Origin of the sequence: Mesorhizobium sp. Mes31 (genome assembly GCF_024519675.1) — a bacterium.
Lineage (GTDB): Bacteria > Pseudomonadota > Alphaproteobacteria > Rhizobiales > Rhizobiaceae > Mesorhizobium.
In genome coordinates this window covers 55,163-152,555 of record NZ_JALJRL010000015.1, presented here as the reverse complement: position 1 = coordinate 152,555, position 97,393 = coordinate 55,163, and the positions used below count along the sequence as shown (strand labels likewise).

The 97,393-nt window shown below is 63.3% G+C and carries 91 protein-coding genes and 1 tRNA gene (1 of these 92 only partly in view); 34 read left to right on the top strand and 58 right to left on the bottom strand.

What is annotated here, in order from left to right; genetic code table 11:
* Window positions 1-176: 176 nt before the first annotated feature.
* Genes NR193_RS23905 through NR193_RS23895 form a run of 3 tightly spaced genes read right to left on the bottom strand, consistent with a single transcriptional unit; the run spans window position 177 to window position 5,147 of the window.
* Window positions 177-1,289 (bottom strand): ABC transporter permease, encoded by a 1,113-nt coding sequence (locus tag NR193_RS23905; protein ID WP_256753209.1) that lies wholly within the window; start codon window positions 1,287-1,289, stop codon window positions 177-179.
* 1 nt (window position 1,290) lies between these two features.
* The gene (gene rbbA, locus NR193_RS23900) at window positions 1,291-4,083 is read right to left on the bottom strand and encodes a ribosome-associated ATPase/putative transporter RbbA (RefSeq protein ID WP_256753208.1); all 2,793 of its coding nucleotides are present in this window, start codon (window positions 4,081-4,083) and stop codon (window positions 1,291-1,293) included.
* Complete coding sequence (locus NR193_RS23895) at window positions 4,080-5,147, bottom strand: HlyD family secretion protein (RefSeq protein ID WP_256753215.1); 1,068 nt, start codon at window positions 5,145-5,147, stop codon at window positions 4,080-4,082. Before NR193_RS23895 ends, rbbA begins: the two co-directional genes overlap by 4 nt.
* A 409-nt stretch (window positions 5,148-5,556) precedes the next feature.
* Here NR193_RS23895 and NR193_RS23890 point away from each other — a divergent pair, with 409 nt between their 5' ends.
* The 6 genes from NR193_RS23890 to NR193_RS23865 all read left to right on the top strand — a co-directional run bounded on the left by NR193_RS23890 (window position 5,557) and on the right by NR193_RS23865 (window position 12,014).
* A complete protein-coding gene (locus tag NR193_RS23890) occupies window positions 5,557-6,393 on the top strand; it encodes a universal stress protein (RefSeq protein WP_256753207.1) in 837 nt (278 codons plus the stop codon).
* Between the two features lie 179 nt (window positions 6,394-6,572).
* Window positions 6,573-7,667: an AI-2E family transporter gene (locus NR193_RS23885; RefSeq protein WP_256753206.1), complete on the top strand. Its 1,095-nt coding sequence runs from the start codon at window positions 6,573-6,575 to the stop codon at window positions 7,665-7,667.
* A gap of 53 nt (window positions 7,668-7,720) precedes the next feature.
* Window positions 7,721-7,897 (top strand): hypothetical protein, encoded by a 177-nt coding sequence (locus tag NR193_RS23880; RefSeq protein WP_256753205.1) that lies wholly within the window; start codon window positions 7,721-7,723, stop codon window positions 7,895-7,897.
* Window positions 7,898-7,970: 73 nt separating this feature from the next.
* Window positions 7,971-9,323: a ferric reductase-like transmembrane domain-containing protein gene (locus tag NR193_RS23875; RefSeq protein WP_256753204.1), complete on the top strand. Its 1,353-nt coding sequence runs from the start codon at window positions 7,971-7,973 to the stop codon at window positions 9,321-9,323.
* Between the two features lie 220 nt (window positions 9,324-9,543).
* On the top strand, window positions 9,544-10,380 hold the full coding sequence (locus tag NR193_RS23870) for a universal stress protein (RefSeq protein ID WP_256753203.1): 837 nt from the start codon (window positions 9,544-9,546) through the stop codon (window positions 10,378-10,380).
* A gap of 11 nt (window positions 10,381-10,391) precedes the next feature.
* Complete coding sequence (locus NR193_RS23865) at window positions 10,392-12,014, top strand: MBL fold metallo-hydrolase (RefSeq protein ID WP_256753202.1); 1,623 nt, start codon at window positions 10,392-10,394, stop codon at window positions 12,012-12,014.
* A 26-nt stretch (window positions 12,015-12,040) separates the two neighbouring features.
* Here NR193_RS23865 and NR193_RS23860 read toward each other — a convergent pair whose 3' ends face one another.
* The 8 genes from NR193_RS23860 to NR193_RS23825 all read right to left on the bottom strand — a co-directional run bounded on the left by NR193_RS23860 (window position 12,041) and on the right by NR193_RS23825 (window position 20,373).
* Window positions 12,041-13,402, bottom strand: coding sequence for a Xaa-Pro aminopeptidase (locus NR193_RS23860; RefSeq protein WP_256753201.1), 1,362 nt, complete (start codon window positions 13,400-13,402; stop codon window positions 12,041-12,043).
* Between the two features lie 77 nt (window positions 13,403-13,479).
* Window positions 13,480-14,538, bottom strand: a complete 1,059-nt coding sequence (locus NR193_RS23855; protein WP_256753200.1) for an ABC transporter ATP-binding protein — start codon at window positions 14,536-14,538, stop codon at window positions 13,480-13,482.
* Window positions 14,539-15,558, bottom strand: a complete 1,020-nt coding sequence (locus tag NR193_RS23850; RefSeq protein ID WP_256753199.1) for a dimethylarginine dimethylaminohydrolase family protein — start codon at window positions 15,556-15,558, stop codon at window positions 14,539-14,541.
* Window positions 15,559-15,604: 46 nt separating this feature from the next.
* Entirely contained in the window at window positions 15,605-16,414 is an 810-nt protein-coding gene (locus tag NR193_RS23845; protein ID WP_256753198.1) for an ABC transporter permease, read from the bottom strand.
* Window positions 16,411-17,250, bottom strand: a complete 840-nt coding sequence (locus tag NR193_RS23840) for an ABC transporter permease (RefSeq protein ID WP_256753197.1) — start codon at window positions 17,248-17,250, stop codon at window positions 16,411-16,413. The genes NR193_RS23845 and NR193_RS23840 overlap by 4 nt, the downstream gene beginning before the upstream one ends.
* A 48-nt stretch (window positions 17,251-17,298) precedes the next feature.
* Complete coding sequence (locus NR193_RS23835) at window positions 17,299-18,318, bottom strand: ABC transporter substrate-binding protein (RefSeq protein WP_256753196.1); 1,020 nt, start codon at window positions 18,316-18,318, stop codon at window positions 17,299-17,301.
* Window positions 18,319-18,433: 115 nt separating this feature from the next.
* A complete protein-coding gene (locus NR193_RS23830) occupies window positions 18,434-19,540 on the bottom strand; it encodes a LacI family DNA-binding transcriptional regulator (protein WP_256753195.1) in 1,107 nt (368 codons plus the stop codon).
* 119 nt (window positions 19,541-19,659) lie between these two features.
* Window positions 19,660-20,373, bottom strand: a complete 714-nt coding sequence (locus tag NR193_RS23825; RefSeq protein ID WP_256753194.1) for a GntR family transcriptional regulator — start codon at window positions 20,371-20,373, stop codon at window positions 19,660-19,662.
* 452 nt (window positions 20,374-20,825) lie between these two features.
* Between NR193_RS23825 and NR193_RS23820 the strand changes: the two genes are divergently transcribed.
* Window positions 20,826-21,209: a low affinity iron permease family protein gene (locus NR193_RS23820; protein WP_256753193.1), complete on the top strand. Its 384-nt coding sequence runs from the start codon at window positions 20,826-20,828 to the stop codon at window positions 21,207-21,209.
* Window positions 21,210-21,638: 429 nt separating this feature from the next.
* Here the strand turns inward: NR193_RS23820 and NR193_RS23815 are convergent, their stop codons facing one another.
* Both NR193_RS23815 and NR193_RS23810 read right to left on the bottom strand, forming a co-directional pair.
* Window positions 21,639-21,812 (bottom strand): hypothetical protein, encoded by a 174-nt coding sequence (locus NR193_RS23815; protein WP_256753192.1) that lies wholly within the window; start codon window positions 21,810-21,812, stop codon window positions 21,639-21,641.
* A gap of 844 nt (window positions 21,813-22,656) precedes the next feature.
* Window positions 22,657-22,860: a CsbD family protein gene (locus NR193_RS23810; protein ID WP_256753191.1), complete on the bottom strand. Its 204-nt coding sequence runs from the start codon at window positions 22,858-22,860 to the stop codon at window positions 22,657-22,659.
* Between the two features lie 292 nt (window positions 22,861-23,152).
* On the opposite strand from NR193_RS23810, the gene NR193_RS23805 reads away from it, so the two are divergent.
* Complete coding sequence (locus NR193_RS23805; protein ID WP_256753190.1) at window positions 23,153-24,607, top strand: phospholipase D family protein; 1,455 nt, start codon at window positions 23,153-23,155, stop codon at window positions 24,605-24,607.
* Between the two features lie 131 nt (window positions 24,608-24,738).
* On the opposite strand, the gene NR193_RS23800 is transcribed toward NR193_RS23805, so the two are convergent.
* Window positions 24,739-24,815, bottom strand: a tRNA-Met gene (locus NR193_RS23800).
* Window positions 24,816-25,056: 241 nt separating this feature from the next.
* Here NR193_RS23800 and NR193_RS23795 point away from each other — a divergent pair.
* Complete coding sequence (locus NR193_RS23795) at window positions 25,057-26,016, top strand: Gfo/Idh/MocA family protein (protein ID WP_256753189.1); 960 nt, start codon at window positions 25,057-25,059, stop codon at window positions 26,014-26,016.
* Window positions 26,017-26,085: 69 nt separating this feature from the next.
* Here the strand turns inward: NR193_RS23795 and mnmA are convergent, their stop codons facing one another.
* Window positions 26,086-27,276, bottom strand: a complete 1,191-nt coding sequence (mnmA, locus tag NR193_RS23790; protein WP_256753188.1) for a tRNA 2-thiouridine(34) synthase MnmA — start codon at window positions 27,274-27,276, stop codon at window positions 26,086-26,088.
* 255 nt (window positions 27,277-27,531) lie between these two features.
* On the opposite strand from mnmA, the gene NR193_RS23785 reads away from it, so the two are divergent.
* Window positions 27,532-27,807 (top strand): DUF1153 domain-containing protein, encoded by a 276-nt coding sequence (locus NR193_RS23785; protein WP_013529904.1) that lies wholly within the window; start codon window positions 27,532-27,534, stop codon window positions 27,805-27,807.
* Between the two features lie 205 nt (window positions 27,808-28,012).
* Here NR193_RS23785 and NR193_RS23780 read toward each other — a convergent pair whose 3' ends face one another.
* Both NR193_RS23780 and NR193_RS23775 read right to left on the bottom strand, forming a co-directional pair.
* On the bottom strand, window positions 28,013-28,417 hold the full coding sequence (locus tag NR193_RS23780) for a hypothetical protein (protein ID WP_256753187.1): 405 nt from the start codon (window positions 28,415-28,417) through the stop codon (window positions 28,013-28,015).
* 291 nt (window positions 28,418-28,708) lie between these two features.
* On the bottom strand, window positions 28,709-29,635 hold the full coding sequence (locus tag NR193_RS23775) for an NADP-dependent oxidoreductase (protein ID WP_256753186.1): 927 nt from the start codon (window positions 29,633-29,635) through the stop codon (window positions 28,709-28,711).
* 90 nt (window positions 29,636-29,725) lie between these two features.
* Between NR193_RS23775 and NR193_RS23770 the strand changes: the two genes are divergently transcribed.
* Window positions 29,726-30,124: a helix-turn-helix domain-containing protein gene (locus NR193_RS23770; protein WP_256753185.1), complete on the top strand. Its 399-nt coding sequence runs from the start codon at window positions 29,726-29,728 to the stop codon at window positions 30,122-30,124.
* A gap of 113 nt (window positions 30,125-30,237) precedes the next feature.
* Here the strand turns inward: NR193_RS23770 and NR193_RS23765 are convergent, their stop codons facing one another.
* The gene (locus NR193_RS23765; RefSeq protein ID WP_091578987.1) at window positions 30,238-30,615 is read right to left on the bottom strand and encodes a flagellar export protein FliJ; all 378 of its coding nucleotides are present in this window, start codon (window positions 30,613-30,615) and stop codon (window positions 30,238-30,240) included.
* A 450-nt stretch (window positions 30,616-31,065) separates the two neighbouring features.
* Here NR193_RS23765 and ctrA point away from each other — a divergent pair, with 450 nt between their 5' ends.
* Complete coding sequence (gene ctrA, locus NR193_RS23760; RefSeq protein ID WP_006203583.1) at window positions 31,066-31,761, top strand: response regulator transcription factor CtrA; 696 nt, start codon at window positions 31,066-31,068, stop codon at window positions 31,759-31,761.
* A 189-nt stretch (window positions 31,762-31,950) separates the two neighbouring features.
* Here the strand turns inward: ctrA and NR193_RS23755 are convergent, their stop codons facing one another.
* The gene (locus tag NR193_RS23755) at window positions 31,951-32,319 is read right to left on the bottom strand and encodes a PleD family two-component system response regulator (RefSeq protein ID WP_256753184.1); all 369 of its coding nucleotides are present in this window, start codon (window positions 32,317-32,319) and stop codon (window positions 31,951-31,953) included.
* Window positions 32,320-32,563: 244 nt separating this feature from the next.
* Window positions 32,564-33,193 (bottom strand): histidine phosphotransferase ChpT, encoded by a 630-nt coding sequence (gene chpT, locus NR193_RS23750; protein ID WP_256753183.1) that lies wholly within the window; start codon window positions 33,191-33,193, stop codon window positions 32,564-32,566.
* Window positions 33,194-33,631: 438 nt separating this feature from the next.
* On the opposite strand from chpT, the gene NR193_RS23745 reads away from it, so the two are divergent.
* The gene (locus NR193_RS23745; RefSeq protein WP_256753214.1) at window positions 33,632-34,168 is read left to right on the top strand and encodes a DUF1134 domain-containing protein; all 537 of its coding nucleotides are present in this window, start codon (window positions 33,632-33,634) and stop codon (window positions 34,166-34,168) included.
* Window positions 34,169-34,266: 98 nt separating this feature from the next.
* Complete coding sequence (locus tag NR193_RS23740) at window positions 34,267-35,403, top strand: hypothetical protein (protein WP_256753182.1); 1,137 nt, start codon at window positions 34,267-34,269, stop codon at window positions 35,401-35,403.
* A 2-nt stretch (window positions 35,404-35,405) separates the two neighbouring features.
* Here the strand turns inward: NR193_RS23740 and NR193_RS23735 are convergent, their stop codons facing one another.
* The 6 genes from NR193_RS23735 to NR193_RS23710 form a co-directional block, all read right to left on the bottom strand.
* A complete protein-coding gene (locus NR193_RS23735; protein WP_256753181.1) occupies window positions 35,406-36,209 on the bottom strand; it encodes an RNA methyltransferase in 804 nt (267 codons plus the stop codon).
* A 164-nt stretch (window positions 36,210-36,373) separates the two neighbouring features.
* Window positions 36,374-36,718, bottom strand: a complete 345-nt coding sequence (locus NR193_RS23730; RefSeq protein ID WP_091578996.1) for a helix-turn-helix transcriptional regulator — start codon at window positions 36,716-36,718, stop codon at window positions 36,374-36,376.
* A gap of 154 nt (window positions 36,719-36,872) precedes the next feature.
* Window positions 36,873-37,661, bottom strand: coding sequence for a HugZ family protein (locus NR193_RS23725; RefSeq protein ID WP_256753180.1), 789 nt, complete (start codon window positions 37,659-37,661; stop codon window positions 36,873-36,875).
* Between the two features lie 23 nt (window positions 37,662-37,684).
* Complete coding sequence (locus tag NR193_RS23720; protein WP_256753179.1) at window positions 37,685-38,863, bottom strand: CaiB/BaiF CoA-transferase family protein; 1,179 nt, start codon at window positions 38,861-38,863, stop codon at window positions 37,685-37,687.
* 6 nt (window positions 38,864-38,869) lie between these two features.
* Window positions 38,870-39,631 (bottom strand): 3-hydroxyacyl-CoA dehydrogenase, encoded by a 762-nt coding sequence (locus NR193_RS23715; RefSeq protein ID WP_256753178.1) that lies wholly within the window; start codon window positions 39,629-39,631, stop codon window positions 38,870-38,872.
* A 58-nt stretch (window positions 39,632-39,689) separates the two neighbouring features.
* The gene (locus NR193_RS23710) at window positions 39,690-40,226 is read right to left on the bottom strand and encodes a GNAT family N-acetyltransferase (protein ID WP_256753177.1); all 537 of its coding nucleotides are present in this window, start codon (window positions 40,224-40,226) and stop codon (window positions 39,690-39,692) included.
* 272 nt (window positions 40,227-40,498) lie between these two features.
* Here NR193_RS23710 and NR193_RS23705 point away from each other — a divergent pair, with 272 nt between their 5' ends.
* A complete protein-coding gene (locus NR193_RS23705; protein ID WP_256753176.1) occupies window positions 40,499-41,488 on the top strand; it encodes a glutathione S-transferase family protein in 990 nt (329 codons plus the stop codon).
* A gap of 1 nt (window position 41,489) precedes the next feature.
* Here the strand turns inward: NR193_RS23705 and NR193_RS23700 are convergent, their stop codons facing one another.
* Window positions 41,490-41,987: an NUDIX domain-containing protein gene (locus tag NR193_RS23700; protein ID WP_256753175.1), complete on the bottom strand. Its 498-nt coding sequence runs from the start codon at window positions 41,985-41,987 to the stop codon at window positions 41,490-41,492.
* 53 nt (window positions 41,988-42,040) lie between these two features.
* On the opposite strand from NR193_RS23700, the gene NR193_RS23695 reads away from it, so the two are divergent.
* Window positions 42,041-42,964, top strand: a complete 924-nt coding sequence (locus NR193_RS23695) for a metallophosphoesterase (protein WP_256753174.1) — start codon at window positions 42,041-42,043, stop codon at window positions 42,962-42,964.
* Here the strand turns inward: NR193_RS23695 and NR193_RS23690 are convergent.
* The 4 genes from NR193_RS23690 to leuA all read right to left on the bottom strand — a co-directional run bounded on the left by NR193_RS23690 (window position 42,948) and on the right by leuA (window position 48,401).
* Window positions 42,948-43,565, bottom strand: coding sequence for a hypothetical protein (locus tag NR193_RS23690; protein WP_256753173.1), 618 nt, complete (start codon window positions 43,563-43,565; stop codon window positions 42,948-42,950). The genes NR193_RS23695 and NR193_RS23690 overlap by 17 nt on opposite strands.
* Before the next feature lie 109 nt (window positions 43,566-43,674).
* On the bottom strand, window positions 43,675-44,478 hold the full coding sequence (locus tag NR193_RS23685; RefSeq protein ID WP_256753172.1) for an alpha/beta fold hydrolase: 804 nt from the start codon (window positions 44,476-44,478) through the stop codon (window positions 43,675-43,677).
* A gap of 214 nt (window positions 44,479-44,692) precedes the next feature.
* Complete coding sequence (locus NR193_RS23680) at window positions 44,693-46,462, bottom strand: tetratricopeptide repeat protein (protein ID WP_256753171.1); 1,770 nt, start codon at window positions 46,460-46,462, stop codon at window positions 44,693-44,695.
* Window positions 46,463-46,646: 184 nt separating this feature from the next.
* Window positions 46,647-48,401: a 2-isopropylmalate synthase gene (gene leuA, locus NR193_RS23675; protein ID WP_256753170.1), complete on the bottom strand. Its 1,755-nt coding sequence runs from the start codon at window positions 48,399-48,401 to the stop codon at window positions 46,647-46,649.
* Between the two features lie 424 nt (window positions 48,402-48,825).
* Here leuA and NR193_RS23670 point away from each other — a divergent pair, with 424 nt between their 5' ends.
* From NR193_RS23670 to NR193_RS23660, 3 genes are read left to right on the top strand one after another with little or no spacing between them, the layout of a single operon-like run.
* On the top strand, window positions 48,826-49,992 hold the full coding sequence (locus NR193_RS23670) for an ATP-grasp domain-containing protein (protein ID WP_256753169.1): 1,167 nt from the start codon (window positions 48,826-48,828) through the stop codon (window positions 49,990-49,992).
* A gap of 4 nt (window positions 49,993-49,996) precedes the next feature.
* Window positions 49,997-50,773 (top strand): esterase family protein, encoded by a 777-nt coding sequence (locus tag NR193_RS23665; RefSeq protein WP_256753168.1) that lies wholly within the window; start codon window positions 49,997-49,999, stop codon window positions 50,771-50,773.
* Complete coding sequence (locus NR193_RS23660) at window positions 50,773-51,087, top strand: nuclear transport factor 2 family protein (RefSeq protein ID WP_256753167.1); 315 nt, start codon at window positions 50,773-50,775, stop codon at window positions 51,085-51,087. Before NR193_RS23665 ends, NR193_RS23660 begins: the two co-directional genes overlap by 1 nt.
* A 2-nt stretch (window positions 51,088-51,089) precedes the next feature.
* Here the strand turns inward: NR193_RS23660 and NR193_RS23655 are convergent, their stop codons facing one another.
* On the bottom strand, window positions 51,090-52,622 hold the full coding sequence (locus NR193_RS23655) for an MFS transporter (RefSeq protein ID WP_256753166.1): 1,533 nt from the start codon (window positions 52,620-52,622) through the stop codon (window positions 51,090-51,092).
* 147 nt (window positions 52,623-52,769) lie between these two features.
* On the opposite strand from NR193_RS23655, the gene NR193_RS23650 reads away from it, so the two are divergent.
* Window positions 52,770-53,657: a LysR family transcriptional regulator gene (locus tag NR193_RS23650; protein ID WP_256753165.1), complete on the top strand. Its 888-nt coding sequence runs from the start codon at window positions 52,770-52,772 to the stop codon at window positions 53,655-53,657.
* Window positions 53,658-53,679: 22 nt separating this feature from the next.
* Here the strand turns inward: NR193_RS23650 and NR193_RS23645 are convergent, their stop codons facing one another.
* The 4 genes from NR193_RS23645 to NR193_RS23630 form a co-directional block, all read right to left on the bottom strand.
* Window positions 53,680-54,780 (bottom strand): AbrB family transcriptional regulator, encoded by a 1,101-nt coding sequence (locus NR193_RS23645; protein ID WP_256753164.1) that lies wholly within the window; start codon window positions 54,778-54,780, stop codon window positions 53,680-53,682.
* 229 nt (window positions 54,781-55,009) lie between these two features.
* Window positions 55,010-55,318, bottom strand: coding sequence for a putative quinol monooxygenase (locus NR193_RS23640; protein WP_256753163.1), 309 nt, complete (start codon window positions 55,316-55,318; stop codon window positions 55,010-55,012).
* Window positions 55,319-55,381: 63 nt separating this feature from the next.
* Window positions 55,382-56,164: an SDR family oxidoreductase gene (locus NR193_RS23635; RefSeq protein ID WP_256753162.1), complete on the bottom strand. Its 783-nt coding sequence runs from the start codon at window positions 56,162-56,164 to the stop codon at window positions 55,382-55,384.
* Window positions 56,165-56,225: 61 nt separating this feature from the next.
* Window positions 56,226-56,663: a DsrE family protein gene (locus NR193_RS23630; protein ID WP_256753161.1), complete on the bottom strand. Its 438-nt coding sequence runs from the start codon at window positions 56,661-56,663 to the stop codon at window positions 56,226-56,228.
* A 100-nt stretch (window positions 56,664-56,763) separates the two neighbouring features.
* On the opposite strand from NR193_RS23630, the gene NR193_RS23625 reads away from it, so the two are divergent.
* Complete coding sequence (locus NR193_RS23625; protein WP_256753160.1) at window positions 56,764-57,873, top strand: hypothetical protein; 1,110 nt, start codon at window positions 56,764-56,766, stop codon at window positions 57,871-57,873.
* Between the two features lie 117 nt (window positions 57,874-57,990).
* On the opposite strand, the gene NR193_RS23620 is transcribed toward NR193_RS23625, so the two are convergent.
* The 6 genes from NR193_RS23620 to NR193_RS23595 form a co-directional block, all read right to left on the bottom strand.
* The gene (locus NR193_RS23620; RefSeq protein WP_306280440.1) at window positions 57,991-58,938 is read right to left on the bottom strand and encodes a cation diffusion facilitator family transporter; all 948 of its coding nucleotides are present in this window, start codon (window positions 58,936-58,938) and stop codon (window positions 57,991-57,993) included.
* 5 nt (window positions 58,939-58,943) lie between these two features.
* A complete protein-coding gene (locus NR193_RS23615) occupies window positions 58,944-61,133 on the bottom strand; it encodes an anthranilate synthase (protein WP_256753159.1) in 2,190 nt (729 codons plus the stop codon).
* Window positions 61,134-61,380: 247 nt separating this feature from the next.
* The gene (locus tag NR193_RS23610) at window positions 61,381-62,436 is read right to left on the bottom strand and encodes a succinylglutamate desuccinylase/aspartoacylase family protein (protein ID WP_256753158.1); all 1,056 of its coding nucleotides are present in this window, start codon (window positions 62,434-62,436) and stop codon (window positions 61,381-61,383) included.
* 189 nt (window positions 62,437-62,625) lie between these two features.
* Window positions 62,626-63,804 (bottom strand): MFS transporter, encoded by a 1,179-nt coding sequence (locus NR193_RS23605; RefSeq protein ID WP_256753157.1) that lies wholly within the window; start codon window positions 63,802-63,804, stop codon window positions 62,626-62,628.
* A 121-nt stretch (window positions 63,805-63,925) separates the two neighbouring features.
* On the bottom strand, window positions 63,926-65,302 hold the full coding sequence (locus NR193_RS23600; RefSeq protein WP_256753156.1) for an FAD-containing oxidoreductase: 1,377 nt from the start codon (window positions 65,300-65,302) through the stop codon (window positions 63,926-63,928).
* On the bottom strand, window positions 65,299-65,760 hold the full coding sequence (locus NR193_RS23595; protein WP_111543710.1) for a DUF4126 domain-containing protein: 462 nt from the start codon (window positions 65,758-65,760) through the stop codon (window positions 65,299-65,301). The genes NR193_RS23600 and NR193_RS23595 overlap by 4 nt, the downstream gene beginning before the upstream one ends.
* Before the next feature lie 183 nt (window positions 65,761-65,943).
* Between NR193_RS23595 and NR193_RS23590 the strand changes: the two genes are divergently transcribed.
* On the top strand, window positions 65,944-66,501 hold the full coding sequence (locus NR193_RS23590; RefSeq protein WP_256753155.1) for a sugar O-acetyltransferase: 558 nt from the start codon (window positions 65,944-65,946) through the stop codon (window positions 66,499-66,501).
* A 5-nt stretch (window positions 66,502-66,506) separates the two neighbouring features.
* Here the strand turns inward: NR193_RS23590 and NR193_RS23585 are convergent, their stop codons facing one another.
* Window positions 66,507-67,502 carry a GlxA family transcriptional regulator gene (locus tag NR193_RS23585; protein ID WP_256753154.1) on the bottom strand — a complete coding sequence of 332 codons (996 nt, stop codon included), beginning with the start codon at window positions 67,500-67,502 and terminating at the stop codon, window positions 66,507-66,509.
* A 127-nt stretch (window positions 67,503-67,629) separates the two neighbouring features.
* Between NR193_RS23585 and NR193_RS23580 the strand changes: the two genes are divergently transcribed.
* The gene (locus tag NR193_RS23580; protein ID WP_256753153.1) at window positions 67,630-68,274 is read left to right on the top strand and encodes a cysteine hydrolase family protein; all 645 of its coding nucleotides are present in this window, start codon (window positions 67,630-67,632) and stop codon (window positions 68,272-68,274) included.
* A 66-nt stretch (window positions 68,275-68,340) separates the two neighbouring features.
* Here the strand turns inward: NR193_RS23580 and NR193_RS23575 are convergent, their stop codons facing one another.
* The 8 genes from NR193_RS23575 to NR193_RS23540 form a co-directional block, all read right to left on the bottom strand.
* The gene (locus NR193_RS23575; protein ID WP_256753152.1) at window positions 68,341-70,020 is read right to left on the bottom strand and encodes a formate--tetrahydrofolate ligase; all 1,680 of its coding nucleotides are present in this window, start codon (window positions 70,018-70,020) and stop codon (window positions 68,341-68,343) included.
* A 393-nt stretch (window positions 70,021-70,413) separates the two neighbouring features.
* Complete coding sequence (locus NR193_RS23570) at window positions 70,414-71,538, bottom strand: DUF2333 family protein (RefSeq protein WP_256753151.1); 1,125 nt, start codon at window positions 71,536-71,538, stop codon at window positions 70,414-70,416.
* A 104-nt stretch (window positions 71,539-71,642) separates the two neighbouring features.
* Entirely contained in the window at window positions 71,643-72,947 is a 1,305-nt protein-coding gene (locus tag NR193_RS23565; protein WP_256753150.1) for a DUF6638 family protein, read from the bottom strand.
* A gap of 222 nt (window positions 72,948-73,169) precedes the next feature.
* A complete protein-coding gene (locus NR193_RS23560) occupies window positions 73,170-75,080 on the bottom strand; it encodes an ATP-binding protein (protein ID WP_256753149.1) in 1,911 nt (636 codons plus the stop codon).
* Window positions 75,081-75,104: 24 nt separating this feature from the next.
* Window positions 75,105-76,250, bottom strand: a complete 1,146-nt coding sequence (locus NR193_RS23555; protein WP_256753148.1) for a hypothetical protein — start codon at window positions 76,248-76,250, stop codon at window positions 75,105-75,107.
* Between the two features lie 40 nt (window positions 76,251-76,290).
* Complete coding sequence (locus NR193_RS23550; protein ID WP_256753147.1) at window positions 76,291-77,379, bottom strand: hypothetical protein; 1,089 nt, start codon at window positions 77,377-77,379, stop codon at window positions 76,291-76,293.
* Window positions 77,380-77,712: 333 nt separating this feature from the next.
* Window positions 77,713-78,102 (bottom strand): cytochrome c family protein, encoded by a 390-nt coding sequence (locus tag NR193_RS23545; protein WP_256753146.1) that lies wholly within the window; start codon window positions 78,100-78,102, stop codon window positions 77,713-77,715.
* Window positions 78,103-78,241: 139 nt separating this feature from the next.
* The gene (locus NR193_RS23540; RefSeq protein ID WP_256753145.1) at window positions 78,242-79,099 is read right to left on the bottom strand and encodes a LysR substrate-binding domain-containing protein; all 858 of its coding nucleotides are present in this window, start codon (window positions 79,097-79,099) and stop codon (window positions 78,242-78,244) included.
* A gap of 100 nt (window positions 79,100-79,199) precedes the next feature.
* Between NR193_RS23540 and NR193_RS23535 the strand changes: the two genes are divergently transcribed.
* A complete protein-coding gene (locus tag NR193_RS23535) occupies window positions 79,200-80,096 on the top strand; it encodes a DMT family transporter (protein ID WP_256753144.1) in 897 nt (298 codons plus the stop codon).
* Between the two features lie 6 nt (window positions 80,097-80,102).
* Here the strand turns inward: NR193_RS23535 and NR193_RS23530 are convergent, their stop codons facing one another.
* Window positions 80,103-80,714 carry a thymidine kinase gene (locus tag NR193_RS23530; RefSeq protein ID WP_256753143.1) on the bottom strand — a complete coding sequence of 204 codons (612 nt, stop codon included), beginning with the start codon at window positions 80,712-80,714 and terminating at the stop codon, window positions 80,103-80,105.
* 380 nt (window positions 80,715-81,094) lie between these two features.
* Between NR193_RS23530 and NR193_RS23525 the strand changes: the two genes are divergently transcribed.
* From NR193_RS23525 to choV, 3 genes are all read left to right on the top strand, one after another.
* On the top strand, window positions 81,095-82,030 hold the full coding sequence (locus NR193_RS23525; RefSeq protein ID WP_256753142.1) for a choline ABC transporter substrate-binding protein: 936 nt from the start codon (window positions 81,095-81,097) through the stop codon (window positions 82,028-82,030).
* Between the two features lie 138 nt (window positions 82,031-82,168).
* Window positions 82,169-83,023, top strand: coding sequence for a choline ABC transporter permease subunit (gene choW, locus NR193_RS23520; RefSeq protein WP_256753141.1), 855 nt, complete (start codon window positions 82,169-82,171; stop codon window positions 83,021-83,023).
* A complete protein-coding gene (gene choV / locus NR193_RS23515; protein WP_256753140.1) occupies window positions 83,020-84,201 on the top strand; it encodes a choline ABC transporter ATP-binding protein in 1,182 nt (393 codons plus the stop codon). The genes choW and choV overlap by 4 nt, the downstream gene beginning before the upstream one ends.
* Before the next feature lie 51 nt (window positions 84,202-84,252).
* On the opposite strand, the gene NR193_RS23510 is transcribed toward choV, so the two are convergent.
* Together NR193_RS23510 and NR193_RS23505 are read right to left on the bottom strand one after the other, a co-directional pair.
* Window positions 84,253-85,659 carry an ATP-binding protein gene (locus tag NR193_RS23510; RefSeq protein WP_256753139.1) on the bottom strand — a complete coding sequence of 469 codons (1,407 nt, stop codon included), beginning with the start codon at window positions 85,657-85,659 and terminating at the stop codon, window positions 84,253-84,255.
* On the bottom strand, window positions 85,656-86,372 hold the full coding sequence (locus NR193_RS23505) for a response regulator transcription factor (protein WP_256753138.1): 717 nt from the start codon (window positions 86,370-86,372) through the stop codon (window positions 85,656-85,658). Before NR193_RS23505 ends, NR193_RS23510 begins: the two co-directional genes overlap by 4 nt.
* A 276-nt stretch (window positions 86,373-86,648) precedes the next feature.
* Between NR193_RS23505 and NR193_RS23500 the strand changes: the two genes are divergently transcribed.
* From NR193_RS23500 to clpS, 4 genes are all read left to right on the top strand, one after another.
* On the top strand, window positions 86,649-86,951 hold the full coding sequence (locus NR193_RS23500; protein WP_256753212.1) for a hypothetical protein: 303 nt from the start codon (window positions 86,649-86,651) through the stop codon (window positions 86,949-86,951).
* 38 nt (window positions 86,952-86,989) lie between these two features.
* Window positions 86,990-87,265: a hypothetical protein gene (locus NR193_RS23495; RefSeq protein ID WP_256753137.1), complete on the top strand. Its 276-nt coding sequence runs from the start codon at window positions 86,990-86,992 to the stop codon at window positions 87,263-87,265.
* Window positions 87,266-87,477: 212 nt separating this feature from the next.
* A complete protein-coding gene (locus NR193_RS23490; RefSeq protein ID WP_256753136.1) occupies window positions 87,478-87,792 on the top strand; it encodes a hypothetical protein in 315 nt (104 codons plus the stop codon).
* 140 nt (window positions 87,793-87,932) lie between these two features.
* The gene (gene clpS, locus NR193_RS23485; RefSeq protein ID WP_091579443.1) at window positions 87,933-88,238 is read left to right on the top strand and encodes an ATP-dependent Clp protease adapter ClpS; all 306 of its coding nucleotides are present in this window, start codon (window positions 87,933-87,935) and stop codon (window positions 88,236-88,238) included.
* Window positions 88,239-88,371: 133 nt separating this feature from the next.
* Here clpS and NR193_RS23480 read toward each other — a convergent pair whose 3' ends face one another.
* From NR193_RS23480 to NR193_RS23465, 4 genes are read right to left on the bottom strand one after another with little or no spacing between them, the layout of a single operon-like run.
* Entirely contained in the window at window positions 88,372-90,450 is a 2,079-nt protein-coding gene (locus NR193_RS23480; protein WP_256753135.1) for a hypothetical protein, read from the bottom strand.
* 48 nt (window positions 90,451-90,498) lie between these two features.
* Window positions 90,499-93,321: a DUF4159 domain-containing protein gene (locus NR193_RS23475; protein ID WP_256753134.1), complete on the bottom strand. Its 2,823-nt coding sequence runs from the start codon at window positions 93,319-93,321 to the stop codon at window positions 90,499-90,501.
* On the bottom strand, window positions 93,318-94,364 hold the full coding sequence (locus NR193_RS23470) for a DUF58 domain-containing protein (RefSeq protein ID WP_256753133.1): 1,047 nt from the start codon (window positions 94,362-94,364) through the stop codon (window positions 93,318-93,320). Before NR193_RS23470 ends, NR193_RS23475 begins: the two co-directional genes overlap by 4 nt.
* Window positions 94,364-95,368 carry a MoxR family ATPase gene (locus NR193_RS23465; protein ID WP_256753132.1) on the bottom strand — a complete coding sequence of 335 codons (1,005 nt, stop codon included), beginning with the start codon at window positions 95,366-95,368 and terminating at the stop codon, window positions 94,364-94,366. Before NR193_RS23465 ends, NR193_RS23470 begins: the two co-directional genes overlap by 1 nt.
* Window positions 95,369-95,510: 142 nt before the next feature.
* Between NR193_RS23465 and NR193_RS23460 the strand changes: the two genes are divergently transcribed.
* The 3 genes in view from NR193_RS23460 to NR193_RS23450 are tightly spaced (each overlapping or abutting the next) and all read left to right on the top strand, a layout consistent with a single transcriptional unit that may run on beyond the window.
* Window positions 95,511-96,140 carry a DUF1285 domain-containing protein gene (locus NR193_RS23460; RefSeq protein WP_256753211.1) on the top strand — a complete coding sequence of 210 codons (630 nt, stop codon included), beginning with the start codon at window positions 95,511-95,513 and terminating at the stop codon, window positions 96,138-96,140.
* Complete coding sequence (locus NR193_RS23455; RefSeq protein WP_256753131.1) at window positions 96,140-96,772, top strand: CoA pyrophosphatase; 633 nt, start codon at window positions 96,140-96,142, stop codon at window positions 96,770-96,772. The genes NR193_RS23460 and NR193_RS23455 overlap by 1 nt, the downstream gene beginning before the upstream one ends.
* Window positions 96,769-97,393 carry the 5' end (the start) of a CCA tRNA nucleotidyltransferase gene (locus NR193_RS23450; protein WP_256753130.1) on the top strand. It continues 638 nt past the right edge of the window, so 625 of the gene's 1,263 nt are visible here — the first part of the coding sequence; it begins with the start codon at window positions 96,769-96,771; the stop codon falls past the right edge of the window. Before NR193_RS23455 ends, NR193_RS23450 begins: the two co-directional genes overlap by 4 nt.

Sequence of the window (97,393 nt, the reverse complement as noted above, 5' to 3'; positions counted from 1 at the left end):
TGCCGCCATTCTATGTCAAGCTTGCCTCGATCGAGGAAATGGTGGTCGAGATGGCTGCCCGGCTGGTTGGCTGGGCGGGCGTGGACCCTGGCGACAAGCTGACACGCTGGGGCGAAGATCGCGTCAGCGTCGGATGAGCTTCATCGATGCGCACTTGGGGCATCCCTCATTCGAACCTATTTCAGGAATTGGCGAAAGCGGCGGAGCGAAAAGGCAAATAACCCAGTGCCGATGGCCAGCAACGCCGCAAGCTGCGGCCAGACGACGTCCAGGCCAGCGCCGCGAAACAGGACGGCCTGTGCCAGTATGACAAAGTGGGTGTTTGGCGCGGCGAACATGATGGCCTGGATGATCTCGGGCATGCTCTCACGCGGCGTGACGCCGCCGGACAGCAACTGAAGCGGCAAAAGCACCATCATCAGCAGCAAACCGAATTGCGGCATCGAGCCCGCGATGGTCGCAAGGAAGATCCCCAGACAGGTCATGGCAAAAATGTCTAGGGCCGCTCCGGTCATGAACAGCAGCGCGGATCCGTTCGTGGGCACGGAGAGCAGGCCCTGCACGACAAAGACCAGCGACAGGCCGGAAGCCACCAGCACGACGAGCCCCATCGACCAGACCTTGCTCATCATGATTTCGAACGGCTTTACCGGCATGACCAGCAGATGCTCGATCGTTCCATGCTCGCGCTCGCGGATGAGTGCCGCGCCGGTCAGGATGATCGAGAGCATGGTGATCGAGGAAATCACGTCGGTGATGGCGCCAAACCATCCCTTGTTGAGTTCGGGATTGAAACGCGCACGCAAGTCAAGATTGACAGGCAGCACGGTTTCGGCGCGATATCGATCCAGAAATTCACTCACTTCCCCCGATACGATCGACTGGACATATCCGCCACCGGTGAAGGCCTGCGACATGCGGGTCGCATCGATATTGAGCTGGATCGTGGGCGATCTGCCGGCCAGGAGATCGCGCTGGAAGTTCGGAGGGATATCGAGCGCGAATGTGTCCATGCCGGAATCCATGCGCCTGTCCATTTCGGGCTGGGAGATGAGCCGGGGCGCCGTGAAAAAGGGAGGGTAGAACGCGGTTACGATGCGCGAGGACAGCGGCGACTGATCCTCGTCGACGATCGCGATCGGCGCGCGATTGAGGGTTTCCGGCATCGCCTTGGACGCTGTGTAGATCGCCAAGGTGAAAGCATAGGCGATCAGCACGAGCAGCATCGGATCGCGCGCAAGGCCGCGCAGTTCCTTGATGCCGAGCTGGAAGATGTTGGCGAAACGCATTTCAGCGGGCCTGTTTCCTGAGAAGTGCCGCTCCGAGGCCGAGCAACACGGGGATGGCGATGAGGAGTGGCAAAAACGCGCCGGAAAGGTCGTCAAAGCCGAGTGCCTTCGAGAAGGCGCCACGCGAGATGATGACAAAATAGGTCATCGGATAGATCTGGCCGATGAAGGCACCCACGCCCTGGAGCGACGAGACGGGATCGATCATGCCCGAATATTGCGAGGCCGGAATCATCGTGATGAGCGCGGTTCCGAAGATCGCCGCGATCTGGCTGCTCATGAAAGTCGAGAGCAGCAGCCCCATCCCCGTCGTGACGATGACATAGAGAAACGCGGCGGCGGCGAAGGTCGCAAAACTACCGGTGAACGGCACGCGAAAGATGAAGATGGCAAAGCCCGTCAGCAGCAGGAAATTCAGCATTGCGAGCACGACATAGGGGATCTGCTTGCCGAGCAGGAACTCGAACCGCGTGACCGGCGTGACGTAGAAATTGATGATCGAGCCGAGTTCCTTTTCGCGCACGACGCTCAGCACGGCCAGCATGGACGGTATCAACAGGAGAAGCATCGGGATCACTGCCGGAACGATGGCATCGAGGCTCCGGACATCGGGGTTGTAGCGGTAGCGGATCGCCAGCTGAAAATCACCGACCGTGGCCGCGTCACCATAGATCTCGCGTGCCTTCTGGGTAAGCCAGCCTGCGTGCATGCCCTGGACGTAACCGCGCACGGTCTCGGCGCGCGTCGGCATGGCGCCGTCGATCCACGCGCCGATGGCAACGTTGCGGCCGCGCGCCAGGTCGCGACCGAAGCCGGGCGGAATCTCGATCGCCAGGCTGAGTTCGCCGTCTCCCATGCGCCGGTCAAGATCGGCGTAGTCCGAGATGGGCGCCTTTTCGGTGAAATATCGCGAGCCGGCGATTTGCTGCACGTAGTCGCGGCTGATTGCCGTATCGTCGTGATCGAGGACGGCGAAGGTCATATTCTCCACGTCCATGTTGATGCCGTAACCCACGACGAGCATCAGGATGAGCGTGCCAACGATGGCGAGCGTGGCGCGGATCGGATCGCGCAGGAGTTCGAGCGCCTCGCGCCGCGTATAGGCGAACATGCGGCGGGGATCGAAGAAGCGATTGCCACGCTTTTCCCGCGGATGCTTCGTCCACCCTTCCGGCGCCCCGGCGGCATGTCCCGGTTCAGTCCCGGCATCTGGCGGTGCGGTCTCCATCGCGGCGGCGGCGCTCTCCAGATAGCGGATGAAAGCCTCTTCGAGCGTCGGCGCCGCGCGATTCTTGACGATCATCGCCGGCGTATCGGTGACAAGAACCCTGCCGGCATGCATCAACGAGACACGGTCGCAACGTTCCGCCTCGTTCATGAAGTGCGTCGAGACGAAGATCGTCACGTTCTGCTTGCGCGATAGTTCGGAGAGGATCTGCCAGAACCCGTCGCGGGCGACCGGGTCGACGCCGGATGTCGGCTCGTCGAGGATCAGGATATCGGGGGAGTGGATCATCGCCACGGCAAGCGACAGGCGCTGCCGGATTCCGAGCGGCAGGGCATCGGGAAGCGCGTCCATATGATCGGCGAGATCGAAGCGCTGCGCCATCTCCGCGATCCTTTGCGCGATGGCGTCGGGAGCCAGGCCGAAGAGCCGGGCATGAAGCTCGAGGTTCTGACGGACCGTCAGCTCGGAATAGAGCGAGAATCCCTGCGACATGTAGCCGACGCGCCGCCGAACTTCGATGTCGTTCGGGTCTATCTCGCGTCCGAAGAGCCGGGCCTTGCCTTCGCTGGCCTGGAGCAGACCGGTCAGCATCTTCATGGTGGTCGTCTTGCCGCAGCCATTCGAACCCAGGAAGCCGAAGATCTCGCCACGCTCGATACGGAAACTCACGTCGTCGACGGCGGTGAAATCGCCGAATCGCATGGTGAGATGTTCCGCCTCGATGGCAGTTTCGCCATCGGTGCCCGCGGATCGGGGCGGGATCACCACCTGCTGATGGCCGTCCCGCCTTTCCCGCGGAAGGAGTGCGATAAAGGCCTCGTCGAGGTCAGGCGCGCCGGTCCGCTCAAGCAGCTCCGACGGCGATCCAGAGGCCAGCACGCGGCCCCCGTCCATTGCGATCAGCCAGTCGAATCGGGCGGCTTCCTCCATGTAGGCGGTTGCAACAATGACGCTCATTCCAGTGCGACCGCGGCGGATCTGGTCAATCAGCTCCCAGAACTGGCGACGCGACAAAGGATCGACACCGGTCGTTGGCTCGTCCAGGATCAGGAGGTCGGGATCATGGATAAGGGCGCAGCAGAGGCCGAGCTTCTGCTTCATGCCGCCGGAAAGCTTGCCTGCCTGTCGGGCAGCGAAGGGCGCCAGCCCCGTGCTCCGCAGAAGCTCGCCAATGCGACGCTCCCGCTCATCCCGGTTATGCCCGAACAAGCGGCCGAAGAAGTCGATGTTGTCGAAGACGGACAGCGTCGGATAGAGATTCTTGCCGAGGCCTTGCGGCATATACGCAATCCTGGGGTACGTGGTCTGTCGATGGCGGACGTCGGCCATGTTGCCGCCAAGCACTTCGATGCGTCCTTGCTGTATTGCCCGTGCTCCCGCGATCAAGGAAAGCAGGCTGGACTTGCCGACGCCGTCGGGCCCGATCAGGCCAACCATGCAGCCGGCAGGTATGTCCAATGTGATGCCTTCGAGCGCCCGGGTCCTGCCATAGGAATGGCCAACTCCCTCCAGCCGTGCGACTGGTTGTGAAAGAAGACTTGCGGTGGCGCTCGGCCGCGCGCTCATTGAGCGAGCTTTCCCTGGAGTTTGGCCGGCCACGCAACCTGCGGATCCAGCCGGATATAGGCCACGCCCGGCAAGCCGGTCTTCACCTGCTGGATGTACTTGCGCAGCAGGTCCGGTGAAATCTGCGCCTTGATCCGAAACATCAGCTTCAGGCGCTCTTCCTCGGTCTCGACCGTCTTTGGCGTGAATTGAGCGACGTCGGCGACGTAAATAGCCTTGGCAGGGATCACATATTGCGGGGCGGCGTCGAGCACGAGGCGGACCTCCGTGCCGATAGCCACACGGCCTGCCTGGGCCGTCGGCAGGAAGAAGGTCATGTAGACGTCGCCGAGATCCACGAGATTGAGCACGCGCCCACCGGCGGACAGGACTTCTCCAGGCTCCGCCACCCGGTACTGCACCCGTCCGTCGCGCGGAGACTTGAGCGTGGAATCATCGATGTCGGCGTCGATGCTCTCGATCGCGGCCTGGGCCGCGTCGACCGCCGCCTTGGCGTCGATGACCTGAGCCTTTGCCGCGTTGATGGCGGCATCGCTTGCGGCTTGCTGAGCTTGTGCCGCAGCCACCGCTGCCTTTGCCCCCTGCGCGGTTGCCCGGTCGTTGTCGAGAACCTGCTGGGAAATGGTGTTGTTGGTGGCAAGCTGCTCAGTGCGCACCAGCGTGCGCTCGGCGGCGTCCAATTGGGCTTCGCGCTGTGCGACCACCGCGGCCGCGGCCGTTTTTTCGGCTTCGCGCTGCGTTACCAGGCTATTGGCGGTCTCAACGCCGATCACAGCGCGTTGCAACTGCGCTCCGGCCTGACGGCGCTGAGCCTCTAGCTGCACCGTGTCCATGCGGGCAAGCACTTCGCCGGCTTTGACGAAATCGCCTTCATCGACAAGGATTTCCTTGATCCGGCCCGCCGCCTTCGTCGACACGTCGATCTCGACCGCTTCTATGCGGCCATTCCCGCTCGCTATGCCTTCCGGCAGATCGCCATCCTTGGATTTCTGCCATGCGTAGTAGCCACCCGCGCCAAGAGCGATCAGAAGGCCGGCGATCAGCCATGTCCGCCGAGAGTTCATCACCGAAGGACTCCCGTGGCACCGGCCGGCTTCGGAAAAGCTCTTCCCGGGTTCGGGGCCTTTTCCTGCACAAGGGCGCGTGCGACCTCGTGCCCCAGCCATCGCCGCAGTTGGGGCGGAGCGGATCTGATTTGTTCAGGGCTTGATGTGATGTCGACCATGGCGAGGGACTCCGCTCGGGGGGCTGATTTGCACGAAGCCAAAACAGAGAGCAGCCGCGACGGCCTTGATCCGCGTCAATCGTGGGCGGGGCCTGAACTGCCTGGACGCCGACATCGTTCGCTGCGGCGCTTCGATGTTGCCTCAAGCTGGCCGATTTGAGCCATATCAAAGGCTCGTGGCCGATAAGGCCTAACTTCGGGTCTCCGATGGCGCCTCGTTGCCGTCGATCCAATCAAGGTCTTGACCCGTGAAATTGCAGGCGTTTCTCCCTCTTGTCACACACCCTCACGGCAACTCGGATGCGATCGCATCCAACGCGACGGCGATTGCGGCATATTTGGGCGCCGAACTTCATGCCGAAGTCATCAGCGCCCATATTTCAAACGCCTCGACCGTCATGTCGCGGCTACTGCCCAAATTGCCGGAGCTCATCCGCGAAGCCGAAGCGGCGAGCCGCCAGCGCGGCGAGCACCTGCTCGAGAAAATTCGTGAAGAAGCCGCGAAGAAACCGGTGAAGCTGACGACCGGCGTATCGTCGGCCGCGCTGTTGCTGACTGGCGAAGCCGCGGCGATAGAGGCACGGTATTTCGATATCTCGCTGCACGGATGGGAAACCGGCAACTCAACGTCACGGGCGACGGCGGAAGCCGTCATGTTCGGTTCCGGCCGTCCCGCCATCCTCTTGCCGGAGGCGCTGGCCATCGGAACGATGGGTCATGTTGCCATCGCCTGGGATGGGAGCCGCGTTGCGGCGCGCGCGGTCGCGGACGCAAAGCCCTTTCTTGAAAGGGCGTCCAAGATCACCGTGTTCACCATCGTCGACGAGAAGCCGCTTACGGAAGAAGATGGCGCCGAGCGCCTGGCCGGGGGACTCAGGAGGAGAGGGCTGGCCGCCGAAGCTGCCTCCATCGACATTGAAGACCGCCCGGTCGGGATAGGCCTGCAGGTGCATGCGCTGGAGCGCGGGGCCAATCTGTTGGTGATGGGCGGTTATGGCCATTCTGTCGTTCGCGACTTCGTGTTGGGTGGGGCAACCGAGGATGTGCTCGATGATCTCAGGCTGCCGGTGCTCTTCTCACACTGAACCGAGTGCGTGGACGCGTCGTTCAAGGTCATTTGTCGGTTTCCGTGGCTGACACATTGGCCTGCCCGCCGACGGCAGCTCCGCCGTGAGGCATGGAAGCTGCCCCTTTGTTGGGAAACCCGATAGGCTCGCTCACCTGTGAGACAGCCAGAGATGCCGAGGCCGAGACAGATGCCGACATGAAACAGATACCCGACAGGAAACAATTGAGATTGCTCGGTGTCCTGGCCGCGACGGCGATCTGCCTGTATGTCTGCTACCTGCTGGCTCTGCCGTTCTTGCCCGCACTGACCTGGGCGCTGGTGCTGGCAATCGTCCTTTATCCGGCCCATCGGTGGGTCGAGGGAAGGGTCGGAAATCGAACCCTGGCTGCACTCATATCGGTGAGCGTCACGGCGGTTGCCGTGGGCTTGCCGCTGGTCTTCGTAGCGCAGCAGATTGTTCGCGAGGCGATAAACGGAGCCACCTATCTCGAGGGGGTCATCCGTGGTTGGAACGCGGATGGCTTCGTGTCGAACTATCCCACGCTTTCGGCCATTGCCGTGTGGATCAAGGACCGGCTCGATCCGGCCGGGTCGGTCGCCGCGTTCGCACAATGGCTGACGGGACAAAGCACGTCGCTGTTGCGCGGTTCGATCAATCAGGTCGTGATGTTTGTCCTGACATTCTACCTGCTGTTTTATTTTCTGCGGGATCGCAAGCAGGCCCTTCGAGGCGTCGAGAGCCTCTCGCCCCTGGACGCGCCGGAGACGGCATATATCTTGTCCCGCTTTGCCGAGACCGTACATGCGACCCTTCTTGGCACCGTGTTCGTCGCTGCCGTGCAGGGGACTCTCGGCGGCCTGATGTTCTGGTGGCTCGGCTTGCCCACTCCGGTCTTCTGGGGCCTAGTGATGGGACTTCTGGCCATCGTGCCTGTATTGGGCGCGTTCGTGATCTGGGTGCCCGCGGCTATCTATCTCGCGCTGGAAGGGGCTTGGGCCAGCGCCGTGACACTGGCCTTGTGGGGCGGCGTCATCGTCGCCGGCATCGACAATCTGCTCTATCCGATGCTTGTCGGGAACCGGTTGCGGCTCCACACGGTGGTAGCCTTCATCGGTGCGGTCGGCGGCGTCGTCCTGTTCGGAGCATCCGGGCTCGTCCTCGGCCCCGCGGCGATAGCCGTTGCTATCAGTCTCATCGACATCCTCAAGAAGCGATTGAACGACCAACCCGGGACTGGGTCGGGTTCCGGAGGCGACACAGAGCCAGCGCATCGGGCTGGAGCCGATTGAGCGCGCCGTATCGTCTCAGGCTGCATGGATGCCGATGCGTGGGCTGCGGCGCCATGGCTCTCGGTGCGGTGGAAGGCGCTTTGAAGCAAGGCCTCGACGCGCTGTTTATCCAGCGCACTGGCGAAGAGCTCGTCCAGATCGCTGTCGGCCCTGTCTTCGGGCTCGCCAACGAAGACAGGGTTGAAACAGATCGTTCGGCAATCAAGCATGCCGGTCGTGGCGGCGCTTGATCGATGTCAATGACACCTGCTCTGCACGGCGCAAGACGTGAGTTCTGACCTACCGGGAAAGACGTCGAGCGCCATGCGGCACATCAAGATTGCATTCTGGGGCCTGCTGGTGCTGCTGAGCATTCTTTGGCTGGCTGCCGAACCTTCGGTATTCCAACCGGAGAGTTTCATGGCTCTTCGCGGTGTAATGGTCCAGTACAGCGGTGTCATCGCCATGGGCGTGATGAGCGTCGCGATGGTCCTGGCGCTGCGTCCGCGCTGGCCGGAACGGTGGTTCGGCGGGTTGGACAAGATGTACCGCTTGCACAAGTGGCTCGGCATCGCGGCATTGATTGTCTCCGTGGTGCACTGGCTCTGGAGCCAGGGGCCGAAATGGGCGGTCGGGTGGGGTTGGCTGCAGCGTCCGGCACGCGGCGAAAGGCCAGCCGTCGAAAACCCGGTCGAGGCATTCTTCATGAGCTTGCGCGGTTCCGCCGAAGGACTGGGCGAATGGGTATTTTATGCCGCCGTGCTGCTGATCGCCTTGGCGCTGATCAAGTATTTTCCCTACCGGCTCTTCTACAAGACACACCGCCTTCTCGCCGTCGCCTATCTTGTGCTGGTTTTCCACGCGGTTGTGCTGACCGAATTCAGCTACTGGACCTCGCCGCTTGGCGTGGTGATGGCGCTGCTCCTGGCGGCGGGCACCTATGCGGCGGCGATCGTGCTGCTCCGTCGCGTCGGTGCCGGCCGGAAGGTTCAGGGCAGGATCGCCTCGCTTCACTACTATCCTGGCGTACGGGCTCTCGAGACCGAGATCGAGGTGCCGCACGGATGGCCGGGCCACAAGCCCGGTCAGTTCGCCTTCGCGACGTCGGACAGCTCCGAAGGCGCGCACCCCTACACCATCGCCTCGGGCTGGAACGACAAGGATCGCCGGATCACCTTTGTCACCAAGGAACTGGGAGACCACACCGGCCGGTTGCGCGAAAAGCTGCACATCGGGCAAGATGTAAAGATCGAAGGGCCATATGGCTGTTTCGACTTCGATAACGGCCAGCCCCGACAAATCTGGATCGGTGGCGGCATCGGCATCACGCCGTTCATTGCCGGCATGAAGCACATCGCGCTGGAGCAGCATGCGAAGCCGGATCGGCCCTCACTGGCGATCGACCTGTTTCATACGACCGCCGACTATGACGAGGCAGCCATCGCCAAGCTGAAAGCAGACGCCGAGGCCGCGAACATCCGCCTGCATGTCCTTGTCGACACTCGCGACGGGCTCCTGACTGGCGACCGCATCCGGGCCGAAGTGCCGGAATGGCACGCGGCCAGTATCTGGTTCTGCGGCCCCACGGGCTTCGGTGAGGCGTTGCGCAAGGATTTTGCCGCGCACGGGTTGTCCGTCGATGAGCGGTTTCATCAGGAACTGTTCGCCATGAGATAAGGGTACTCGCAAGCGTCTCTCCGGTCCGGCAGCAGCGGCATTTTTGACGGTAGGGAGGAGGGGCGTTCGCATACCGCATGGACTCACGACGCTCCAACCGTCGGTGGCCTGACCGCCGCTGGGACGCATTTGCGGTGGATCAAAGCCTGCCTCGTCCATGGCGCCTAGGAATGTTGCGAACGATGGCCGTTTGGCCCTGCGGCAACGGAGGCGAAATCCAATGAAGCTTGTGGCAACCCTCTGTCTGGCGACCTATCCAGATGCGAACTCCCCGGCTATTGCCGCGAACTCGGTTGCCGTCGTGAAGCAGCTCGACGCGACGCTTCATGCAATCGCCATCAACGTCGATATTCCCGACGTTTCGAACGCGCTGTCGCGCTACCTGCTCGATCTGCCCAGCAAGATCCGGGAGGTCGAGGCGACCAGCCGCAACTATGGCAAGACCTTGCTGGAGGCCGTGGCCAAGGAGGCCTCACAAGGCGCGGTTGTCCTGACCACGCAGGAGATCGCGGCGGCGCCGGCCCTGATGGGCGATGTTGCCGCAAACCAGTGCCGCTACTTCGATCTCTGTCTCGTCGGCCTGTCACCCGACAATCCGGCGGCGCGCATGACCGCCGAGGCCATACTGTTCGGTGCGGGCCGGCCGACGCTCCTTCTTCCCGACGCAACGGATGTCGGTGTGCTTGGCCATGTCGTCATCGCCTGGGACGGCAGCCGCGTGGCGGCACGGGCCGTCGCCGACGCACGGCCGTTCCTGGAGCGGGCCTCGAAGGTAACCATCGTCAGCGCGACCGACGAAAAGCCGCTGCCTGGAAAGGATATCGGCGAACGCCTTGCCGAGGGCCTGAGGATGCGCGGGCTGACGGTCGATGCCGCGTCGATCCAGGCTGGCGATCGTCCGATCGGCGTCGCTCTCCAGGAGCACGCCCTCAAGATCGGCGGCAAGCTGCTCGTCATGGGTGGATATGGCCATTCGCGGGTCAGGGACTTCGTGCTCGGCGGCGCAACGGAGGGTGTCCTCGCCGACCTGCGCCTGCCTGTCTTGCTGTCGCACTAGGAATCTGAGGCATGAGCGGCAATCGCGACAGGGACCCTGTTCTACGCTGCCACGGCGCTGCCCGCGGCGTTACCGGCTCTTGCTATGAGATCGAAACGCCGCGTGCGCGGATTCTCGTCGACTGCGGCCTCTTCCAGGGGTCGAAGTCCGAGCGGGCATTGAACTATGGCGCGTTCCCGTTCCCACCGGAGGCGATTGACGCCGTCATCCTGACGCATGCGCATATCGACCACAGCGGGCTTCTGCCGAAACTGGTCAAGCAAGGGTTTTCCGGTCCGATCCATACGACCAGGGCCACGATCGATCTTTGTTCGGTCATGCTCCCGGATGCCGCGCATATCCAGGAGACGGAGGTGGAGCATCTGAACCGTCGCAACGCGCAGCGCGGGCTGCCGCTGGTCGAGCCGATCTACAGGCTGCAGGATGCCGCCGCATGCATGACCTTGTTCCGGGCCCAGGAGTATGGCGAATGGACCGCCGTCGCCGAGGGTCTTCGCGTCCGCTTCTGGAACGCAGGCCATCTGCTCGGTTCCGCCTCGGTCGAGCTCGAGATCGACGTGGATCATCAGGACACACCGATGCGCCTGTTGTTTTCAGGCGATATTGGACCCGGCCACAAGCTGCTGCAAACCGATCCGGAGGGTCCGGCTGGTGTCGACTATCTCATCTGCGAATCGACCTATGGCGACCGTGACCGCCCGGATGTCTCGCCGGAACAGCGGCGATCCATGCTCGGCGACGTGGTGCGCGGTGCTGCCGAGGCGAGCGGCCCGCTTATCGTTCCCTCCTTCGCCGTCGAGCGGACACAGGAATTGCTGGTAGACCTCTATCAGCTCATGAAATCGGGAGAGGTGCCGACAGCCCCGGTCTTCGTCGACTCGCCGCTGGCGACCCGCGCGAGCGCGATATTCGAGCGGCATGCCGACGACATCGAACAGGGCGACGTTCTGCGTCAGGCTCTCGCTTCACCCCAACTGCGCTTCACCGAAACCGTGGAGCAAAGCAAGGCGATCAACCGCCTGACTGGCTTCTTCGTGGTGATCGCCGCCAGCGGCATGTGCGACGCGGGGCGCATTCGTCATCATCTCAAGGCAAATCTTTGGCGCAGGAACGCCACGGTGATGATGGCCGGGTATCAGGCCCAGGGATCGCTTGGCAGGATCCTGCTCGACGGCGCGGGGCGCGTGCGCATTCAGGGCGAAGAGGTCGAGGTCAAGGCACGGATCAGCCTGTTCGACCTTTATTCCGGCCACGCCGATGCCGGCGAATTGGTCGCCTGGGTCAAGGCCCGAGGTCCGGTGAAGCAGGCGGTGTTCCTGACGCATGGCGAGGAAGCTGGACTTGGCGGCCTGCGCGCAAGGCTCGCAGGGTTGATCCCCGACGACAGGATCATCACGCCGAGGCTGGACGATGCTTTCCAATTGACACCCGGCGGCTGTCTGCCGATCGACGTCAATGAGCCGCGCCGCCTGAAGCCGGAGAAGATTGCCCGCCTTGACTGGCACAATGATCTTTCAAAACTTCTCCTCGACGTCACCGAGGTGGTCAATGCCGCGGCCGACGACCGAGGTCGCGCCGCCGTCATCAGACGGATGCGGCGCGCGCTTGAAACCGACGAGGTCGCTCAAAAATGAACCGAATGGCGCGCGAATCATCGGCCTCAGTCGCGGCCTAGAAGCTTGCCGCTGGCAAGCCAGAAAGGCGGCAAGCAGAGCGGGATGGCGGACAGCAGCAGGATATCCTCCTTCACCGTGATGCCGATCCGCTCGGCGACAAACCGGCGACGCGCCTCGAACCGCTGCGCCAGCGTCGGATGACGCCGTGTGATTTCGGCACGCAGACCGGCATCGGCGAAGGTCACCGCATCCTCACAATTGAGCGTCCATCCATCTGGCATCGGCACGGGTATGATGTCGACCTGGAACGGCATGCCGGAGACGATGCGTTCGGTCGAGCCGGGACGGATCGGCGAGTTCATCCACTCGTCGAGACCGACGAGATGGCCAGGATTGAGGGCTGGGCGCAACTTGCCACGCGCCAGGGTCGAAATCACCGCCTCATGGATCGCGCCGCCCTCGGCACCAATGCCTGCCGCCTCGTACCAGGCGATCAGGCCGCGGAAATAGGCCTTGGCCACCTCCAGAAATGCGTCGTCATGCTCGACGATCAGGCCGCCTCGGGCGGTCAGCCCGCCCCAGTAGCCGACCGCCGTGGTAGCGCCATCACCACGCTTCGGCACCCGAGCCGTAGGACTGCGCAAACCCATCACCTGGCCGGACGCATCATTGGTCGCGAACATCGGATGGCAGTTCATCGGCTCGCCGGCATAGCCCATGCGCGAGGCTGCCAGCATCTCGGTGTCGCCGAGCGTGAATCCGCTCAGGATACGCCACACGGCCATGGAAGACCGGGCCGCACCCCATTCGGCCTCGGCGATTTGATCGGCATCGACGACGGCGCGCAGCCCGTCCGTCTGGTGCATCAGGACCGGCGTCGCGTCGGTGATCGACGACGCGGGCACGATCGAAGCGATGGCATCGACGATGAAGGCCGGCACGAGGAAGGTCGGTCGCTGCGCGGACCATTCTTCCGTCTCGAGATATTTCCAGCCCACCAGGCCGACACTGTCGCGCGGCGCGATGCCAGCCTCGCGCAGCACGGCCACGAGGTCCGGCTTCTGCATGCGGTCCTGCGCCATCAGGCTCAGGGACTGCGCCAGCATGGTGATGATCCCAGGCAGTCCGGCGATAGGCGTATAGCCGAGGTTCTCGTTGCCGGTGACGACGATGCGCTGGCCCGATTTGCCGAGCAGCAGGATTGCCTCCTCGAAACGCGGCTCGAAGCCGGTCAGGAAGGCGATATTGGCGGCATGCTCGCGATCGGCATAGACGGCGAGCCAGTCCGTGCCGGCGCGCTCGAGCGCCTTGACGCAACGTGCCTCATAGGTCGCGGCCGGAATGGCGGGACGCTCGACAGGAATGCCGAAGTCGGGGATGTCGACGGTGCGAAGGCTGATGGTCATCATGTCTCTCGATCTGTCAAGGAATGCGGATTTCGGCCGAAGCCGACAGTTGGATATGCCGGCGACGGATGCCCGTCCTATTCATCGGCAAGAAAGCCGATGCTCGCGGGCAGCACGCAGCAGGTGACCTTGCTACCGGCGGCGATGTCGCGGGCCGCCGCCGAGGATGCCATGACCAGGAGTTCCTGGCCGTCCGGGGTGGATACGGTCACGCGCTCGGACGAGCCGACGAAGGAAACGTCTGCGACAACAGCGGGAAAGGCGATGGCCCCGGGCTGCGGCTCGCCAATGGCGATGTCTTCCGGCCGCATCCAGACCGTGAGCGCCGATCGGCCATGCCGTGACGCATCATAGCCCGCTGGCATCGGCGCCCGGCTCCCGAACAGCTCGATCCCGCCATCAACAGCACGCGCCGAAACGATGTTGTTGCCGCCGAGGAAGCCCGCGACGAAGCGCGAGGTGGGCGCGCGGTATATGTCGCGTGGGGTGCCGACCTGGACGATTGCGCCATTATGGAAGACGGCTATGCGGTCCGACATGGCGTAGGCTTCCTCCTGGTCATGGGTAACATAGACGAAAGTCACGCCGGTTTGCCGATGCAACCGCTTGAGTTCGCGTTGCATGGTGTCGCGCAACGTACGGTCGAGCGCCGACAGCGGTTCGTCGAGCAGCAGTATCTTCGGCCCGAAAGCCAGCGCGCGGCCGATCGCCACGCGCTGCTGCTGACCGCCCGACAGTTCGCGCGGCTTGCGCGCGGCCAGCGTGTCGAGGCCGACGAGGGTCAGGATCTCTTCCACCCTTGCGGCGATCCTGGCCTTGTCCCATTTGCGGACCCGCAAGGGAAAGGCGATGTTGTCCGCGACGTTCAGGTGGGGAAACAGCGCATAGCCCTGAAAGACCAGCCCGAAATTCCTCTCCTCCGGGTCGACGCGCGTGATGTCGACGCCATCCAGCAGGATGGCGCCCTCGTCCGGCTTGGTGAACCCGGCAACCGACATCAGCAGCGTCGTCTTGCCCGACCCCGAAGGGCCGAGCAAGGTCACGAACTCCCCCGCCTCGACCGACAGGTCGATACCGTCGAGCGCGACGGCCGAACCATAGGTCTTGCGGAGGTTCCGGACGTCGAGAAAGGACATTCAGATCGGATCCCGGGCGAGCGGACCCGTCGAGCAGTGAATGCCGCCCCCGTTAAGCTCGATGCATTCATAGTCCAGCGTCAAGATCTCGATGCCGGCGGCATCGAGGCGGTCAGCCAATCGCGGCGTGCGCGTGGCGTGCATGACGACCCGACCGGGGGCAATCGCCAGGCAGTTCAAGGAGAAGGCGTTGTCCTCCGGCGGCAGCTCGATCAGCTTCATGCCGCGCTTGTTCAGATAGTCGATGAAGACATAGGGCAGCTCGTTTATGTTGATGATCGCCGTCTCCCGGTCGATCATCATGAAGCTGCCGTCAATGTGGATGCGATAGCCGGGCATCGGCACCTTGATCAACTCGACGCCCAGGCTGTTGAGGATCATCTCGACCTGCCGCACGCCCTCGGCGTTGCAGGCGACGGAGACGGAGCAGACGGCCGTCTTGTCGTCGAGGAGCGCGAACCCGCCGCCTTCGAACACCGCCTCGCCATGCAGCGTGCCGAGGATCGGGCAGCCGGCCCTGGCCAGCGCCTGGGTGACCATCAGTTCCTCGCCGCGGCGCGCGCGGCGGGCAAGCCGGGTGACGATCGCGCCGCCCTTCACACCGATGACGCTGTCGCGGCAGAAGGTCGACTTGAGAGCGCCGGGCGCGGCCTTCTCGGTGAGGATGACGTCGACGCCCTCGGACCGCAACAGCTTGGTGAAGGCATCATGGGCGGCCTGCATGGCGGCGAGATCCGGCGGCGTCTTGCCCATGAAGTACCAGCCCTTTTCCGGATCGCCGAAGCCGCCGATCTCGGGCATCGGCTTGTTCTTGTCGACGACATTGATCTCGTCGCCCGGCCGGTGCATCAGCACGGCGCGCAGCTTGCCGACATCGTTGCTGCAACCCCAGGGACGGCCCCAGACGCGGGTCTGCTCTTCCGGGTCGTGGAAAGCCGGTGTTGGGACGGAGCCGAAGGTCTGGAAGAACTTGGCCTCGCGGTATTCATGCTCGCTCATTGCGGCGCTGTGGGCAGTCATGTCTTCGATTTCCTTTCTGAAACAAGCGAAGCTGTTGAAGGTCGTGTCATGACCGGCGCTGGGCAATACGGTCCCAGACGGTCATACGCAGGATGAGGCCGACGATGGTGACCGCCAGCATGACGGTAGCGATCGCGGCCAGCGCGGGGTCGACGGCATCGGCGATGCTCGTCCAGATCTTGCGCGGCAGGGTGACGATGCCCCGGCTGGTGATGAACAAAGTCACCGTGATCTCGTCCCATGAGACGATGAAGGCAAGGATCGCTCCGGCGACCGTGCCCGGCACGATGTTGGGCAGGATGACGCGGCCGAAGATCGTCGCTGGGCGCGCGCCGAGCGAGCGGGCCGCCTGAACCAGCCTCGGATCGAGGTTCGACAGCGAAGCGCCTATCGCCAGAACGGCGAGCGGCATCGCGAGGATCACGTGGACGATCGAGACGCCAAGCCATGTGTCGAGAAGCCCCAGTTTCGACCACAGGCGCACCATGCCGACTGCGTAGATGATCGGCGGCACGATCAGCGGCGAAAGCAGAATGACGCGCAGAATCGACGGCCAGCGCCCGACATAGACCCAGGCGCCTATGGCAAAGGCCGCTGAAACGGCCGTCGCTACGACGCTTGAGGCTACGGCGATACCGAGGCTCGTGAGTATGCTCGGCATCCAGCCCGCGCGCCAATTGGCCAGGGCCGCGAAATGGTCGAATGAAATGCCGTTGTTGGGCAGGGACAGATAGTCCCGGTCGGTCAACGCCACGGGAATGACCACGAGCACGGGAACGAACAGGAAGGCGAGCAGCAGCCAGGCGAAGAGCTTCGGCAGCGCGCGTTCGAGCAGATGGCGCGCGCGCGGCGTCATTTGCGGCCACCGTCGAAGGCAGAGCGCAACGCCGGGCTGCGCATGGCCAACGCAACAAGGATGCCGACGACGAGCAGGAGCATCGTCGACAGGGCCGTCGCCACGCCCCAGCGCAGCGTCGAGGATATCTGCACGGAGATGTATTCGGCGACCATCAGCACCCTGCCGGCGCCCAGGATCGCCGGCGTGACGAGGAAGCCGAGCGAGAAGATGACGATGAACAGGCCGGCGATTGCCAGGCCGGGCATGCTGAGCGGCACCCAGACACGAAAGAAGATGGTGACCGGACGCGCGCCAAGCGATCGCGCCGCCTGAATGATCCTAAGATCGATCTCCGACAGGTTCGCGTAGAGCAGCATGATGGCAAAGGGCATCATGTAATGCACCATGCCGACGACCACACCGAACTGGTTGTAGACCAGGTCGAGAGGCTCGCTCACGGCTCCGCTGCCGACGAGGGCCGAGTTGAGCACGCCATTCCGGCGCAGGATGGTGACCCAGGCAAAGGCGCGCACCAGCACCGATATCCAGAACGGCACCATGACCATGAACAGCGCGACGCGGCGTGACGCCGGCGGCATATGAACCAGCGCGAAGGCGACCGCATAACTCATGACGATCGTAAGCACTGTCGTCACCGCCGCGATGAAGACGGTCGTGCGCACGACACGGCCGATCGCGGCGTTCTGAAACAGAGCCACATAATTGCCGAAGCCGAGGGTCGGCTCGGTGAAACTGAGCGCCAGCACCTGAAGGATGGGCAGCACGTAGAGACACAGGGTCAAAAGCGCTGCCGGCACCGTCAGGCAGAAGGCCCAACGCTGGAATGACGTCATGATGTTTCGAACCACCACCGGCCGTTTGCCGGTGGTGGTTTCCGATGGTTAGCGTGAGATGAAGTCGAGGAACTTGTTCTGCAGTTCGGCCTCGTTGTCGGCATAGTATTGCGCCGAGACCGGCAGACCCGTCTTGGCGTTCTCGGGGGCAAGCGAATAGACCGCCTTGTCCTCATCGGTCATCAGCGCCAACGCCTTCGGGTTCGACGGGCCGTTGCCCATGAGGCGCAACAGCGTCACCTGGCCTTCCGGGTCCATCGACGAATTGATGAAGTCGAAGACCTTCTTGCCGGCGGGATTGCCCTTCGGCACCGACCAGGCGCTGGCGAACATCAGGTTCTGGTTCCAGGTCCAGGTGTAGTTCGGGTTCTCCTTGCGCAGCAGGTTGGCGCGCGTATGCCAGATATTGCCCATCACCACCTCTCCGTCGCGGAAAAGTTGCTGGCTCTGCGCGCCCGAGTCCCAGAAAATCAGATTGGGCAGCAGCGGTTCGAGCTTCTTGAAGGCACGGTCGACGTCGAGTGGATATATCTCTTCCGGCTTGACGCCATCGGCGAGCAGTACGGCTTCGAGCTGCCCCTGAATCCACTTGCACATGGTGCGCTTGCCGGGAAACTTCTCGAGATCGAAGAAGTCGCTCCAGCTCGAAGGGGGAGTGGCGCCGACCTTCTTGGCGTCATAGGCCAACACGTTGGAGTAGGTGTAGTTGCAGATACCGAACTCGGCCGCGAGACCCTCGCCGACAAGAGACTTGTCGACGATGGAATAGTCAATCGGCTCGACATAACCGCCCTTGCCGAGCACGACGGCGTCCGTCATGCCGCCATCCGTGGCATCCCAGGTGACATTCTTGGAATCGACCATGGCGCGGATCGCGCCGGTCGCCGGGCCGGTGCCGTCGATGACGACGTCAATGCCGGACTTGGCCTTGAACGGCGCGCCATAGGCCTTCTGAAAGGCTTCGAGGGCAGCGCCGCCCCAGTTGCAGACGACGATTTCCGACGCCTCGGCGGAAGCCCGGCCCGGCTTGAACGCGACTGCGATGCCAAGCCCGGCCATGGCGGTCATGAAGCCTCGGCGGTCGATCTTCCCAGTTCTGAATTTATCAAGCGCAATCAACGCTGCGTCTTGACCAAAGCGATTGATGGACATGTTTGTTCCCCTTTCACGTCCGCGGAAACGGCTAACTTTCTTGCTCTTCCTCCCTGGCCGACACTGGCAGCCCATCACGGCTTCCAGGGTCGGTATGCGTTATCGAACGTCCTGACGGACGGCCGTGTGGCGGCGCCACCGAACTGCGTATGACGAGTTCGACGCCGACCCTTTCGATCGCCGTTTCGGATTTCCTGCCGGCGATGAAATCGAGCAGCATGTTGACGCCGCGCGTACCGAACTCGGCCGCCGACTGACGCACCGTGGTCAGCGCCGGCGCGAGCAGGTCCGCATTGTGGATATCGTCGAAGCTGACGAGCGAAACGTCGTCCGGAATGCGGATGCCGGCCTGCCGCGCGGCCCGCATGGCGCCGGTGGCCAGCATGTCGCCGAAGGTAAAGATCGCGGTGGGCGGCTCGTCCTGCTCCAGAAGGTCGAGAAACGCGATCGAGGCTGGCGCCTCCTCGTATTCGCAGAACCGCAGCAGTGTGGGATCGGCGTCGAGACCGGCCTCGGCGAGCGCCCGCCTGAAACCGTCGAGACGTTCGGTGGTGCTGAGAAGCCCTCTCGGCCCTCCGATAGCGGCGATGCGGGTGTGGCCGCGCGATATCAGATGGCGTGTCGCCAGCAGGCCGCCATGGACGTTGTCGGCGAACAAGCGCGGCGCCTTCGCGCCCGGCACGTCCTCGTCGAGAAGCACGACGCTTCCGGTCTCGTTGATCCGCCGCAAAAGCCGCCCGTCATCATGATGGTTGGTGAGAAGCAGGATGCCGTCGACCTGTCGGTCCTTGATGCGCGACAGGAAGGAGACTTCCTTCTCCGCCAGGTTCCGGCTGTTGAACATCAGGAGATTGTAGCCATGCCTCGCGGCTTCGGCCTCCGACGCGCTGGCGATCTCGGCAAACAGCGGATAGGCGATGTCGGCGGTGATGAGACCGAGTGTCTCGCTCCTGCCGTTGCTGAGCCTGCGGGCGATCGCATTGGGACGGTAGTCGAGGCGCTTCGCCGCTTGCTCGATACGGCTCGCCGTCGGTTCGGGCAGGCTGATCTGCCCGTTGAGATGACGGGAAACGGATGTGACAGACACGCCGGCTGCCCGGGCGACGTCGCGAATGGTGACTTTCAATCTTCCCGACAAGCGGCCGAACTCCCGCGAGACATGTGCAGATAACCGGTTCAGTAAACCGGTTTCATAAACGGCCCAAAAAAAATCACGCGCGCCTTCCGCAACGGAGCGAGAGCGAATGACGGCGGCGCTCACGAGAGGTCTCCGGCCCGGAAGAATTCCTGATGATCGCGCTTCAAGGCCACCTGATCCAGGTCGGCATTTCGAATGTGCGCCGCCATGAGCCGCGCGGCCTCGCCCATATTGCCGGCCCGGACCTCGTCGAAAATGGCACGGTGCTCGGCTATGATCGAGCGGATATGATCGGGTTTCATGCCGATCAGGAACTGGACGCGCATCATGTCGGCCGAAACGTGCTGGCATGCCGTCCACGCCTGAGGGTGCGCGAAAGCGCCAAGCAAGCCTGCATGGAAGGCCATGTCGGCGCGGTGCAGGGCGCCCATGTCATCGCCGTGGAGGAGACGCTCCTGCGCCCGAAGCGATAGTTCGATCTCGTCCAGCAAGGCCGGATCGGGCCTGATGCCGCTGTTGGCAATGACCGCACTTTCGAGCGTGGCGCGAATGAACACCGCCTCGCGGACGCGCGCCATGTCGATCAGCGAGACGTGGGTGCCGGTCTGGGGTGAAATCTCGATCAGACCCTCGTCGAAAAGCCGCGTGAAAGCCTCATGCACAGGGGTGCGACTGATGCCAAGCGACTGAGCGACATCCGTCTCCGAAAAATTGGCACCGGGCGCGACGCGCGCGGTAATAATCGCCTCACGCAGCTCGACATAGGCCTTCGACGAGATCCTGTTTCGACGCTCGTTCTGATCGGCAAGGAGTGAGGTGCCCAGGTTCAGCATGGCAGTATGCTGGCATTCAGGGTCAATTCGAGTCAAGCACATTCTTTGTGCAGCTGCGAGATCAGCTCAATTTTCGTACAGCTTTTCCAGACCGGACCAGACCTGGCCTGCGACCCTCTTCGAGCGCCGTAGGACGGCCGCAATAGACGCCGTCACAGGCCGGCAGAACCTTGTCCTGGCCCACCATTCGCGGCCCATTCGGATGGCTGGCTGGCAATGGAACTCATTCGGCGCTGAGAGATTTCCTGTTAATCGAAGTGTATGAGGAATCTCTGATGTTAACTGACAAAGAGAGCCGATTTCTAGAAGCAGGCTTGCTGCTGGCAGTGCCTGTCTGTGTCGCTATCACCGCCTTGCTCGCCCTCTTCACATTGGGGGCATAGACGGATGTCTGCAATTGATCGTCGACGCGATTGCGAGGTTCGGCAGCATCGTGACGGAGGCCGGTCACAGTGAACCGCTTTCTTTTCGTGACGGCTGATTTTCTGTCTCGTCCGCCAGGCTTCTACGTCATGATTGTCGCGATGGCGGCATGTACTGCTCTGGTGCCGTTCGGGCTAACGAATGTAATCACCTATGCGCTGTCGGTAGCGGCCATCGTGATTACAGGCGTGGTCCTCATCCAGGGGTACAGAGACACCGCGGCCATCCATGCGAAGCTTGATGAGCTCATAGTCGCTCTCAACGAAGCCAGAAACGACGTGGTCGGCCTGGAGCACGCCGATCCAAAGGAGATACGGGCAAAGTTGGACAGGCTGGAAAAAGAGGCGGCGGCGGATGCAGGCGCTTTGATGCCGGACGCGCGACTTGGCGCCCCTCCGACTCCAGCGTCATAATTCCCGATCGCTTCGTCCTTTACGTGGCTGCGGATGACGCCGGGTTGCCGTGGTGCGGCGGAGAAGGAACGGGCGGCCAGCCTACAACTCTACGGTACCGATAATGCCTGTCCCAAAACCACCAGGAGCGTGACATTCACGCGTGGGTGCATGGAACATTTTCGCCCGTTCGGAATTCATGAGGTCTTCTGGCCGATGGAGTTTTCATGACCCAACGACGCGTCGATAGAGAACGGTTGGAGCGAGCCGATCGCGAGTCAAAACTGGCGATCGAGGCGGAGCGTGAAATTCGCAACGCCAAGACGGCGCGGCTGCGGGAGCAGCGGCTTTCGGCGGAAGCATCCGCTGGCAACCCGCGCAAGAATACATCCGACAATAGGCCGCCTGCCCACCGGGTTGTTTGATGCATGATCATTCCATGCCCGGCACTTAGCGGCTGGCGACAGCGTTGACGGCGAACCACGGTCCCCAAGCGCAGGTCCGCGTCGCGGTCGAGGTAGCGCCGATATGTTTCGTGGCGAGCGTCTTGGCCGTGCCGGTTCGCGCACGCTCGCGCAGCGCGGCCGTCATCCTTTCGGCAAGACGACTTGGTTCGTCGCTCAATCGACCACGTATCGGAACATTAGTGAGCCGAAAAGGTTGGTGCTTACGACAGGCGATTCTCCCTCGTTTCGCCTGCCGAAGATCGGGTCCAAAAACCCAGGTCGACCCGCCGCTGCCGTGAATGGGGCGGCGGGTTTTTGTCGTTGCACAATCGATCGCCTCTTAGATCGTACCAATCTTGATTTCCCGTATCAGTTGCTGCCTTGCGCGCGAGGGCGAGCAATATCTGCGTAACCATTCGCATTCGCAGAATTGATGACCGCTTCAGAAGCTCAGGGGTGGAAGTCCCAGGAGACTGCCGCAACTCTGCTGAAGATCGCAACGGAGCATGCGCAGCGGGTTACTGCCTTGCTTGCGGCTACCGCTGCTGCCGGTGAGTCGCAAAGCAAGCGATGAGCCTCGCAGAGGGCGTTGCGTCTCGCAGGGATTAAGCATGCTGGCACAGCAGGTTTGCGTGCAGCTGGTCAAGCCAGTCCCACACTCCCCATCGCCCACGGTGCCATTTGGTGGAACAGCGGTCTCTTCACTCGCTGCATGGCGTGGTCGAGTACGCCGAAATGCCGTCAATACTCCCCATTCAGCCGGCGACACAATCGATGAAACAAAGGCGAGCTTTGAAGGTCGCGAGCCGCACCAACAAGGAGAAGCACCACAAACAAAATGACCACTGCAAATAAGAGCCCGACAACCAACGCCATTTCGAATTTCCCACTTGGACATTTGCAGCGGTCTTGGCCGGAAGGACGTCAGACAAAACGTGATCCGCCACGAGTTCGTCTGACGTCTGGCTCAGAATGACGTGGCTCAGAATGGCGCCGTCACATTGCCGAGTTGCGGGCGGAACCTACCAACGTTGGCGGCCATACCAGTCATCGATGTCCCGACGCGCTCGATCCTTTTCGACGCCGTAGCGTTCCTGGATCTTGCCTTCGAGCTGTTCGCGTTTGCCGGCGATACGGTCGAGGTCATCGTCAGTGAGTTTGCCCCACTGTTCCTTGACCTTGCCCTTGACCTGCTTCCAGTTTCCTTCGACGCGGTTCCAGTCCATGGCGTATTTGCCTCCTTGGTTTCACACAAGGCGAAACGTCGTCCGGCGATGGAGGTTCCAGGGAGGGTTTCTGTCCGAGCACCGCACTCCAGCGCGGAGGAAGCTGGCGCCAGTGGTTCAGGAGAGGCCCGCGCGGAAGCACTGCAACAACCCTCAGCGGCCAGCCGACGACCATGACGTGATCGCAGACAAGGGCCGGAGAGCTCCCGATGCAACCAGATTAGCGCTGGTTGGTTCTTGATATGATTTTAAGCAAGCGGCGCCTCGATCGCCCTCCGAAAGTGGCCCCTTCATGGACATATCCATCGCGCAAACAACGGCCGGGACAATCGAGACGGTCAACAGTGGCAAGACGGTCAAGAGTGGCAAGACGGTCAAGGGTGGCCAGACAGGCAAGAGTGGCTTGCTGCTCATCTCGGACAATAATGATGCCTTCGCGGTGCGCGTTTTGGCGGCAAGAAGTGCAGTTCGCTCTCTCGACCTCATGTATTACCTTTGGCACGACGACCATACCGGGCGCTTGCTCCTCCAGGAGGTTTTCCGAGCCGCCCAGCGGGGCGTGCATGTCCGGATGCTCCTCGATGACGTCAACCCGCGCAAAAGCGATTCTGCGTATCTGGCTTTGAGCAATCATCCAAACATAGAGCTCAAGTTGTTCAACCCGAGCGGCATCAGAGCACGCGGCATCATGCGCGGTGTGGAAGTTCTCTTGCGTCTTTTTGCATTGACACGAAGGATGCACAACAAGGCGTGGATTGCCGACGACAACATCGCCATCGTTGGCGGACGCAACATCGGCGATGCCTATTTTGATGCCGCAGAAACCAATTTTCGCGACCTCGACTTGCTTCTCCTTGGTCCCGCCGTGCAGCAAACCGCCAAAATATTCGAGACTTTTTGGGCCTGCCGGGAAGCAAAGCCAATTGCTGAACTCGGTGCGGTCGCGGAAGCCACGCATGTCCATTCATTCGAAGGAGGCGATGCGGAAACCCATTCCAGGCTTTTGAACGGGATCGGTGATCGAGGGTCGGTCGCCGAGTTTATCGCGGCGAGCAACGATTTGCATTGGGTGGACCGCGTTCGAGTGATTTCCGACCCTCCAGAGAAGGCCCGCGGTTGGAGACGTCGCAGTTGGCTGATGAGGGAGTTGCTTCCCATTCTTCAGTCAGCGCGCAATAGCCTGGAAATTGTGTCTCCCTATTTCATTCCTGGAAAGAGGGGCTGCGCGATTTTGTCCGATCTCGTTGTCGACGGGGTGAAAGTCGCGGTCTTGACCAACTCCTTAGCTGCGACGGATGTTGCCGCGGTCCATGGCGCCTACGCGAATTATCGCAAGCGATTGCTCAGAAAGGGCGTCAAACTTTTCGAGCTTCAGCCCTTCAGCCGGCAGCCGGCGATCTCGGTGTTTGGGTCCAAGGGCGCCAGCCTGCACACCAAAGCTTTCAGTGTCGATGGCAAGACGGGTTTCGTCGGCTCCTTCAATTTTGACCCACGGTCTGTGTCTTTGAACGCGGAAATGGGCGTGCTTTTTGAGGATGAGACATTGGTCGCTGAACTCCGGCGGCAATTCAAATCAGAGATATCACCTGAAGCGAGCTATCGGCTCGAACTGAAGAACAACGTCCTGCACTGGCATGGATGCGATGAAGGCAGGCTGCAAAATTATACGCACGAACCGGAAGCAGGGATTTTCCGCCGCATCCTGGCGGCATTGGTCCGCCACCTTCCGATCGAGTCTCAACTCTAGGCAGCAACGCGAGTGCCGGGTGCGCGGGCTTATACGCAATTCAGGCGGAGCACTGGCCCATGAAGAGGAAGACTATGAGTGGGCTGCTTGGCTCGTTGATTTTGTTATGCTTCATCGCCATAAAGCGGAACTGGTAGCGGGAGAGGGACTTGAACCCCCGACCCCAGGATTATGATTCCCGTGCTCTAACCAACTGAGCTACCCCGCCAGGGCGGCGAAAGGCCCGAAATCCGCCTCAAATCGAAAGGCATGTCCGGGCGTTCGCCAAGGTCGCGCGGATATAAGGTTGGGAGGGTGAGCCTGTCAAGCTTCGAAGCAACCGCCGCGCCGGCTTATTGTCGCCGCCGAAAAGCTTTGCCGCGCGGACATTTGAGCGTGGCTGCCGGGGTTGAGTTCGAGGGGACACGTCGCTATGTCTCGGCCACGACTTCTTAGAGTTTGAAAAACAGATGAAACCGCGCATTGCAGTCCTCGGTTGCGGATACTGGGGCAGCAACCACATCCGCACCCTCAAGGCGCTTGGCGCGCTGCACGCGGTCTCCGACCTCAACCGTGCCCGCGCCGAAGGTTTCGCCAGCGAGCAGGACTGTCTGGCGATCGAGCCCGACCAGCTGTTTGTCCGGGACGACATCGACGCCATCGTCATGGCGCTGCCGCCGCAGTTCCATGCCGATCTTGCCGTGCGCGCCGTCGAGGGCGGCAAGGACGTGCTGGTGGAAAAGCCGATCGCGCTGACGGTGGCGGACGCCGAGCGCGCGGTGCAAGCCGCCAAGGACAACGGCCGCGTCTTCATGGTCGGCCATGTCTTGCGTTTCCATCCTGCCTTCGAGACCCTCAAAGGGTTGATCGACAATGGCGAACTCGGCGAAGTCCGCTATATCCACTCGCACCGGCTCGGCCTCGGCAAGTTCCACACCGAGAATGATGCATTGTGGGACCTGGCGCCGCACGATCTGTCGATGATCCTGGCCATCACCGGCACGGAGCCGATCGAGGTGCGCGGCGAGGGCGCCGCCCTGCTCGACAATCTCAGCGACTTCGCGCATCTGCACATGCGCTTTCCCAACGGCCTGCGCAGCCATCTGTTCGCCTCGCGGCTCAATCCCTATCGCGAGCGGCGGCTGACCGTTGTCGGCACCAAGGCGATGGCGGTGTTCGACGATGTCGAGCCATGGGAACGCAAGCTTGCCGTCTACCGCCACGCGGTGTGGCAGGACAGCGGCCAGTGGGCCTTCACCACCAATGAGCCGTCCTATGTCGCGGTTGCGCAGGGCATGCCGCTGACGCGCGAGCTGGAGCATTTCATCCAATGCATCGAGACGCGGGCCGAGCCGCGCACCAGCGGCGAGGAAGCCATCAGGGTGCTGCGCATCCTGACCGCGGGTACCGTCACGCACACCAAGTCCTGAGCGAGCCCCCGGAAATTCCACTCTGGCGGCCAGGGCGAATTTCGAAACGTTCTCTGAGAGGATAGCGGTTTATTCGGCGGGAATCTGCGCCGGCCGGGCCGCAAGCCGGGTCAGCATGGCCTCGGCCTCGGCGCCACGCTCCGAACGCTCGATGAAGCCGCCGCCGAACACGCGGGCCTCGTTGCCATCATCCGAATAGAGCACGCAGGCCTGTCCCGGCGCGATGCCGGACTCGCCATCGACCAGTTCCACCCATGTCACGCCCTTGCCTTGATGCAACACGGCCGGGCGCGGCGGGCGCGTCGAGCGGACCTTGGCGAACAGCTCCAGGCCGGCGGCGGGAATATCGGCCAGCGGTCCGTCGCCCAGCCAGTTCATGTTGCGCAGATAGATCTTGTGCGTCTCCAGCGCCTCGCGCGGGCCGACCACCACGCGGGCGCGGTCAGCGTCGAGATGGACGACATAGAGCGGCTCGCCGGACGCGATGCCGATGCCGCGACGCTGGCCGATCGTGTAGCGCAGGATGCCCTCGTGGCGGCCAAGCACGCGGCCGTCGATATGGACGATGTCGCCAGGATTGGCCGCCGTCGGCTTCAGCTTGGCGATGATGTCGGAATATTTACCTTGCGGCACGAAACAGATGTCCTGGCTGTCCTGCTTGGCGGCGACCGTCAGTCCCATTTCCTCGGCGATGGCGCGAACCTGCGGCTTCGACAGGCCGCCGAGCGGAAAGCGCAGATAGTCGATCTGCGCCTGCGTGGTGGCGAACAGGAAATAGCTCTGGTCGCGGTCGGCGTCGACCGGCCGGTAGAGCGCTCGGTGGGCGCCATTGGCGCCGGAGCGGATATAGTGGCCGGTGGCCAGCGCTTCGGCGCCAAGCTCCTTGGCGGTGGCCAGAAGATCGGCGAACTTCACCGTCTGGTTGCAGGAAACGCAAGGGATCGGCGTCTCGCCGGCGACGTAGCTCTCGGCGAAGGGATCGATGACCGCCTTGCGGAAGCGTTCCTCATAGTCGAGCACATAGTGGGGAATGCCGAGCGTCTCGGAGACGCGGCGGGCATCGTCGATGTCCTGCCCGGCGCAGCATGAGCCGGCCCGGTGTGTCGCCGCGCCATGGTCGTAGAGCTGCAAGGTGACGCCGACGACATCATAGCCCTCGCGCTTCAGCAGGCCGGCGACGACCGACGAATCCACGCCGCCCGACATGGCGACGACGATACGGGTATTTTCGGGACGTCCGGGAAGATCGAGACTGTTCATGGTTCTTTCATTCTGCCCGGCGCTGAATGCCAGTGGCTGGAATATAGGTCAAGCACTCCGGCTGCGCCAGCTTTGAGGGGCAGCCGATTTTGCGTCCGAATCCGAACCAGCCGCGAGGTGTTTAAAATGCTGACCAAAAGACTAACGCGGCGTTCATGATCCTTACCTAGTCATTAGGGTCTGCTTAGGCAAATTTTAAAGCTGTGGCGGTAACGTGGCGGGGATTGGGTCTTTGAGTTTTTTGTAGAGAGTACGATGACCGATCTGGTTAGACCGAGAGTCAAATATGTTATCGGGCCTGACGGCAGCCCTCTTACGATTGCCGATCTGCCGCCGACGAACACTCGTCGCTGGGTTATCCGGCGCAAGGCGGAAGTGGTTGCGGCGGTGCGCGGCGGGCTTTTGAGCCTCGACGAGGCATGCCAGCGCTACAAGCTGACCACCGAGGAATTCCTGTCCTGGCAGGCGTCGATCGACGAATATGGCCTTGCCGGGCTGCGCACCACGCGCATCCAGCAATACCGGCATTAGCGAAGTTTGCTTCCGGGAAGGCGGTCGTGAGTCAAGGGGCGGCGCAAGCCGTCCTTTTTTTCGCGCGCGGGTACCCTTCTTGATCGCCCTCTACTACGCAAAGTCGCGCACCGACCCGCGGGTGCGAGCCATGGGGCGGCGCGCTAGTCTTCGGAGTCCTACAGGGCGAGGTGAAGGCCGCTTCCCGGTCCGGCATGACCGGACTCTAGCTCACAAACGAGCCAAGAAAGTCGTTGACCAAATCCTCCCTCGTCTCCGAAAACAGACTTTCGATGGTCAGGTCCATCTCTTTCTGGGCGATGATCGCGTCGATCTGTACGGTTGGGAGGGGATTGCTGAATCGGCAACTTAGCGTGTGCTGTGTTCTTCGAACCAGATAGCAGCTCACGAGTTCGGATTTTTCGTCACCAGATTGCAGGTAAAAGTAATCCGGACCGCCTGAAAAGCCGCCGACATACAGCGCCGCTCCGCCTTCGGACAGGTCCAGCATGCGGAAATTGGCACTCTGTACCTCCCGCAGGCCGTGTGACGGGAAGATGAGGCGAACAAGAAAATTGACGTCTCTTCGAACCCATCTGCGTTTTTCCTTCGTATTCTCGGAATACTTCACGGGATTTCCCCAAAAGACTTAGAGGTCCAAGTATTCCTCAGCACCCACTTTGGGAGCATGGAATGAAAAGGCTTAAAGATCGATAAGAGGTTCCGTTCGAATTGGTTCTTCCCATATGACGTGGGGAGTGCCCGTCCGCTTCTTCAACATCGTTGATGGCGCCTTGTGGCCGGGCCGAGGCGAGACGATCGCGCCGCAGGAGGCTTCGTCCGCCCGCGCGCCTGAAACAGGGGCGGCGAGGGCGCGGCGATCCGCGCCCTCTGTGTTGTTCGAAGCGAGTCTTTTTGACGCTCAGGCTGTCAGCACCACTTTGCCGATCGGCTTGGTGGCGAGAAAGGCGTGGGCGGCGCCTGCCTGCTCGAGCGGGAAGCTTTTCGCCACATGGACGGCGAGCTTTTTGGCATCGATCAAATGGGCGAGTTTCAGCAAGCCCTCACGGTCCGGCACGACGGACATGCGCTCGACCCGGATGCCCTGCGCGCTGGCCTGCGTCTTCGTCGCGTCGCTGACATTGAGCAATGACACCAGCACGCCGCCACGCTTGAGCACCTTCAGCGAGTGTACAGCATGGTCGCCGCCAACAGTCTCCAGCACGAGATCGATGTCGCGAAGCTTGTCCGCGAAATCCCCCTTGGTGTAGTCGAGAACCTCATCGGCGCCGAGCGAGCGGACGAAGTCAACCTTCTGCGGGCTGATGGTGGCGATGACGTAGGCGCCATGCGCCTTGGAGATCTGCACCGCCAGATGGCCGACGCCGCCGGCCGCCGCGTGGATCAGCACGCGCTGGCCCGATTTCAATCCGCCGTGGCGAACCAGGCCCTGCCAGGCGGTCAGGCCGGCCAGCGGCAATGCGCCGGCCTGGATGTGGTCGGCGCCGCTGGGCTTTGGCGCGATTTCGTCAGCGGGCACCGCGGCCAGCTCGGCGTAGGCCGCCGCCTGCTTGGGAAAGCGCGGCATGCCGAACACCTCGTCGCCGATCCGGAAGCCGGAGACCCCGGCGCCCAGCGCCTCGACCGTTCCCGAGATATCCCAGCCGAGAATGAAGGGTGGCTCGCCCAGAAGCTTATAGTGGCCGGCACGGACGGCGCCATCGACTGGATTGACACCAGCGGCCTTGACCCGGACCAGCACTTCGCCGGCCTTCGGCGCGGGGTCGGGCAGATCGGAGATGGCAAGGACGTCGGGTCCGCCGACGGAATTCTGGATAACGGCACGCATGGGGATGTCTCCTGCTTGGTTGGTGCCACTATCATTTGGATAGTAATGATCTATTGTCCAGTATGTACCTTTTCTATATATAGGCACCTCATGGATAGTGATAACGACCCCCCCTTCGGCTATGATGCGTTCCGGCGAACGTGTCCTTCGCACACCGTGCTGGAGATGCTGGCCAGCAAATGGGTCTATCTGGTGGTTTGCGCGCTGCGCAAAGGCCGGCTGCGCAATGGAGAGCTTGCCCGCAAGCTCGAAGGCATCACGCCGAAGATGCTGACGCAGACGTTGCGCGTGCTCGAGCGCGACGGCCTGGTGCGGCGTGAGATCTTCCCGGTCATCCCGCCGCGCGTCGAATATGAACTGACCGAGCTCGGCCAGAATCTGGCGGGGCTGCTCACCCAGATCAGGTCTTGGGCAGAGCAACATGCACCCGACATCAAGGATGCACGGGCACGGGCAACCGCCGAAAATGAGGGGAATTGGGCCGCTTGAGGGCAGCCTTCAGGTCTGCTCGATCGAGCTTTTCGTGACCTTAGGCCAAGACTGGCGCCGGGATACCGGTCCCGCCTGAGTGGCAGGCGCCGACGCCACGGATAGGCCGGGCTTCAGCCGATCATAGCACTGCGGCCGCCGATTTCGGCTTCGCGAATCTTGGTGTCGCGTGATTCGAGCATTTCCGCCTTGGAAAGCTCCGCTTCAGCTTCGCCGAGTAGTGATTCGGCAGCGCTTCGCTGCTGGGCGAGGTCGCTTTGCGAATTTCTGAGATTGTCGCGGCGCAAACGCGCCGCCTTGGCAAAGGTCGGATAGGCGAAATGGTTGATGTCGGTGATGCCGGCCTTCTTTTCTTCGGCGGTGATCTGAAGCTCAAGCTCGACGGCCATGCGTTCGAACTCGGCGATCATCATGTCGAGCTGCAGCAGCTGCCGCCGCTTCTCATTCACCCGAAACTGCTTCAGCCGAACGAGGTTTTCACGTGACTTCATGATTCGGTACTCCCGGAAACGCACACCCGCACATATCGTCGATCCGCCTGGAAAGGCTCAGGCGTCACCCGTTTCCACCGGGTTTCCCGGAACTATGGGAAACAAAACCCTAAAGTTTTTTGCCGGCGGTAACCATTCGTTTACGGGCATTGTTAATCATACGGGTCAGGGCTTAAGGCCGGGTAAAAATTCCGGTCGCCGATACGGAAGCGCGTCGATGAGTCCCTGGAGTCACTTAGTCCAGGTTATTAATGTGTCGCATTAGGAATTTTGGTCCCTGATTCGTTATTAGATTCAAGAGGGTGTAGAAAGGGGTTAAAAAATCTGGTACCGTCATGGACGGGAAATTAGGTTTTGTTAACCATTCGATGGCAGCCTCTGCACAAGGCAACCACTGCTCCGGTCCACGACGGGTCGTGAAATGGTCCGGCAGCAGAAAAGGGGAATGAAATGCGTGTTCTGCTGATAGAAGATGACAGTGCAACCGCACAAAGCATCGAGTTGATGCTGAAATCGGAAAGTTTCAATGTCTATACGACGGACCTCGGTGAAGAGGGGGTCGATCTGGGCAAGCTCTACGACTACGACATCATCCTTCTCGACCTGAACCTGCCTGACATGTCGGGTTATGAGGTCTTGAGAACGCTTCGCCTTTCCAAGGTAAAGACGCCGATCCTTATCCTGTCCGGCATGGCCGGTATCGAGGATAAGGTACGCGGCCTCGGCTTCGGCGCCGACGACTACATGACCAAGCCGTTCCACAAGGACGAACTGGTTGCCCGTATTCACGCCATCGTGCGGCGCTCCAAGGGGCATGCCCAGTCGGTCATCACCACTGGCGACCTGGTGGTCAATCTCGATGCCAAGACTGTTGAAGTCGGCGGCCAGCGCGTGCATCTCACCGGCAAGGAATATCAGATGCTGGAGCTGCTCTCGCTGCGCAAGGGCACCACGCTGACCAAGGAAATGTTCCTCAACCACCTCTATGGTGGCATGGATGAGCCTGAGCTGAAGATCATCGACGTCTTCATCTGCAAGTTGCGCAAGAAGCTCGACGCGGCATCCGGCGGCCAGAACTATATCGAAACAGTCTGGGGCCGCGGTTACGTGTTGCGCGAACCGGAAGACATCCGCGTCAGCGCCTGAGCGAAGAGCACCGTCCGAACCTGTCTTTCTCGACAAAAAACCCGGCTCAGGCCGGGTTTTTGCTTGACGGGCCGACGATCGGCAAGAGCGGTTCGGCAAGACGCTCTGCCGCTCTAACGTTCCGTCTTCACGCAATTCCGGACGGGAGACGTCACGCACTTCCTGGAACTGCTCCAGGTGCCAGCCGAATCAGGCGGCGATCTTCAAGGTGCGAAAACGCTCGAGCAGTTGTGGCCGGTTGAACGGCTTCAGCAGATAGCCCTGGGCGCCGGCGCGCTTGGCCCGCATGATCGAAGCGATATCGAGTTCGACCAGCGAAATCAGGATCTGCGGCCTGATCAGGCTGTCCATGGCGCGCACGCGACGAATGAGATCGACAGCGGGTACATCCGGCAAGGCGCCGTCGACGATGATGATGTCGGGCATGTCGGCAGCGCACATCTCCAGCGCGTCAATTCCGCTGGCGGCTTCTATGACCACCATGTCGGAGCCGCCCAGGATGCGTTTTGCAACCTTCCTGATGACGCTTGAATCGTCGACGAACATGCAGCGTTTCATTTCCGGGTCCTCTTTGCCGTCTGGCAATCCGGTAGCGTCGGGGCATCCGGACTGCACCATAGGCCGATCTGGTAAAGAAGCCGAAAAGCCATTAGGTAAAATTTTTGAAAAGATGCCATTCGCAGGCTGTTCTTCGCGATGCTTCGCAACGGCCGCTTGGCGAAGCTCGTCTCGCTTCAATTGAAAGCCGCCGCTGATATCGCGGCTTGAAATACTTCGGTTTCTCTGAGGTCAGGCGCGAATTTCAGGCAGCCGAAAGGACGATTTCTTCCGGCGTCGCGTGGATCGAAATCGTCATGTTGGCCTCACGCGCCAGAAGCAGCGTGTAATAAGGCTGTACCGAATGCGCGTCGATCGGTTCCTCCGGCTTGTGGCCGGAATGCAGTTCGAGGAATTTTGGCGGCACGCGCAGCATCGGGCCGCTCGCCGCGAGCGCAAAGCGTGGCTCGGTTTCAAGGTTTTCAAGCGTCACGGAAAGCTTGCCGCCGCGCGGAATGGCGGCGTTGGCGACGAGGAGCAGGTTGAGCAGCAGCTTGACCTTGTTCTTGGGCAGCAGCGCGCGGGTTCCGTTCCAGCTCAGTTCCGGCTTCTCGTTCTTGAGGAAAGCGATGGCGACGGCTTCGGCGTCGCCGGTGTCGATCAGCATGCCGGCCGAGCCGGCGGCGCCGAAAGCGATGCGAGCGAATTGCAGGCGGGCCGAAGCGTTGCGGGCGCTCTGGCGGATCAGCTTCATGGCGTCTTCGTGGGCGCCGCCTTCGTCGAGCAGTTCGAGTCCGTTGTTGATCGCGCCGACCGGCGAGATGATGTCGTGGCAGACCCGGCTGCAAAGAAGCGCTGCCAGATCGGGTGCGGAAAGGGTAAACAGATCGGCCATCGGCGAAAATCCCTGCAAAATTTCACAAAGTACGGCCGAGCGATCGATCGTCGCCTGCCCACACGAATCACGCGCTCTCTCCCCGGGCTCCTGAATACACAGCGCCCGTGCGTGCGGCAACAAATCCAAAATTGTGGTCATGGCAAATGGCGTGTTCACGCAGGCTGCCCATGAGCGATCCGAAACAGCCTTTGAACCGCCACGTTCATGTGGGAGCTTAATGGTTGAAAAAGGATTACGGCATAGTTTGCCCGTAACAGTTACCCTTAACGGCCGGCTAAAAGAGCCGTACGGGGTGCGAGGCGTCGGCGAAGGTGCTCCCTGACGGAGATTGGAAGCATGTTTTCCCGATTCTACGACCGGATCTCGTTCCGTGTCATCTCTGACCGGACCTTGTTCCGTGTCATCCCAGACCGGGCATTTGTCCGTGTCGTATCAATGGCGATCGCGCTCATGGGCGTTCTCGTCTTCTCGACTTCAGCCCTGCGGGCCCAGGAATATACCGCTCAGGAGATTATCGATTCCGGTCACAAGTTCTTCGGCGCGACATCGGGCGGGCTCGCCACGGTCGTCGAGAAGATCTTTGCTTCCTACGGCCTGCCCAACGGTTATCTGCTGGGCGAAGAGGGCTCGGGCGCGCTGATCGGCGGCCTCACCTATGGCGAAGGCACGCTCTACACCAAGAACGCCGGTGATCACAAAGTGTTCTGGCAAGGCCCATCGCTCGGCTGGGATTTCGGCGGCGAGGGGTCGCGGGTGATGATGCTGGTCTACAATCTCGACGATGTGAGCAGCCTTTACAACCGCTATGGCGGCGTTGCCGGTTCGGCCTATGTGGTGGCGGGCGTCGGCTTCAACGTGCTGAAGAACAACAATGTGCTGCTGGTGCCGATCCGCACCGGCGTCGGCGCCCGACTCGGTGTCAATCTCGGCTATTTGAAGCTTACCGAGCGTGCCACGTGGAATCCGTTCTGACGTGAACCTATCCCGTTGCGGCAAAACCTTGCCGCAACGCTGGATTTCCGCCATGCCAACGTGGCACAGTCCAGCTTTCGTCCATAACGGGTGGTCACTTGGTTCAGTCGTTCCTGTTCTTTGCCCTCGGCTTCCTCTGCGCCGGATTTCTGGCGCTGATGGTTGCGCCGGCCATATGGCGGCGGGCCGTCGCCTTCACGCGCAAGCGCATCGAAGCCTCGATACCGTTGACGCAAACCGAGATCCAGGCCGACAAGGACCGTATCCGGGCCGAGTTCGCCATGTCGGCACGTCGCCTCGAAATGAGCGTCAAGGCGTTGCGCGAGAAGACGGCGGAGCAACTGGTCGAGATCAATCGTGGCCGCGAGGCCCTGAAGGGCCTGGCGGTCGAGCGCATGGACAAGAACCAGGCGCTTAGCGAACTGGGGGTCAAGGGCGAAATGCTGCGGCAGCGCGAGGGCGAGCTGCAGCTTCTGTCGGACCGGCTCAAGGAAACCGAACGCAAGCTGGAGAAGCGCGCGCTCGAGCTCGAAAAGCTGGAGCGCATGTATGATGACGCCAGTTTTTCCTCCAGCAGCCGGCAGATCGAGCTCGTGGCGCGCGAATCCGAATTGCAGAAACTCGCCAGCGACATTTCGCTGCTGCGCGGCCAGCGCAAGGAGGCGGACAGGCGCAACCAGGAGATCGCCGCCGAAAGCAAGGCCGCGCGCGATGCCCTGAAAGCCGAGAAGAAAAGGACCGCCGAGCTCGACAAGAAACTCGAACGGCTGCTTGCCACGCTCGCCGACCGCGAGGAAAAGCTCGACCGCCGCGAAAAGGAACTGGCGCGGCTGCGTGAAAAGTCGAAAGCCGAGGACAGCGCACCGGCCTTGCGGCTGGTCGGCAAGGCCGGTGAAGTTGCCAAGGGCGATGATGTCGAAAAGGCAATCGCCAAGCTCGACAGCGACCGTGAGCGGCTTGAGGCCAGGCTGACGGCGCTGGCGCGCGAGAACAAGAGGTTGAAAGCGGATCTCGATGCGATGGCCGCGTCCGGCCCCACGGATGGCAGCTCCGCATTGCGCGAGCAGATGAACGAACTGGCGGCGGAGGTCGTCCACCTGACGGCCAAGCTCGAGGGGCCTGATTCGCCGATCGCCAGGGCGCTGGCGGCACCCTCGGATACGCGGTCCGGCAGCGTCGGGCGCAGCCTTGCGGACCGCGTGCGGGCGCTGCAGAAGGCTGCCACGGCAAACTGAAATCAGTCCCTGTTTGCCGAAAAATGGTGCAGGGCGATGGCTGACGCCGCGGCGACGTTCAGGCTGTCGAAGCCTTGCGCCATGCCAATGCGCACCGTGTGCAGGCGGGCGAGCAGGCTTTCGGGCAGGCCTTCACCCTCGGTGCCGAGATAGAGCGCCAGGCGCTCGCTCGGCCGCGCGTCGCGTATGTCGGTCTGCCCGCGTGGCGACAGAGCAGACTGGCGATAGAAGCGGCGGTCAAGCGTTGCCGTGAAGTCGGCGACGTCGGTGAATGACGCGAAGGGGATTTTGAGCGCGGCACCGACCGAAACGCGGATCGCCTTGCGGTAGAGCGGATCGCAGCATGTCGCATCCAGCAATACCGCATCGGCGCCAAAGGCGGCGGCGTTGCGGAAGATCGCGCCCATATTGTCATGGTTGGCGATGCCGACGAGCACCACGACCAGCGCGCGGGCCGGCAAGGCATCGAGCAGGGCCTCTACCGGTTGCGGCGCACCCTTGCGCCCTATGGCCAGGATGCCGCGATGCATGTGAAACCCGGCGATCGCGTCGATCACCGCGCTGGTGGCGACATAGACCGGCAGGTCCGCCGGCGCCTTGCGCAGGATGCCCTCGAGGCCGGCCAGCCGGTTTTCCAGAACCAGCACCGATTCGGCTGCAAAGCGTCCTGTCGACAGCAGCAGGTCGAGCACCACCTTGCCTTCGGCAACGAAGCGGCCTTGCCGGCCGGCGAGGTCACGCTCGCGGATGTCGAGATAGGCGGCAACACGCGGGTCTTGCGGGTCGTCGATACGAATGGGATCCATGCGTTCCTCGCGGCCATCGCACGCGTCCGAAAAACCGATCGGCTCCCGGCGCATACCTGGATTGGAAGCACGATGCGACAATTCAGGACTGTCAGCTACCTCCGTGCGTTCGGATGGACGCACGTCGCCGCGAAAACGTCATCGCCGATTACAAGACGGGCCTGTCAGGTCCCGGCGCGCCGCAAGCGTTGCGCCATGTGGGACAACTCATCCTGGCCGCTGCCGAAAATGCCGTCCAGCATGCCGAGCAGTTCACGCACGGCGTCGGACTTGCAGGAATAGTAGATCATCTGACGATCGCGACGGGTTTCCACGAGATCGAGGGCCCGCAACTTGGCCAGATGTTGCGACAGGGCGGATTGGCTGAGCATTACCTTCTCGGCGATAGCGCCAACCGACATTTCGCCGTCGGTCAGGTAGCTCATGATCAACAGTCGTTTTTCGTTGCCCATCAGCATCAGAAATTCGGCTGCCGATTCGGCGTTGGCGATTAGCTTAGTCGAGACCATCGATCCCCCGTGCCTTTTGCTCATCCCGACGCCATGGGGGCAATGGCATCTGATTCCATAAACTCACTTTTGAATAGGCGCTGGCGAGTCAGCTCCACTAGCAAAGGTAGAACATTTCGTTCAAATCTCAAGCATTGCTTTTGATCCAACACGATTAAGTGTCAGTTTTTGTGTTGGTGCCGGTTCTGGCGATCCTGGCCATCTCGACCAGAATCTGCCGTAATTCCCGTGCCGTCGCCAAAGGTTGCGGGAAGAAGACCCGACAAACATTGTCGCCCGACACCAGATCCATGCCGTCGGCATCGAATCCGGCAATGGTCCAGCCGTCGCCGGACGCCTTGGCGAAATGACGCGCATAAACGGCGATCGCGTCGAGATGGTCGGCGTTCATGTGGTCGATGGCGGATTGTTCGCTCGCGGCCAACTCCTCGACGATCGGTCCGCTGGCGAGCAGGCTGGATCGATCGAGCTGATAAGCCTTGCCGAAGCCGCCATTCAGGCTTGCGTGTCGCGGTTCGAGTCGAAAAATCGAAAAGTCGCCGAGCCCGACATAGAGGCTCGCCTTGGGATTGCGGTTGAGATAACGGCGCTCGGCGCGTGCGTGCGCGTTCGATCCACGCTCGAGGCGTGCCGCCTGGCAGACCAGCGTCAGGCGCGGGTGCGCCAGCGGGTCGCCCTTGCCGGGCTCGCCGACCAGCAGGGAGCAGCGCGGATCGGCAAGCAGGGCGCCGGTGTGCGCCGAGAGCATCGAAACCAGGATCAGCGGGGCGCCGTCGACGTCCGTGGCCACGCCGACCCTGCTGGCCTGCGGCGAGCCGGTTTGCGGCTCGATCACCGCCAGCGCGCCGAAACGGGCGCGGCGCAGAAGCGTCTTCGCCAGGCGGATCGCCTCGGCGTCAGTCTCGCGGATCACGGCTTTCTTCTGGTCCGTCAAAACGCCCATCGCAATAAGCTGATTTTTCTTCTCTAGTTATTGGCCAGCATGCCCAGTTTGACAAGCTCGTCGATCTCGGTTTTCGCAAAGCCGAAACGCGCCAGCACTATCGACGGCGACAGATCCTCGTCGCCAGGCTTCGTTGCCGGTGCCGGCCGCGAATCCGAGAAACGCGGCGCCGGTGCAGGGCGTTCAAACGCACCCGTCGTCACGAAGGCATCGCGCGACCGATTGTGCGGATGGCGCTTCGCTTCACGCAGCGACAGGACCGGGGCAACGCAGGCATCGGTTTCGGCAAACAGCCGGTCCCAGTCGTCGCGTGATTTCCGCCTGATCCGGTCGGCAATGGCCGCGCGCATCGGTGGCCACAGCGACTTGTCATACTGGCCGGGTACGAACCGCTCATCGAGTGGCAGCAGCCTGGCGAATTCGGCGAAGAATTGCGGCTCCAGGCAGCCTATGGCGATGTACCCGCCATCCGCCGTCTCATAGGTGTCGTAGAAGGGAGCGCCGGAATCGAGCAGGTTCGCGCCGCGCCTTTCGTCCCAAAGGCCAGCCGCCGTCAAGGCGTGCAGGGGCGTCGCCAGCATCGAGGCGCCCTCGACCATCGCGGCGTCGATTACCTGGCCCTTGCCCGTGCGCGAGCGTTGGAACAGGGCGGCCAGCACGCCGGCAACCAGCATCATGGTGCCACCGCCATAGTCGGCGACGAGGTTGAGCGGCGGGACGGGGCGGCTGTCCGCGTGGCCAATTGCATGCAGCAGGCCCGAATAGGCAAGATAGGTGATGTCGTGGCCGGCGCGGCCCGCGAGCGGTCCATCCTGGCCGAAGCCGGTCATGCGGCCGTAGATCAGAGCCGGGTTGCGCGCCAGAACGCTATCCGGACCGAGGCCAAGCTGCTCCATGACGCCTGGGCGAAAGCCCTCGACCAGAAGGTCGGCCTTTTCGGCAAGGCGCAGCGCCAGTTCGGCGCCTTCGTGGCGCTTGAGGTCGATGCGCAGGATGGAGCGGCCGTGACGATCGATGTTGTATTCATCCGGCAGCGACAGGAATGGCCGGTCCGAACCAGCCCGTTCGATGCGCAGCACCTGCGCGCCCATCTCCGAAAGCATCAGGCCCGCCAACGGCACGGGACCGAGCCCGGCCATCTCGATCACCTTCAGCCCGGCAAGCGGACCGGTCTTTCCGGCGGTGGCTATGCCGGTGTTCATGACAAGCTATTTCGGTGCCATGCGGATGGCGCCGTCGAGGCGGATGGTTTCGCCGTTCAGCATCTGGTTCTCGACGATGTGCAACGCAAGGGCGGCATATTCGGATGGCTCGCCGAGACGCGACGGGAAAGGCACCGCGGCGCCCAGCGAATCCTGCACCTCCTGCGGCATGCCGGCCACCATCGGTGTCTTGAAGATGCCGGGCGCGATGGTGCAGACCCGGATACCGGAACGGGCAAGGTCGCGCGCCACCGGCAGCGTCATGCCGACGACGCCACCCTTGGAGGCTGAATAGGCGGCCTGGCCGATCTGGCCGTCATAGGCGGCGACAGAAGCGGTGTTGACGATGACACCACGCTCGCCGCCTTGCAGTGGCTCGAGCCTGGCAGCACGGTCGGCGACGAGACGGATCATGTTGAAAGTGCCGATCAAATTGACTTCGATCACCTTGCGGTACTGATCGAGAGGATGGGGACCATCCTTGCCGATCGTCTTCACGCCGATGGCAATGCCGGCGCAATTGACCAGGATACGTGGCTCGCCAAGCTTGGCGGCGACCTCGGCGAGTGCGGCAGTGCCACTGTCGCCGCTGCTGACATCGCATTGGACGGCAATGCCGCCGATCTCGGCCGCAACCTTCGCCGCGCGGTCAATGCCAATGTCGAAGATGGCGACGCGGGCCCCCTTGGCGGCAAGCGCACGCGCCGTTGCCTCGCCAAGACCGGAACCGCCGCCGGTAACGATCGCGATCTGGCCATTCGGGTTCATGGCGTCATCCTTCTAGATGAGAACAGGGACTGATCAGGCGCCAGGTCGGCTCGCAAGGTCAAGCCATCGTTGTGATGTGATCGGCAACCCTGGCCTGATCGGCGTGGCAGACTTCGCCCGAGAGCCTGGCGACCGCGCCCGGCTTGATCTCATGCGACAGCAGCCGGTCGAGATCGACAGGGCGTGGCATCGAAATCTGGCCGCGCGGGATCCTCTTGAAGCCGAGCGGTCCGTAATAAGGCTCGTCACCGACCAGCATGACGGCGGGCGCGCCGGCCTTGGCGGCCGCTTCCAGCGCGATCGCCACCAGCCGGCGGCCGATGCCGAGATTCTTGAAGGCCGGCCGCACCGCAAGCGGTCCGAGCATCAGGGCGCGGCCTGCGCCGGCGGCGATGCGGGTCATGCGCACCGAAGCGACGACGGTATCGCCATCGACGGCGACAAAGGACAGCGACCGCTCGTGCCCTCCGGCCTCGCGGATCTTGTAGGCAGCCAGCACGAAACGGCCCGGCCCGAAGGCTTCGTCATTGATGGCTTCGATCTGGAGGTCATGCGCCGGGGTTTCCGGCAGGTATTTCACGTCGGCAAGGCTCATGGTCTTTGCGTTCCGGTATAGGAGGAAAGGTTTGCTGCAAACGGCAGCATTCGCCAGTCAGCGCTTCATCAAGCGCGGGCGCCCTTTCGTCGTCGGTCAAACCGGATCAAGGCAAAGTCGAACATGCGGATTGTCCGCTAGCATCAATTTCCCGCCGCTGCAATCGCAGGCTTCTTGGGCCAAGCCGTCGCTTGACGGTCTGTTCAGCGCCAGGCGATTCCGCGCGGCCGCCTGGTGTCCTACATACAAGGCAAGCAGGAAAGGAACATGCGATGGGATTGCTGGTCGACGGCAAATGGCAGGACCGCTGGTACGACACCAAGGACAGCGGCGGCAAGTTCGTGCGGGCGCGATCGCATTGGCGCGACTGGATCACCCGCGATGGAGCGCCGGCAGAAGGCCGCAGCCGCGGCTTCAAGGCGGAGCCCGGCCGCTATCACCTCTATGTCTCGCTTGCTTGCCCGTGGGCCCACCGGACGCTGATCTTTCGTGCGCTGAAGAAGCTCGAAGGCATCATATCGGTGTCGGTGGTGCATCATTTCATGGGTGCCAACGGCTGGACGTTCCTGGCCGAGGAGGGCGCCACCGGCGACACGCTCTATGGTCTCGACTTCCTGCACCAGATCTACACCAAGGCCGATCCGGCCTATTCGGGCCGGGTAACGGTGCCGGTGCTGTGGGACAAAAAGGAGCAGACCATCGTCTCCAACGAATCCTCCGAGATCATCCGGATGCTGAATTCAGCCTTCGATGAATGGGGGGACGCCAGCCTCGACTTCTATCCGCAGGCGCTGCGCGGCGAGATCGATGCGATCAACGCGCTGGTCTATCCCTCCGTCAACAACGGCGTCTACCGTGCAGGCTTCGCAACCACGCAAGGCGCCTATGAGGAAGCATTCGGTGAGCTGTTCTCGACGCTCGACATGCTGGAGGATCGCCTCTCGGGACAACGCTATCTGGTCGGCGATCGCATCACCGAGGCCGACTGGCGGCTGTTCACCACGCTGGTGCGCTTCGACCCGGTCTATGTCGGCCATTTCAAATGCAATCTGCGCCGCATCGCCGACTATCCGAACCTGTCGAACTATCTGCGCGACCTCTATCAGGTGCCTGGCGTCGCCCAGACCGTGAACCTGCATCACATCAAGGCGCATTATTACGGCAGCCACGAGACGATCAATCCGACCCGGATCGTGCCGCTTGGTCCTGAACTCGACTATGCCCAACCGCATGACCGGGCGCGGTTCCGCAAGGCGGCCTGATCTACCAGTAAGGCGATGCGGGCTCGCCATCAAAAATCTCGGCGATCCGGCGCAGCGTTGCCGGCGTCGTGCCTTCCGGCAAGCGGTCGAGCGGGAAGAAGCCGGCCTCGGCGATCTCGTGATCCGGCAGCTTCGGCGCGGTCTGGCTGAAGTGCTCGATCAGGTAGAAGCCGACATGGTCGCGGCGGCTGGAGCGGCGGTTGAAATGCATCGACCTCAGCACCGGCGGGGCGTTCAGCGCGATGTTGCCTTCCTCGGCAAGTTCGCGCATCAGCGCCTCGGCAAGCGTCTCGCCGACCTCGACCCCGCCACCGGGGAGCTGCCAGCCCGGAACATAGGTATGGCGAATGAGGAAGACCGAATTGGATGCCTTGTCTTGAACGAGGGCGCGCACGCCAAGCGTCATCGGTCGCCGCAGCACGAAATAGAGATGGAACAGCCTTGCCCTAAGCCCTGCCCAGCCGGTCTGGCGAAAAACGTCTTGCGAGCCTGTCGTCATCGGTAGAGAAACCGTGGGTGGAAAGCGGGAAGCGCGTCGCTTATGAAAGACGGATGTTCAGGCTCGCGCATATTTCCGATGTCCATCTGGGGCCGCTCCCGGATGTATCCTATCGCGATCTCGCCTCCAAGCGCGTGCTCGGTTACGTCAACTGGCAGCGCAACCGCCGCCGCCACATGCATGACGCCGTCATCGACACGATCGTCGCCGACATCAAGGCGAGGAGCCCCGATCACCTCGCCGTCACCGGCGACCTGGTCAATCTGGCGCTCGATGCCGAGATCGAAATGGCCAAACACTGGCTGGAGACGCTGGGATCGCCGCATGACGTTTCGGTCGTTCCGGGAAACCACGACGCCTATGTCCCCGGGGCGTTCGACAAGGTCTGCCGGTCATGGGCGGCGTGGATGAGCGGCGACGGCATCAACACGCCGGTCGACCGCAACGCCTTCCCCTATCTGCGCGAGCGCGGCGATGTCGCACTGATCGGCGTCTCGACGGCGCGCGCCACCGCGCCGTTCATGGCCAACGGTTTCTTCATGGAAGGGCAGGCGGGGCGGCTCGGCAAGATTCTCGACGCGACGGGCCGGCAAGGGCTGTTTCGCGTCATCATGATCCATCATCCGCCGGTGCGCGGCGCGGTCTCGCAGCAAAAACGGCTGTTCGGCATTGCCCGCTTCCACAAGATCATTCGCCGCCATGGCGCCGAGCTCGTCCTGCACGGCCATTCGCACCTGCCGTCGCTGTTCTTCATCGGCACGCGGGGCACCCGGGTTCCGGTGGTCGGCGTCGCCGCCGCCGGCCAGGCGCCGGGCGGCAACCACCCGGCGGCGCAGTACAATCTGTTCGACATCGACGGCGAAAAGGGCAATTGGCGGATCCAGCTTACCCGGCGTGGCCTGACCGGGCCAGCAATACCGCCTTCCGATCTGCAGACGCTGGAACTGGGTGCTCCGGCTGCTACGGCCGCAAGCTGAGGACCATGGCCACGATGCGGTCCCAGAACAAGACGACCGACACCGCCAGCCCGACCAGCGCGCCAGCGGCGATCAGGCCAAGGCCGGACAGGAACGCCGACCAGCCCGCACTGCGCGTCGTCGACCGCAATGGCGGCTCGGCTTCCCGAACGTCGGCGCGTTTCAGGCCGGCGACAGCCGGCTCGACGCCACCTTCCATCATCCTCTGACGCTCGACGACACGTTCGGCGATGTAGCGCGTCACGGAATCGGCAACGGGTTTCATCTCGGTCGATTCGGCAAGCACCACACGGCCGATGCGGGTGTCCCTGAGGAAGCGATAGGTGCGGCGGTCGCGTCCCATCGCGACATGGCTGACGGCGTCGATCCACAGCCGCGGCTGCAAGCCGGACGAGACGACGAAGTCGAAATTGTCCATGTCGGCGGGAACATCGGCAAAAACCGGCGCCAGTTCCGCGGCAAGCAGATCGAGGCGCATGCGATGCGCTTCGCGCATATCGACGACGACGTCGTCACGGTCGGCAAAGGCATTCTTCACATCACGGATGGCGTCGGACAGTGTTTTCGGTGGATCGTTTATCTTCTCGCCTGCTTCCTTCATGGCGTTCGCCTCGCGGGTTTGGTTAACACGGAGTTAACACAGCCGCCGGCAAAATGCACTGGCGAGATCGTTGGCACCAAGGCGTTCCGGAAGGTATCGCCCGACAGAGTCAGCTGGCCGCGGCGGCGAATTTCAGGCGATGTCGCCTGGCGCGCCGGTTGGTGTTGCGGCGAATGATCTCGGCGACGAGATCGGGGGCTTCCTCTGCCAGCATATGGCCGGCCTCCAGCACATGATGCACGTGAAAATGCGCCGGCAGACCATCCGCCTGGGTAAAGGGCAGCACCGTGTCATCGGTTCCCCACACCACCATCACGGGCATGTTCAGCCCTTCGAGGCGGTCGCGCGGGATGACGCCTTGCCGATCGTCCGTGGTCATGGCGGCCGCGATCTCGACAAGCTTCGGCAACTGGCCGGGCCGCTTGCGCATGTCGCAAAGCATGTCGACGTTTTGCTCTGAAGACGGACTGTGGGGGCCGGACATGGCGGCAAGGCAAGCGTGGATCTCGGCTTTGCCGACAGCGCCGGCAAAGCGGCGCAACAGCGGGCCGTTGATCTCGGGGCCAAAGCCGCCCGGTGCCAGAAGCGTCAGCGAGGCCACTTTTCCGGGCTCGGCCAACGCCATCAGCGTCGCCACCGCACCGCCCATCGAGTGGCCGACGAGATGAACGCGCTTCAGCCCACGCGCCGACAGATCGGCGAGAATGGCCTTTGCCGCCACCTTGGCTGGACCGGCCGCGGGAAAATCGAGCGACAGCCCGTGCCCCGGCAGATCATAGGCCAGCGTGCGCGCGGAAGGCGCCAGCGAGGAGACCACTTCGCGCCAGACATCGTGGCAGCCACCGAAACCATGCAGCAGGACTATGGCCTTCGAGCCAACACCCTGTTCAGCGGCATAAAGCGATGAGGACATGAAAGCTGAAGGCTTTGATTTATTTATTATTGGAGGATGCGCGAAATCTAATGTGGCTGAATTGCTCCTTGTCCAGTGCGATAGCCAGTAAAATCTTCGCGATTGGCAGCGGTTGCCAACAGGAAACCCCGAGGCCAATCGACGCTCGGCGATCGGAGCGCATCGTTTCTTTCGAGGCGTGGTGCGTCATGCCACGATCCGGATGTCGATCATGCTAGCTGGCGTTGCCGAGCCCCGCGGCGCGCAAGGCATCGACCAGCCGATCGGTCAGGTCGGCCGGGTATCTCCTGTCGACGAAGGTTGCGCGCGGATTGGCGGCGAAATTCGGAAACTTGGCGGTCAGTTCATCGACCAACTTGCGCGCCTGATTGTCATGGCCAGCGATCTTTGCGCCGATCAGCCGGGCGGCGAGATAGTGCGATTTTGTTGCAGTCGTCCTCAACGCGTTGCTGGCTATGGTGGCCTTGTCCATGTCGCCAAGCATGAATTCGCCGGCGAAGAGTCCGAAATCCCACCATGTCGGATGGCCACTGGAGACATCCACGGCATGGGCCAGAAGCGGTGTTCCGTCGGCGTAGCGGCCGGCGAAAACCAGCCCGTAACCATAGGCGGCGGCCATGGCGACATCGTAGGGATTGAGGTCATAGGCCTTGCGCATCCAGCGCAGCGCCTCGTCGGCATTGCCAAGGCGCGAATAGATGTAGCCATAGGCGCGATGCGCTGAAGGGCTGGTCGGCCCCATCTGCACTGCGCGGTGGGCAAATGTGAGCGCCCTCTCGATCGTCGCATCCGGCGGATAGGCGTAGCGGTCGTTAACGGCCTCGAGGTGCAGCGAGGCGAGTTCGGAATAAACCAGCGATGATTTTGCACCGTTGTTGGCCAGGGTTTCCAGGCAGCGGTAAGCGGCCTCGTGGGTTCTGGCGTTCTGGTCGAGATAGTATCTGCCGTTGAGCAGCAGGCACTGCGTCAGGCCGTTCTGAATGCCGCTTTGCTCGATATAACTGTAGATCGTGCCGGAAGCGGGAAGGGCCGAACTCAGGATACCGGCGATACTGTCCTCGACCGTGGCCGGAGTGCTGTCGTCGGCAGTCAGGTTGCGCGACAAAAGCACCCGTCCAGTTGCCACGCTCTGCAATTCGATCGTGACATCGCCCGCGTCAGGTCCAGGCAGCACCTCGAAGAGGAAGCTGGTTGCAGTGGTAGCCGGATCGGTCGTGTTGACGGCGTCGCGCCCGATGAAATCGATCGTGTCGAAGCCGCTCAGGCCGGCGCGCAGCGATGCGGCGACGCGGTTGCCTTCGGGGCCATCGGCCTTGACGGCGATATAGACGAGCGGCAGCGCTTCACTCATCGGTGACGGCGCGATGCTGCTGGTTTGGCCGGTGGTCTCAGGCGTTGCCGGCATCTCGCCTCCGGCCAGCAAGGCACCATCGCCCTGACGCAGGATGAGAATGCCGAGCATGGCGATGACCAGGGCGATCGCCATCCAGAAGAACTGGAGATGGCGCGCCACCGAGGGGGCTGGTGCGACCGCCGGTGCCAGCAATGCGGCGGCGGGAACAGCGTCTCCCGCGTCGCTGGATCGTTCGGACGGAGCCGCCTCCGTCTGCCCGGCAGGGTTCAGAGTTTCCGGAAGGCGGATCGCGTTGAGCTCATAGGCTGGAACATAGCCGCCGCGTGGAATGGCGATGCGGACGGGCTCGGCGACGCCTTCGTTGGCGAAATAGTGCTGCAGCAGGTCGCGCAACCTGCCCGCCTGCACCCGGACCACGGCATCGGTCGACGGATCGAAATCTCCGTCCTTGCCGAAGACGTCCATGGCGATGGAGAAGCCCTTCAGCCTATCGGCTTCGCCTGCCTGCTCGCGCTCGACAAGATAGCGAAGCAGTTTACGCGCGCGCTCGGATCTCCCGAACGTTTCGCTGGCAAGCAGTCGCTCCAGTGTCTCGCGCACTGCGGGGGCGGCAGGCGTCGCATGCTGCAAGTGTCGATCCTCTCGAAGTCGGCACAGGTTGAGGCACGATCATATCGTTCCCGCACCACCACACAAGTATACACCCATTATGCGATCACGTACCCCACCGGATAATTCAGCGGTGGTTAATGAAGCGAAGGATCGGAACCGATCACCAGATGGGGATGGTCCCGACCTTCGTTCTGGTCGGGCGTCAACCGGCCCTATTGCCGACGATACGGTTGGCGGCGGAGGTCACCGCTTCCAGAGAAGCGGCAACGATGTTGGTGTTGATCCCGGCGCCGAACAGCTTGCCATCAGGATATTCCATCTCGACATAGGAGATGGCCGAGGCGTTCGAGCCGCGCTGCATCGAGTGCTCGGAATAGTCGAGAACCGACATCTCGACGCCGAGATGGCGCGACAATGCATCGACGAAGCCGTCGATCGGACCAGTGCCGGTGCCTGATATCGTCACTTCCTTGCCGTTGTCGAGGATGGTCGCCTCGACCACGCGTCGGCCCTTGACCACGGTGTCCGGATAGGTGTGGTGATCGAGGAATTTCAGCCGCGCGCCGGGCTGGTCGACATAGGTCTCGAGAAAGCGCTCGTAGATGCGACTGGCCGGCACTTCCTTGCCCTCGGCGTCGGTGATCGCCTGGATTTCCTGGCTGAATTCGATCTGCAGGTTGCGCGGCAGGTTGAGGCCGTAATCGGCCTGCAGCACATAGGCGATGCCGCCCTTGCCCGACTGCGAGTTGATGCGGATGATCGCCTCGTAGCTGCGGCCGACATCGGCCGGATCGATCGGCAGATAAGGCACTTCCCACAGGCTCTTGTTGGCCTTTTTCAGCGCCTTCATGCCCTTGTTGATGGCATCCTGGTGCGAGCCGGAAAAGGCCGTGTAGACGAGCTCGCCGACATAGGGGTGGCGCTCGGGGATCTTCAACTGGTTCGAATATTCATAGACGTCCTTCATCCGGTTGATGTCGGAGCAGTCGATCCCCGGATCGACACCTTGCGTGTACATGTTGAGCGCCAAGGTGACGATGTCGACATTGCCGGTGCGCTCGCCATTGCCGAACAGCGTGCCTTCGACGCGGTCGGCGCCGGCCATCAGGCCGAGCTCGGTGGTGGCGACGCCGGTGCCGCGGTCATTGTGCGGATGCAGCGAGATCAGCAGGTTCTCACGGTTGTCGAGATTGCGGCACATCCATTCGATGCGGTCGGCATAGATGTTGGGCGTCGACATCTCGACCGTCGACGGCAGATTGATGATCAGCTTGTTGTCGGGCGTCGGCCTGACGATCTCGGTAACCGCGTTGCAGATCTCCAGCGCCACTTCGAGTTCGGTGCCGGTGAAGCTTTCCGGCGAGTACTCGAAGCGAAAGCCGCCGCCAGCCTTGGCCGCCATGTCGGTGATCATCTTGGCGGCGTCGGTCGCGATGCGCTTGATGCCGCCGATGTCTTTTTCGAAGACGACGCGGCGCTGCAATTCGCTGGTCGAATTGTAGAAATGGACGATCGGGTTGGTGGCGCCCTTGAGCGCCTCGAAGGTGCGGGTGATCAGTTCCGGCCGGCACTGCACCAGCACTTGCAGCGAGACGTCGGCAGGCACGTTGCCCTCTTCGATGCACCAACGGGCAAAATCGAAATCGGTCTGCGATGCGGAGGGGAAACCGATCTCGATCTCCTTGAAGCCCATGTCGAGCAGCAGCGCGAACATGCGCGCCTTGCGATCGTGGCCCATCGGATCGATCAGCGCCTGGTTGCCGTCGCGCAGGTCGACGGAGCACCAGATCGGCGCCTTGTCGATGACCTTCGAGGGCCATGTGCGATCGGTGAGGCCAACGGTCGGATAGGGTTGATATTTGCGGGCCGCATCAGGCATGCCCCGGCTCTTCATGCTCTTTGCGGTGTCCTTGCCGGCTACCGCGGCATCAGGGCGGATTTCTTCTCGTGCGTTCATCGTCTTATTCTCCCGGCGGCCCTCGGATCCGCCTTCAGACGGATTGCTGGCGAGTGGCGCCTTTACCAGATTTTCGTTCGCTTGATGTGAGTGCCAAGGAGCATGCGCTTGCGCGGCGGTTCGACCGCCGGGCGCTCCTTCAGCGAACCCGGCGATCGCCGATAAGGCCGAGAAGAAGCAGGGTGGAAGTGAGCGCGCGCACGGTCTCGCCGGAAAAACCGGTCGGACGGGTAGCGTTGGTGGCGCGCGTGTTCATGGCGGCTCTCATACAGGAGCGGCTCGTGAGAGGCAAGTGGGACCGCATCGCGGGCCAGCGTTTGTCGAGCAATGTCCCCAACGCCGGTGGTCTTCCCCACACGCTGCAAATGCGCCAGACTTGGACGTCGATGGGGCCGCGATGTCCTGTCGTCGGGAGGGGTCATCCATGAATTTCGTGTTCTTCTCGCCGCATTTTCCCACCAACGGCGCCGATTTCTGCGATCGGCTGAAGAAGGCCGGGGCCACGGTGCTCGGCATCGGCGACGCACCCTACGACGCGCTGGACGGCAAACTGAAGGCAGCGCTTTCCGAATACTACCGTGTCGCCGACATGGAGGACTATGAGCCGGTGTTCCGGGCGATGGGTCATTTCATCCACAAATGGGGCCGCATCGACCGTTTTGAATCGCTCAACGAGCATTGGCTGGAGCTGGAAGCCAACATCCGCACCGACTTCAACATCTACGGCACCAAACTCGATTTCGTGAAGAACCTGAAACGCAAGAGCCGCATGCGCGCCTTCTTCCGCAAGAGCGGGGTGGACACCATCGCGCAGCGCAAATGCTCCGACCGAACCGGGGCGATGACCTTCATCCGCCGCGTCGGCTATCCGGTGGTGGTCAAGCCCGACTCCGGCTCAGGCGCCTCGAACACCTTCAAGATCTCCAACGCCAAGGAACTCGACCAGTTCTTCAGGGACAAGCCCGAGGATGTGACCTTCGTCATGGAACAGTTCATCGAGGGGCTGGTGGTGACGTTCGACGGGCTGGTCAACCGCGACGGAGAGGTGGTGCTGGCCGCCAGCCACCGTTACGACCAGAGCGTCATGGAGGTGGTCAACAAGGACCGCCACATGAGCTACACCTGCTTTCCCAGGATCAGCCCGGCCGTCGAGGAGGCTGGCCGCAAGATCCTGAAGGCATTCGACGTGCGCGAGCGCTTCTTCCACATCGAGCTGTTCGAGACCAGGGACGACCGCGTCATCGCGCTGGAGGTCAACATGCGACCGCCCGGCGCCTGGATGACCGATGCGATCAACTACACGTTCGACATCGACGTCTATGCGGCCTGGGCCGACATGGTGGTCAAGGACGCCGCCGGCGGCCCCTACGAAGGCAAGTATTTCACCGCTTACGCCAGCCGCAAGCGCCACCTCCACTATTTGCACAGCCATGAGGACGTGCTAGCGGCGCACCGCGACAAGATCGTCCACCATCAGGCCATCGAAGAGGTTTTCAGCCGCGCCATGGGAAATTACGCCTATCAGATGCGCTCGAAGGACGCGGCGGCGCTGCGCGAGGCGGTCGCCTACATCCACGCGGAAAAGGCGTGAGGCGATGGACATATCCTATCACAAGAATTTCTCGGGCAATCTCGGCCGTGACATGGAATACAAGCGCTATGGCCATGCCGGCCGGCCGGTGGTGGTGTTCCCCACCTCGCAAGGACGGTTCTACCAGTTCGAGGATTCGGGCGGAGTGGGCGCGCTGGCCGAGTTCATCGACACCGGCCGTATCCAGCTATTCACGGTCGACGGCATCGATTCGGAGTCCTTCTTCGACAAGCATTCCGAGGCCGCGCATCGCATCGCCCGTCACGAGGCCTATTTCCGCTATGTGCGCGAGGAGGCACTGCCGGAGTTCCTGTCCACGGCCGCGCAAGCCAATGGCGGGCGCAAGCTGAAGCCACTGTTCTCAGGCTGCTCGATGGGCGCCTATCACTCGTCGAACTTCGTTTTTCGTTTTCCGGAACTGGCCAGCGGCGTCATCGCGCTGTCCGGCGTCTATTCGGCCCGCGACTTCTTCGGCAAGGTGCTGGACGGCGACATCTTCTACAATTCGCCGCTCGACTATCTGCCCGGCATCGTCGACCAGAAGCTGCTTGGCCGCCTGAAGGCGCTGCGGCTGATCTTCTGCTGCGGGCAAGGCGCGTGGGAAGAGCGGATGCTGGTCGAGACGCGCAAGCTGGAACAGATCCTGCGCGACAAGTCCATTCCCGCCTGGGTCGACTATTGGGGCGGCGATGTCAGCCATGACTGGCCGTGGTGGCACAAGCAACTGGTCTATTTCTTCGGCCGCTGGCTTGATGACGACCTGATGCACAGGCTTGACTGATGACCACACCAGAACCCATCCGCCGCTTTGTCGAGGCAACCAATGCAGGCGACACCGAAGCCTTTCTCGACAGCTTTACTGCCGACGCTTTCCTGAGCGACTGGGGGCGATCGTTCCAGGGCCGCGAGCAGATCGCGCGCTGGAACCAGTCGGACAATATCGGCGTGAAGTCCCATCTTCGCATCGTCCGCATCACGGCGGTGGAAGGCAGCTACCGCGTCCACATCGCCGTCACAGGCAACGGCTTCAACGGCGAGGGCGACATGACCTTTACGCTGGACGGCGATCGCATAGCGAGCCTCGTCATCGCCTGACGTTACCCTTCCTGGCACACAGGAAGAGGGACAGCATCCTGTTCCGCTGCCGATCCTCGACGCAGGCCGAGGAAGACGACAAGGGCAGTCATGATGGTGATGGCCGCCAGCACGATCAGCAGCCTGTCGAATGCCGTTTCGTAGGCATGGACCAGAACGGTGGTATTGGTCGCCGGCAAATGTTGCGCCGTTTCACCGAGGCTGCCGGTCACCAGAAACCGCGCCGCCGCGGCCGCATCCCTGGAAGTCGTTCCCTGAGCGGCGAGTTGTGCCGCGGCGAAGCCCGACAGGGTCGCCATGACGATGGCCAGCGCCACGCCCTCGCAAGCGACGCGGGTGGTGTTGAAAATGCCGACCGCCATGCCGGCGCGTTCCCTCGGCACGACGGTGACGGCAAGCCCGTCCATCAGCCCCCAAGGCAGAGCGATGCCGACGCCGATCAACATCAGAGGCGCCACCAGCGCGATGTCGACCGGTGGTGTCAGGCTCAGCCAGCCAAGACCGGCGGCGGCGATGAGTAGGCCCGCGCCGCAGATTGTGGCCGGCGCGACCCAGCGCGCCAGCTGGCCGGCGAGCAGGGGCAGGATCAGCAATGGCCCCGAGAGGCAGATCATCAATTGCCCGGCCTTGATCTCACTCATCCCTTCGATGCCGATGAAGCGGATCGGCAAGAGCACGAGCAGGACGACGAAGCCATAGGCGGGCGCCGCTGCCAGGAACTGGACGCCAACGAAGCGGGGAAAGCGAAACAAAGTGAGATCGAGCATCGGCCGCCGCACACGCCGCTCGACGATCACGAATGCGGCGAAGAAGAGGACGGCCGCTGCAAGCAGGGCGATGACGAGGGGATCGGCCCAACCACTCTGCGGCGCCTGCAAGACACCATAAGTCAGCGAAGCCAGCGCGACGGTGAAAGTGCCGGCTCCCGCCCAGTCGAGGCCGGTCGCATCCGGGTCGCGCGATTCCCTGATGGTGCGCAGGCCCAGCGCCGCGGCCGCGATCGCGAGCGCCGCGACCAGGACAAAGATCGACCGCCAGCCAAATGCGGAGATGAGCAGGCCGGAGGCGATCGGGCCGAAGGCGAGTCCGATGCCGAAACTGGTGCCGAGAAAACTGAAGGCGCGCAGCCGCAGCGGTCCTTCGAATTCCTGGGCAAGCGCCGAGGCGCCGCCGGCGAAGGCCAAGGCACTGCCGATCCCTTGCGCCGCCCTGAACATGTCGAACCAGACGATGTCGGGCGCCAGCATCGCGCCCAGTGATGCAGCGACATAGAGGCAGAGGCCAGAGAGGAAAATCCGCTTGCGGCCGTGGTTGTCGGCCAGCGCTCCGGCCGCCATCAGGCTGGCGCCGAAGGTCAGCATGAAGGCGTTCGTCACCCAGTTGAGCGCGATCGGGCTGCCGCCGAGATCGGCCGCGACGCGGGAGAGCGCGACGGCCGGGCCGGTGAAGGTCAAGGGCATCGTCATCGCGGCAAGGCATACCGACAAGAGCACGAGCCATCTCTCGGCCGAGCCGTTTCTCGTCTTCAAGGTCATGGATTTTCCTATCTGAAGCACAATCCGCCGGCATTCCGCTCAGTGGCAGCGCCGGTCCCAACGACAAGATAGGTCGACGACATTTGCGGAAAAATGGTATTTTATCTCCAGATATACCGGACTGAAACGCTCGAATGGATTGATGCAATGGATCGTCTCAGCGGCCTGATGGCCTTTGCCCGCACCGCCGAGCTCGGCAGTTTCGTCGCCGCCGGCCGAGCACTGGGCATCTCGGCTTCCGCTGTCGGCAAGAGCGTCGCCCGGCTCGAACAGGAGCTTGGGGTGCGGCTCCTGCAGCGCAGCACGCGGCGGATCGGACTGACCGAGGAGGGCGGACTGTTCAACGAGCGGGTGCGCCGCATCCTCGACGACATCGACGATGCCGAGGCGATGCTGTCGCGGACACGCGAGACGCCGCACGGACGGCTGCGCGTCTCGACCCCGATTGTCACCTATCACCTGCTGCTGCCGGTGCTGTCGGAGTTCATGGAGCGCTATCCCGAGATCGAGCTTGATATCGATTTCAACGATCGCATAGTCGACGTGATCGACGAAGGCATCGATGTCGCGATCCGCAGTGGCGAACTGCCCGATTCACGATTGGTGTCGAGACCCGTTGCGCCCTTTCGTATGCTGCTGTGCGCGGCGGCCTCCTACCTCGACCGCCACGGCACTCCCGGCGTGCCGGCGGATCTCATCAGGCATTTCGGCATAAACTTCCGCTTTCTCAACAGCGGCAGGTTGCTCGACTGGCCGTTCATTGCCGGTGGCGCCGAACCGCGGATCCGCTCGAGGCTGACCTGCAACAACATGGAAGCGTTGAAGGGCGCCACCATCGCCGGCCTCGGCATCGGCTGCATGCCCGATTTCCTGGTGCGCGAGGCGCTGCACGACGGCAGGCTGCGCACCGTCCTCGATGATCATGTCGATGGGCGTGGCCAGTTCCGGATGCTGTGGCCCTCCAATCGCCATTTGTCGCCGAAGGTTCGCGTGTTCGTCGATTTCCTTCCTGAGCGGCTTGCTGAAGGGCGGTAGCGCAACCCGGTCGGGCGGCCTTTCACTCCCTCACGTTCCTCGCCACCAGCCGCGCCACGCTCGGGCCGACGAGCAGCACGATCAGGAAGCGTGCCGATTGCAATGCCATGACGAAGGAGATGTCGACGTTGTGCGCGGCGGCGGCGATGATGGCGATGCTGTCCATGCCGCCGGGGCTGGTCGCCAGATAGGCGGTCAGGGGATCGATGCCGAGCAGATGGCTGATCATGAAGGCGAGGCCGCCGCAGAAGGCGATCAAGGCCACGATCGAGGCGATGATCTGTGGCAAGGCGCGTGCCGCATGGCGCAAGATCGGCCGGGTGAAGTTCAGGCCGATCGACCAGCCGACCAAGGCATAGCTGATGGCCAGCAGCCATGGCGGCAACTGCATTTCCACGCCAAGGCCGAGATGGATGATGGAGCCGAGGATGAAGGTGCCGAGGAAGAAGGGGGAGGGCAGCCTGAGCAGTTTTCCCGAAAGGCCGCCAACAAGCGCGATGCCGATGGTGGCGGCGAAGGCATGCGGATCGATCGGCGGAAACCAGATGATGGCGGGGATTTCAACGCCTGACGTGTCGACCCACATCTTGGCAACGAGAGCCGCCGTCATCGAAACGAAGATGACGCGCAGATATTGCATGAAGGCGACGAGGCGCTGGTCGGCGCCGAAGGCACCGGCCATCAGCACCATGGCGGTGGAGGCACCTGGCGACGAGCCCCAGACGGCGGTGCTGCCGGGCAGGATGCGCCAGCGGCTGATCAGCCAACCAAGCAGGCTGGAGGCTGTGATGGTGGCAATCACCACACCGAGGAACAGCGGCCATTCCCGGTAGAAAACGGGAAAGATGCCGGCCGAGATCGAAGCAGCGACGAGGCAGCCGACGACTGCCTGGGCGGCGCCGAACAGAAGCCGCGGCACGCGCACCCTGGCGCCGTTGGTGCCGGCGACGATCGCCGCCAGCATCGGTCCGATCAGCAACGCCGCCGGGAGCGCGGCGAGTTCCAGCGCACCGGCAAACAGCGTCGAGACGATCAGCAGGGCCAGCCATTGCCAGAGCTTGTGCAGGCGCGCCATGCGCTCGATAGCGGGCTGGTCGGGGGGCTGCTCGGCCGAGGAATCCATGTTTTGGTCTTAGACTCGAAGCGGGACGATGCGAACCCCGCCGCGCCGAAAAAGGATGCCTGCGTTGGAGCGGTTCATCGTTTCGCGGAAACGCAGAACCGCGCCATCTCTTTGTCTGGACGCAATTCCCAAGGGAAAGCGCTGTGCGCTCTTCCCGGGAAAACCGTTTCAAACTTTTCCTGGAGTTGCTCTTTATTTTTTCCGAAAACCGGTTTCCACTTTTCGGGCTCTAGCCGGTTTTGCCGTCGGCCAGCCCGAAGCCGCCGACTGGGTGGGTTTCGACCTGGAATTCAAAGCCGGCGATGAACGGCCGCGCCTTGGCGATCGCCGCCTGGACTTCGGGAAGCTGCAGCGAGGCCTTGTGGCTTTCGGCGTCGGTCCACACTTCGGTGACCCAGATCGCATCGGCATCGGCGGGGTCGCGGGCGATGATATAGCTCAGGCAACCCGGCAGGGCACCGGTGCTGGCGCGCAGGAGGTCCATGACCGCGTCACGCTGGCCGCGCGCCGCCCGCATCTTGCCGATCAGTCCGTACATTCCATTGTCTCCCTTCAAGGTTTTCGACAAGAATACGAAGATCGCCAGTATGCAGGCCGCCGCTCAAGGCATCAACTGGCCGCCGTTCACCTCGATCACCTGGCCGGTGATGTAGCCGCTCAGAAGATCGGAAGAGAGGAACAGATAGGCGCCGACGCAATCCTGCGCGGTGCCGGCGCGGCCCTGGGGAATGGTGGCGACCATGCCCCTTATCTGCTCCTCGGTCGAATAGCGCTCATGGAAGGGTGTGAGTATGACGCCCGGCGCCACCGCGTTGACGCGGATGCCGAAGCCGATCAGTTCCTTGGCCATGCCGCGCGTGACATTGGAGACGAACGCCTTGGCCGAACCATACAGCCCGGCGCCGCCGGCAGCGCCGTTGCGGGCGGCGATCGACGAGGTGTTGATGATGAAGCCGCCTTGTTTCTTCAGCCATGGCATCGCCTTGCGCGAGGCCGTCAGCACCGATCGCGCATTGAGGTCCATCACCGCGTCGTAATGCGCTTCGGTCTGCTCGGCATAGGGCACGCGGCCAAGCATGCCGCCGGCGTTGTTGACCAGCCCATCGAGGCGGCCGAAATGCCGCGCGCTGTCCTCGACGACACGTTCGACATCGGCGGGAACGGAAAAGTCACCCTGGACGAGAAACACCTCGCCGCCCTTCTCGGCAATCGTCTTGCCGAGCTTCTCGGCGGCTTCGCGGCTGGAATTGTAGTGCAGCGCCACCCTGGATTTCTGCTCGGCATAGGCCAGCGCGAGTGCCGCCCCGATGCCGGTCGACGCACCGGTGACCAACACCGCCTTGCCGGCAAGATCTGGGATGCTGAGGGTGGTGGTGGCTGGCACGGCTGTTCCTCCGGGATGGTTGCCGTCCTTCGTAGGCCTTTGCCCCCAGGATGTTCAAGCCTCACGGGCGCAGATAGGCGTAGCCTTGGCCTTGCAGTTCGGCGAGCTTGACGACGCCGCCCTTGTCGGCGGCGTGGAAACCGGCGAGCAGGTCGGCGAGCGAAATGTCCATGCCTTGCATGGTGTTGGCGCAGGCCTGCGGCTCGAGCCCCTGCCGCACCAGGCCGGCGAAGCGGCCGGAGACCGCGGCCGATATGCCTTTCGACTTGAAGGCGGCAAGGGCTGGACCATGCACGACCAGCACGATGTCGACATTGCCGCCGGTGCCGTCATAGTGGTTGTTGATGTTGCCGAGGACAAAATTGACCTTGTCGAGATCGCTGAGGTGGTAGGCGACCTTCTGCCTGGCGGGCTCCGTGGCCGCTGCCTGCACCACGCGCAGGCCGAAAAACGCTCCGGTTCCGGCAAGAACCGCACGGAACATATCGCGCCGGCGCATCGCATCCTCCTCCGCTTGGCGGCCACCGCGAATTGCGTGGCTGCGGCCGCAATACTAGCATAAAATGACGTCGCGTCCTGTCGATGCGAGGAGAGGCTACATGGCGTTAAGGGGATGGGCGTTTCCGGAATGGAAGACAGTTGCGCGCGCCGGATTTGGCGCCGTGCTGCTTGGTGTGCTTGCCGGCTCGGCCTTGGCTGATGATGCGCTCAAGCTCACCGAACTCAGCCCGAACGGCGCCGATGCCTGTTTCGGCCGCGTCTATGATGCCGCCCATCTGAAGGCGCATCCGCACCAGAAGGTGGCGCGGATTTTCTTTTACTACGGTCATGATCCGGTAAGCCGCCCGAACGAGGAACCGGCCCCTTCCGACACGTCCTACAATGCCTTCGTCGCCACCACCGTGCGCGGCGCCAAGGCGCCACAATGGGCCGGCGGCTGGTGCAACCATGAATCCGAGGACGGCAAGACCGGTCCCATCCATTGCGGCATGGACTGCGACCGCACGCTTGCGTCGCTGAAGGTCGACGACAAGGGACGGTTGCTGCTGTCCGACCTGCAGCCCGATGTCTATCTCGACGCCGGTTCGGAGGAAGAACTCGGCACGGCCGAATATGACAGGCAGGCGCTGGGCAAGGAGGACGACAATTTCCGCCTCGACCCGATGCCGGCCGCAACCTGCAAGGCGGAGTTCGCGCGCATCGATCCGATCGATCCGGCGCTCGGGCCCCCGCTGCGCGAACGGTTGAAGCCCGACCAGGCGTTCTGCTACGGCCGCGACTATGACGCAGCGCATCTCGGTTCGCATCCCAACCAGCTGACGCAGTCGATCCGGGTCTTCCGCGGGCCGGTGGAACTGGCGTCCTTCGCTTCGGGTGGGGATGCCTCCAACTGGCCCGACGGCGCCGATATCGCCGTCTCGGTTACCACGCGGCAGAAGTCGGGCAAGGTCACGCAGACCTATTCCTGCCAGGGCGAGGCCGACCAGTGGCGCTGCGCGGCAAGTTCGAAGATGAGCGATTTCTCCTGCGACATCGCGCAGAAGGAGATCTTCCTCAAGCGCGGCGCCGACGGCACGATGATGCTGGCCAATCCCAACAGCAGCCTGGCGATCGTCGATCTGTGTTCGAAGGCCGCCGACGGCAAGACGAAATCCGACGACAAGGTCTACCGGCTGCAGCCGATGCCGCAATCGGCCTGCGCGCCTTGAGCACCGGCGCTTCGTCATCCTCGGGTCTCCGCCACAGAGCTTCGCTCCTGCTCCGCCCGTGGATAACGAAGTCGAGAGGCTTCGGCTAATTTTCCAAGGTCGGAACGGAGGATCGCGTCAGGCGAAGGGCACCGCCGTCGTGCCTTTCGGCAGCTTCGCCTCGTCGTCGGGCTCGACGTGGATGGTGACGCGGACCGAGGGGATCTCGGCCTTCAGCGCATCCTCGATGCGGTCGCAGATGACGTGGCTGGCGCCGACCGTCATGTCGGCATCGACGACCAGATGGAACTCGATGAAGGTGGCGCGGCCGGCGATGCGCGTCTTCAGGTCGTGGACCTCGAGCGCGCCCTTGCAATTGGCCGAGATGACGTCGCGGATGCGCATGTGCGCCTGCGTGTCGACGGCGCGGTCCATCAGGCCGTTCATCGACGAGCCGATCACGTGCCAACCTTGCCACAGGATGTTCAGCGCCACGATGACGGCGAGTGCCGGATCGAGGATCTGCCAGCCGGTCAATATCGCCCCGACCAGACCGCCAAAGACGCCGATCGAGGTGACGACGTCGGTCATGATGTGATTGCCGTCGGCGACCAGCGCCGGCGATTTCTCCGCCCTGCCAGCGCGGATCAGCGTCCAGGCCCAGAAGGCGTTGATGACGGTGGCGACGCCGTTGACGGCAAGGCCTTTCCACGGCTGTTCGAGCGGCGAGGGCGCCTGCCAGGAGCGCCAGACCTCGTTGAGGATCAAAAGGGCGGCGAGCACGATCAGCACGCCTTCCAGCACGGCCGAGAAATACTCGGCCTTGTGATGGCCGAAGGGATGATCCTGGTCGGCCGGCTTGTGGCTGACCTGGATCGCCCAGAAGGCGGCGACCGAGGCAATGACGTTGACGATCGATTCCAGCGCGTCCGAATAGAGCGCGACGGAGCCGGTGACGTACCAGGCGGCAAGCTTCAGGCCGAGCACGACAAAGGCGACCACGATCGACCAGAAGGCAAGGTTGGCGACCTTGCGCTTCGCTGCGGCCTTGGCCGCGATCGCCATCGTGCTTTCGGTTTCGGCCATCGACGTCAGGCGGCCTTTTCCTTGGCCTTGCGCGGCAGGTGGGCGACGATGTTCTCGATGATGCGCATGCCGGCATTGTGGCCGAGCGTCATGATCGATTCCGGGTGGAACTGCACCGCGGCGATCGGCTCCTTGCGGTGCTCGAAAGCCATGATGATGCCGTCCTCGGTCTCGGCCGTGACGATGAAATCGTCGGGCAGGCGCACCGGGTCGGCGAAGATCGAGTGGTAGCGGCCGACGGTGACTTCCTTGGGCAGGCCGGAGAAGATGATGCCCGGCTTGGAGACGCGGATGCGCGACGGCTTGCCGTGCATCGGTATGTGCAGTTGCCTGAGTTCACCGCCATAGGCCTCGGCCAGGGCCTGCAGGCCAAGGCAGACGCCGAAGATCGGCAGGTCGCGGGCACGCGCCTTCTTGATGGTGGCGGCGCAGTCGAAATCCTTCGGCGTGCCGGGGCCGGGCGACAGCACGACGAGGTCGGGCTTCAGCCGGTCGAAGACCTCCTCCGGAACCGGGGAGCGCACGGTCGAGACATTGGCGCCGGTCTGGCGGAAATAGTTGGCCAGCGTGTGGACGAAACTGTCCTCGTGGTCGACGAGCAGGATGTTGACGCCGTCGCCGACGCGCGCGGTGGTGCGCTCGGTGCTGGCGGAATTGCCTGCTTTTGCGTCGCGGATGGCGGAGAGCATGGCGGATGCCTTCAGTTCGGTTTCGGCTTCTTCTTCCTCGGGAATGCTGTCGAAGAGCAATGTGGCACCGGCGCGCACTTCGGCGATGCCGTCCTTGATGCGGATGGTGCGCAGGGTGAGACCAGTGTTCATGTCGCCGTTGAAGTTGACCATGCCGATCGCGCCGCCATACCAGGCGCGCGGGCTCTTCTCGTTCTGCTCGATGAAGCGCATGGCCCATAGTTTCGGCGCGCCGGTGACGGTGACCGCCCAGGCATGCGACAGGAAAGCGTCGAAGGCGTCCATGCCTTCGCGCAAGCGGCCCTCGATGTGGTCCACGGTGTGGATCAGGCGCGAGTACATCTCGATCTGGCGGCGGCCGATGACGCGCACCGAACCCGGCTCACAGACCCGCGACTTGTCGTTGCGGTCGACGTCCGAGCACATGGTGAGCTCGGATTCGTCCTTTTTCGAGTTGAGCAGCTTCAGGATCTGCTCTGAGTCGGAGATGGCATCGTCGCCGCGCTTGATGGTGCCCGAGATCGGGCAGGTCTCGACACGGCGGCCATTGACGCGCACGAACATTTCCGGCGAGGCGCCGATCAGATATTCGCCCTCGCCCAGATTGATGAAGAAGGAATAGGGCGAGGGGTTGATCGACTTCAGCTTGCGCGAAATCTCGGACGGCTGCGTCTCGCAACGCTCGTAGAACATCTGGCCGGGCACGACCTCGAACAGGTCGCCGCGCTTGAAGCTCTCCATGGCGCGGCGCACCAGATTGGCATATTCGCCCGGCTCGTGGTCGCCGCGCGGCGGGATGCGGTCGGCAATCTGGAACGGCTCGGCGATTTCGTCGCGCGGCAGGCCTTCGGTCGAAAAACCTTCGCCCGCATAGTCGTAACGATCGGTCCAGGCCTTGGCCGAATAGTGGTCGACGACCAGAATCTCGTCGGGCAGGAACAGCACAAGGTCGCGCTGGCTTTGCTTGCGCTCGAGCTTGTAGTCGACCGGGTCGAACTGGAAGGCGAGGTCGTAGCCGAAGGCGCCGTAGAGACCAAGATTGGCGTCTTCCTCGGTCTTGAACAGGGCAGTGATGGCGCGCAGCACGGTAAAGACCGACGGAACGCGGCTGCGCTCCTCCTCGGTGAAGACACGGCCGGGTTTGGCGACGTCGAGGCGGATCAGTTTCTCCGACGTCTCGGCGATGGTGACATCGGAGAGGTTTCCCAGCGCCTTGCCGATGACCGGTAACAGCACCTCGCCACGGCTGTTCAGCGCCTCGATGCGCATGGCGCGGCCGCGCGCCGAGATCACCAGCGGCGGATCGATGATGGCCGTGTCCCAGCGCGTGTAGCGGCCGGGATATTCGTAGTTCGAGGAAAACACCGCGCCCCGGCGCGAATTCAAGCCATCGACATAGCTGTCGATCGCGCCCTCATAAGGCCGGTCGTGGCGCTCGCGGATGATGGTTATGCCGCCCGCCGTCACGAAGCTCTCAGCGCCGTTTTCCAGAATCTTCATCGTCATTGCCGTCTCCATCAGCGTCTTGGGTATGTCAGCTTCTTGGGGCAACGGACCCGGGAATGGCTTGAAAAAACAAATGGCCGCCCGGACTTTCCGTTGCGGCCACCCTCTATTTTCACGCGCACGCGTTCGAACAGGCCGCTGTCAGCAGGCCCACCACCAAATGGTCTTGGTCGAACGCATGTTCATGCGGATTCCCATAGCGGCGATTGAACAGCCGCGCAACTGGATTCCATGAAGGTGGTGAAGTTCAGTCCTCCAGCGTCCCCGACCTTGCGTCGGCGCTCTTCCTGTCGCCGACCAGTTTCAAGAGGTCCTCGCCGGCGCGGATGATGCGGCGCGAGCGGCGGGTCAGGATGAGGCCGTCCTGGGGCGCGAACACTTCCGTGCGGCCGTCGGCTTCGCCCGGCGCATGGACGATGGTGGCGAGCCGCGTGCCCCTGGCGACGCGGTCGCCGGGCTTCACGTCGTAGAGCACCGCGCCAGCCCGTGGCGAGGGCATCATGTCGATGTTCTCTAGTGGCGCAACGACGCCGGTGAAAGGACCGGGCGCGGGCAGGGCACTATCGGCGATCACGCCACGCGCCACCAGCAGCCTGTAGAGCCCTTCGGCGTCGGCGGTGGCGAGGGCGCCATCGACATCGAGGATGCCGCGATATTCGACCGTCGTGGCGACGCGACGGTCGAGCTTGGCCACATCGGCGGGAACGTTCTGGTAGGGCATGATCGAGGCGCCCTCGAAGGTGCCGTCCGTGTCTTCGCTCCATAGCACGACCGCATCGACGCCCATGGCGGCGGCGCAATCGGCCATGGCCGGCCACAGGCTGGTGTGGACGTAGAGATAGGCGAGACCCTCGTCGTCGCAATGCAGGTCGAGCACTATATCGTGGCCGAGCGAAAGCTGCAGCAACCGGTTCTTCAGCCGCTGGTCGGCCGAACCAAGGGCGGTGTGGGGCAAAAGCGCGGTATCGGGCGCGGCGAGCAGCGGAAAGCCGCGGTTGAAGTTGGCGCGGGTGCCCAGATGGAAGCGGCCCTGGTGTTCGCCGAAATGATATTGCGCCCGGCCGATCGGGTTGGCCCAGGGCACGATGGTGATGTTGCCCTTGACGCGGCCCTCGGCCTCGGCCTTGCTGAGCATCGGCATCAGCGCGTCGATGGCGACGACGCCCGGCAGTTCGCCGGCATGGAGTGCGGCCTGCAGATAGGCGGATGGGGCGGCCTTGTCGGCACCGCCAAAGCGGAACACCGGGAATTCGTAGGAAACGCCTTCGCTTTCGCCGGCGAGGCGTTCGATCGATTTCTGCATGACTTTCTCCATTAGAGCAGTTCACCGTTTCATGGAAACGGCGACCTGCTCTAGCTCTTTGTTTTGACGCAATTCCGGACGGAAAACCGTTTCACACTTTTCCTGGAATTGCTCTGGAGCGCGAAGACATGCCCATTTGATGGTGCCGATGTCGATTGGTCCAGCCTGCCGCGCTATGGGCGCAGCAGGTTACTCGGCCGGGGCTTGAAGCGAAGCGAGTGGGGCGCGCCGATCCATCGCCTGCGACAGCACGGCGACCGTGACTGCCAGCAAAGCCAGTGCCGCGCCGACCAATGGCAGGTGGGCGTAGGAAACGCCTGCGGAAAGGGCGACGCCGCCGATCCAGGCGCCACTGGCATTGCCGACATTGAAGGCGCCCTGGTTCAGCGTCGCGGCGAGGTTTGGTCCCTCGGAAGCCGCCTCGACGACGCGGATCTGCAGCGGCGGCACGACGACGAAGATGAGCAGGCCCCACAGGAAGACGATGCCGATGGCGACGCTGGCTATGGCGCCGAACTGCATGAAGCCGACAAACAGCAGCGCCAGCAACAGCAGCGTGCCGATGACCGTCGGCATCAGCTTCCAGTCGGCCAGCCTGCCGCCGATGATGTTGCCGATGGTCATGCCGGCGCCGAACAGCAGCAGCACCCAGGTGACCGCCGAGGTGGACAGGCCGGACACGTCGGTCAGATAAGGCTTGATGTAGGTGAAGACGGCAAACAGGCTGGCCGAGGCAAGGGCCGCGATCAGCATCGCCAACCAGACCTGCAGCTTGCCAAGCACGCGCAACTCGCCGCGTAGTCCGCCACCGCTCGGTTCGGTGACGTCAGATGGCACCAGCCAGGCGATGGCAGCGACCGAGATCAGGCCGATGCCGACCACGGCCACGAAGGTGGCGCGCCAGCCGAAGGCTTCGCCAAGTGCTGTGCCGGCGGGAACGCCGAGGATGTTGGAAAGCGTCAGGCCGGCAAACATCAGCGCCATGGCACTGGCGCGCTTGTTGCGCGGCACCAGGCTGGCGGCGACGACCGAGCCGATGCCGAAGAAGGCGCCGTGGCCGAAGGCGGTGAAGACGCGCGCGGCCATCAGCGTCCAGTAGTCAGGCGCGATGGCGCAGAACAGATTGCCGACGACGAACGAAGCGGTCAGCCCGACCAGCACAGGCTTGCGCGGCAGGTGCGCCGTGGCCATGGCGACGACAGGTGCGCCGAAGACCACGCCGAGCGCATAGCCGGTGACCAGCAGGCCCGCCGAAGGGATGGACACGCCAAGGTCGGCGGCGACCTCCGGCAGCAAGCCCATGATGACGAATTCGGTGGTGCCGATGCAGAAGGACGCAATGGCAAGCGCAAGAATCGGCAAGGGCATGGGGCGTCCAGACTGAATCGGTTCAAATGGAGACTGCGCGGAGGAGGATGCCGTGCGCAAGCGGCGTTGCTGCATTGCAGCAATGCAGAAAAGGAAGGGCTTGGACGTGAGCTGCAGGCCATCAGGCCAGCGGCTTCAGCTCCTGGGCGATGGTGGGCAGCAGTTCCGAGACATTGGGGTGGATGTGCACCGCGCGCGCCAGCGTGTCGACAGGCGCCTTGGCGTACATCAGGTCGAGCACGCAATGCACCGCCTCGTCGCCACCGGGGCCGAGCACCGAACAGCCGAGGATCTCCCGCGTATCGGCATCGACGAGGATCTTCATAAAGCCCTGCGTTTCGCCCTTTTCGACGGCGCGGCCGACACGGGTCATCGGCCGCTGTCCGACCAGCGCGCGGCGGCCTGATTTCTTGACCGCTGCCTCGGTCATGCCGCAGCGGCCGAGTGGCGGGTCGATGTAGAGCGCATAGGCCTCGATGCGATCGCTGACCTTGCGCGGATCATTGTCGAGCAGGTTGGCGGCGACGATCTCGTAGTCGTTGTAGGAGGTGTGGGTGAAGGCGCCCTTGCCGTTGCAGTCGCCCATCGCCCAGATGCCGGGCACGCTGGAGCGCAACTGGTCGTCGACGATGACGAAGCCGCGCCTGTCGACCGCGACGCCGGCCTTGTCGAGGCCGAGGTCGTCGGTGTTGGGCGTGCGCCCGAGCGCCAACAGCACATGCGAGCCGACCGCAGGCGCCTTGCCGGCGGAGAAGGTGACGGCGATGTCCTTGCCTTGTTTGGCGAAGCCGATGTCGTCGGCGCCGACATGGACGGATATGCCTTCGTTTTCGAGGATCGACAGGATGGCGGCGGAGACGTCCTCGTCCTCGCGGCCGGTCAGGCGCGGGCTCTTTTCGATGACGGTGACTTCGCTACCGAAGCGGCGGAACATCTGCGCGAATTCGAGCGAGATGTAGCTGCCGCCGACGACGATCAGATGGCGCGGCAAGACGTCGAGATCCATCATCGAGGAATTGGTCAGGTAGTCGATGTCGTGGATGCCCGGCAAATCGGGCACCGAGGCGCGGCCGCCGGTGTTGAGGAAGATCTTCGCGGCGGTCAGCAGGTCGTCGCCGACGCGCACCGTGTTGGCGGATTCGAAACGCGCATGGCCGCGATAGAGCGTGCATTTGTCCATGCCGGCGATCCAGGCTTCCAACCCGGTGCGGGCGTCGTTCGACACCTTGTCCTTGCGTGCCTTGATCCTGGAATAGTCGACGCCGACGGGGCCGCTGATCGTGACGCCATAGTCGGCGGCACGGCGGGCGAGATGCGCTGCATAGGCGCTGGCGACCATGGTCTTGGTCGGCATGCAGCCGGTGTTGACGCAGGTGCCACCGACCAGCTTGCGTTCGATCAGCGCCACGCTCATGCCGGCGGCACTCAGCCGGCCGGCCAGCGGAGGGCCGGCCTGTCCGGCGCCGATGATGATGGCCTCGAAGGTTCTCGCCGTCATGCCACCGCCGCTACGATCAGCAGGCCGCCAATGATCGCCACCGCGTCCTCGATGAAGGCGGCGGGCGGATCCTTGCCGAAGGCGGCCGCCAGCCGGCCACGCGCCTCGGCGCCGCCCAGCGTGCCGATGACAGCGCCGATGGCGCCGGCGATCAGGCCGCCGATGGTGGCGCCGCCAGTCGCGCCGATCACCGCGCCGGTGAAGGCGCCCATGATGATGCGGGCGCCGAACTGCTGCGGCACTTTGCGGCTCGGCGTCGACGGCAGCTGGTCGGTGACCAGCTCGACGATGGCCAGGATGGTGAAGATGCCGACAGCGGCCCAGTGACTCATGAAGCTCGCCCAGGTGCCGGCGACCGGCAGCCAACCGAGATACGCGCCCCAGGCGACGGCGGCCGGCGCGGTCATGGCGCGAAGACCGGCAATGACGCCGATCAGAAGTGCGAGAATATACAACATGGTTGATCCCCTCGATCCGGGCCAGGACAGCCCGGCAAGAGCAGGCTAGCATAGGCTTTGGATTTGACCAGCGCATGACTCCGAAAATCGGAATGGATTCTGCGCTCGATGCTGCTGTGACGCCGGCACTTTCCCGATCACTGCAATTGTGCTTTGGCAATCACGTCAAATGGAGACACCGCCATGGCTGGAAGCGAGCGCCTGAAAATGGCGACCGGAGAATGGTACACATGCCTCGATGCCGAATTGGAGGCACTGCGCGCCATAGCGCGCGACGCGGTTTTCGAGCATAATTCGCTGCCGCCACGACAGCGCGGAAACCTCGGGCCGGGCCTGAAAGCACTGCTCGGCAAGATGGGTGAGGGGGCTCGCATCGAGGCGCCTTTCCACTGCGCCTATGGCTTCAACATCTTTCTCGGCGACGGCGTCTTTCTCAATGCCGGTTGCACCATCCTCGACACCGCGACGGTGCGCATCGGCAGCGGAACCCTGCTTGGCCCGAATGTGCAGATCTATTGCGCCGAGCATCACAGGGAGGCCACGGGCCGGCAAGCCGGGCTGGAAATCGCCAGGCCGGTCGAGATCGGCGCCAATGCCTGGATCGGAGGCAGCGCCGTCATCCTCGGCGGCGTCAGCATCGGGGAGGGCGCCATCGTCGGTGCCGGTGCCGTGGTGACGCGCGACGTGCCTGACAACACCACCGTGGTCGGCAACCCGGCACGGGCGATCAAGAGGAACTGAGCGGGTCAGGACGAAAGGGCGTGCGCCATGCGCTCGTCCTGATCGGCGCGCTGCGAGAATTCGCGCCGGTACCGCGCCGGCGACGTCCTGAGCCGGGCGGCGAAATGCTGACGCAGCGACGTGGCGCTGCCGAAGCCGGCCTCGAAGGCCACGATGTCCATCGATTTCTCGGTTGCCTCCAGCAGGCGCTGCGCCAGTTCGATCCGCTGGCTGGTCAGCCATTCGCCGAAACTGGTGCCGATCGATTTCTGGAAGCGGCGGGTGAAGGTCCGCCGTGTCAGGCCTGCGGCTTCGGCGACGCGGTCGAGGCTGTGCGTTTCGCCAAGCGTCGCGCGAACCGCGTCGAGGGCCTGGGTAAAACGGTCGGCGTCCGGGCTCCTCGCCACCGGGTGCTCGATGAATTGCGCCTGCCCGCCCTGCCGATGCGGGGACAGGACAATCTGGCGGGCGAGCCGAAGTGCGGCTTCCGCGCCGTAGCGGGCGCGCACGATGTGGAGACAGCAGTCGAGGCCGGCGGCGACGCCGGCCGATGTCACGACGTCGCCATTGTCGACATAGAGCACCGAGGCATCGACAGCGATGTCGGGATGGAGTTTCTGCAGCCGCTCGGCATAGGCCCAGTGCGTCGCCGCACCGCGCCCCGAAAGCAGCCCGGCCGCGGCAATGGCAAAGGTTCCCAGACACAGGCCGACAATCAATGCACCGCGCCGGTGCGCCTGGCGCAGCGCCTCCGTCAGCAGCGGTGCTGGCGGCTCGCCGAGATGATGCCAACTCGGGATGATGACGATGTCGGCGCCTTCGAACCCTTCGAGCCCATGCGGGGCGGCAACGGTCAGTCCTGCCTCGGTGTGGACCGGACCGGGCTTGCCCGCGCAGATGCGGAAGTCGAAGCGCGGCAGGCCAAGTGCCGTCCTGTCCTCGCCGAACACCAGGCACGGCACGGAAAGATGGAACGGGCTGATGCCATCGAAGGCGAGGACGGCGATGATCGGGTCGGTCATGGGCGCTTCCGGCAATTGAATGCGAATTGTCCCAATTCTTTCGAACGATGTCAATCGGGACACTTTTGGCTAGCTGACGATCCGCCTATTTTCGGCCCATCGCATTCAAGCCGGAAAGGAAAACACCATGTCTGACCCAGTCAACACCACGCCGCGCCGGGCGCTGATCGTCGTCGATGTCCAGAACGACTATGACGGCGGCAACCTGGCCATCCAGCACCCGCCGTTCCGCGACAGCGTCGTCAATGTGGCGCGCGCCATGGACGCGGCGGCGGCGGCCGGCGTCAAGGTGGTGGTCGTCAAGCAGATGGCACCCGAGACGTCGCCGATCTTCGCCAAGGGCAGCCATGGCGGCGACCTTTATCCCGAGATCGCCAGGCGCGGCCGCGACCACTATGTCGAAAAGACGCTGCCCTCGGCCTTCACCGGTACCGACCTCGAGGACTGGCTGCGCGCCAATGCCATCGATACGATCACGGTCGTCGGCTACATGACGCACAATTGCGACCTGTCGACCATCATCCACGCCGTGCATATGGGCTTCGCAGTGGAATTCCTGTCCGACGCCACCGGCTCGGTGCCTTACGCCAACAGCGCCGGCTATGCCTCGGCCGAGGAGATCCACCGCGTGGTGACGATCATCCTGCAGTCGCGCTTCGCGGCTGTGCTGAAGACCGCCGAATGGGTCGAGTGCCTGAACAGCGGCACCCTGCCGGAACGCGACACGATCTTCGGCTCCAACCAGCGGGCGCTGGCGCGCAACGCCGCATAGAACCTTATGGAAACAAGAAGGCGCCGCATCGCTGCGGCGCCCTTTTGTTGTCGAGACGGCAGGATCTCAGAAGAGGCCTTCGATCTGGCCTGCCTCGTTGAGGAAGATCTTCTCCGAGGACGGCGCCTTGGGCAGGCCGGGCATGGTCATGACTTCGCCGCAGATGATGACGACGAAACCGGCGCCGGCCGACAGCCGGACCTCGCGCACCGGCACGGTGTGGCCGGTCGGCGCGCCGCGCAGGTTCGGGTCGGTCGAGAAGGAGTACTGAGTCTTGGCCATGCAGACCGGCAGGTGACCGTAGCCGGCCTCTTCCCAGGCCTTCAACTGATCACGCACCGACTTGTCGGCGATCGCCTCGGAGCCGCGATAGATGCGCTGGACGATGGTGTTGATCTTCTCGAACAGCGGCATGGCGTCGGGATAGAGCGGCGCGAACTGCGAGGCGCCGGATTCGGCCAGCGCCACCACCTTGTTGGCGAGATCCTCGATACCGGCCGAGCCCTTGGCCCAGTGCTTGCACAGGATCGCTTCCTCACCCATCGAGGCGACATAGTCCTTCATCGCCTGGATTTCGGCATCGGTGTCGGAATAGAAGTGGTTGATGGCGACCACCGCCGGCACGCCGAACTGCCTGATGTTCTCGATGTGGCGGCCGAGGTTGGCGCAGCCCTTCTTCACTGCCTCGACGTTTTCCTTGCCGAGGTCTTCCTTCTTGACGCCGCCATTCATCTTCATGGCGCGCACGGTGGCGACGATGACAGCCGCCGCTGGCTTCAGGCCCGCCTTGCGGCACTTGATGTCGAAGAACTTTTCAGCACCCAGGTCGGCGCCGAAGCCGGCTTCGGTGACGACATAGTCCGCCAATTTCAACGCCGTCGTGGTGGCGACGACCGAGTTGCAGCCATGCGCGATGTTGGCGAACGGGCCGCCATGCACGAAGGCCGGGTTGTTCTCCAGCGTCTGCACCAGATTGGGCTGCATGGCGTCTTTGAGCAGAACGGCCATGGCGCCGTCGGCCTTGAGGTCGCGGGCGTAGACCGGCGACTTGTCGCGGCGATAGGCGACGATGATGTCACCGAGGCGCTTTTCGAGGTCCTTCAGGTCGGTGGACAGGCACAGGATGGCCATGACTTCCGAGGCGACAGTGATGTCGAAGCCGGCCTCGCGCGGAAAACCATTGGCGACGCCGCCGAGCGAGCAGATGATTTCGCGCAGCGCGCGGTCGTTCATGTCCATCACGCGGCGCCAGACGACGCGGCGGGTGTCGATGCCGAGCTCATTGCCCCAGTAGATGTGGTTGTCGATCAGCGCCGACAAAAGGTTGTGCGCCGTGGTGATGGCGTGGAAGTCGCCGGTGAAGTGGAGGTTCATGTCCTCCATCGGCACGACCTGCGCGTAGCCGCCGCCGGCGGCGCCGCCCTTGACGCCGAAATTCGGTCCGAGCGAGGCCTCGCGGATGCAGACGATCGCCTTCTTGCCGATGCGGTTCAGGCCGTCACCGAGGCCGACCGTGGTGGTCGTCTTGCCTTCGCCGGCAGGCGTCGGGTTGATGGCGGTGACGAGGATCAGCTTGCCGTCCTTGTTACCCTTCACCGACTTGATGAACTCGGCCGATATCTTGGCCTTGTCGTGGCCGTAGGGCAGCAGGTGTTCGGTCGGGATGCCGATCTTGGCGCCGATTTCCTGGATCTGCTTCTTCTTGGCGCCGCGCGCGATCTCGATGTCGGACTTCACTTCGGCCATGACGGCTTTCCTCTGGATTGGACGGTGGAGGGGACGGGTTTGATCTCACTTGCAGGCATGTTGAACCCAGGCGCGGGCATGTTCTAACCCTGTCGCTGCCGCGGCGTCAACTTGCATGCAACTATGTTTCCTGTGAAGAAAATTCCTCTGCGGCGGCCGACCTGCCATCGGTTCTTTCTGCTCCGCTTGCCGCGCCGTATAGAAGCCAGAGCAGAGGCGCTTCCGCCGTCTCAAAACAGCCGCACAATGCACGGAATGCGACAGAGGCGACGGCGCAAATTCGCCATCGCCCAAGCCTGAAGCGCATCGTGCTTGATCGGGTTCAGGCGATGCGCTTCAGGTCTTTGTTTTCAGGAGGCTGCTTTTGGGCGACCCGCATTGGGCCGGACAGCGTTACTGCGTCAGCACGTTGCTGATTTCGACCATGTTGGAGCGCACCCTCAGCACGTAGAAGCCCATCGTCGTCAGGTGCGTCGGCAACAGCCAGCCATCCTCGCGGCCATTGGCGATGATGAAGGGCTGGATCTTCAGCGCCGAGACGAACTGCGAGTCCATCGTATCCCACAGGTTCTGCAGGTGCTTTTCCTTGATGACGTCCTCGAAATCGGCCTGGGCGCCTTTCATCAGGCCGTAATAGGCATAGAGCTGGCCATAGGCGAACCAGTAGCGGTCGTCGGCGCGGAAATCGAACCAGCCATTGTTGTGGTTCTCGGCGCGCTCCTTGAGGATCGCCGACGTCGAACCGATGTCCGACGAGATACGATCGATATACTGCTTCAGATTGTCGGCGCGTGCATCGAAGGTGGCCTGGCAGGTGGCGAGCCGGGCGTTGAAGGAACGCAGCATGCGCACGGCGTCGCGATAATAGCTCGGCGTCGGCGTCTTCGGGCCGAACGGGTTCAGGCCGAAATACCAGGTCTCCTCGTCGAACTGCAGATTGCCGCGGGCATTCTGCAGATCGCTGTCGATCTGCGAGGTGGTGCGCACGCGGCCGAGATTGTCGGCAAGCTCGGTCGCCGTACGCCGCACCGCCTGGTTGATGCCGCGCTGGAACGAAGCCTTGTTGTCCATCCACGGCGTGTGGTCCCAGTCGATGCCGAACAGGCCGACCTTGTAGAGGATCATCGACGAGATCCAGGCATTCTGGTTGACATTGAAGTCGGTGAGGTCGGCCGCCACCTGGGCGATACCGGAGTTTCCGCAGGTCTTGGCGGTGTCTGTGCCGGCCCCGGCGGCGACTTGTTCGCCGGCGGAAATGTTGCGCTTCTCGAAGGTGTAGGTATCGGGATAGTTCGGGTTGAAATTGTTCCACCACTGGGTGGCGTAGAAGAAATTGGCGTAGAGGCCGATCAGCACCAGCAGAGCCACGCCGACCGCGGCCTTCAGGATCCAGCCGCGCTGCGTGTACCAGCGCCCGGCCCACAGGAACGGCCACAGGATAACGCCGATGAGCAGGCCGATGCCGCGGCCGATCCATTGGAAAATCCGGGTGAAGAAGTTCACGATCGGATCAAGCATGGCGATGTCACCCCTTCAAAGCATGATGCCAAAAGTTGCAGACTTTTTGGAAAACATCATGCGCCAAAACAACAAGTTAGAACGAAATGGCGGTTCATTTCGTTCTAGTCAGTCAGGCCGTAGAGGCGTGTGCGAAACGCCACCTTGTCCTTCAAATATGTGGTTTTCAGAACGTCCACAACATGCGATCGCCAGGCGTCGCTGAAGCCGTCATAGTCCTTGTAGAAGCCCTGCTTGTTGAAGATGTAGCGTGCGACGAAGTCCGACGGCACGAAATCCGAGATCAGCCGGTTGGTCAGCCAGGCGTCGGGGTGATCGGGCTTGGCGCGGACGACCAGGAAACGCTGCTGCGGGAAGACATCGTCGATCTTGAGGTGGCCAAGCTGGGCGATCTCGCGCTTGGCGGCGTTGAGGAAGGGAAAATTGCCGTCCCTGGTTATCAGGTCGGCATGGCTCTGGATCCAGGTCTGCAGCCAGACCTTGTCGACATCGGTCAGATTGCGGTCAGGCTCGGCGTCGCGGATCAACGCGCGCACCACCATCTCGGCACGGTGCTCGAGATAGCCCGATGTCTCGATCCAGGACGCGCGCGGCAGTTCGATGCGGCCGGTGGAGGCGAGGAACTTGAACACCTTGTCGGCATCGTTGATCGAGATATAACTCACCTGCCACGGCCGCGAGCGGCGGAAGCCGGGGGCGGCCGGATCGCTGATCACCGTCGTCATGTCCGGATCGACGAACACGTAGAGCCCGCCGAAATGGCTGGTCCAGTAGGCATTGTGGCGGAAGATGACCTGGTCCGGCACCAGCGCGTTCTCGCGGATGTCGCCGCAGACCTTGGCCAGTTCCACCATGCGGGTCAGCATGGCGTTGTCGCGCCAGGCGTCGGGCTCCTGCTTCAGCCGGTCGACGAGCTTGCCGAGTTCAGCGGCCTTGCCCAGCACGTCCTCCGCCGACAAAACCTTGAACTCGACCTGGTTGATCGACAACAGGTCCTCGATGTCATTGACCTTGGGAACGGAATCCTCGATCTCGCCATAGATGACGTCCTTGATCGTCAACGCGTCGATGGCGCGCTGGTTCTTGGACATGAACTCGAACATTAGCTGCGAGGTGTTTGAGAAAGCGGTGTGCACCACCGGCAGGTCGATCTGTGACGGCGTCAGGATGATGAAGCGGCGATTGACCTCGTTGGGATCGAGATAGTCAGGATCGCCGCATTCGTCCGCCACCTCGGGCGAAAAGCCGGTGCGGTCGATCTGGAAGCTCTTCAGCCTGGTGGGTTGGAGGCCGAACGCGGCCAGCGCCTTGTTGTAGCGCAGGATGAGATGCGGCTCGTCGACCATCAGCAGCCGGCCATAGATGAGTTCGTTGTCGCGCAGAAGGTCGGGTTTCTTGGTGGGGGTCATCCTTCCTTCTCCCCGTTCACGGGGAGAAGGTGCCCGAAGGGCGGATGAGGGGCGCGAGCCTTCCTTCTCCCCTTGTGGGAGAAGGTGGATCGGCGCGACAGCGCCGAGACGGATGAGGGGTGTTCCAGCGGAGTGAGACGCTGGCGTTCCCTGGAACACCCCTCATCCGTCGCCTTCGGCGACACCTTCTCCCACAAGGGGAGAAGGGAAGGCGGGCTCACCTCACGCATTCCACAGCCCCTTCTTCTTCATCTCCTCCATTTCGCGCGCCGCCCGTTCGCGCAGGCGAGCGTCGCGCAGCAGCTTCTCCGCCGCGGCGTCGTCGGACTTGTCGGAATAGCGGAACTCGCTGTCGGCGTAGCGGTTGATCTCCTGCATGACCATGTCCATCGAGAACGGGCCGCGCAGTTCCTCGATCATCGCCTTCTTCTCGTCGTAGCCCTTGTGCATGAAGGCTTCCGGCTTCTCGAACCAATCGTCGGGAAGCTCGATGTCCATGGCGCGCATCTTGATGGCGTCGGTGACATTCTTGATGGCGCGGCCGGTGAAGCGCGGCTCGGCATCCTTGATCAGGTGCAGATAAGTGCCGATGTCGGCCATGGATTTCGGCGCGCCATTCTCCTTCATGTATCGCTCATAGACCCTCATCAACCCGTCTTCCTGCGGCTTCTCATGCTCCTCATAGGCCTCGGTCACGGCGCGCTGAATCTCCTGCGCGGCGTAGAGCTTGTGGTCGCCGAGCGGGATCTTGTGGTTCTTGCCGGCAAGCAGCACGAAGATGTCGATGTAGTCGTCGCGCGTCTGCGGACCGTCGACCAGCCAGCGGGCGCCGGCGCGCTGGCGCAGCGCGTCGTCGACATTTTCAGGATAGTTGGAGAACATGCCGAACGAGCAGTTGCCGCGCACCACGGTGCCGGCACCGGCGAAAGCATCCATCAAGACGCCGGTGATCTCCTGCTGGCCGGCCGAAGCGCGGTCGTCGGAGCGTCTGGCCGCCACCTGGTCGATGTCGTCGATGGTGCCGAAGCCGATGACGCGCGGGTTGAGCACATTGTTGATGAACTGGCGGCAGTTCTGGCCTGACTTGCCCTGGTAGGACGAGATCTGGTCAACGCCGAAATTCTCGTAGGCGAAGGGATAACCGGCGACCTGGCAGTAACCGTTGACGAGGCCGGCGATCATCTGGATCAGCGTCGTCTTGCCGGTGCCGGGCGCGCCATCGCCGATGAAGGTGAACAGGAAGCCGCCGAGCTCGACGAAGGGGTTCAGCTCGCGCTCGAAATCATAGGCCATCAGCATCTTGGCGAGCTTGACCGACTGGTATTTGGCGATGTGGTTGCCAACGACCTCTTCCGGCGTCTTGAAGGTCATCACCAGGGGCTTCGACCGCTTGCCCGGCGCGACGTCGAAACCATCGAGGGTGAAATCGTCGACATCGATGCGGATATGGGCGTTCTCGAAGGGGCCGATGCCGTCGAAGCGGCCCTTGCGCGCCAACAGCCCGTCGATGGCGACACGAGCAAAGGCGCGTGCCCTGGTCATCAGGTCGGCGTCGTCGGACGATCCTGATACCGCCTTGTCGAGGCCGGCCAGGATCGACTTCACCGCATCCTGCGGCGTGTCGAACAGGAAGTCCGGCTCGGGACTGTCGTTGGGCGCTTCGCCGTCGCTGTCGATCAGCTGGAACAGATAGGAAGCGAGGCTGAAGGCCGAGATGTAAGCCGAGGCTGACAGAAGCTTCTTGAAAGTGGCGGCCTCGTCGCCTTCGAGGGGGGCGCGGGTGTTCTTCGCCTGCAGGCTTTCGAGGTCCGAGCCTTCGGCGAAGACGTCCGATATTGCGAGCGCGATGGCCGTGCCGCGCCGGGCGCGAAACAAAAGCGTGTGCTGGGGGATGGTCAGCAGCTGATCGTCGGGATGGACGGCGCCGACGGTTTTCGACAGCTCGACCTCGCGCGTGCGGCGCACCGAGCCGACCGAGACGGTGGAGACGAAGCGGCGGTTGGTGCCGGCAAGGGCGGTGCCGGATTCGCGTGAGGGATCCTCCAGCACGACGATGCGGGTGATGAAGCTCTGCGCGGTGGCGCGGTGCTTCTCGATCGCCGCTTCCGGAATGGTGGTCAGGCCGGTGTCCATGAAGGGTGCTCCGTGGTGTGACGGTCAGACGTCCGAGATGACCTGTCCGTTGGACAGGATATGGACCTTGTAACCGGAAAAGATCTTCTGCGCCTCGCCGGCGGCATAGAGCGCCTGATAGGCCTCGTGCGGGATCAGTGCATGGTTTTCGTAGCTCGACACGCCCTGGCGCGCGGCCTCGAGGTCGTCGGTGTTGATGAAGAATTCCTGCGTCGTCTTCTCGCTCGAAAACAGCCCCTTGCGGCCAGGCTTCTCGCCCTTGGAATAGACCTCCTGGATGGTCCAGGTCAGCAGCCAGGCATTTTCCGGCTTGCGCACCTTGGCCAGGACCTCGGTCACCGTCGAATTGTTCTCGGTAATCCCTGCCGAATAGAACGGGCCAAGCACGACGCGGCGCAGCTGCTTGGGATGCAGCGGCTCGAAATCCTTGTCGAGGTTGACGGCAATCGTCGCCGGCGACAGCGTATAGGCGGAGTTCTTCTCGGTGAAATCGTCGAAACGGTGGGCAAGCTCGGGATTGAGCAGGCCGTCGACCGGCAGCGGAATGTCGATCGTCTCGTTCAGCTTGCCGTTTCTGTCGACGAGCTGGCGGATCATCGCTTCGGAGGAGTCCTCGACCGTTACCATGTAGACCAGCGGCAGGTTGGCGCTGCCGTCGAAGGTGGCCCAGTGAACGAGATAATAGGGCCGCGCTGTCTTCGGATTGACCGAGACCTTGGCCGTCTGCGCCAGCGTGAACGGACCGAACGTGGTCTCGCTTTTCACGTCCTCGAGGTAGAGCCGCTCGGCCATCGACTTCTGCAGCGCCTCGGGGAATTCCTTGTGGCGCAGGATGAAGTCGGCCATCTCCTCGCGCAGCTCGCCGGCCAGCGGGATGTTGGCAAGCCGCGCGTCGGCCTGGCGGCGGTCGTTCTCCAGTTCGAGCAGGTTCTGGAAGACCGGGAAGCCGCTTTCGGCGCGCGAAATGCGGAACGTGTCCATGAAGCCCAGCCGGTTGCGCCAGCAGGAAAAGGACTTGTCGAGCCGGGCGATGTATTCGGCGACGATCTTGGCGACGATGCCGTGCCGGTAGAGCGGCGAGCGGTCGTCGCGCATGAACACTTCGAGCCCGCTGAGTGCTGCCGTTATCGCCGAGAAATATCGCGCCGCCGCATCGTTTTCGGGGGTCATGCTGTCAGCCCTGGGATTGTCGCACCGGTGCGTGCGGCAATTACTGCTGCACGTAGTTGGCCGAATTGTGCTTCTTCAGCACCTCGTCGAAGCGGCGGGCGAAGGCATCGTCGGCCAGCTTCTTGCGGCGCTGGATGTCGGCGCTGGCGACCATGTTCTTCTCGTGCATCTCCAAGAGGTCGCCGATGTGCTTCTGCGAGGCAGCACCAATGCCGGCCATGGTTTCCTCGGCGGTGTTGTCGACCTGGCTGCCCAGCGTGTTGATCTTGTGGGCGACGTCCTGCTGGGCGGCGGTTTTCAGCGAATCTTCCAGCGCCTTGTAGAGCACGATGCGCTGCTCGGTATCGATGGTCAGCTTGTTGATCAGCGTCGATTGCGCGGCGATCTGGTTGTTGAGCGAATCGACGAAGGTCTGGAACATCGAGGTGTAGCGCTCGAGCGTCTGGCTTTCGGCCAGCAGTTCCTGTTCCTTGGCCTGCTTCTCGTTGTATTCGGTGGCGAGCTTGGAGCGCTCGCCTTCGAGCTGCGTGCGGTCCTTCTGGCTGGTCGAGGCCGCGATCTTGTTCTCGATGTCGAGCAGCATCGGATTGAGTTCCTCGATGCGCTTCTGCACGGCTTCGAGGTTGGACATGGTGGTCTTGCGGCGCTCGATCACCTGCGACAGGCTGGTCTCGGAGGTCTTGTAGCGCTGATCGAGAACCTCTTTCTGCGCCTTTAGGATGCCGACGATGGTGTCGGACTTGGCCAGCAGTTCCTGCAGATTGCCGGCCAGCGACATGTTGCGGACACGGTCGGTGCGCATGCGCTGCTTGCTCTGGCTGGAGAAGATGCCGATGAAATTCTCCCAGCCGGTGTAATTCTTCATGCTCTCGAACTCGGCGCCGAAGACGTTGGTGGCATCCTCGAGCCCGATGATCAGGTCGGCGATGTTGCCTTCCATCACCTTCTGCTGCTTCAGCACATCCTCGATGCGGGCATTCTCGATGTCGAAATTGGCGTCGCCGATCTTCTTGTCGGCGGTGGCGAGCGTATCCAGAACGGTACCGGACTGCTCGATCTTGGTGCGCATGTCCTGGACGACCTGCTTGGTCTTGGCAATTTCGGCATCGAAATTCTGCAATGTCGCCATTGGGGCCTCCCGCTTCGGCATCAGGTCGCTGGTTGCGAACAGCGGCGAATATATGTGGGGCATCCGGGGATTGAAAGACGCAAGACAAGGCCGGCCCGAAAACAAAAAGAATTCGTCACGGTCTTGAAAGACAGTGACGGCGTGGTCATGGCGTGATTACCGCGTCGCGCGAGCGTAGTTCAGCTGTCATTGAACTTTCATGCCGGCAAAGCAACTGGGAAAGCGTTCAATCTCCGCCGATGCGGATGCCTCGAAATTCGACACAGCACTGAACCAGTCGGGGGCCTCGAGAACAGCCGGAGCGAGCACCGTCGCCAAGCGCGCCGACGGTTGCTAGGGCTTCGGATCGGCCTTCAGATAGGCAATGACATTGGCGATGTCGTCGTCACTGGTCAGGCCGCCGAAGGCCATCTTGTTGCCAGGCACCTTCAGCTTCGGGGCCTTGAGATATTCGGCAAGGTTCGCCTCGTCCCAGACAAGGCCGGCGGCGCCGGCGCTCTTCATAGCCTCGGAGTAGTGGCCAAGGAAGCTCTCGGCGCTGCCGGCGGTGCGGCCGACGACACCCATCAGATGCGGGCCGACCTTGTCGCGGTCGGTGGCCGCTTCGTGGCAGGCGATGCATCGGTTGAAGACGTGCTTGCCCAGCGCCGGGTCGCCTCCGGCATGGGCGGCAAGGGCACTGGCGAGGAGAAGGGCACCGGCAGACGAAGCGGCTCGAAACATGGCTGACCCCCGACGAGTTCTGGCTGGAACGAGATGACGCAAAATAGAACCGAGGCCTTAACAAACGCTGCATCGTGGCGGGATTGCGGAAGACCGGCCAGCGCCTGATCTCGTATGTGCTGACCATGACCTCCGCAAGTCAGGCTTGCTGCGCCAGATCGCGGCGCAGGAAATCATTCAGCCGTTCGACCGCAGGCGTTGTCGACAGCGGGTTGCGCAGGATGCCGATTTCGAGATCGGGCAGCACGGGAAGCCCTTCATTGCCGCCGATGATGCGTAGCGACGGCGGCACGCTGCGCTGAGCCAGGCCGGCAACCGCAAGCCCGGCTTGCACGACCGCGACAAGGCCAAGCAGGGAGGCGCTGGAATAGGTGCAGCGGTAGGACCGGTCGGCATCGCCAAGCGCCTGCAGGACATTCATCCTGGCGGCACAGCCAGGCTCGAACAGGGCGACGGGCAAGGGATCGCTCTCCCAGGCGACATGGTTGGGCGAGGCGACCCAGACGAAGCGTTCCAGGCGGATCACATCGAGCGCCTGTTCGGGCAGACGGGTGACGATTGCCAGGTCCAGCCGTCCCTCCGCCAGCGTCTTCACCAGCGCGGTCGATTGTTCGCAGATCAGTTCCACCGTCACCAGGGGATGCTCCGCCGCGAAGCGCGACAGCACCGGCGGCAAGAGGAACGCCGCATAGTCATCCGGTACGCCAAGGCGCACGCTGCCCGTTTCTTTCGGTCGGGTGACGCTTGCCCACGCCTCGTCCGACAGCTTCAGCAGCCGGCGGGCATAGATCAGGAAATCCTCGCCGATCGCATTGGGCGTGACCGTTCTCGGTCCCCGCACCAGCAACTGGGTGCCGACCATCTCCTCCAGCCGCTGCATCTGCATGCTGACGGCCGACTGGCTGCGGCCGACGCGAGGCGCCGCATTGGAAAGGCTGCCGCTCTCGACGACGGCGACAAAGGTTTTCAGCAGATTGAGGTCAAGGGGAGCGGCCATGCTGCTATCAGCATATCGAATGGCTGGTCACAAATCTATTCGTTTGTTTGAAGGCTTTGTTGCTGTCCAGATGGCTGTCCCAGCGTTGGAAAGACCACGCATGACGGATACATCGAAAGCTCGCTTTCCGGCCGCCAACCTTGCCCTGGCGATGGTGATTGCCGGTACGGTCGGCGCCTTCGTCACGGAATCGGGGCTGCATCCCGTGACCATCGTCTTCTGGCGTTGCGTGTTCGGCGCGGTATTTCTTTTCGCGTGGTGCCTGCTGCGCGGCTATCTGCCGGATCGCACCCTGTCCTTGTCCCGCCTGGCGCTGGCCGCGCTTGCCGGCATCTGCATGGTGCTCAGTTGGACGGCCTTCTTCGCCGGCTTTGCCATGACGTCGATCGCCACGACGACGATCGTCTACCATGTGCAGCCGTTCTTCGTGGTGCTGATCGGCGTGATCTTTCTCAAGGAGCGCATCTCGCTCGACCAGGTCCTGTGGATGCTGGCGGCGTTTCTTGGCGTCGTGCTGGCCAGCGGCCTCACCATTTCGCACGGGCATGTCGACGCCAACTGGGCACTGGGCATTGGACTGACGCTGGGAGCGGCCATGCTCTATGCCGTGGCGACCATCCTCGCCAAAGGCCTCGGCCGGCAGCGCGCGGAAATCACCGTGCTTTGCCAGACCGTGGTGGGTGCCGTCATGCTCGCCCCGTTCGCGGCGGTTGGCCAGCACATCCCACTGGCGTCATGGGGTTGGCTTGCCGGCATCGGCGTCCTGCACACCGGCATTGCCTATGTGCTGATGAATTCAGCCTTTCCGCGCCTGACGACACCGGTGATCGGCGTCATCACCTTCATCTATCCGGTCGTCGCCATCATCATCGACTGGGCAATCTACGGGCATCCGCTTGGATTGGCACAGGCTGCCGGCATGGTGCTTATCGCGCTGGCAACACTTGGCGTGCGCCGCGGCTGGCGGTTTTCGAGATGGCATGTCTCGGCCGCGTGAGCTTGCTCAGGCCCTGACAAAGCCGATGAAATCGTCGGGCGCCGCACGCCCCATCTCTTCTTCCCAGTGACGGCGGCAGAGCGAGACGTAGACGTCCTTGCCGATCGCCACCTGCTCGCCTTGCCGGGCGACCTTGCCGTCGGCGCCGAGGCGCACCACCATCGTCGCCTTGCGGCCGCAGCGGCAGATGGTGCGCACCTCGCGCAAATCGTCGGCGATGGCCAGCAGCGCGCGCGAGCCGGAAAACAGCTTGCCCTGGAAATCGGTGCGCAAGCCGTAGCACATGACCGGGATGTTCAGGCGATCGGCGATGCGGGCGAGCTGCCAGACCTGCTCTTCCTCGAGGAACTGCGCCTCGTCGACGAAGACGCAGTGCACCGTCGTATGCCCGTGGTGCTCGGCAACGCGGGCGAACAAATCGTCGCCGTCGCGGAACATCTCGGCTTCCGTCTCCAGGCCGATGCGCGACGAGATCAGGCCGCTGTCGCCCTTGCGGTAGTGGCCGGCGACGAACAGCATCGTCGTCATGCCGCGCTCGCGATAATTGTACGACGCCTGCAGCAGCATCGTCGTCTTGCCGGCATTCATCGTTGCGTAGTGGAAGTAAAGCTTGGCCATGCCGCCCTGAAGGTCTGTTGATATTCAGGTGATGCCGGCCTGCAAATGGCGGTTCCTGCGCTTCGGTACTCACGTACCCGAAAGTACGCTCCGCTCCGGTTCTCGGAACCCACCATTTTCGGCGCGGCCTGACCTGAATCTAAACAGACCTTAAGCCGACTTGCCCCGGCACGGGGAGGGGCGCCGTCGCGTTCCCCCCAAAAAACACCACCCTCGCATCGCAAAAGCAGGAAGCGTGTCGCTGATTGGCCAGCCCGCGCCGTTGATCGTGATTGCCTTGACGCTTGAAACCGCACGAGAATGGTGTTTGGCTGACGAAACAAGGCGGGCAGAGAAACCGTAACTTCGCTTCGCCAAAGAATCGCAATGGGAGAATATCTATGTCGCGTATGAATTCCTTCGTCGCCGGCCTCGGGCTGGCGGCTTTGTTGTCCACGAGCGCTGCCTTCGCCGGCGATCCGGCAAGCTGCAAGGCGGTGCGCCTCTCCGATGTCGGCTGGACCGATATCCAGGCGACGACCGGCGTCGCTTCCGTTCTGCTCACCGCGCTCGGCTACGAGCCTCAGGTGATCCAGCTGTCGGTACCGGTGACCATGGCGTCGCTGAAGAACAAGGATCTCGATGTCTTCCTCGGCAACTGGATGCCGTCGATGACCAACGACATCAAGGACTACACCGCCGACGGTTCGGTCGAGACGATCAGCACCAACCTGACCGGCGCCGGCTATGGTATCGTCGTGCCGACCTATGTGGCGGATGCCGGCGTCAAGACGCTGACCGACCTTGGCAAGTTCAAGGACAAGTTCAACGGCAAGATCTACGGCATCGAGGCCGGCAATGACGGCAACCGCATCATCCTCGACATGATCAAGAACCCGAAGGACAATCTCGAAGGCTTCGAACTGGTCGAATCCTCGGAGGCCGGCATGCTGACGCAGGCCGAGCAGTCGATGAAGAACAATGAGTGGATCGCCTTCCTCGGCTGGACGCCGCATCCGGTGATGGGCGCCATGAAGATCACCTATCTCGACGGCATGGGTGACAGCGGCTTCGGCGCCGCCACCGTGTTCACCAATGTGCGCAAGGGCTACACCACCGAGTGCCCGAATGCCGGCAAGTTCATCGCCAACCTGAAGTTCAACCTCGACATGGAAGGTGAGATGATGGACGCGATCCTGAAGGGCGGCGACGCCAACACGGTGGCGACCGACTGGCTGAAGAAGCATCCGGACGCGGTTGCTCCGTGGATCGCCGGCGTGACCACCTTCGATGGCGGCGATGCCGCGGCGGCGGTCAAGACCGCGCTTGGAAGCTGAGCCGACTGTGATTTCGGCATGACCGAGATTAAGGGCAGCCATTTTAGAAAAGGCTGCCCTTTTTCATATCCTGTGACAAGATGACGTTGCGACAGTAGAGGCCGAGGGCGGGGCGGTCTCCGGCATGAGAGGGGCGATATGGATCCGATTTCGAAATTCATGGTCGATCACAAGATTCCGATCGGCGCCTGGGGAAAGGCGTTCTTCGGCTTCCTCACCGACAATTTCGATACTGTGTTCAGGGCCTTTTCGAATGGCCTCAATTTCCTGCTCGACGGGCTGGTCGACATCCTGCTGATGGTACCGCCGGTGCTGCTGGCGCTGATCATCGCGGCCATCGCCTGGCTGCTGCAGCGCTCGCGGCCACTCGCCATCGGCGTCTTCCTCGGGCTCATCTTCATCATAAACCAGAACCTCTGGAAGCAGACGGTGCAGACGCTGGTGCTGGTCGTCGCGGCGGCGGCCATGGCAATGGCCATCGGCGTGCCGCTCGGCATCTGGGCGGCGCACAAGCCGAAGGTCTACCGCGTCATGCTGCCGGTACTCGACCTGATGCAGACGCTGCCGACCTTCGTTTACCTGATCCCGGTGCTGACCCTGTTCGGTCTCGGCAACGCGCCAGGCCTCATCGTCACCATCATCTTCGTCATCCCGACCGCGGTCAGGCTCACCCATCTCGGCGTCGTCTCGGTGCCGAAGTCGATCATCGAAGCGGGCGAGGCGTTCGGCGCCACCAAGAGCCAGCTGTTGTGGAAGGTGGAACTGCCCTCGGCGCTGCCGACCATCATGGCCGGCCTCACCCAGTCGATCATGCTGTCGCTGTCGATGGTGGTGTTCGCGGCGCTCATCGGCGCCGGCGGTCTCGGTACCGAGATCAACCGGGCGCTCGGTTCGCGCCGCATCGACCTCGGGCTCGAGGCTGGCCTGGCCATCGTCGTGCTCGCCATCGTGCTCGACCGAATGACCCGCATCGGTGTTGGAGGCAAGAAATGACCGTCGCCGTCGATTTCAGAAACGTCGATATCGTCTTCGGCGCCGACCAGGCCGGCTCGCTGGCGATGATCGACGCCGGCGCGACGCGCGCCGAGATTCTCGAGAAGACCGGCAACGTGCTGGGCTGCGCCGGTGCCAGCCTGACCGTCAACGAGGGCGAGATTTCGGTGCTGATGGGCCTGTCCGGTTCCGGCAAGTCGACGCTGCTGCGGGCCGTCAACCGGCTGAACGTGGTGTCGCGCGGCCAGGTGCTGGTCAAGGACGGCGACAAGATCGTCGATGTCGTCACGTGCGACCAGGCCACCTTGCGGCGCTTGCGCCAGAAGCAGGTGGCGATGGTGTTCCAGCAGTTCGGCCTGTTGCCTTGGCGCACGGTGGAGGAGAATGTCGGCCTCGGCCTCGAACTTGCCGGCGTGCCGGAGGCCGAACGCAAGGAACGCGTGCACCGTCAGCTCAAGCTGGTCAATCTCGACCAGTGGTCGAAGAAATACGCGCATGAGCTTTCGGGCGGCATGCAGCAGCGTGTCGGCCTGGCCCGCGCCTTCGCCACCGAGGCACCGATCCTGTTGATGGACGAGCCATTCTCGGCGCTCGATCCGCTGATCCGCACCAAGCTGCAGGATGAATTGCTGCAGCTGCAGGCCGAACTGAAGAAGACCATCATCTTCGTCAGCCATGATCTCGAGGAGGCGCTGAAGATCGGCAGCCACATCACCATCATGGAGGGTGGCCGCATCGTGCAGACCGGCGCTCCGGAAGACATCGTGCTGCGGCCCGCCAACGACTACGTCCGCGACTTCATCGCCAATGTGAACCCGCTGTCGGTACTGACCGCCTGGAACGTCATGCGCGACCGGCGCGACCTCGAACAGGGCAAGGACGGCTGGGTGTGGCTCGACCGGCGCAAGACGACGCGCTTCAAGATCGACGATCACGGGCTGGTGGCGGCGGCCGAACGCGACGGCAAGCCGGCGGTCTGGGTGTCATGCGCCGACGTCGAGGCCCAGCCGGAGGAAATGGCACAGGTGTTCTGGGCCAATCCCGGCACCTCGCTGAAAACGGTGATGCTGGCCATGCATCGCTCGCAGACCGCACCGGTGGCGCTGTTCGACGACCAGTCGCGCTTCGTCGGCGCCATCGGCATCCGCGACGTGCTGTCGGCGGTGCTGCGGCGGTAGTTTCTCCGAAACCCGAGGGCGACGAGGCGAAGCGATCGAGCGCGCCTCGTTTTATGCCGCCAATGGCAGGCGCAGTTGCGTCAGCAAGCCGCCGCCCGGGTTGTTGGACAGGCTGATCTCGCCGCCAGCGGCGCGCGCGATGTTGCGGGCAATGGTCAGGCCGAGCCCGAGCCCGCCGGTCTGGCGGTTGCGGGATTGTTCGAGGCGCACGAAAGAGCCGAACACGGCGTCGATCTGGGCCTGCGGTATGCCGGGCCCTTCGTCGCGGATGGTGAGCAGGATCATGTTGTCCGACCGGCGCAGGCTGAGATGCGCCTTCTTGCCATAGGTCACGGCATTCTGGATCAGATTGGTGACGCAGCGCCTGAGCGCGACCGGCCGCGCCATGCAGATGAGGCCGCGTGAGCGGGTATCGTCGTCGAACGAGACGTCGTCATAGCTGTCGGCGATCGATTCCACGAGCGACCAGAAGTCGATGCGCTCGCTCTTTTCCTCGGTCACCTCGAAGGTGGCGAAGTCGATCACCGAGCTGGCGATGCTCTCGACATCGGCGAGATCGTGCGCCAGCGCCTCGCGGACCGCCGATTTGCGCAGCAGCTCCAGGCGCAGGCGCATCCGCGTCATCGGCGTGCGCAGGTCATGCGCCAACGCCGCCGCGAGATGTTCGCGGTCCTCGACATATTCACGCAACCGGGCCTGCATGGCGTTGATCGCCTTGGCGGCGGCACGGACCTCGCGGCTGCCCGACTCGGTGATCGGTGGGCTCTTCAGATCCTTGCCGATCCTGTTCACGGCGGTTTCCATCATCCGGTAGGGTGCCGTCAGCCGGCGCAGCGACCAGATCGACATGATCACCACAAGCCCGGCGATCAGCGAATAGAGCGGCAGGCTGTCGAAGCTCAGGATCGGGCCGACAGGCGTGATCGGCTCGGTGAAGTTCAGCCATTGGCCGTCGGCGAAACGCAGCGAGGCCGTCAGTTTGTCGCTCTGGGCGAAGTCGGCGGCCAGCACCAGAAGGTCGCGCTCCACCTGGCCGATATCGGGTCCTGGCGCCGTGCCGCTGGCGTCGTCTGCCTCACGTGTCGCCGGATCGCGCCGCACGCGCGCGTCGGTGATGCCGAACTTGGACAGCCGGCCAACGAGGATGTCTTCGAGTTCGGCCAGTTCGTCGTCGCCGGCGATCGACGAGGTGACTGCGGGCGTGTCGGAGACGGTGAGCGCGTAGGTGGAATTGAACAGGCCGGTCGCCGTCGCCTTGCGTTCCTCCGGCGTGGCGTCATGCATCAGTTGCACCAGCGAGAAAGCACGATCGTTGAGGCGATAAAGGTCGACAATGTCATTGGCGGCGGCGCGGTCGCGCGACACGATATAAAGGGTTGCGACCTGGCTGATCAGCAGGCCGGCAATGACGATCAGCAGCACCCAGACGGGGAGGGTCTGCGGCAGGAAACGTCTCATTCGGAGGTCGTCTCGGGCAGGAACTGGTAGCCGCCGCTGCGCACGGTCAGGATGAGCTTGGGCGTTTTGGGATCGTCTTCCATCTTGCGCCGCAGCCGGCTGACCAGGATGTCGATGCTGCGGTCGAAGGAATAGTCGCTGTCGCCGCCGGAGAGCTCGATGAGCTGGTCGCGGGTCAGCACGCGTCCTGCGCTCTTGACGAAGGTCTGCAGCAGGTTGAACTCTGCCATGGTCAGTTCGACCCTGACATCGTCGGGCGCGGTCAGCCGGCGCCGCGAGCAGTCCATCGTCCAGCCGGCGAAGCGGTAGACCTGCTTGGTGGTGGCACGCTTCGGCTCGGCGGCGCCGTTGCGCCGCAGCACGGCGCGGATGCGGGCCAGCAGCTCGCGTGGGTCGAAGGGTTTGGGCACATAGTCGTCGGCGCCCATTTCCAGGCCGACCACGCGGTCGGTCGTCTCGGTGACGGCGGTCAGCATGATGATCGGTGTCGAATACTGGGCGCGCAGGTCGCGGCACAGTTCCAGCCCGCTCTTGCCGGGCAACATCACGTCGAGCACGATGAGATCCACATGCGAGCGGCGCAGGATGGTCTCCATCTCGGCGCCGTCGGCGGCAACCGATGTGTGCAGGCCGCGCTTCTGGAAGAACTCCTGCAGCAGGTCGCGGATGCCCTTGTCGTCGTCGACGATCAATATGTGTGCGTCGGATTTCACGGGTGCCCCGTTTCTGTTGCCGGCCAAGCTATCCTTGGTTGGTGAGCCACACGATAGAATTCGGGCCATATGTTGGCCAGTGCCTTGCATTTCGAGGTGCAGCGAATTCCGCGTCTCCACACCGAAGCATCGGCGCCTTCGCCGGTCATGCAGAAACAATCCGGAAACAAAATTCTACAATCCGGAAAAACTCCTGAAAAGGTAGGACGGCATAACGGTGCCGTAGCGGTCAGGTCATTGGCTGCGACGCCAGTCTGCGGGTTCACGGATAAACCGATGCCAAGGTTGTCGATCAGTTTGTTGGGTGCGTTGCTGGGCGTTGGCCTGGTCACCGCCGCTGCCGGACAATCGGATGCAAAGGTGACGTCCACCACCCGGGCCGAACGTTGCGCCAATCTCAGCCGCCAATTCGACGAAGCCCTCGAAACCCACGCCACGGCAACGCAGGTCACCGCGGCAAAGGCACTTCAAAGAAAGGGAAACCGGTACTGCGCCGCCAAGAAACAGGCACAGGGCATCCGGATGCTCGCAAACGCTTTGAAGCTGCTTGGAGTGACGCCGAACGACCCGGTTCAGTGACACTCGAAACTCGACCCGCATAAAAAGGAAACGAAGCCATGAAAAAGTCCCTCCTGTCCGCCCTCGGCCTCGCCGTTGCTCTCGCCTTCTCGATGCCGGTTCTCGGCAACGCGGCCGCCACCACGACCGCTGCCCCGGCTGCTACCACCACGACCACCGCTCCTGCTACCACCGCTCCGGCCACCGCCGCTCCGATGAAGGTTGCCCCGAAGAAGGTCGCCAAGAAGGTCTGCAAGGTGACCAAGAAGCACAAGTGCCCGGTCAAGAAAGCCCCCGCGAAGGCCGCCCCGAAGGCTGCTCCGAAGAAGCCCTGATCGGTCCAAAGCCTGCTTTCTAACAAGGCCGTTCCAGCTGCAAGCCAGCTGGGGCGGCCTTCTGCCAAGCGCATGGTCGAAAGGCGCTGCGCCGGCGACGAAAGCGGACCGGCAAGACCGGCCTGGCCGAAGCCTGAAAACCGGCGGCTTCCAGTCAGGCGTCTCGATGAAGCTTAACCCGTTCGCAACGCCGGTCGTGTAGGACAGTCCGCATGAAGAAGCGGCTTTCGTCCATTCTGCGTTCGATGGTGCTCGGTGGCCTGGTCGCCAGCGGCGTGGCCAGGGTGCTGGTCCTGTTCACTGCCAGCCCGGTGCCGGATCCGGCGAGCGGGCGCACCGAGCCTTCGCTGTTCGCACCGGCAATCTCCAGCAACTGGGACTACATCACGCCGGTACAGGCGTGGCTGCTGATCATACTCACCGGCGTGACGCTGAGCTGCGTCGTCGCGTGGCCGATCGCTGCGTGGATGGAACGCCGGGCGGATGCGGGCGGAAACCGCCGCATCTTTGGCCGGCAGGGCCGTTGAACCGCTACCAACAATTCCCACATGATCGTCAATGACAGCGCTCACCCGCTGCCGGTCCGCGTGCCAATCAAAATGGACCATCGCTTTCGCCCGTGGCAAAATGCGGGGCGAAACTGTCGATGGCGAGACTGTCGGTTCCGATGCCTGAAATCACCACAAAGCCGCGCGTCCAGGTCAAGCCGCAGACCGAACGGCCGAAGCTCTACAAGGTCATCCTCATCAATGACGATTTCACTCCGCGCGAGTTCGTGGTGACGGTGCTGAAGGGCGAGTTCAAGCTTAGCGAGGACCAGGCACACAGGATCATGATCACCGCGCATCGGCGTGGCGTCTGCGTCGTCGCGGTGTTCACCAAGGATGTCGCCGAGACCAAGGCGACACGGGCCACCGATGCCGGCAAGGCCAAGGGTTACCCGCTGCTGTTCACGACTGAACCGGAAGAGTGAGGAGTGGTCGCCCGTAGGGCGATCAATCGCCAACGACTTGTCGATTGAAACGACGAACGCCTGGAGCCATAGCGGAGGGCAGCGGCTGCAGGGCGGTTTTCCCTTCTCCCACAGGGGGAAGGAAAAGGTGCCACTACCGTCCCTCGCGATACCACATCGAACCCATTGCCAGAAGCAGCAGGCCGAGGCCGAGGAACCCGCCGAACAGCGGCACGCGCGAGACGGCCTTGAGCACGCTGTCGTCGGTGGTGCGCAGGCCGATCCAGTCGCTGCCGGACGCAGCGCCCGCCGAACGCACCGGCACGATGGAGGGCAGCGTCACGTCGCTGCCAAGGGCCGCGGATGGCGTCAGCCGGCGCACGCTGCCGCCGGTCGCTTCCGCCGGCGCCTTCAGCCGGTTCTCGGTGGAGATGACGTCAGCGAATTCCGGTGCATTGACCGGTCCGACATGGGCGAGTGCGGTGAGGTCGCCATTGGCGACCTGGTAGAGGCCGATTTCACTGGTCTCGACACTGCCGAGGAAGACGCCGGGTTCGGATTTCTGGAGCTTGACGGTCATCGTCTTGCCGGACGGAGTGATGATCTGCGCGGCGCCAGGATCATCGGCCATGGTCTGGCGCCGGATTTCCAGAACCATGCCACGACCGTCGGCGGTCAGCCGCTCCTCCTCGAGTTCGGGCTCCTTCATCAGCCAGTGCGCAATGCGCCGATAGAGCTGCACATGCGGACCGCCGCCCTCGAAGCCGCGCGCCCACAGCCAGCCCTGATCGGACAGAAGCATGCCGACGCGGCCTTCTCCCTTGTGGTCGAGCAGCAGCAGGGGCCGGTTGTCGGCACCCTTCATCACCACTTCGCCTTCCGGGTTCTGCACGCCGATGGTGCGGAACCAGCGGCTCCAGTGCGGCGGCTCGGTGGCGGAACCGTCCAGCCCGCGCGTCACCGGGTGACGCTGGCCGAGATCGGTGAGGCGCGGATAGAAGGCCTTGTCGACCACCTCGCCGGTCGGCATCGCCGGCAAGGCCGACATCAGCGGCGTACGCGCGATCGAGCTTTCGCCGGCATATTCGGGGCCGGCCGCGATCAGCAGCGCGCCGCCCTTTTCGACATATTCGGAGATGTAGTCGTAGTAGAGGATCGGCAGCACGTCACGGTGCTGATAGCGATCGAAGATGATGAGGTCGAAATCCTTGATCTTCTCGACGAACAGCTCGCGGGTCGGGAAAGCGATCAGGGACAATTCGTTGATCGGCGTGCCGTCCTGCTTTTCCGGCGGCCGCAGAATGGTGAAATGGACGAGATCGACCGAGGCGTCGGATTTCAGCAGGTTGCGCCAGGTGCGCTCACCCGCATGCGGCTCGCCGGAGACGAGCAGCACACGCAGGTTCTCGCGGATGCCGTCGATCAGCGCGATGGCGCGGTTGTTGGTGTCGGTCAGCTCGCCCGGCTCGCGATCGATGGCGAGTTCGACGATGTTGCGGCCGGCGCCCGGAATGGTCACCTGCAGCGGCATGGCCTGGCCGACGGTGGCATGTTCGACCGCGACCTGCTCGCCATTGACCGAGACGCGCACGTCGACCGGACCGGTCTCGTTTTCCGTCGAAATGACCCGGTATGTCATGTCGAGCGGCTTGCCGACGATGCCGAAGCGGGGCGCGTTCTCGAAGCGGATGCGGCGATCCTTTTCGTGGTCGTTGCCGGTGATCAGGGCATGCAGCGGGGCGTTGAAATCGGGTGCGCCTGCAGGCACGTCATGCACCTCGCCGTCGGTGATCATGATGGCGCCGCCGATGCGCGACGGCGGCACGTCGCGGAAGGCACCCTCGAGCGCGCCGAAGAGCCGCGTTTCGGTGCGCTCCTCGGCGGCTTCGGACTTGCCTGCCTCGACAACGCGCACGTCGAACTGCTTGAAGCGGCCAAGACGCTGCTGGAGCCCGGCCAGCGCCTCGTCGGTCTGCTTGGTGCGGTCGCCGATATCTTGGCTCTGGCTGCGGTCGACGATCAGGGCGACGACGCTTTTCAGCGGCTCGCGCTCCTCATTGAGGAACACCGGGTTGAACAGGGCGGCGGCCAGCGCCAGCAGGGCGACGAAGCGGAAGATCGCGCCGCGCTGGCGAAACCATAGGCCGACGAGCGCGAGCGCCAGCAGCGGCACCAGCACCAGGGCCAGCCAAGGCCAGGAGATCAGCGGTTCGAAGGAGATCGACCAGTTCATGCGTTACCCCGGTCGATCCGGGTGGGGTGTGCAAGAAAGAACGTCATTCTACTGCCCCAGCCGTTCGAGCAGTATGGGCACGTGCACCTGGTCGGATTTGTAGTTTCCGGTCAGCATGTACATCATGATGTTGACGCCGGCGCGCAGCGCGTAGATGCGCTGCATCGGGTCCGCGGGCACTGTCGGCAGCAGCGGATCGCCATTCTCGTCGACCGCCCAGGCGCCGGCGAAATCATTGGCGGTGATCATGATCGGCGAAACGCCGTCGCCGGTGCGCACCGGCCGGTTCTCGGCGTTGCTGGCGTCGAGCGACGCCTCGACCCAGAGCGGACTGCCGGCGAAGCGGCCAGGAAATTCGGGCAGGATGAAGAAGGATTTGGTCAGCACGTGGTCGGACGGCACCGGTTCCAGCGGCGGCACGTTGAGGTTGCCGAGGATGTCGCGCAGCCGCTCCGTCGCCGGGCTGGCCGAATCGGCGCCGATGCCGTTGGCGAACTGGTCGCGCGTGTCGAACAGCACCGTCCCGCCCTGCTGCATATAGGCGTCGATGCGGGCGATCGCAGCCTGGCTCGGCATTGGTGCGGCCGGATCGATCGGCCAGTAGATCAGGGGATAGAACGACAGCTCGTCCTTCGAGATGTCGACACCCGCGGGTGCGCCCGGTTCCAATGCGGTCTTCTCGATCAGGAAGCGGGTCAGGCCCTCCATGCCGGCGCGGCTGATCGAGTCGTCGCCCGGCACGCCGGTCAGCACATAGGCAATGCGGGTTTTCGAAATCGCTTCGATTGCGGCCTGGTCGCCCGGTTTGGCGTCGTCGGCGCGGGCAAGGTCGGCATGGCCGAACAGCGCGCCGAGCGCAATCAGGATCGCGGCGGTGGTTGCCACGGCACCGGCACGGCGCGGCCGGCGCGAAAACAGTCCGCCCATCCACAACACCACCAGCGTATCGAGCAGCATCAGCGCCAGGGCGGCCACGACCAGCGCGCCCTTCAGGTTGCGCGATTCATCAAACGCATACTGGATCGATGTGACGGGAACATTGATCTGCGGACGCGCCAGCGGCGCGAAGGTGCTTGTGGCCTCGAGCAGGTTGTGGGCGAAGACGCCGGTCTCGGAGCCGTAGAGGCCAGGCGGGTTCTCGAAAGTCACAGGCAACGAGCCGGCGGCCGGCACCAGCGGCCGCGCATCCGGCGTCGGCGGCACCAGCGAGCCGTCGGCCGATATCATGCGATAGGGTGCCAGCGAGGTGGCGGCGGCTTCGGCACTGGCGACCGCCGCGCCCTGGTTGCGCGACAGCTGCACGAGGCGGCGCAGCATCTCGACGAAGCTGCCCGAAATCGGCAGGTTCGACCATGTCGCCTCGGGCGTGACGTGGAACAGCACGAGCGTGCCCTTGCCTTTCTTCAGACCGGTGACCAGCGGCGTGCCATCGGCGAGAGCCGCCCAGGTGCGCTCGACGATATCGGGCGTCGGCTCGGCCAGCACCTGTCTGGTGACGGTGACCTCGGCGGGTGGGGCAAGATCGGCGAACGGGCCGGCCTTGGGAAATTCGGTGACCGGCTGCGGCGACGTCCATGACAGCGCGCCGCCGAGCGAACGCTCGCCGGTGCGCAGCCGGACCGGCAGCAGGTCATCGTCATTGCCGGCGGCGGCCAGCCGCGAGCCGGCGAAACGCACCAGCGTGCCGCCATTGTCGACCCAGTCGACCAGCCTTTGCCGGACCTGTGCGGGAATGGTGCCGATGTCGGCCATGACAATCATCGCCGGCTTCTGGCCGAGGATCTGCGGGATGGCGTCGGCGAGGTCGGCGCTGGAGGGCTCGACGAGATCGGCGAAGGGCTGGAGTGCGCGCCTGATGTAATAGAGCGGCGACAGAAGCGGTTGTGCCTGGTCGGCCTCGGCCTGCGACAACAGCCCGACGCGACGGCGCTTGGAGCTTTCGTCGAGGACACGCACGGCGCCAGCCTGGCGCTCGCCATCGAGCGCGATCGAAGCGAAGTCGTTGCGCAGCTCGAACGGCACCGCCATGGTGCCGGTGGCGGTGGATTCGCCCGGCGCAAAGGTCAGCGTCGCATCGGCGATGCGGCGGCCCTTGTCGTCGAAGGCGCCGGCGGTGACCTGCGCCGGGGCGGGGTCGCCCGGTGCGCGGATGGCGGTCAGCGCAAAGCCGTCGACCTGGTTCTCGGCGGCGGTCAGGCCGGCCAGCGAAAGCCGGTCGGCAGTCGCCCAGACGACGCGCGCGGCATTTCTCGACAAAAGCGTGTTGAAGGCGGCCTCGTCGCCCTTTGCCGCCAGGCCATCGGCGAGCACGGCGACGCTGGCGCCAGGCAAGGTGTCCAGCACGCCGGCGACGCGGGCATAGACGGCGGGCCGATCGGTCGGGATCGGTCGCGGCTTGGCGGCGCGCAGCCGGTCAAGAGCCGTGGCGGCATCGAAGGGGCCGATCTCCGAATTGGGCTTTTCGGCGGTGAAGGCGATGATGACCGGCACGCCGTTCGAGCCGGCGTCGGCTATCAGCCGCTCCGCGGTGGCGACGCGCTTGCCCCAATCGGCGGCACTTGCCCAATCATTGTCGATGACCAGTGCCAGGGCCGCACCCTCGGCGGGCAGCTTTTCGCGCGGATTGAACACCGGTTCGGCGAGTGCCGCGACGACCAGGGCCGCCATCAAGAGCCTGAGCAGCGTCAGCCACCACGGGCTTTGCTGCGGCGTCTCCTCGCGCTTCAGCACGCGGGCCAGGATCTTCAGCGGCGGGAAGATTTCGGTCTGTGGCTTCGGCGGTGTCAGCCGCAACAGCCACCAGATCACCGGCAGCGCCAGCAGGCCCCACAGCACCATGGGAGCGCCAAAGGAGAGCGGCAGCCAGCTCATGCGCCGACCTTTCCGGCATGACCGTCAAAGGCGGTCAGCCCGGCATGACCACCACCGGCGGCCTGCCCGGCATGACCGCCACCAGAGGCCAGCCCGGCATGACCACCGGCGGTCTGCCCGGCATGATCGCCACCAGCGATCAGCCCGGCATAGCCGCCATCGGCGGTCATGGCCATGTGCAGGCGGACTAGCGCGTCGGAGGCGAGCCGATCCGTATGGTTGACGGTAAAGCTCCAGCCGAGGCGCTTGCACCAGGCGGCCAGTTCCTGGCGCCGGGCGGTGTACAGCAGGCGGTACTCATCGCCGAGCATTTCGGCGCGACCGGCGGTCAGCTTGTCGCCGGTCTCGGGATCGGTGAACTCGGTGCGGCCGGCATAGGGAAAGGTTTCCTCGGCCGGGTCGGCGACCTCGATCAGGTGGGCGCGCACCCCGTGGCGGGCGAGCACATCGAGCCAGGCCATCGTTTCCTCGACCGGGTCGAGGAAATCGCTGGCGATGACGATGTCGCAGAAGCGGCGGATGCCGGACAGATCGGGTTTTGCCGGCAACTCGCCGGCGTGCATGAGCTGGGCGGCGATGCGCTCGGCACCGTTGCGGGCGGTGAACGGATCGGTGAGACCCGGCCAGGCGATGCGCTCGCCGCTGCGCGACAACAGCTCGGCCATGGCCAGAGCCAGCACCAGCGCGCGCGACTGCTTGGAAACGCTGGCGCCGGTCGACTTGTAGAGCATGGACGGCGAGGGGTCGGCCCACAGCCAGACCGTATGGGCGGCTTCCCATTCGCGATCGCGCACATAGGTATGATCGTCGCGGGCCGAGCGGCGCCAGTCGATGCGCGAGGCATCGCCTTCGACATAGGGCCGGAACTGCCAGAAATTCTCGCCGATGCCACGCTTGCGGCGGCCGTGCCAGCCGGCGATCACGGTGTTGACGATGCGGCGCGCCTCGACCAGCAGGTCAGGCACAAGCGAAGCCCGCAACCGGCCACGGGCGAGCGCATCGCGCGTCGCTGCCGGAGCCTGGACCTCGCCGATGCGCGCCATCAGATGCCTTTTGCCAGTTTCGCCACCACGTCACGCACCGAAGTGCCTTCGGCGCGGGCGGCGAAGGTCAGCGCCATGCGATGCTGCAGCACCGGCTCGGCCAGCGCACGGACGTCGTCGATGGAGGGCGCCAGCCGCCCCTCATAAAGCGCGCGCGCCCTTGTGCACAGCATCAGCGCCTGGCTGGCGCGCGGGCCGGGGCCCCAGGCGACATGCTTGTCGGTCTCGGCGTTGCCCTGGCCGGGACGCGCCGAGCGCACCAGCGTCAGGATCGCCTCGACGACGCTTTCGGGCACCGGCATGCGGCGGATCAGCGTCTGGATTTCCTTCAGCCGCACCGGTTGCAGCACGTTCTGCGCCTTCGCATCCTCGATGCCGGTGGTTTCCAAAAGGATGCGGCGCTCGGCCTCGATTTCGGGATAGAGGATGTCGACCTGCATCAGGAAACGGTCGAGCTGCGCCTCGGGCAGCGGATAGGTGCCTTCCTGCTCCAGTGGATTCTGCGTTGCCAGCACGTGGAAGGGCGCCGGCAGGTCGTAGCGGGCGCCGGCAATGGTGACGTGGTATTCCTGCATGGCCTGCAGCAGCGCCGACTGGGTGCGCGGCGAAGCGCGGTTGATTTCGTCGGCCATCAGAAGCTGGGCGAAGATCGGCCCGGAGATGAAGCGGAAGGAGCGCTTGCCGAATTCGTCCTGCTCCATCACTTCGGAGCCAAGGATATCGGACGGCATCAGGTCGGGCGTGAACTGGATGCGGCGCGAATCGAGGCCGAGCACGATGCCCAGAGTCTCGACCAGCTTGGTCTTGGCGAGGCCCGGCACGCCGACCAGAAGCGCGTGGCCGCCGGCCAAAAGCGCCACCAGCGTGCGCTCGACGACGTTCTCCTGGCCGAAGATGACCCGGCCGACCCCATCGCGGACCTTGGAGATATCGGCCAGCGCCTTCTCGGCCTCGGCGATCATGTCCTTTTCGCTGATCGGGCTTTCCTTGACCATCACGCTCATGCCGCATCGATCCTTGTGGTTGGAAATACCGGCCCGCACCATAGCACAGGTTGCCGCGATTCGGCCTCGCGTGGCGCCTATGCCGAAACTTAAATCACAGACCTAGGCTGACAAGCGGAACAACAGTGACTATTTCGTGACCATGAGGGAACACTCCGAACATCGCGAACAAAGCCTTACGAGCGCCACCGAGGCGCGGGGTCTCGAGGCGCTGATTTCGCGCGCCGCCCGCGCCGGCAAGGGCGCCGCGCCGGTGGAACGCTGGAATCCGGACTTCTGCGGCGATCTCGACATGGAGATCAAGGCCGATGGCACCTGGTTCTACCTGGGCACGCCGATCGGCCGCATGCCGCTGGTGCAGCTTTTCTCCTCCGTGCTGCGCAAGGACGAGGACGGCAGGACCTATCTGGTCACGCCTGTGGAAAAGGTCGGCATCCGCGTTGCCGATGCGCCGTTCATAGCCGTCGAGATGGATGTTTCGGGCAGCGGTGACGCGCAAGCCATCACCTTCCGCACCAATGTCGGCGATGTCGTGGAAGCCGGGCCGGAGCGGCCGCTGCGCTTCGTCGACGAGAGCGAAACCGGCGGGTTGAAGCCCTATGTTCTGGTGCGCGGCCGGTTGGAGGCACTGGTGGCGCGGCCGGTGATGTACGAGTTGGTCGGACATGGCGAGGAAATCGAGATCGGCGGCAAGGCCATGTTTGCCGTGCGCTCGAAGGGCGCGGTGTTTCCGATCATGCCGGCGGACCAACTGAAGCGGCTGAGTACGTGATGGACCAGACGACGCCGAGACCGTTTTCGTCAGCCGATTTTCGCGCGCGCTTTGCTGCGCAGCCGGATGCGTATGCCGGCGACGACTATGGCGATCATCGCTTCAATCCCGGCCATCCGCGCCTCGGCCAGGCCAAGGCGCTGCGCAATGCCGCGGTGCTGATCCCCGTGGTCGATCACGACGGCGACGCGACGGTTCTTTTGACCAAACGGGCCGAAAAGCTGCGCAGCCATTCGGGGCAGGTGGCCTTTCCCGGCGGCACCATCGATGCCGCCGATGCCAGCCCGGAAGCGGCGGCGCTGCGCGAGACTTTCGAGGAGATCGGCCTTGGCCCGGATCGTATCGAGATCATCGGCCGGATGCCCGATTACGTCGCCGGCAGCGGCTATCGCATCGCGCCGGTGCTGGGCATCGTGAGGCCCAGTTTCCAGCTGACGCTCAACGCCGACGAGGTCGACGCCGCCTTCGAAGTGCCGCTGCGCTTCCTGATGGACCCGGCCAATCACAAGCGCGACAGCCGCATGTGGAACGATCTCGAATGGTTCTTCTACGATATGCCTTATGGCGACCGGCGCATCTGGGGTGTCACCGCCGGCATCATCCGTACGCTCTACGAAAGGCTCTATGCGTGAGTGTCTCTATCGCGGGCAGGGCCGACTGGCTCGGCAATACGCATCTGCAGCGACTGCTGTCCGTTCTGGCGGAAGTCGGTGAAGAAGCACGTGTCGCCGGCGGCGCCGTGCGCAACGCGCTGATGGGCCAGCCGGTCGCCGACATCGACATCGCCACCACTTGCCTGCCGCAGGAAACCATCCGCCGTGCCGAGGCGGCAGGCTTCAAGGCGGTGCCGACCGGCATCGAGCACGGCACGGTCACGGTGATCGCCGGCGGCAAGCCTTATGAGACCACCACCTTGCGCGCCGACATCGAGACCGACGGCCGCCGCGCCAAGGTGTCGTTCGGGCGTGACTGGAAACTTGACGCCGAGCGGCGCGATTTCACCATCAACGCGCTCTATGCGCAGGCCGACGGCACGGTTGTCGACCTGATCGGTGGCGTCGCCGACATCGAGGCGCGCCGGCTGCGCTTCATCGGCGATCCGGAAGCGCGCATCCGCGAGGATTATCTGCGCATCCTGCGGTTCTTCCGCTTCTTCGCCTGGTACGGCGACGGCCGGCCCGACGCCGAAGGGCTGAAAGCCTGCGCCCGGCTGAAGGATGGGCTGGTCCAGCTTTCGGCCGAGCGCATCTGGT

Bases quoted from the DNA above. Each gene is read 5' to 3' on its own strand.
- NR193_RS23905 (WP_256753209.1), bottom strand. From the start codon at position 1,289: ATGCGTTTCGCCAACATCTTCCAGCTCGGCATCAAGGAACTGCGCGGC.
- rbbA (WP_256753208.1), bottom strand. From the start codon at position 4,083: ATGAGCGCGCGGCCGAGCGCCACCGCAAGTCTTCTTTCACAACCAGTC.
- NR193_RS23895 (WP_256753215.1), bottom strand. From the start codon at position 5,147: ATGAACTCTCGGCGGACATGGCTGATCGCCGGCCTTCTGATCGCTCTT.
- NR193_RS23885 (WP_256753206.1), top strand. From the start codon at position 6,573: ATGAAACAGATACCCGACAGGAAACAATTGAGATTGCTCGGTGTCCTG.
- NR193_RS23880 (WP_256753205.1), top strand. From the start codon at position 7,721: ATGGCTCTCGGTGCGGTGGAAGGCGCTTTGAAGCAAGGCCTCGACGCG.
- NR193_RS23875 (WP_256753204.1), top strand. From the start codon at position 7,971: ATGCGGCACATCAAGATTGCATTCTGGGGCCTGCTGGTGCTGCTGAGC.
- NR193_RS23870 (WP_256753203.1), top strand. From the start codon at position 9,544: ATGAAGCTTGTGGCAACCCTCTGTCTGGCGACCTATCCAGATGCGAAC.
- NR193_RS23865 (WP_256753202.1), top strand. From the start codon at position 10,392: ATGAGCGGCAATCGCGACAGGGACCCTGTTCTACGCTGCCACGGCGCT.
- NR193_RS23860 (WP_256753201.1), bottom strand. From the start codon at position 13,402: ATGACCATCAGCCTTCGCACCGTCGACATCCCCGACTTCGGCATTCCT.
- NR193_RS23855 (WP_256753200.1), bottom strand. From the start codon at position 14,538: ATGTCCTTTCTCGACGTCCGGAACCTCCGCAAGACCTATGGTTCGGCC.
- NR193_RS23850 (WP_256753199.1), bottom strand. From the start codon at position 15,558: ATGACTGCCCACAGCGCCGCAATGAGCGAGCATGAATACCGCGAGGCC.
- NR193_RS23845 (WP_256753198.1), bottom strand. From the start codon at position 16,414: ATGACGCCGCGCGCGCGCCATCTGCTCGAACGCGCGCTGCCGAAGCTC.
- NR193_RS23840 (WP_256753197.1), bottom strand. From the start codon at position 17,250: ATGACGTCATTCCAGCGTTGGGCCTTCTGCCTGACGGTGCCGGCAGCG.
- NR193_RS23835 (WP_256753196.1), bottom strand. From the start codon at position 18,318: ATGACCGCCATGGCCGGGCTTGGCATCGCAGTCGCGTTCAAGCCGGGC.
- NR193_RS23825 (WP_256753194.1), bottom strand. From the start codon at position 20,373: ATGCTGAACCTGGGCACCTCACTCCTTGCCGATCAGAACGAGCGTCGA.
- NR193_RS23810 (WP_256753191.1), bottom strand. From the start codon at position 22,860: ATGGACTGGAACCGCGTCGAAGGAAACTGGAAGCAGGTCAAGGGCAAG.
- NR193_RS23805 (WP_256753190.1), top strand. From the start codon at position 23,153: ATGGACATATCCATCGCGCAAACAACGGCCGGGACAATCGAGACGGTC.
- NR193_RS23795 (WP_256753189.1), top strand. From the start codon at position 25,057: ATGAAACCGCGCATTGCAGTCCTCGGTTGCGGATACTGGGGCAGCAAC.
- mnmA (WP_256753188.1), bottom strand. From the start codon at position 27,276: ATGAACAGTCTCGATCTTCCCGGACGTCCCGAAAATACCCGTATCGTC.
- NR193_RS23785 (WP_013529904.1), top strand. From the start codon at position 27,532: ATGACCGATCTGGTTAGACCGAGAGTCAAATATGTTATCGGGCCTGAC.
- NR193_RS23775 (WP_256753186.1), bottom strand. From the start codon at position 29,635: ATGCGTGCCGTTATCCAGAATTCCGTCGGCGGACCCGACGTCCTTGCC.
- NR193_RS23770 (WP_256753185.1), top strand. From the start codon at position 29,726: ATGGATAGTGATAACGACCCCCCCTTCGGCTATGATGCGTTCCGGCGA.
- NR193_RS23765 (WP_091578987.1), bottom strand. From the start codon at position 30,615: ATGAAGTCACGTGAAAACCTCGTTCGGCTGAAGCAGTTTCGGGTGAAT.
- ctrA (WP_006203583.1), top strand. From the start codon at position 31,066: ATGCGTGTTCTGCTGATAGAAGATGACAGTGCAACCGCACAAAGCATC.
- NR193_RS23755 (WP_256753184.1), bottom strand. From the start codon at position 32,319: ATGAAACGCTGCATGTTCGTCGACGATTCAAGCGTCATCAGGAAGGTT.
- chpT (WP_256753183.1), bottom strand. From the start codon at position 33,193: ATGGCCGATCTGTTTACCCTTTCCGCACCCGATCTGGCAGCGCTTCTT.
- NR193_RS23745 (WP_256753214.1), top strand. From the start codon at position 33,632: ATGGCGATCGCGCTCATGGGCGTTCTCGTCTTCTCGACTTCAGCCCTG.
- NR193_RS23735 (WP_256753181.1), bottom strand. From the start codon at position 36,209: ATGGATCCCATTCGTATCGACGACCCGCAAGACCCGCGTGTTGCCGCC.
- NR193_RS23730 (WP_091578996.1), bottom strand. From the start codon at position 36,718: ATGGTCTCGACTAAGCTAATCGCCAACGCCGAATCGGCAGCCGAATTT.
- NR193_RS23725 (WP_256753180.1), bottom strand. From the start codon at position 37,661: ATGGGCGTTTTGACGGACCAGAAGAAAGCCGTGATCCGCGAGACTGAC.
- NR193_RS23720 (WP_256753179.1), bottom strand. From the start codon at position 38,863: ATGAACACCGGCATAGCCACCGCCGGAAAGACCGGTCCGCTTGCCGGG.
- NR193_RS23715 (WP_256753178.1), bottom strand. From the start codon at position 39,631: ATGAACCCGAATGGCCAGATCGCGATCGTTACCGGCGGCGGTTCCGGT.
- NR193_RS23710 (WP_256753177.1), bottom strand. From the start codon at position 40,226: ATGAGCCTTGCCGACGTGAAATACCTGCCGGAAACCCCGGCGCATGAC.
- NR193_RS23705 (WP_256753176.1), top strand. From the start codon at position 40,499: ATGGGATTGCTGGTCGACGGCAAATGGCAGGACCGCTGGTACGACACC.
- NR193_RS23700 (WP_256753175.1), bottom strand. From the start codon at position 41,987: ATGACGACAGGCTCGCAAGACGTTTTTCGCCAGACCGGCTGGGCAGGG.
- NR193_RS23695 (WP_256753174.1), top strand. From the start codon at position 42,041: ATGTTCAGGCTCGCGCATATTTCCGATGTCCATCTGGGGCCGCTCCCG.
- NR193_RS23690 (WP_256753173.1), bottom strand. From the start codon at position 43,565: ATGAAGGAAGCAGGCGAGAAGATAAACGATCCACCGAAAACACTGTCC.
- NR193_RS23685 (WP_256753172.1), bottom strand. From the start codon at position 44,478: ATGTCCTCATCGCTTTATGCCGCTGAACAGGGTGTTGGCTCGAAGGCC.
- leuA (WP_256753170.1), bottom strand. From the start codon at position 48,401: ATGAACGCACGAGAAGAAATCCGCCCTGATGCCGCGGTAGCCGGCAAG.
- NR193_RS23670 (WP_256753169.1), top strand. From the start codon at position 48,826: ATGAATTTCGTGTTCTTCTCGCCGCATTTTCCCACCAACGGCGCCGAT.
- NR193_RS23665 (WP_256753168.1), top strand. From the start codon at position 49,997: ATGGACATATCCTATCACAAGAATTTCTCGGGCAATCTCGGCCGTGAC.
- NR193_RS23660 (WP_256753167.1), top strand. From the start codon at position 50,773: ATGACCACACCAGAACCCATCCGCCGCTTTGTCGAGGCAACCAATGCA.
- NR193_RS23655 (WP_256753166.1), bottom strand. From the start codon at position 52,622: ATGACCTTGAAGACGAGAAACGGCTCGGCCGAGAGATGGCTCGTGCTC.
- NR193_RS23650 (WP_256753165.1), top strand. From the start codon at position 52,770: ATGGATCGTCTCAGCGGCCTGATGGCCTTTGCCCGCACCGCCGAGCTC.
- NR193_RS23645 (WP_256753164.1), bottom strand. From the start codon at position 54,780: ATGGATTCCTCGGCCGAGCAGCCCCCCGACCAGCCCGCTATCGAGCGC.
- NR193_RS23640 (WP_256753163.1), bottom strand. From the start codon at position 55,318: ATGTACGGACTGATCGGCAAGATGCGGGCGGCGCGCGGCCAGCGTGAC.
- NR193_RS23630 (WP_256753161.1), bottom strand. From the start codon at position 56,663: ATGCGCCGGCGCGATATGTTCCGTGCGGTTCTTGCCGGAACCGGAGCG.
- NR193_RS23625 (WP_256753160.1), top strand. From the start codon at position 56,764: ATGGCGTTAAGGGGATGGGCGTTTCCGGAATGGAAGACAGTTGCGCGC.
- NR193_RS23620 (WP_306280440.1), bottom strand. From the start codon at position 58,938: ATGGCCGAAACCGAAAGCACGATGGCGATCGCGGCCAAGGCCGCAGCG.
- NR193_RS23615 (WP_256753159.1), bottom strand. From the start codon at position 61,133: ATGACGATGAAGATTCTGGAAAACGGCGCTGAGAGCTTCGTGACGGCG.
- NR193_RS23610 (WP_256753158.1), bottom strand. From the start codon at position 62,436: ATGCAGAAATCGATCGAACGCCTCGCCGGCGAAAGCGAAGGCGTTTCC.
- NR193_RS23605 (WP_256753157.1), bottom strand. From the start codon at position 63,804: ATGCCCTTGCCGATTCTTGCGCTTGCCATTGCGTCCTTCTGCATCGGC.
- NR193_RS23600 (WP_256753156.1), bottom strand. From the start codon at position 65,302: ATGACGGCGAGAACCTTCGAGGCCATCATCATCGGCGCCGGACAGGCC.
- NR193_RS23595 (WP_111543710.1), bottom strand. From the start codon at position 65,760: ATGTTGTATATTCTCGCACTTCTGATCGGCGTCATTGCCGGTCTTCGC.
- NR193_RS23590 (WP_256753155.1), top strand. From the start codon at position 65,944: ATGGCTGGAAGCGAGCGCCTGAAAATGGCGACCGGAGAATGGTACACA.
- NR193_RS23585 (WP_256753154.1), bottom strand. From the start codon at position 67,502: ATGACCGACCCGATCATCGCCGTCCTCGCCTTCGATGGCATCAGCCCG.
- NR193_RS23580 (WP_256753153.1), top strand. From the start codon at position 67,630: ATGTCTGACCCAGTCAACACCACGCCGCGCCGGGCGCTGATCGTCGTC.
- NR193_RS23575 (WP_256753152.1), bottom strand. From the start codon at position 70,020: ATGGCCGAAGTGAAGTCCGACATCGAGATCGCGCGCGGCGCCAAGAAG.
- NR193_RS23570 (WP_256753151.1), bottom strand. From the start codon at position 71,538: ATGCTTGATCCGATCGTGAACTTCTTCACCCGGATTTTCCAATGGATC.
- NR193_RS23565 (WP_256753150.1), bottom strand. From the start codon at position 72,947: ATGACCCCCACCAAGAAACCCGACCTTCTGCGCGACAACGAACTCATC.
- NR193_RS23560 (WP_256753149.1), bottom strand. From the start codon at position 75,080: ATGGACACCGGCCTGACCACCATTCCGGAAGCGGCGATCGAGAAGCAC.
- NR193_RS23555 (WP_256753148.1), bottom strand. From the start codon at position 76,250: ATGACCCCCGAAAACGATGCGGCGGCGCGATATTTCTCGGCGATAACG.
- NR193_RS23550 (WP_256753147.1), bottom strand. From the start codon at position 77,379: ATGGCGACATTGCAGAATTTCGATGCCGAAATTGCCAAGACCAAGCAG.
- NR193_RS23545 (WP_256753146.1), bottom strand. From the start codon at position 78,102: ATGTTTCGAGCCGCTTCGTCTGCCGGTGCCCTTCTCCTCGCCAGTGCC.
- NR193_RS23540 (WP_256753145.1), bottom strand. From the start codon at position 79,099: ATGGCCGCTCCCCTTGACCTCAATCTGCTGAAAACCTTTGTCGCCGTC.
- NR193_RS23535 (WP_256753144.1), top strand. From the start codon at position 79,200: ATGACGGATACATCGAAAGCTCGCTTTCCGGCCGCCAACCTTGCCCTG.
- NR193_RS23530 (WP_256753143.1), bottom strand. From the start codon at position 80,714: ATGGCCAAGCTTTACTTCCACTACGCAACGATGAATGCCGGCAAGACG.
- NR193_RS23525 (WP_256753142.1), top strand. From the start codon at position 81,095: ATGTCGCGTATGAATTCCTTCGTCGCCGGCCTCGGGCTGGCGGCTTTG.
- choW (WP_256753141.1), top strand. From the start codon at position 82,169: ATGGATCCGATTTCGAAATTCATGGTCGATCACAAGATTCCGATCGGC.
- choV (WP_256753140.1), top strand. From the start codon at position 83,020: ATGACCGTCGCCGTCGATTTCAGAAACGTCGATATCGTCTTCGGCGCC.
- NR193_RS23510 (WP_256753139.1), bottom strand. From the start codon at position 85,659: ATGAGACGTTTCCTGCCGCAGACCCTCCCCGTCTGGGTGCTGCTGATC.
- NR193_RS23500 (WP_256753212.1), top strand. From the start codon at position 86,649: ATGCCAAGGTTGTCGATCAGTTTGTTGGGTGCGTTGCTGGGCGTTGGC.
- NR193_RS23495 (WP_256753137.1), top strand. From the start codon at position 86,990: ATGAAAAAGTCCCTCCTGTCCGCCCTCGGCCTCGCCGTTGCTCTCGCC.
- NR193_RS23490 (WP_256753136.1), top strand. From the start codon at position 87,478: ATGAAGAAGCGGCTTTCGTCCATTCTGCGTTCGATGGTGCTCGGTGGC.
- clpS (WP_091579443.1), top strand. From the start codon at position 87,933: ATGCCTGAAATCACCACAAAGCCGCGCGTCCAGGTCAAGCCGCAGACC.
- NR193_RS23480 (WP_256753135.1), bottom strand. From the start codon at position 90,450: ATGAACTGGTCGATCTCCTTCGAACCGCTGATCTCCTGGCCTTGGCTG.
- NR193_RS23475 (WP_256753134.1), bottom strand. From the start codon at position 93,321: ATGAGCTGGCTGCCGCTCTCCTTTGGCGCTCCCATGGTGCTGTGGGGC.
- NR193_RS23470 (WP_256753133.1), bottom strand. From the start codon at position 94,364: ATGGCGCGCATCGGCGAGGTCCAGGCTCCGGCAGCGACGCGCGATGCG.
- NR193_RS23465 (WP_256753132.1), bottom strand. From the start codon at position 95,368: ATGAGCGTGATGGTCAAGGAAAGCCCGATCAGCGAAAAGGACATGATC.
- NR193_RS23460 (WP_256753211.1), top strand. From the start codon at position 95,511: ATGAGGGAACACTCCGAACATCGCGAACAAAGCCTTACGAGCGCCACC.
- NR193_RS23455 (WP_256753131.1), top strand. From the start codon at position 96,140: ATGGACCAGACGACGCCGAGACCGTTTTCGTCAGCCGATTTTCGCGCG.